Source organism: Rhizobium sp. SRDI969 (assembly GCF_025152725.1).
Taxonomy (GTDB): Bacteria; Pseudomonadota; Alphaproteobacteria; order Rhizobiales; family Rhizobiaceae; genus Rhizobium; species Rhizobium leguminosarum_I.
This window is the reverse complement of the sequence record NZ_CP104035.1, coordinates 2,923,969-3,037,061: the sequence shown is the minus strand read 5'-3', so window position 1 is coordinate 3,037,061 and position 113,093 is coordinate 2,923,969. Positions and strand designations below refer to the sequence as shown.

106 protein-coding genes (1 of these 106 running past the window's edge) are annotated in these 113,093 nt (G+C 61.2%); 50 read left to right on the top strand and 56 right to left on the bottom strand.

The window, feature by feature from the left end; translation table 11 throughout:
• Positions 1-48: 48 nt before the first annotated feature.
• Entirely contained in the window at positions 49-1,059 is a 1,011-nt protein-coding gene (locus N2A41_RS15290) for a glutathione S-transferase family protein (protein WP_026154256.1), read from the bottom strand.
• A 194-nt stretch (positions 1,060-1,253) separates the two neighbouring features.
• On the opposite strand from N2A41_RS15290, the gene N2A41_RS15285 reads away from it, so the two are divergent.
• The gene (locus N2A41_RS15285) at positions 1,254-1,817 is read left to right on the top strand and encodes a GNAT family N-acetyltransferase (RefSeq protein WP_162116502.1); all 564 of its coding nucleotides are present in this window, start codon (positions 1,254-1,256) and stop codon (positions 1,815-1,817) included.
• A 210-nt stretch (positions 1,818-2,027) separates the two neighbouring features.
• On the opposite strand, the gene N2A41_RS15280 is transcribed toward N2A41_RS15285, so the two are convergent.
• From N2A41_RS15280 to N2A41_RS15255, 6 genes are all read right to left on the bottom strand, one after another.
• A protein-coding gene (locus N2A41_RS15280) for an IS630 family transposase (protein ID WP_260109160.1) occupies positions 2,028-2,976 on the bottom strand; the annotation gives its coding sequence in 2 pieces (ribosomal slippage) (positions 2,028-2,639 and positions 2,641-2,976; 948 coding nt in all).
• 90 nt (positions 2,977-3,066) lie between these two features.
• Positions 3,067-3,483 carry a GNAT family N-acetyltransferase gene (locus N2A41_RS15275; RefSeq protein WP_260109159.1) on the bottom strand — a complete coding sequence of 139 codons (417 nt, stop codon included), beginning with the start codon at positions 3,481-3,483 and terminating at the stop codon, positions 3,067-3,069.
• A gap of 4 nt (positions 3,484-3,487) precedes the next feature.
• Positions 3,488-5,557, bottom strand: a complete 2,070-nt coding sequence (locus N2A41_RS15270; protein ID WP_260109158.1) for a hypothetical protein — start codon at positions 5,555-5,557, stop codon at positions 3,488-3,490.
• Between the two features lies 1 nt (position 5,558).
• Positions 5,559-8,372 carry a DUF4159 domain-containing protein gene (locus N2A41_RS15265; RefSeq protein ID WP_260109157.1) on the bottom strand — a complete coding sequence of 938 codons (2,814 nt, stop codon included), beginning with the start codon at positions 8,370-8,372 and terminating at the stop codon, positions 5,559-5,561.
• Positions 8,369-9,289 carry a DUF58 domain-containing protein gene (locus tag N2A41_RS15260; RefSeq protein WP_162116506.1) on the bottom strand — a complete coding sequence of 307 codons (921 nt, stop codon included), beginning with the start codon at positions 9,287-9,289 and terminating at the stop codon, positions 8,369-8,371. The genes N2A41_RS15265 and N2A41_RS15260 overlap by 4 nt, the downstream gene beginning before the upstream one ends.
• 13 nt (positions 9,290-9,302) lie before the next feature.
• Positions 9,303-10,313 carry an AAA family ATPase gene (locus N2A41_RS15255; RefSeq protein WP_017965351.1) on the bottom strand — a complete coding sequence of 337 codons (1,011 nt, stop codon included), beginning with the start codon at positions 10,311-10,313 and terminating at the stop codon, positions 9,303-9,305.
• A gap of 158 nt (positions 10,314-10,471) precedes the next feature.
• Here N2A41_RS15255 and N2A41_RS15250 point away from each other — a divergent pair, with 158 nt between their 5' ends.
• The 3 genes from N2A41_RS15250 to N2A41_RS15240 are packed head-to-tail and all read left to right on the top strand — an operon-like array spanning position 10,472 to position 12,992.
• Positions 10,472-11,095, top strand: a complete 624-nt coding sequence (locus tag N2A41_RS15250) for a DUF1285 domain-containing protein (protein ID WP_222386578.1) — start codon at positions 10,472-10,474, stop codon at positions 11,093-11,095.
• Positions 11,092-11,742, top strand: coding sequence for a CoA pyrophosphatase (locus N2A41_RS15245; RefSeq protein WP_017965349.1), 651 nt, complete (start codon positions 11,092-11,094; stop codon positions 11,740-11,742). The genes N2A41_RS15250 and N2A41_RS15245 overlap by 4 nt, the downstream gene beginning before the upstream one ends.
• Positions 11,739-12,992 carry a CCA tRNA nucleotidyltransferase gene (locus tag N2A41_RS15240; RefSeq protein ID WP_222386577.1) on the top strand — a complete coding sequence of 418 codons (1,254 nt, stop codon included), beginning with the start codon at positions 11,739-11,741 and terminating at the stop codon, positions 12,990-12,992. The genes N2A41_RS15245 and N2A41_RS15240 overlap by 4 nt, the downstream gene beginning before the upstream one ends.
• Here the strand turns inward: N2A41_RS15240 and N2A41_RS15235 are convergent, their stop codons facing one another.
• From N2A41_RS15235 to hemF, 3 genes are all read right to left on the bottom strand, one after another.
• Entirely contained in the window at positions 12,993-13,178 is a 186-nt protein-coding gene (locus N2A41_RS15235) for a DUF1059 domain-containing protein (RefSeq protein WP_260109156.1), read from the bottom strand.
• 110 nt (positions 13,179-13,288) lie between these two features.
• Entirely contained in the window at positions 13,289-13,558 is a 270-nt protein-coding gene (locus N2A41_RS15230; protein WP_017965347.1) for a hypothetical protein, read from the bottom strand.
• A gap of 102 nt (positions 13,559-13,660) precedes the next feature.
• Positions 13,661-14,572, bottom strand: coding sequence for an oxygen-dependent coproporphyrinogen oxidase (hemF, locus tag N2A41_RS15225; RefSeq protein ID WP_260109155.1), 912 nt, complete (start codon positions 14,570-14,572; stop codon positions 13,661-13,663).
• Positions 14,573-14,751: 179 nt separating this feature from the next.
• On the opposite strand from hemF, the gene N2A41_RS15220 reads away from it, so the two are divergent.
• On the top strand, positions 14,752-15,012 hold the full coding sequence (locus N2A41_RS15220; RefSeq protein WP_222386575.1) for a hypothetical protein: 261 nt from the start codon (positions 14,752-14,754) through the stop codon (positions 15,010-15,012).
• A 3-nt stretch (positions 15,013-15,015) separates the two neighbouring features.
• Here N2A41_RS15220 and N2A41_RS15215 read toward each other — a convergent pair whose 3' ends face one another.
• Positions 15,016-16,662, bottom strand: coding sequence for a Na/Pi cotransporter family protein (locus N2A41_RS15215; protein WP_260109154.1), 1,647 nt, complete (start codon positions 16,660-16,662; stop codon positions 15,016-15,018).
• Positions 16,663-16,871: 209 nt separating this feature from the next.
• Complete coding sequence (locus N2A41_RS15210) at positions 16,872-17,333, bottom strand: tRNA (cytidine(34)-2'-O)-methyltransferase (protein WP_260109153.1); 462 nt, start codon at positions 17,331-17,333, stop codon at positions 16,872-16,874.
• A gap of 385 nt (positions 17,334-17,718) precedes the next feature.
• Here N2A41_RS15210 and N2A41_RS15205 point away from each other — a divergent pair, with 385 nt between their 5' ends.
• Complete coding sequence (locus N2A41_RS15205) at positions 17,719-19,575, top strand: ABC transporter ATP-binding protein (RefSeq protein WP_017965342.1); 1,857 nt, start codon at positions 17,719-17,721, stop codon at positions 19,573-19,575.
• Between the two features lie 112 nt (positions 19,576-19,687).
• On the opposite strand, the gene N2A41_RS15200 is transcribed toward N2A41_RS15205, so the two are convergent.
• The gene (locus N2A41_RS15200; RefSeq protein WP_026154255.1) at positions 19,688-19,918 is read right to left on the bottom strand and encodes a ribbon-helix-helix protein, CopG family; all 231 of its coding nucleotides are present in this window, start codon (positions 19,916-19,918) and stop codon (positions 19,688-19,690) included.
• 162 nt (positions 19,919-20,080) lie between these two features.
• Here N2A41_RS15200 and N2A41_RS15195 point away from each other — a divergent pair, with 162 nt between their 5' ends.
• The gene (locus N2A41_RS15195; RefSeq protein ID WP_260109152.1) at positions 20,081-21,994 is read left to right on the top strand and encodes an ABC transporter ATP-binding protein; all 1,914 of its coding nucleotides are present in this window, start codon (positions 20,081-20,083) and stop codon (positions 21,992-21,994) included.
• Here N2A41_RS15195 and N2A41_RS15190 read toward each other — a convergent pair.
• On the bottom strand, positions 21,950-22,882 hold the full coding sequence (locus N2A41_RS15190; protein WP_222386572.1) for an endonuclease/exonuclease/phosphatase family protein: 933 nt from the start codon (positions 22,880-22,882) through the stop codon (positions 21,950-21,952). The two genes, N2A41_RS15195 and N2A41_RS15190, sit on opposite strands and share 45 nt — an antisense overlap.
• 284 nt (positions 22,883-23,166) lie before the next feature.
• On the opposite strand from N2A41_RS15190, the gene petA reads away from it, so the two are divergent.
• The 4 genes from petA to N2A41_RS15170 all read left to right on the top strand — a co-directional run bounded on the left by petA (position 23,167) and on the right by N2A41_RS15170 (position 26,602).
• Entirely contained in the window at positions 23,167-23,745 is a 579-nt protein-coding gene (gene petA, locus N2A41_RS15185; protein WP_026154254.1) for a ubiquinol-cytochrome c reductase iron-sulfur subunit, read from the top strand.
• 14 nt (positions 23,746-23,759) lie between these two features.
• A complete protein-coding gene (locus N2A41_RS15180) occupies positions 23,760-25,040 on the top strand; it encodes a cytochrome b (RefSeq protein ID WP_260109151.1) in 1,281 nt (426 codons plus the stop codon).
• A 20-nt stretch (positions 25,041-25,060) separates the two neighbouring features.
• Positions 25,061-25,945 carry a cytochrome c1 gene (locus N2A41_RS15175; protein WP_017965337.1) on the top strand — a complete coding sequence of 295 codons (885 nt, stop codon included), beginning with the start codon at positions 25,061-25,063 and terminating at the stop codon, positions 25,943-25,945.
• Positions 25,946-26,059: 114 nt separating this feature from the next.
• Complete coding sequence (locus tag N2A41_RS15170; protein ID WP_260109150.1) at positions 26,060-26,602, top strand: adenine phosphoribosyltransferase; 543 nt, start codon at positions 26,060-26,062, stop codon at positions 26,600-26,602.
• 85 nt (positions 26,603-26,687) lie between these two features.
• Here N2A41_RS15170 and N2A41_RS15165 read toward each other — a convergent pair whose 3' ends face one another.
• The gene (locus N2A41_RS15165) at positions 26,688-27,155 is read right to left on the bottom strand and encodes a MaoC family dehydratase (RefSeq protein WP_260109149.1); all 468 of its coding nucleotides are present in this window, start codon (positions 27,153-27,155) and stop codon (positions 26,688-26,690) included.
• Positions 27,152-27,616 (bottom strand): MaoC family dehydratase, encoded by a 465-nt coding sequence (locus tag N2A41_RS15160; protein ID WP_260109148.1) that lies wholly within the window; start codon positions 27,614-27,616, stop codon positions 27,152-27,154. Before N2A41_RS15160 ends, N2A41_RS15165 begins: the two co-directional genes overlap by 4 nt.
• A gap of 81 nt (positions 27,617-27,697) precedes the next feature.
• Between N2A41_RS15160 and N2A41_RS15155 the strand changes: the two genes are divergently transcribed.
• On the top strand, positions 27,698-28,792 hold the full coding sequence (locus N2A41_RS15155) for a hypothetical protein (RefSeq protein WP_260109147.1): 1,095 nt from the start codon (positions 27,698-27,700) through the stop codon (positions 28,790-28,792).
• 72 nt (positions 28,793-28,864) lie between these two features.
• Here N2A41_RS15155 and ychF read toward each other — a convergent pair whose 3' ends face one another.
• A complete protein-coding gene (ychF, locus tag N2A41_RS15150; RefSeq protein WP_170276321.1) occupies positions 28,865-29,968 on the bottom strand; it encodes a redox-regulated ATPase YchF in 1,104 nt (367 codons plus the stop codon).
• 341 nt (positions 29,969-30,309) lie between these two features.
• On the opposite strand from ychF, the gene clpS reads away from it, so the two are divergent.
• Complete coding sequence (gene clpS / locus N2A41_RS15145) at positions 30,310-30,621, top strand: ATP-dependent Clp protease adapter ClpS (RefSeq protein WP_162116518.1); 312 nt, start codon at positions 30,310-30,312, stop codon at positions 30,619-30,621.
• A 31-nt stretch (positions 30,622-30,652) separates the two neighbouring features.
• On the opposite strand, the gene N2A41_RS15140 is transcribed toward clpS, so the two are convergent.
• The 5 genes from N2A41_RS15140 to N2A41_RS15120 all read right to left on the bottom strand — a co-directional run bounded on the left by N2A41_RS15140 (position 30,653) and on the right by N2A41_RS15120 (position 35,883).
• Positions 30,653-31,105, bottom strand: coding sequence for a GNAT family N-acetyltransferase (locus N2A41_RS15140; protein WP_260109146.1), 453 nt, complete (start codon positions 31,103-31,105; stop codon positions 30,653-30,655).
• A gap of 5 nt (positions 31,106-31,110) precedes the next feature.
• Positions 31,111-31,842: an aminoacyl-tRNA hydrolase gene (gene pth, locus N2A41_RS15135; protein WP_222386567.1), complete on the bottom strand. Its 732-nt coding sequence runs from the start codon at positions 31,840-31,842 to the stop codon at positions 31,111-31,113.
• Positions 31,843-31,948: 106 nt separating this feature from the next.
• Entirely contained in the window at positions 31,949-32,662 is a 714-nt protein-coding gene (locus tag N2A41_RS15130; protein WP_026154253.1) for a substrate-binding periplasmic protein, read from the bottom strand.
• A 25-nt stretch (positions 32,663-32,687) separates the two neighbouring features.
• Positions 32,688-35,039, bottom strand: a complete 2,352-nt coding sequence (locus tag N2A41_RS15125) for an EAL domain-containing protein (protein WP_260109145.1) — start codon at positions 35,037-35,039, stop codon at positions 32,688-32,690.
• Positions 35,040-35,274: 235 nt separating this feature from the next.
• Positions 35,275-35,883: a 50S ribosomal protein L25/general stress protein Ctc gene (locus N2A41_RS15120; protein ID WP_017965326.1), complete on the bottom strand. Its 609-nt coding sequence runs from the start codon at positions 35,881-35,883 to the stop codon at positions 35,275-35,277.
• Positions 35,884-36,251: 368 nt separating this feature from the next.
• Here N2A41_RS15120 and N2A41_RS15115 point away from each other — a divergent pair, with 368 nt between their 5' ends.
• Positions 36,252-37,727 carry a hypothetical protein gene (locus tag N2A41_RS15115; RefSeq protein ID WP_260109144.1) on the top strand — a complete coding sequence of 492 codons (1,476 nt, stop codon included), beginning with the start codon at positions 36,252-36,254 and terminating at the stop codon, positions 37,725-37,727.
• A gap of 48 nt (positions 37,728-37,775) precedes the next feature.
• Here the strand turns inward: N2A41_RS15115 and N2A41_RS15110 are convergent, their stop codons facing one another.
• Positions 37,776-38,681 (bottom strand): LysR family transcriptional regulator, encoded by a 906-nt coding sequence (locus N2A41_RS15110; RefSeq protein WP_260109143.1) that lies wholly within the window; start codon positions 38,679-38,681, stop codon positions 37,776-37,778.
• Between the two features lie 117 nt (positions 38,682-38,798).
• Between N2A41_RS15110 and N2A41_RS15105 the strand changes: the two genes are divergently transcribed.
• The 3 genes from N2A41_RS15105 to N2A41_RS15095 all read left to right on the top strand — a co-directional run bounded on the left by N2A41_RS15105 (position 38,799) and on the right by N2A41_RS15095 (position 41,879).
• Positions 38,799-39,827, top strand: a complete 1,029-nt coding sequence (locus N2A41_RS15105; protein ID WP_260109142.1) for an aldo/keto reductase — start codon at positions 38,799-38,801, stop codon at positions 39,825-39,827.
• A 179-nt stretch (positions 39,828-40,006) separates the two neighbouring features.
• Positions 40,007-40,576 carry a PadR family transcriptional regulator gene (locus N2A41_RS15100; protein ID WP_260109141.1) on the top strand — a complete coding sequence of 190 codons (570 nt, stop codon included), beginning with the start codon at positions 40,007-40,009 and terminating at the stop codon, positions 40,574-40,576.
• Positions 40,577-40,580: 4 nt separating this feature from the next.
• Complete coding sequence (locus N2A41_RS15095) at positions 40,581-41,879, top strand: FAD-dependent oxidoreductase (RefSeq protein ID WP_260109140.1); 1,299 nt, start codon at positions 40,581-40,583, stop codon at positions 41,877-41,879.
• A 52-nt stretch (positions 41,880-41,931) separates the two neighbouring features.
• On the opposite strand, the gene N2A41_RS15090 is transcribed toward N2A41_RS15095, so the two are convergent.
• The 6 genes from N2A41_RS15090 to lgt all read right to left on the bottom strand — a co-directional run bounded on the left by N2A41_RS15090 (position 41,932) and on the right by lgt (position 47,914).
• Positions 41,932-42,864 (bottom strand): ribose-phosphate pyrophosphokinase, encoded by a 933-nt coding sequence (locus N2A41_RS15090; RefSeq protein ID WP_017965321.1) that lies wholly within the window; start codon positions 42,862-42,864, stop codon positions 41,932-41,934.
• Positions 42,865-42,969: 105 nt separating this feature from the next.
• On the bottom strand, positions 42,970-43,791 hold the full coding sequence (locus N2A41_RS15085; RefSeq protein ID WP_260109139.1) for a hypothetical protein: 822 nt from the start codon (positions 43,789-43,791) through the stop codon (positions 42,970-42,972).
• Between the two features lie 91 nt (positions 43,792-43,882).
• Positions 43,883-45,034: a M24 family metallopeptidase gene (locus N2A41_RS15080; RefSeq protein WP_017965319.1), complete on the bottom strand. Its 1,152-nt coding sequence runs from the start codon at positions 45,032-45,034 to the stop codon at positions 43,883-43,885.
• 5 nt (positions 45,035-45,039) lie between these two features.
• Positions 45,040-45,834 carry a peptidoglycan editing factor PgeF gene (gene pgeF / locus N2A41_RS15075; RefSeq protein WP_260109138.1) on the bottom strand — a complete coding sequence of 265 codons (795 nt, stop codon included), beginning with the start codon at positions 45,832-45,834 and terminating at the stop codon, positions 45,040-45,042.
• 111 nt (positions 45,835-45,945) lie between these two features.
• The gene (locus tag N2A41_RS15070; protein WP_222246849.1) at positions 45,946-47,046 is read right to left on the bottom strand and encodes a class I SAM-dependent methyltransferase; all 1,101 of its coding nucleotides are present in this window, start codon (positions 47,044-47,046) and stop codon (positions 45,946-45,948) included.
• A gap of 19 nt (positions 47,047-47,065) precedes the next feature.
• Entirely contained in the window at positions 47,066-47,914 is an 849-nt protein-coding gene (gene lgt, locus N2A41_RS15065; protein ID WP_260109137.1) for a prolipoprotein diacylglyceryl transferase, read from the bottom strand.
• A 201-nt stretch (positions 47,915-48,115) separates the two neighbouring features.
• Between lgt and N2A41_RS15060 the strand changes: the two genes are divergently transcribed.
• The 4 genes from N2A41_RS15060 to N2A41_RS15045 all read left to right on the top strand — a co-directional run bounded on the left by N2A41_RS15060 (position 48,116) and on the right by N2A41_RS15045 (position 50,447).
• Positions 48,116-48,376, top strand: a complete 261-nt coding sequence (locus N2A41_RS15060) for an accessory factor UbiK family protein (protein WP_003561307.1) — start codon at positions 48,116-48,118, stop codon at positions 48,374-48,376.
• 389 nt (positions 48,377-48,765) lie between these two features.
• A complete protein-coding gene (locus N2A41_RS15055) occupies positions 48,766-49,266 on the top strand; it encodes a YbjN domain-containing protein (protein ID WP_017965314.1) in 501 nt (166 codons plus the stop codon).
• Position 49,267: 1 nt separating this feature from the next.
• On the top strand, positions 49,268-50,095 hold the full coding sequence (gene proC, locus N2A41_RS15050; protein WP_222279915.1) for a pyrroline-5-carboxylate reductase: 828 nt from the start codon (positions 49,268-49,270) through the stop codon (positions 50,093-50,095).
• Between the two features lie 10 nt (positions 50,096-50,105).
• A complete protein-coding gene (locus tag N2A41_RS15045) occupies positions 50,106-50,447 on the top strand; it encodes a tRNA-binding protein (protein ID WP_260109136.1) in 342 nt (113 codons plus the stop codon).
• Positions 50,448-50,665: 218 nt separating this feature from the next.
• On the opposite strand, the gene N2A41_RS15040 is transcribed toward N2A41_RS15045, so the two are convergent.
• On the bottom strand, positions 50,666-51,361 hold the full coding sequence (locus N2A41_RS15040; protein ID WP_260109135.1) for an MBL fold metallo-hydrolase: 696 nt from the start codon (positions 51,359-51,361) through the stop codon (positions 50,666-50,668).
• 287 nt (positions 51,362-51,648) lie between these two features.
• Between N2A41_RS15040 and N2A41_RS15035 the strand changes: the two genes are divergently transcribed.
• From N2A41_RS15035 to N2A41_RS15020, 4 genes are all read left to right on the top strand, one after another.
• Complete coding sequence (locus N2A41_RS15035) at positions 51,649-52,266, top strand: DUF1236 domain-containing protein (protein ID WP_260056485.1); 618 nt, start codon at positions 51,649-51,651, stop codon at positions 52,264-52,266.
• A gap of 522 nt (positions 52,267-52,788) precedes the next feature.
• Positions 52,789-53,280 (top strand): MarR family winged helix-turn-helix transcriptional regulator, encoded by a 492-nt coding sequence (locus tag N2A41_RS15030; protein ID WP_017965308.1) that lies wholly within the window; start codon positions 52,789-52,791, stop codon positions 53,278-53,280.
• The gene (locus N2A41_RS15025) at positions 53,281-53,982 is read left to right on the top strand and encodes a response regulator (RefSeq protein ID WP_260056483.1); all 702 of its coding nucleotides are present in this window, start codon (positions 53,281-53,283) and stop codon (positions 53,980-53,982) included. It begins immediately after the preceding gene.
• Positions 53,983-54,005: 23 nt separating this feature from the next.
• The gene (locus N2A41_RS15020; RefSeq protein WP_017965306.1) at positions 54,006-55,382 is read left to right on the top strand and encodes an ATP-binding protein; all 1,377 of its coding nucleotides are present in this window, start codon (positions 54,006-54,008) and stop codon (positions 55,380-55,382) included.
• A gap of 47 nt (positions 55,383-55,429) precedes the next feature.
• Here the strand turns inward: N2A41_RS15020 and N2A41_RS15015 are convergent, their stop codons facing one another.
• On the bottom strand, positions 55,430-55,888 hold the full coding sequence (locus N2A41_RS15015; protein WP_260109134.1) for a winged helix-turn-helix transcriptional regulator: 459 nt from the start codon (positions 55,886-55,888) through the stop codon (positions 55,430-55,432).
• Positions 55,889-55,922: 34 nt separating this feature from the next.
• Here N2A41_RS15015 and N2A41_RS15010 point away from each other — a divergent pair, with 34 nt between their 5' ends.
• Complete coding sequence (locus tag N2A41_RS15010) at positions 55,923-56,795, top strand: oxidoreductase (protein ID WP_260109133.1); 873 nt, start codon at positions 55,923-55,925, stop codon at positions 56,793-56,795.
• 61 nt (positions 56,796-56,856) lie between these two features.
• Here the strand turns inward: N2A41_RS15010 and N2A41_RS15005 are convergent, their stop codons facing one another.
• The 3 genes from N2A41_RS15005 to N2A41_RS14995 all read right to left on the bottom strand — a co-directional run bounded on the left by N2A41_RS15005 (position 56,857) and on the right by N2A41_RS14995 (position 59,066).
• Complete coding sequence (locus N2A41_RS15005) at positions 56,857-57,327, bottom strand: BA14K family protein (protein WP_260109132.1); 471 nt, start codon at positions 57,325-57,327, stop codon at positions 56,857-56,859.
• A 147-nt stretch (positions 57,328-57,474) separates the two neighbouring features.
• On the bottom strand, positions 57,475-57,690 hold the full coding sequence (locus N2A41_RS15000; protein ID WP_260109131.1) for a cold-shock protein: 216 nt from the start codon (positions 57,688-57,690) through the stop codon (positions 57,475-57,477).
• 485 nt (positions 57,691-58,175) lie between these two features.
• Entirely contained in the window at positions 58,176-59,066 is an 891-nt protein-coding gene (locus N2A41_RS14995) for a DMT family transporter (RefSeq protein ID WP_260109130.1), read from the bottom strand.
• Between the two features lie 100 nt (positions 59,067-59,166).
• Between N2A41_RS14995 and N2A41_RS14990 the strand changes: the two genes are divergently transcribed.
• Positions 59,167-59,637, top strand: coding sequence for a DUF3052 domain-containing protein (locus N2A41_RS14990; RefSeq protein ID WP_162116540.1), 471 nt, complete (start codon positions 59,167-59,169; stop codon positions 59,635-59,637).
• Positions 59,638-59,641: 4 nt separating this feature from the next.
• Here the strand turns inward: N2A41_RS14990 and N2A41_RS14985 are convergent, their stop codons facing one another.
• The 3 genes from N2A41_RS14985 to N2A41_RS14975 are packed head-to-tail and all read right to left on the bottom strand — an operon-like array spanning position 59,642 to position 63,995.
• Positions 59,642-60,784, bottom strand: a complete 1,143-nt coding sequence (locus tag N2A41_RS14985) for a PQQ-dependent sugar dehydrogenase (protein WP_260109129.1) — start codon at positions 60,782-60,784, stop codon at positions 59,642-59,644.
• A gap of 60 nt (positions 60,785-60,844) precedes the next feature.
• A complete protein-coding gene (locus N2A41_RS14980; RefSeq protein ID WP_260109128.1) occupies positions 60,845-61,621 on the bottom strand; it encodes a class GN sortase in 777 nt (258 codons plus the stop codon).
• On the bottom strand, positions 61,611-63,995 hold the full coding sequence (locus tag N2A41_RS14975) for a marine proteobacterial sortase target protein (RefSeq protein ID WP_260109127.1): 2,385 nt from the start codon (positions 63,993-63,995) through the stop codon (positions 61,611-61,613). Before N2A41_RS14975 ends, N2A41_RS14980 begins: the two co-directional genes overlap by 11 nt.
• Positions 63,996-64,379: 384 nt before the next feature.
• Between N2A41_RS14975 and N2A41_RS14970 the strand changes: the two genes are divergently transcribed.
• The 6 genes from N2A41_RS14970 to N2A41_RS14945 all read left to right on the top strand — a co-directional run bounded on the left by N2A41_RS14970 (position 64,380) and on the right by N2A41_RS14945 (position 69,121).
• Positions 64,380-65,582: a pyridoxal phosphate-dependent aminotransferase gene (locus tag N2A41_RS14970; RefSeq protein WP_003561278.1), complete on the top strand. Its 1,203-nt coding sequence runs from the start codon at positions 64,380-64,382 to the stop codon at positions 65,580-65,582.
• 102 nt (positions 65,583-65,684) lie between these two features.
• Positions 65,685-65,945: a type II toxin-antitoxin system Phd/YefM family antitoxin gene (locus N2A41_RS14965; RefSeq protein WP_011652922.1), complete on the top strand. Its 261-nt coding sequence runs from the start codon at positions 65,685-65,687 to the stop codon at positions 65,943-65,945.
• Positions 65,946-65,947: 2 nt separating this feature from the next.
• On the top strand, positions 65,948-66,334 hold the full coding sequence (locus tag N2A41_RS14960; RefSeq protein WP_260109126.1) for a type II toxin-antitoxin system VapC family toxin: 387 nt from the start codon (positions 65,948-65,950) through the stop codon (positions 66,332-66,334).
• A 198-nt stretch (positions 66,335-66,532) separates the two neighbouring features.
• The gene (locus tag N2A41_RS14955) at positions 66,533-67,423 is read left to right on the top strand and encodes a glycosyltransferase family 8 protein (RefSeq protein WP_260109125.1); all 891 of its coding nucleotides are present in this window, start codon (positions 66,533-66,535) and stop codon (positions 67,421-67,423) included.
• A gap of 43 nt (positions 67,424-67,466) precedes the next feature.
• Positions 67,467-68,336, top strand: coding sequence for a 3-deoxy-manno-octulosonate cytidylyltransferase (locus tag N2A41_RS14950; RefSeq protein WP_260109124.1), 870 nt, complete (start codon positions 67,467-67,469; stop codon positions 68,334-68,336).
• Positions 68,337-68,431: 95 nt separating this feature from the next.
• A complete protein-coding gene (locus N2A41_RS14945; protein WP_260109123.1) occupies positions 68,432-69,121 on the top strand; it encodes a glycosyltransferase in 690 nt (229 codons plus the stop codon).
• Between the two features lie 40 nt (positions 69,122-69,161).
• On the opposite strand, the gene N2A41_RS14940 is transcribed toward N2A41_RS14945, so the two are convergent.
• A complete protein-coding gene (locus N2A41_RS14940) occupies positions 69,162-70,259 on the bottom strand; it encodes a calcium:proton antiporter (RefSeq protein ID WP_260109122.1) in 1,098 nt (365 codons plus the stop codon).
• Positions 70,260-70,490: 231 nt separating this feature from the next.
• Between N2A41_RS14940 and N2A41_RS14935 the strand changes: the two genes are divergently transcribed.
• Entirely contained in the window at positions 70,491-70,772 is a 282-nt protein-coding gene (locus N2A41_RS14935) for a DUF2188 domain-containing protein (RefSeq protein WP_017965291.1), read from the top strand.
• 2 nt (positions 70,773-70,774) lie between these two features.
• Here N2A41_RS14935 and N2A41_RS14930 read toward each other — a convergent pair whose 3' ends face one another.
• Both N2A41_RS14930 and N2A41_RS14925 read right to left on the bottom strand, forming a co-directional pair.
• Complete coding sequence (locus N2A41_RS14930; protein WP_260109121.1) at positions 70,775-71,290, bottom strand: GrpB family protein; 516 nt, start codon at positions 71,288-71,290, stop codon at positions 70,775-70,777.
• 104 nt (positions 71,291-71,394) lie between these two features.
• Positions 71,395-72,294 carry a LysR family transcriptional regulator gene (locus N2A41_RS14925; protein ID WP_260109120.1) on the bottom strand — a complete coding sequence of 300 codons (900 nt, stop codon included), beginning with the start codon at positions 72,292-72,294 and terminating at the stop codon, positions 71,395-71,397.
• A gap of 94 nt (positions 72,295-72,388) precedes the next feature.
• Between N2A41_RS14925 and N2A41_RS14920 the strand changes: the two genes are divergently transcribed.
• On the top strand, positions 72,389-73,411 hold the full coding sequence (locus N2A41_RS14920) for an NAD-dependent epimerase/dehydratase family protein (RefSeq protein WP_260109119.1): 1,023 nt from the start codon (positions 72,389-72,391) through the stop codon (positions 73,409-73,411).
• Here the strand turns inward: N2A41_RS14920 and N2A41_RS14915 are convergent.
• From N2A41_RS14915 to trxB, 6 genes are all read right to left on the bottom strand, one after another.
• Positions 73,408-74,208 (bottom strand): aminoglycoside phosphotransferase family protein, encoded by an 801-nt coding sequence (locus tag N2A41_RS14915; protein ID WP_260109118.1) that lies wholly within the window; start codon positions 74,206-74,208, stop codon positions 73,408-73,410. The genes N2A41_RS14920 and N2A41_RS14915 overlap by 4 nt on opposite strands.
• 75 nt (positions 74,209-74,283) lie before the next feature.
• Positions 74,284-75,408, bottom strand: a complete 1,125-nt coding sequence (locus N2A41_RS14910) for an alkene reductase (RefSeq protein ID WP_260109117.1) — start codon at positions 75,406-75,408, stop codon at positions 74,284-74,286.
• Between the two features lie 25 nt (positions 75,409-75,433).
• A complete protein-coding gene (locus tag N2A41_RS14905) occupies positions 75,434-76,600 on the bottom strand; it encodes an MFS transporter (protein ID WP_260109116.1) in 1,167 nt (388 codons plus the stop codon).
• A 1-nt stretch (position 76,601) separates the two neighbouring features.
• The gene (locus tag N2A41_RS14900) at positions 76,602-76,895 is read right to left on the bottom strand and encodes an ArsR/SmtB family transcription factor (protein WP_011652911.1); all 294 of its coding nucleotides are present in this window, start codon (positions 76,893-76,895) and stop codon (positions 76,602-76,604) included.
• Between the two features lie 554 nt (positions 76,896-77,449).
• The gene (locus N2A41_RS14895) at positions 77,450-78,346 is read right to left on the bottom strand and encodes a LysR family transcriptional regulator VtlR (RefSeq protein ID WP_026154247.1); all 897 of its coding nucleotides are present in this window, start codon (positions 78,344-78,346) and stop codon (positions 77,450-77,452) included.
• Between the two features lie 22 nt (positions 78,347-78,368).
• Positions 78,369-79,343 carry a thioredoxin-disulfide reductase gene (gene trxB, locus N2A41_RS14890; protein ID WP_260109115.1) on the bottom strand — a complete coding sequence of 325 codons (975 nt, stop codon included), beginning with the start codon at positions 79,341-79,343 and terminating at the stop codon, positions 78,369-78,371.
• A gap of 230 nt (positions 79,344-79,573) precedes the next feature.
• On the opposite strand from trxB, the gene N2A41_RS14885 reads away from it, so the two are divergent.
• Positions 79,574-80,041, top strand: a complete 468-nt coding sequence (locus N2A41_RS14885; RefSeq protein WP_260109114.1) for an Lrp/AsnC family transcriptional regulator — start codon at positions 79,574-79,576, stop codon at positions 80,039-80,041.
• Between the two features lie 31 nt (positions 80,042-80,072).
• On the opposite strand, the gene N2A41_RS14880 is transcribed toward N2A41_RS14885, so the two are convergent.
• Both N2A41_RS14880 and N2A41_RS14875 read right to left on the bottom strand, forming a co-directional pair.
• Complete coding sequence (locus tag N2A41_RS14880; RefSeq protein WP_260109113.1) at positions 80,073-81,419, bottom strand: sigma-54-dependent transcriptional regulator; 1,347 nt, start codon at positions 81,417-81,419, stop codon at positions 80,073-80,075.
• Positions 81,420-81,423: 4 nt separating this feature from the next.
• Positions 81,424-83,292: an ATP-binding protein gene (locus N2A41_RS14875; protein ID WP_260109112.1), complete on the bottom strand. Its 1,869-nt coding sequence runs from the start codon at positions 83,290-83,292 to the stop codon at positions 81,424-81,426.
• A gap of 224 nt (positions 83,293-83,516) precedes the next feature.
• On the opposite strand from N2A41_RS14875, the gene N2A41_RS14870 reads away from it, so the two are divergent.
• A complete protein-coding gene (locus tag N2A41_RS14870) occupies positions 83,517-84,851 on the top strand; it encodes a dicarboxylate/amino acid:cation symporter (protein ID WP_170262666.1) in 1,335 nt (444 codons plus the stop codon).
• 72 nt (positions 84,852-84,923) lie between these two features.
• Here N2A41_RS14870 and N2A41_RS14865 read toward each other — a convergent pair whose 3' ends face one another.
• From N2A41_RS14865 to carB, 4 genes are all read right to left on the bottom strand, one after another.
• Positions 84,924-85,982: a glycosyltransferase family 4 protein gene (locus N2A41_RS14865; protein ID WP_260056473.1), complete on the bottom strand. Its 1,059-nt coding sequence runs from the start codon at positions 85,980-85,982 to the stop codon at positions 84,924-84,926.
• 27 nt (positions 85,983-86,009) lie between these two features.
• Positions 86,010-86,486, bottom strand: coding sequence for a transcription elongation factor GreA (greA, locus tag N2A41_RS14860; protein ID WP_017965278.1), 477 nt, complete (start codon positions 86,484-86,486; stop codon positions 86,010-86,012).
• Between the two features lie 185 nt (positions 86,487-86,671).
• The gene (locus tag N2A41_RS14855; protein WP_260109111.1) at positions 86,672-87,937 is read right to left on the bottom strand and encodes a T6SS phospholipase effector Tle1-like catalytic domain-containing protein; all 1,266 of its coding nucleotides are present in this window, start codon (positions 87,935-87,937) and stop codon (positions 86,672-86,674) included.
• Positions 87,938-88,075: 138 nt separating this feature from the next.
• Complete coding sequence (gene carB / locus N2A41_RS14850; protein ID WP_260109110.1) at positions 88,076-91,564, bottom strand: carbamoyl-phosphate synthase large subunit; 3,489 nt, start codon at positions 91,562-91,564, stop codon at positions 88,076-88,078.
• Between the two features lie 679 nt (positions 91,565-92,243).
• Here carB and ypfJ point away from each other — a divergent pair.
• The gene (ypfJ, locus tag N2A41_RS14845) at positions 92,244-93,164 is read left to right on the top strand and encodes a KPN_02809 family neutral zinc metallopeptidase (protein WP_017965273.1); all 921 of its coding nucleotides are present in this window, start codon (positions 92,244-92,246) and stop codon (positions 93,162-93,164) included.
• A gap of 56 nt (positions 93,165-93,220) precedes the next feature.
• Here ypfJ and N2A41_RS14840 read toward each other — a convergent pair whose 3' ends face one another.
• Entirely contained in the window at positions 93,221-94,216 is a 996-nt protein-coding gene (locus N2A41_RS14840; protein WP_260109109.1) for an aldo/keto reductase, read from the bottom strand.
• Positions 94,217-94,613: 397 nt separating this feature from the next.
• Between N2A41_RS14840 and N2A41_RS14835 the strand changes: the two genes are divergently transcribed.
• Positions 94,614-95,858, top strand: a complete 1,245-nt coding sequence (locus N2A41_RS14835; protein WP_260109108.1) for a TCR/Tet family MFS transporter — start codon at positions 94,614-94,616, stop codon at positions 95,856-95,858.
• Positions 95,859-96,000: 142 nt separating this feature from the next.
• Positions 96,001-97,404, top strand: a complete 1,404-nt coding sequence (locus N2A41_RS14830; protein ID WP_017965270.1) for an MATE family efflux transporter — start codon at positions 96,001-96,003, stop codon at positions 97,402-97,404.
• A gap of 17 nt (positions 97,405-97,421) precedes the next feature.
• On the opposite strand, the gene N2A41_RS14825 is transcribed toward N2A41_RS14830, so the two are convergent.
• Together N2A41_RS14825 and carA are read right to left on the bottom strand one after the other, a co-directional pair.
• Positions 97,422-97,742 (bottom strand): antibiotic biosynthesis monooxygenase family protein, encoded by a 321-nt coding sequence (locus N2A41_RS14825; RefSeq protein WP_260109107.1) that lies wholly within the window; start codon positions 97,740-97,742, stop codon positions 97,422-97,424.
• A gap of 223 nt (positions 97,743-97,965) precedes the next feature.
• Complete coding sequence (gene carA / locus N2A41_RS14820) at positions 97,966-99,171, bottom strand: glutamine-hydrolyzing carbamoyl-phosphate synthase small subunit (protein WP_032985309.1); 1,206 nt, start codon at positions 99,169-99,171, stop codon at positions 97,966-97,968.
• A gap of 270 nt (positions 99,172-99,441) precedes the next feature.
• Between carA and N2A41_RS14815 the strand changes: the two genes are divergently transcribed.
• Entirely contained in the window at positions 99,442-99,897 is a 456-nt protein-coding gene (locus tag N2A41_RS14815; protein WP_222386523.1) for a GatB/YqeY domain-containing protein, read from the top strand.
• A 3-nt stretch (positions 99,898-99,900) separates the two neighbouring features.
• On the opposite strand, the gene N2A41_RS14810 is transcribed toward N2A41_RS14815, so the two are convergent.
• Entirely contained in the window at positions 99,901-100,791 is an 891-nt protein-coding gene (locus N2A41_RS14810; protein WP_222386522.1) for a hypothetical protein, read from the bottom strand.
• A gap of 670 nt (positions 100,792-101,461) precedes the next feature.
• Between N2A41_RS14810 and dnaG the strand changes: the two genes are divergently transcribed.
• The 9 genes from dnaG to N2A41_RS14765 form a co-directional block, all read left to right on the top strand.
• The gene (gene dnaG, locus N2A41_RS14805; protein ID WP_260109106.1) at positions 101,462-103,471 is read left to right on the top strand and encodes a DNA primase; all 2,010 of its coding nucleotides are present in this window, start codon (positions 101,462-101,464) and stop codon (positions 103,469-103,471) included.
• On the top strand, positions 103,471-105,339 hold the full coding sequence (gene recQ, locus N2A41_RS14800; protein ID WP_222279928.1) for a DNA helicase RecQ: 1,869 nt from the start codon (positions 103,471-103,473) through the stop codon (positions 105,337-105,339). The genes dnaG and recQ overlap by 1 nt, the downstream gene beginning before the upstream one ends.
• A gap of 69 nt (positions 105,340-105,408) precedes the next feature.
• Complete coding sequence (locus tag N2A41_RS14795) at positions 105,409-106,137, top strand: class I SAM-dependent methyltransferase (protein ID WP_260109105.1); 729 nt, start codon at positions 105,409-105,411, stop codon at positions 106,135-106,137.
• A 65-nt stretch (positions 106,138-106,202) separates the two neighbouring features.
• The gene (locus N2A41_RS14790) at positions 106,203-107,390 is read left to right on the top strand and encodes a glycine C-acetyltransferase (RefSeq protein ID WP_260109104.1); all 1,188 of its coding nucleotides are present in this window, start codon (positions 106,203-106,205) and stop codon (positions 107,388-107,390) included.
• A gap of 215 nt (positions 107,391-107,605) precedes the next feature.
• A complete protein-coding gene (gene tdh / locus N2A41_RS14785) occupies positions 107,606-108,643 on the top strand; it encodes an L-threonine 3-dehydrogenase (protein WP_011652887.1) in 1,038 nt (345 codons plus the stop codon).
• A 467-nt stretch (positions 108,644-109,110) separates the two neighbouring features.
• A complete protein-coding gene (rpoD, locus tag N2A41_RS14780; RefSeq protein WP_017965213.1) occupies positions 109,111-111,168 on the top strand; it encodes an RNA polymerase sigma factor RpoD in 2,058 nt (685 codons plus the stop codon).
• 319 nt (positions 111,169-111,487) lie between these two features.
• Positions 111,488-111,781: a GYD domain-containing protein gene (locus N2A41_RS14775; protein WP_017965212.1), complete on the top strand. Its 294-nt coding sequence runs from the start codon at positions 111,488-111,490 to the stop codon at positions 111,779-111,781.
• Between the two features lie 446 nt (positions 111,782-112,227).
• Positions 112,228-112,965, top strand: a complete 738-nt coding sequence (locus N2A41_RS14770) for a DUF930 domain-containing protein (protein WP_260109103.1) — start codon at positions 112,228-112,230, stop codon at positions 112,963-112,965.
• A 35-nt stretch (positions 112,966-113,000) separates the two neighbouring features.
• On the top strand, positions 113,001-113,093 hold the beginning of the coding sequence (locus N2A41_RS14765; protein WP_260111055.1) for a DUF930 domain-containing protein. 1,002 nt of this gene lie beyond the right edge of the window; the window shows 93 of its 1,095 coding nt (coding positions 1-93); its start codon is at positions 113,001-113,003; its stop codon lies beyond the right edge, outside the window.

Below are 113,093 nucleotides of genomic sequence, written 5' to 3'. Positions count from 1 at the left end.
CTTAAATCGGAATCGATTTAGGGATAAAATTTGCAGCAATTCAAAGTGCTACAGCGTCCTTTGCACGTCTAAAAAGGCGCGCGGCGTTGTAGTGCGGCCGTGCGGACTGTCGAGATCGAGCGCCGGGCCGACGGGAACGATGCCGGTCGGATTGATCGTTTTGTGGCTGCGATAATAGTGCTGCTTGATGTGGTTGAGGTTCACCGTCTCGGCAACGCCTGCGGTTTGATACAGGTCTCGCAGATAGCCCGGCAGGTTGCGGTAGTCGGCGATGCGGCGGATGTTGCACTTGAAATGGCCGACATAGACAGCGTCGAAGCGCACCAACGTGGTGAACAGGCGCCAGTCAGCCTCGGTCTGGCGGTTGCCGAAGAGGTAGCGGCCCTTGCCAAGGCGCTCGTCGAGCATGTCGAGCGTTTCGAACAGCTTGCCGACGTTTTCTTCATAGGCTTGCTGGGTGGTGGCAAAGCCCGCCTTGTAGACGCCGTTGTTGACGGTGTCGTAGACGATAGCGTTCAGCGCATCGATGTCGGAGCGAAGGTCCTCGGGATAAAAATCGGCTGTCGAGCCGGTCAGCCCGTCGAAGGCGCCATTGAACATGCGGATGATCTCGGCGGATTCGTTGTTGACGATCGTGCCGGTCTTCTTGTCCCAGAGCACGGGAACGGTGACGCGGCCGGAATAGCGCGGATCGGCCCTGACATAGATCTGCCAGAGCGTGGTGGCGTCGAAGAGGTGGTCGCCGGTGGCACCGCCGCCGACCTTGAACTCCCAGCCGTTCTCGAGCATCAGCGGATCGACGACGGAGACCGAGATCAGCTCTTCGAGCTTCTTCAGCTTGCGGAAGATCAGCGTGCGGTGCGCCCAGGGGCAGGCGAGCGAGACATAGAGATGGTAACGCCCGGCCTCGGCCTTGAAGCCACCACTGCCCGAAGGGCCGGCCTCACCGTCCGATGTCACCCAGTTGCGGAACTGCGAGGGCTGCCGCTTGAAATGGCCCTTGCTCTCCTTCGTGTCGTACCAGACGTCATGCCAGACGCCATCCACCAGCATTCCCATGGTCTTCATTCCCTTCATTGCGTGTTGGAACGGAAGATATCGCAGATGCCAGGGCTTTACAGGCGACAAAGATTGAACAGTGCGTCACGTCGCGCATTTTGCGTTGGACGGCGGAAATTTTTCCTGCTATCGGCGTTTTCACGATTTTCGGACCCCTGCCTGATGTTCATTTCCAGAAACCCGCGACGACGCTGATGCTCCCGAACGCCCTAGGCGTGTTCGAGACCCATCAATCTGTCCATCCGGTTTCTGTCATCATGTACAAGCACGATCTCGTCTACCTCACTGAAGACGCGTCTCATGACGCCGCCATCGAACACATCAACGAAGAAGCCTTCGGTCCGGGCCGCTTCACGCGCGCTGCCGCGCGCATCCGTGAGCAGGGGCCGCATGATCTGTCGCTCTCCTTCATCTGCACCGATAACGGTGAGACGATCGCCTCCGTGCGTATGACGCCGGTACTGGCCGGCACGGTGAAGGGCCATCTGCTTGGCCCGCTCGCCGTCCGCCCCTCCCACAAGAACAAGGGCATCGGCCGGGAACTGGTGCGGATCGCGGTGGAGGCGGCAAGGCGCAAGGGCTCGGAAGCCGTCATCCTCGTCGGCGACCCGCCCTATTACGGCCCGCTCGGTTTCGAGAAGGTCGCCTACAATGCGCTTTCTTTTCCAGGCCCGGTCGATCCCGGTCGTGTGCTTGTCGTTCCGATTGCCGACGGCGTGCAGGCGCGGCTGAAGGGCACGATCGCTTGGCGTGAATGATTTAGAGCGCTACGCGTCCTTTTCGGACGCACAAAGGACGCTCTAACACTTTGACTCTACGCATCGTGCTTTCCGAAAATCGATTCCGGCTTTCGGGCCGATGCGCCAGAGCAATTCCAGCAAAAGTGCACAGCGTCCAGAATTGCGTGAAAACAAAGAGATAGAGCACTTTCGTGGTTCGACGAAAAACGGAAAGTGCTCTAGAGCGTTTCAGGTTTTGACGGAAGCGTATCCGGCATTGTCGAAGTAGTTGCTGCATTCGCTGGGCTCGATGGTTGTGACGAGGTGTCCGATGTGGCGCCAGGTGTCATCGATGGTTCGCTTCTGAGCCAGGCGCATCCAGTGCTTGATTTTGGCGAAAGCCTGTTCGATCGGATTGAGGTCGGGGGAGTATGGCGGCAAGTACCAGAGCCGAGCACCAGCGTTGCGGATCATCTGACGGATGGCGGCCGACTTGTGGGAGCCGAGATTATCCATCACGACGATGTCGCCGGGTTTGAGCACCGGTACGAGTTGCTGCTCGACATAGGCGCGAAAGCACTCACCGTTGATCGGTCCATCGAAGACACAGGGTGCGGTAAGCCGATCGCAGCGCAACGCGCCGAGGAAAGTCAGGGTGCGCCAATGTCCGTGCGGCGCGAAGCTGCGCAGGCGTTTGCCCTTCGGCCCCCACCCTCGAAGCGGCGCCATGTTGGTCTTGATCCAGGTTTCATCGATGAAGACCAGCCGTCTTGGATCGAGGCCAGCCTGCCAGGATCGCCAGCGCTGTCGCCGTCGCGCGACGTCAGCGCGCGCCTGCTCAAGGGCGAACAGTGTTTTTTTTGAACCGCAATCCCTCACGCCGCAGGAACTGCCATACCGTATCGTGGGATACCTTCACCCCTCGCGCGGCCAGCTCTTCCTTCAACCTGTGCAGTGACACATGCGGCGTCTGGTTGATCCGCTCCACGATAAACGCCCGATGCGGCTCCAGAACCCGCTTGCGGTGGCCGCCCATCTTCCCAGGCGCGACAGATCCGCTCGAACGATAACGCTGCGACCACTTTACCGCTGAAGACACGGCAATACCGAACCGCGCCGCAACCGACCGGCAGCTCTCACCGGCTTCGATTGCAGCAACAACACGCTCACGAAGATCATTGGAAAGAGGTCGCGTCATTCGATGCTGGCCTCCACTCCAGCCAGCATCTTGAATCACAAAACACACAAAAACGGAATCCCTTCCGATTCAACTAAATCCGGATACGCTCTAGAGACTTTTCCGGAGGAAGCTGCGCGTGCGGCCTTCCGGGAAATCCTCAAGCTCCCCGAAGACCTCATAACCCTGGCTGAGGTAGGCGCGCAGAGCCCGCGGGTTGAACGTGTCGATCCAAGCGCCGCGGCACCCCCGGGCTCTCGCCTCTTCTTCCGCCTTTGCGAGGATATTGCCTGATATACCGGTGCCGCGCAGTGTGTCGGGAATGTAGAGCATCTGGGTGAAAAGCCAGCCCCAGGCGGTAAAACCGGAAAGACCGCCCGTCACCTTGCCGTCGGTATCGCGGATGAGGACCGCAAGCGGCCGGCGATCCGAGGGGCCGACATCGCTGTTGTTGAACGCCGAGAGCGCGTCGGTGATTGCCGCGAGCTCTTCTGTCGAGGGCGCGGCGGTGAGCTCGAATTCCGGCATGAGATTACCGCCCTTCGCGCCACCACATGGCGCCGAAGGCGAGCAGCAGGATGCCGACGCCGGCGAAACCGGCAAAGAGCGGCAGCGTGTTGATGCCCTTCAAGACGGTCTCGCTGGTCATGCGGATCATCATGCGATCGTTGTCGGAGACGCGCACCTGGCCGCGCACCGGCAGGATCGGCGGCACCGAGATCGCGCCATTTGCATTGGAGACGCGGGCGACGAGACCCTTGCTTCTGTCGGCGACCGGTTTCAGCAAATCGGTCGTCGAGATCATCGCCTTGAATTCCGGTGCATCGACGGCGCCGATATGGACAAGCGTCGACAGATTGCCGTTGCGAATTTCGAAGAGACCGATTTCGTCCATCCTCTTCTCGGCCTTGTAGAGGCCCGGTTCGGACTGGGTAAGCGGCAGAGTTTCGGTCTTGCCGGAAGGATAACGCACGGTGGCGTTGCCGGGATTGTCGCCGATCGTCTGGCGCGTGATCTCAAGGGTCCGGCCGGAGGCGCGCGCCGTCAGCGCTTCTTCCTCGAGCGCCGGCTCCTTCATCAGCCAATGGGCGATACGGCGATAGAGCGAAACGTTCGGACCGCCGCCTTCGAAGCCGCGCGCCCAGAGCCAGCCCTGATCGGAAAGCAGCATGGCGACGCGGCCCTGACCAGCCCGGTTCAGAACCAGCAGCGGGTGATTGTCGGCGCCGAGCATGATCGTCTCGCCCTGCGGCCGGTCGACATCGACGCTGCGGAACCAGCGGCCCCAATGCGGCGGGTCCTCGCCCGACCCGTCAAGGCCGCGCGTGACGGGATGTTTGCGGCCTTCCTCGGAGAGGCGGGGATAGAAGGCCTTTTCGATCATCTCTCCAGTCGGCGTTGCCGGCAGGACCGAGGAAAGTGGCGTCAGTGCAATGGAATCGGGGCCAGCGTGCTCGGGACCGGCGGCGATCAGCAGCGCGCCGCCGTTGTCGACATATTGCGTGATGTAATCGTAATAGAGCAGCGGCAGCACGCCGCGGTGTTGGTAGCGATCAAAGATGATCAGGTCGAAATCCTTGATCTTGTCGACGAAGAGCTCACGCGTCGGGAAGGCGATCAGCGACAGCTCGTTGATCGGCGTTCCGTCCTGTTTTTCCGGCGGACGCAGGATGGTGAAGTGGACGAGATCGACCGACGCATCGGATTTCAGCAGGTTGCGCCAGGCGCGCTCGCCGGCATGCGGCTCGCCGGAAACGAGCAGGACGCGGAGATTCTGGCGGATGCCGTCGATGACGTGGACGGCACGGTTGTTGGCGGTGGTGACTTCGCCGGGAAGGGCTGCGACCGAGAATTCGAGCACATTGCTGCCGCCACCCGGCACCTTGAAGGAGAAGGGCGTATCCTGCCCGGGTGTCGCCTGCAGGGTGGCGATCTCGTCACCATTCAGCTTCACCGTGACATCGGCCGTGCCGCCGGGGCTCGGACCGTCGTCGAAGACGCGCAAGATTACCTGCTGCTCTTCGTTGACGATGCCGAAGCGCGGCCCCTTGATGACTTCGATGCGGCGATCGAATTCGTTGGCCTTGCCGGTTACGAGACCATGGATCGGCGCGTCGAAACCGAGCGCCTGATTGGCGGCCGGAACATCATGGACTTCACCGTCGGTCAGCATGATGGCGCCGCCGATACGGGCGGGCGGGACATCGGCAATGTTGGCCGACAGCGCGTCGAACAGGCGCGTGGACGGCACGTCGGAATTGACGTCGCCTTCGACATCGACGAAGCGGGGCTCTATCTGGGGGAAGCGGGCGAGCTGTCCTTTGAGGGCAGCAAGCGCATCGTCGGTCATCTTGACGCGATCGGGCGTCTGCTGGCTCTGGCTTCGATCGACAAGAACGGGGACGATCGTCGACAACTGATCCCTGTCTTCCTGCAGGAGCACAGGATTGGCAAGCGCGGTCAACATGGCGAGTGCTGCCAGCGTTCTGATCCAGGCGCCGCGGATGCCGCGCCAGATCGCGAAGACGGCGACGATCGTGCTGACGGCAGCCAATGCGGCCAAAACAGGCCAAGGCAGGAAGGGCGAAAAGTCGAACGTCATCTCATTGTCCTAACCGTTCGAGGAGGTCGGGAACATGGACCTGGTCGGTCTTGTAGTTGCCGGTCAGCATATACATCATGATGTTGACACCGGAACGGTAGGCATATTCGCGCTGCGTTTCATCCGACGGCACGGTTGGCAGCATCGGTACGCCATTGTCGTCGATCGCCCAAGCGCCGGCGAAATCATTGCCGGTGATCAGGATCGGCGAAACGCCGTCGGCTGTCGCCGCCGATTTTTCGCTCGGCCCCTGACCGCCCTGCCGGGACTCGATCCAAAGCGGGCTGCCGGTATAACGACCGGGAAAGCTCGACAGGAGATAGAAGGACTTCGTCAGCACATGGTCTGATGGTACCGGTTCGAGCGCCGGAATATCGAGATTGGCGAGGATTGTCTGCAGCCTCTCTCCGTTGGCGCTGACATTGCCGCCATTGTCCAATGCGCTGATCTGATCGCGCGTATCGAAAAGCACAGTGCCGCCATTGCGCATATAGGCGTCGATACGGCTGATCGCTGCCGTCGACGGCATCGGCGCAGTCGCCGAAACCGGCCAATAGATGATCGGATAGAAGGAGAGCTCGTCTTTGGTGAGGTCGATGCCCACGGGCGGTGCCGGCTCCAGCGTCGTGCGAAAAGTCAGGAACTGGGTCAGTCCCTCGAGACCGCGCTCGGATATATTGTCTACCTCCTGTTCGCCGGTAACGACATAGGCGAGGTGTGTATTATCAAGCCTCTGCAAGATGAGGTCGTCGCCGGGCCGGGAGTCGTCGGCGTGAAGCGTGCCGGGTTGGATGAGAAAGCCGGCGCCGACGGCGACCGCGATCATCGCTGTGGTGCGGACAGCCGGGCGCAATCGCGAGAATGCGCCATTCATGAACAGAACGATCAGGCTATCGGCCAAGAGCAGCAGAAAGGCTGCGAGAAAGAGTGCGGGTTTTGCCGACCAGCTTTCGCCGCCGATCAGGCCTTCGCGCACGGCATTGGTCCCTGTTGTGTCGAGCGGCGTCAGTTCGGCGTTCTCGGGCAGCACGTTCAGGGAGGTGAAACCGTCCTCCGAACCGTAGAGCCCGGGCGGGTTGTCGAAATTCGCCGTCGGTTCGGCTCCGGCTTGCGGGATGAGCGGCCGCGCCGAACCCGTCTCGGAGACGAGCGTGCCCTTGGCCGTCAGCATACGGAATGGCGGCAGGGTTTCGGAGACACGCGCATTGCCGCGCGCTTCCGAAGTCACGCCGCCCGAGCGCGATATCTGCAGGAGGTGACGCAGCATGTCGACGAAAGTGCCTGAGATCGGCAGATTGGACCAGGTTGCTTCCGCGGTGACGTGAAACAGGACGATCTGGCCGGATGCGAGCTGCTTCATCGTCACGAGCGGCGTGCCGTCAGCCAGGTTCGCCCAGGTGCGTTCGGCAAGATCGGGTGTCGGTTCGGCAAGCACCTGCCGCTTGACGACGACATCGGCAGGACGCGCTATTCGGGCGAAAGGTCCGAAACTTGGAAATTCGGCAAGTGACTGCGGCTCGCTCCAGGACAAAGTGCCGCCCAGCGCCCGTTCTCCCTGGCGCAGGATGACGGGGATCAGCGGATCGTCCGCAGGGGCTGCCGCCATGCGCGGGCCGGCAAAACGCAGGAGCATGCCGCCATTCGATATCCAGCGCGTCAGAGGCTCGTAGGTCTCCTCCGGCAGCCGGCCGATATCGGCCATGATGATGATGGAGGGATTGCTGGCGAGAAGTTTTGGTATTGCGACCGAAAGATCGGAATCGGCGGGTTGGATCAGATCCGCGTAGGGCTGCAGCGCTCGCTGGATATAATAGAGCGGCGAGAGCAGCGGCTGGAACTCATCCCCTCCTTCGCCCGACAGCAAGACGACGCGACGGCGCTTGAATGCATCGTCGAGAAGGTGGACGGCGCCTGCGGTGGCACCGTTGTCGACGCTGACGCGTGCGAAATCGTTGCGCATCTCGAAGGGTGCGGTGATCGAACTCGTCGCGACGCTCTGGCCGGGGCGGAAGTCCACCCTACCGTTGGCGATCGAGCGGCCCTGGGTATCGACGGCGTTCAACGCCACGGATGCGGCATGCGAGGTATTGAGCCGAGTGACCTTTACGGTCATGGCGTCTGCCGCATTGTTGGCGGCGGTGATCGCCACTGTCCGCGCGGCATCGCCTTCGATCAGGCGCAGATCGGCGGGCTGGAGTTCGGCGAGCCTGCGCACCGTCGGGTCGTCTGGCTTGGCGGCGGCGCCGTCGGTCAGGAAGGCGAGGGTACCAGGCTTGATGCCATTCATCGCGGCGCGCAGCGCCTGGAAGGCGCGTTCGCGGTCCGGCACAAGCGGTCGTGGCTCGGCGGCGCGCAGCTTGTCGCGGGCGGCAGCGGCGGTGCCGGGCACGGCGTCGTTGGTCGGATCGGCGGTGAAGGCGATCGACACAGGCGTGCCGGCGGATTCGGCATCGTCTATCAATGCGTCGGCGGTCTGGATGCGGCGCTCCCAGTCCGGTGCCGCCGCCCAGCTGTTGTCGACGAAGAGGACGAGCGGGCCACCTGATGCGAGCGAACTGGTGCGCGGATTGAAAACCGGATCGGCGATCGCAAGGATGATGGCGGCGGCGAGCAGCATGCGCAGCAGCGTCAGCCACCACGGGCTTTGCGCCGGCGTCTCCTCGCGCTTCAGCACGGAGGCGAGGATCTTCAGCGGCGGGAAGACTTCGGTCTTCGGACGTGGCGGCGTCAGCCGCAGCAGCCACCAGATGACGGGCAAGGCAAGGAGCGCGCCTAGAATGGCGGGATAGGCGAAAGCGAAGGGAAGGGCGTTCATAGCTGCCCTCCATGCGTAGCCTTGGCCGGCATGCCGGACAGATACACGTGCACCGCGACCAGCGCCTCCGACGCAAGGTGATCGGTGCGGTGGCTCGCGAAGGTCCAGCCGAGATGGCGCAGCGACTGGCCGAGGCTGTCCCTGCGGGCGAGATAGGCGGTGCGATAGGCCTCGCGGATATGTTCGGCGCGGCCGGAGATAAGCTTGGCGCCGCTCTCCGGATCTGTGAATTCGGTGCGGCCGCTATAGGGGAATATCTCTTCGGCGGGATCTGATATCTCGACCACGTGGCCGCGCAGGCCGCGGCGGGCAAGCGGGCCGAGCCGTTCCATGATTGCCGGCGCATCGTCGAGGAAATCGCCGATGAGGACGAGGTCGCTCCAGCCGCGGATCATCGCCGTTTCCGGCAGGCCGCCGGTCAGCGGTGTGTGCATGAGCGCGGCTGCGAGGCGTTCTGCGGCGTTGCGGGCGGAAGCGGGTTCCATGATGCCGGGGCAGCCGATGCGTTCGCCGGAGCGGGCGAGGATTTCGGCAAGCGCCAGCATGATGACCAGCGCACGGCTTTCCTTAGAGACGCTGCCATAGCTCGACTTGTACATCATCGAGGGCGACATGTCGCACCAGAGCCAGATCGTGTGCGCGGCCTCCCACTCGCGCTCGCGCACGTAGGTATGGTCGTCGCGGGCGGAACGGCGCCAGTCGATGCGGGACAGGCTCTCGCCTTCGGCATAAGGGCGAAACTGCCAGAAATTCTCGCCGATGCCGCGCTTGCGGCGACCATGCCAGCCGGCGATCACAGTGTTGGCGATGCGCTTGGCTTCCACCAGGCAGTCCGGCACCAACGCGGCCCGCTGCCTGGCGCGGGAAAGGGCATCGCTGCCGGGTGTCGGATTGACGATCTGTCCGATAGATGCCACGCGTCCGGCTTCCTTATCCCTTTGCCTGCTTGACCAGTCCGGCGATGACATCGCGCACCGACATGCCTTCGGCGCGGGCGGCGAAAGTCAGCGCCATGCGATGCTGGAGAATGGGTTCGGCGAGCGCGAAGATATCGTCCAGAGACGGTGCGAGACGGCCTTCGTAGAGCGCGCGGGCACGCGCGCAAAGCATCATCGCCTGGCCGGCGCGCGGGCCTGGACCCCAGGCGACGTTCTTGTCGGTCGAGGCATTGCCCTGTCCTGGGCGGGCGGAGCGTACCAGTGCCAGGATGGCATCGACAACCGTGCCGCTCACCGGCATCTGCCGCACCAGGGTCTGGATTTCGATCAGCCGCTGCGCATCGATGATGGCTTCCGGCCGGGTTTCGCCCAAGCCCGTCGTCTCGAGCAGGATCTGGCGCTCGGCGGCAAGTTCGGGGTAGTTGACGTCGACTTGCAGCAGGAAGCGGTCGAGCTGGGCTTCGGGCAGAGGATAGGTGCCTTCCTGCTCGAGCGGGTTCTGGGTGGCAAGCACATGGAAGGGCGCCGGGAGGTCATAGCGCTGGCCGGCGATCGTGATGTGATATTCCTGCATGGATTGCAGAAGGGCCGACTGGGTACGCGGTGAGGCGCGGTTGATCTCGTCGGCCATCAGGAGCTGGGCGAAGACCGGACCCTTGACGAAACGGAATGAGCGGCGTCCACTGTCGTCCTGGTCCATCACCTCGGAGCCGAGAATATCCGAGGGCATCAGATCGGGCGTGAACTGGATGCGGTTGGCGGCAAGGCCGAGCACCTCGCCGAGCGTCGTCACCAGTCTGGTCTTGGCAAGGCCGGGAACGCCGACGAGCAGGGCATGACCGCCGGACAGCACGGCGAGAATGGTGTTCTCGACGACGCTTTCCTGACCGAAGATCACCTTCGAGACTTCCCCGCGGATGGCGGCGATATCGGAGAGCGCCTTTTCGGCGGCGGCGACGATCGCCTTTTCATCGAGGCTGGCTTCGGTCTTCATCATACCCACGGGCATCTCCAACGGCTGAAATCATTCGGCAGCGAATCGGCGGACTTATACATGTGCCTCATACCCGATAGAGTTATGGAGATGTGACGGGCTGACAAGTTCGTTACGAATGACTATCTCGTGACTTTACTTCGTTAAGGACAAACCGGGACGGAAGAATGGCAGCCGAAGAAATCAGCGGACAGGCGGATGCGGCGGGACTTGCCGCACTGATTTCGCGCGCCTCTGAGGAAAATGCCGGCAAAAAACGAGGATTACCGCCAGTCGAACGATGGAATCCGCCTTTCTGCGGCGATATCGACATGGAAATCCGGGCGGACGGCACCTGGTTCTACATGGGCACGCCGATCGGCAGACCGGCGCTGGTGCGGCTGTTCTCGACGGTTTTGAGGAAAGACGACGACCAGAAGACCTATCTCGTAACTCCTGTGGAAAAGGTTGGTATAAGGGTCGTCGACGCGCCTTTCATCGCCGTGGAGATGAGCGTGACGGAGGGGCAAGGCCAACAGGTGCTGACTTTTCGTACCAATGTCGGCGATGTCGTGGAGGCGGGAGGAGAGCATCGGCTGCGCTTTGCCATTGCGGGCGAGAATGCCGAATTGAAACCCTATCTGCATGTGCGCGGGCGACTGGAGGCGCTGGTGTCGCGTGCCGTGATGTATGAACTGGTCGCGCTCGGCGAGACTTTCAAGGTGGAGGGGCAGACGATGTTTGCGATACGCTCCGCCGGCGAAGTCTTCCCGATTATGCCGGCCGACGAACTGGATGCGCTTTGCCGATGAATGATGCGATCACCCACCGCTACCCGCTGTTTTCCGCAGCCGAATTCCGCCGCCGCGCGCTCAACCAGAATGGCGGGCCGGTCGACCATGCCTGGCGCGATCACGGGGACCACATCCTCAATCCCGATATCGTGGCCGAGGTCGAGACCTTCAAGCTGCGCGACGCCGCCGTGCTCGTGCCCGTCGTCGATGACGGCGAGGAAGCTTATGTGATCTTCACCAAGCGCACGACGACGCTGCGCAAGCATTCCGGGCAGATCGCCTTTCCCGGCGGCTCGATCGACCCCGCCGATATCTCGCCCGAAATGGCAGCGATCCGTGAGACGGAGGAGGAGATCGGCCTGGCCGGTTCTTTCGTCGAAACCGTCGGACGACTGCCGAATTACCTTGCCTCGACGGGCTTCCGCATCACGCCGGTGCTCGGCGTCGTCACGCCGGGCTTTGCGCTGACGCTGAACCCGACCGAGGTGGACGACGTGTTCGAGGTGCCGCTTTCCTTCCTGATGGATCCTGCCAATCACACCCGCGACAGACGTGTCATCGACGGCATCGACCGGCATTTCTACCGCATGCCTTATGAAACCAGAATGATCTGGGGCATCACCGCCGGCATCGTCCGTACGCTTTACGAAAGGCTTTATGCATGACCGGCCTTGCCGACCAAGCATGGTTCCGCGATCCGGCCCTCGGTCGGATCCTAGTGCTTCTCAACGCCGATGGCGGGGAAGGGCGGGTGGTTGGCGGTGCGGTGCGCAACAGCCTGATGGGCCTGCCGGTCAATGATGTCGACATCGCTACGACACTCAGACCGGAGGCGGTGATGGAGCGGGCGGCGGCGGCTGGCATCAAGGCAGTCCCAACCGGCCTGGAGCACGGCACGGTGACGCTCGTCATCGACGGCAAACCTTTCGAGGTGACGACGCTTCGCACCGATGTCGAGACCGACGGGCGGCATGCCAAGGTTGCCTTCAGCACTGACTGGAAGGCAGATGCCGAACGGCGGGATCTGACGATCAACGCGCTTTATGCCGATGCCGAGGGCGAGGTGGTGGATCTCGTTGGCGGACTTGCCGACATTGAGACGCGAAACATCCGCTTCATCGGCGATCCTGCAAGGCGAATTGCCGAGGACCATCTGCGGATCCTGCGTTTCTTCCGCTTCTTTGCCTATTACGGTTCCGGACGGCCGGATGCCGAAGGGCTGAAGGCATGTTCCCTCGCACGTTCGAAATTGAAGACGCTTTCGGCAGAGCGCGTCTGGTCTGAACTCAGAAAGCTGCTTGGCGCCGGCGATCCCGGCCGGGCGCTGCTTTGGATGCGGCAGGTGGCGGTGCTGACGGAAATCCTGCCGGAGTCGGAACGATGGGGGATCGATGCAATCCCTTCGCTGATTACCACCGAAAAGGCGCTCGGCTGGACGCCCGATCCACTGCTGCGCCTTGCAGCGATCGTGCCGCCGGATGCTGAGCGCATGGAGCTGCTTGCAGCCCGGCTCAAGCTCTCGAATGCGGAGGCGGCCACCCTCAAGGCCTGGGCAACGGCAGCGCCTGTTAACGACGATATGTCGCCGGCCGCCTTCGAACGGCTGCTTTACCGCAACGGCGCCGACGGCATCACGACGCGGCTGAAGCTGGCGCTTGCGGTTGCGCGCGGCAAGGCCGAAGGTGATTTCGACGAGATGGCGCGGTCGGCGCGGCTCATCAAGCTGCTGGACAAGGCAATGCACTGGAAGAAACCGCAGTTTCCGCTGAACGGCGGCGATGTGATTTCGGCGGGAATCGCGTCCGGTCCGCGTGTCGGCGAGCTGCTTGCCGGTCTGGAAAACCAGTGGGTGGAGGAAAATTTCGTTTCCGACCGGGCGGCGCTGCTCGCCCGGCTGCAGGAGCGCGTGCAATAATCAGGCTGCGTTCACCTCGTCGCGGACGCGAGCCTTGATATTATCCACCATGTTTTCGCGGATCGTGGTTTCGCCGTGAGCATTTTTCAGGTGCTCGACGGCACGGCGGACCACCTCGGCGTCGCTATCCGCCCGTGTATGCCAGGCGCAGCCCGGAACGAGAGTGCCGCATTCGAAAAGTCGCATGATCTTCTCCTCTGTTCGAAACACAATGACGGTCGCGTACGCGATTTATGAATGTGCGGGGGGAGGGAAGGTTCCGGCCGGCATCGACATGCCGGCCAGCAAAGGCAAAGTCAGTCGGGCATCGCCCAGGCTTTGTAGGTATCCAAGAGATGGCGGGGCATGTTGCTGTTGGCGGCCGCTGCTTCATTCTGCAGCTGTTCCGGCGACTTTCCGCTGGCCAGTTGCAGCTTGACCTGCTCGACGAAGCAGGACAGCGGCAGATCCGAGCCGCTCTTGGCCCGCAGTTTCTCCGCGATGCGCGTTAAAAACTCAGGCGTGTCGATCGCGCGGGATGTTTCCTGGACATCCGTGGACGCAGGCGAGCCACCTTGTATCGTCATGACAATCCTCCTCGATTGTTACGCACATACACATAAAGTTAGGACGCACTGAGTTTTCGTGAAGGTCTATCAACTCGAATTTATCGACGAGATCTCACAGTTTCATGGCCAGCGGACGACGGGGGGCAACGATGAGAGAATGGATTCAACGTTGCCGCCGGTCTTCAGGCCGAAGATCGTGCCGCGATCATACAGCAGATTGAATTCGACGTAGCGGCCCCGGCGGATCAATTGTTCGTCGCGGTCGGCCTCCGTCCACAATTTATTGAAATTGGAGCGGACGATCTTTGGATAGACCATGGAGAAGGCCCGGCCGACATCGCGCGTGAAGGCGAAATCGGCATCCCAGCCGCCGGCTTCCTCGCTCGAATGCAGCCAGTCGTAGAAGATGCCGCCGATGCCGCGGGCCTCGTTGCGGTGTTTCAGGAAGAAATATTCGTCGCACCAGGCCTTGTAGGCATCGTAATCGGCGACGGCATGATTGCGGCAGGCGATCTCCATGGCCTTGTGGAAAAGCTGGCTATCCTCATCCTCCTGCGTGCGGCGGCGCGACAGCACCGGCGTCAGGTCGGCTCCGCCGCCGAACCAGTGGCTTGATGTGACCACCATGCGGGTGTTCATATGCACCGCCGGAACGTTTGGGTTGACGGGATGAGCGATCAGGGAAATGCCCGAGGCCCAGAAACGCGGATCGTCCTTGGCGCCAGGTATCTGGCCACGGAAATCCGGAGAGAACTCGCCGTGGACTGTGGAGGTGTGGACGCCGACCTTCTCGAAGACGCGGCCTTCCATCATCGACATTCGGCCACCGCCGCCGGCGCCGTTTTCGCGTGACCAGTCCTTGGCGACGAAGCGGCCAGGCTGCTGGTCGGAAAGCGGCCCCTCCAGCTCATCCTCGATGGCCTCGAAGGAGGCGCAGATCGTATCGCGCAATCCCTCGAACCAATTGCGGGCAGCGGCCTTCTTGTCTTCGATGTCGCCGGGCAAGCCGATCGGCAGTTCAGGTCGTTCCATTTGCGCCTCCGGCGATCGACATCTCCTTCGGAGGCGACTCGCTCATTCTTGATTGCACGCCATAATTAGCAGTTGGTGCTGCATCTCGCCAAGCGTGGCCAATCACCGTCCGTGCGCTTCCAAGATTCGACTCGCAAATCAAGAATTTCGATATTACCTTTTCCAAGGAGGTAAGTTTGATGAAAAAAGTTCCAGGGCCTCCGTCCTTCGACGGCCTGAAGCGCAGGATAGCGAGACATCGTGCGGAAAATCCTCCGCGCGAGAAAGACCATTTCGTGCGTGAGACATATTGCCTCGGCCTCATGGACGCACGCGCCAAGGCGCGCGAATGGTTCGACGAATATCCGAAAGCCGCCTATTGGACCGAGGTGGAGAGTTGGCGTCAGCTCGACGGCGACCAGATCGAATTCACCATGCGCCGCCTGCCTTCGGCCGACTGACCGTCACTTTGCGGTCGCCCGCACGCGGCTTTCGATCAGCAGGCCGCTTTCATCCATGATCGGATGCGCCACCGAGACGATGTGGGCGTTGATGCGCTTCAGGTCGCGCAACATGTCGAGATGGAGCGAACTCGTCTGCAGGCTGTCGGTGCGGCCGTCACGCAGACGTTCGAGATGGCGCTCGGCAGACTGCTTTTCCATGCGGCGCACCTCTACTTTTACCTCCATCATCTGACGCGCGAGATTGAAATCGCGGGTGACGAAGATCGTCTGGGCGACCCGCAGATTGTCGATCGTCAGGTCGAACAGCTTGCGCAGTTCCTGATAACCGTCCTCGGAAAATTTCAGGCCAAGGGAGATCTTCTTCGCCACCTGCTCCGCTAGGCCCTTCTCGATGATGTCGCCCATATGTTCGAGGTTGATCGCATAATCGATGACGACGATCGAGCGGCGGGCGTTCTCGTCGCTGAGACCCTCGCGGCCGAGCTTCGAGAGATAGACCTTCACCGCCTGCTGCAGCCGGTCGACGCGCTCTTCGAGGGCGGGAATCTCGGCAAGTTTGGAGGGATCACCGTGTTCGAAGGCTTCGGACACCCGGATCAGCATGCGCTCGATCAGGTCGCCGACGCCGAGCACTTCGCGGGTAGCGCTGGCCAGCGCCACGACCGGCGTCGAAAGCTCCTGGGCATCCAGATATTTCGGAGCGCTGTCGGGCTCGGCTTGATCCGGCACCAGCCGGGCCATCAGGGCAGCGAGCGGCCGGGAGAATGGCCAGGCCAGCGCCGCCAGCAGAAGGTTGAAGGCAAGATGGGCATCGACCGGCAGCTTGGCAGGGCCGAAGGGCAGCATTTGAATGAGTTCCGCGCCATATCCTGCCAGCGGCAGGGCGATAAGGCAGCCGAGCGTGCGGACGGCGAGATTGCCGAGGGTGACGCGCCGCGCCGAAACCGGGCCGGACAATGTCGCGACGACAGGCGGTATTGCGCCGCCGAGATTGGCGCCGAGCACGAGCACGATGACGAGTTCTGCGGAAACCACGCCGGCCGAGGCGAGTGACAGGATGAGCACCACCACCGCAAGGCTCGACGAAGATGCGAAGGCAAGTGCTGCCGAGACGATCATCGCCACGGGCAGGGCGCCGTCCAGCAGGCCGATGAAAGCGGCAAGGGCGGGAGAGGCGCGCATCGGTTCCGTCGCAAGGCCAAGCAGGTGCAGCGACAGCAGCATCAGGCCGATGCCGATCAGCGCTGTGCCACCACCCTGGCTGGCGCTTGAACGGCCGCGGCAAAGCACGATGCCGCCAAGAATCAGGAGAGGAGAGAGCCATTCGATGCCCGTTGCCACGATCCAGGCGGTGATCGCGGTACCGACATTAGCGCCGAGCAGGACGATCTGCGCCATGCGCGGCTTGATCAGGTCACGCTCGACGAAGGAGGCCGTCATCAGTGCCGTTGCCGTCGAGCTCTGCAGCGCGATGGTTGCGACGAGGCCTGACAGGAAAGAACGAAGGCTGCCGCGCGTGCCGGTCGCCAGACCTGTTCTCAGGCGCGCGCCGAAGGCTCTGGATACGCCATCCTTTACCTGCGCGAGGCCGAACAGCAGCAGAGCCACGGCGCCGAACAGGTTGATCATGATAATTGTAGAGTCCATTTTGTTGTTTTATTCTTCTTTCACGTCCTGAGAGCGTGGTTTTTCTAAATAAAACTTTCCAAGCCGTTGGAATCTTAGAGGTCGGGGAGCAGTTTTTATTGTTCGGCTAATAAATATAAACCGGTTTGACGGCTTGGCAATGTCAATTTCCGACAATGCGGAGCTGATTTACGATTGCGCCGGATTATTCTCCGCCAGTCTGATGTGGTTCAAGCCCAGACAGTCTGGCGCATCGCCTCGCCGACGATCATCGCGGCCGAGACTGCGACGTTGATCGAGCGCTGGCCTTCGACCATCGGGATCAGGACGCGCGCATCGGCCCTCTCATGCACCTGATCCGGCACGCCGGCGCTTTCGCGACCGAAAAGCAGGATATCGTCCGTGCGGTAGGCAAGATCGGTATAGCGATCCGCCGCCTTGGTCGAGGCGAGGATCAGGCGGCGGCCGGTGATCAGACGCCACGCCTCGAAGCGGTCCCAGCCGACATGGCGGGTGAGGGCGGCAGCGGCGATATAATCCATGCCGGCCCGTTTCAGGTTGCGGTCGGAAATGTCGAAGCCGGCGGGCTCGATCAGATCGACCGCGAAACCAAGGCAGGCGGCAAGGCGCAGGATCGTGCCGGTATTGCCCGGAATATCCGGCTGATAGAGTGCCAGTCTGAGTGAAGTCATGATGCGCCATCTTTCCGCTTTCACCGCCAAAGGCCTAATGCAACTGTGATTTCGAAGCAACATGACGCGTTTGGGCCCGAAAAGATGATTTCTCTGGCAGAATAGGGCTGGAAAATTCGTCGTTTTCGCGTTATCGGTGCATATCTTCAATCGCCAGCAAGGAGCGCCAGAATGAATATTTTGCTGTATGTGCGCCTCCCGGCCGTGATGCCAAGCGGTGCGATTTTCCGCCGATAGTGCGGCTTGCTTCCCTGAATTTCCTTTCTGATCCATTGTGCGGCTGTCTCAGCCTCGCCCCTTGAACGTTCGGTTCCCATGTGTGCTTGCGTAGCGCTGGGATGGCGCGAAGCCGGGAGCCGGAACGCTGACGTTTCGGAGCAATTTCATGTTTGGCTGGTTCGAACAGCGACTCAATCCCTTTCCAAGCGAGGACCCCGTCGTCCCGCCGAAAGGCCTTTTTGCCTTCTGCTGGCACTACAGCAAGCCGGCCGCGCCCTGGCTCGGCCTGATGGCCGTGCTGACCGCACTGATCGCGATCGGCGAAGTGGCGCTCTTCCAGTTCCTCGGTGACATCGTCGACTGGCTGACCAATGCTGACCGCGCCACCTTCCTGGAGAGAGAAGGTCACAAGCTTTTCTGGATGGCGGCGCTGGTGCTGGTCGGCCTGCCGCTGACTGCCGGGCTCGATTCTCTCATCATGCATCAGATGATGCTCGGCAATTATCCGATGATCGCACGCTGGCAGATGCACCGCTTCCTGCTGCGCCACAGCATGTCGTTCTTTGCCAATGAGTTTGCCGGACGCGTCGCGACCAAGGTGATGCAGACGTCGCTTGCGGTGCGCGAAACGGTGATGAAGATCCTCGACGTCTTCGTCTATGTCGTCACCTACTTCCTGACGATGATCGTCGTCATCGCAGCGGCCGACTGGCGGCTGATGATCCCGATCCTCGTCTGGCTGGCGGTCTATATTAGCATCGTCGCCTATTTCGTGCCGCGGCTTCGCAAGATCGCGGCGGCGCAGGCGGATGCGCGCTCGATGATGACGGGACGCGTGGTCGACAGCTATACCAATATCGCGACCGTCAAGCTGTTTTCGCATGCGGGGCGCGAGGAGGTTTACGCCAAGCAGGGCATGGACGAGTTCCTGCAGACCGTGCACAAGCAGATGCGCAAGGTGACGCTCTTCCATATCAGCGTCTACATGAACAACTGCATCGCGCTCTTCGTCATCTCGGGCCTATCGATCTGGTTCTGGCTGAATGGAGCGATCTCGGTCGGCGCCATCGCCATCGCCATCGGTCTTGCCATGCGTGTCAACGGCATGTCGCAATGGATCATGTGGGAAGTCTCGGCACTGTTTGAGAATATCGGCACGGTCTATGACGGCATGGAGATGATGAGCAAACAGCACGACATCGTCGACAAGCCGGGCGCACCCACCCTGACGGCGAAGAAGGGTGCGATCCACTACGACCGGATCCGCTTTCACTACGGCAAGAGCAAGGGCGTCATCGACAATCTTTCGCTCGACATCAAGGCGGGCGAGAAGGTCGGGCTGGTCGGCCGCTCCGGCGCCGGCAAGACGACACTGATGAACCTGCTGCTGCGCTTCTATGATTTGGAGGCCGGCCGCATCACCATCGACGGGCAGGACATCGCCGGCGTTTCGCAGGAAAGCCTGCGCTCGCTGATCGGCGTGGTGACGCAGGACACCTCGCTGCTGCATCGCTCGATCCGCGACAACATCGCCTACGGTCGCCCCGATGCAACGGACGCCGAGGTGATCGAGGCCGCCAAACGCGCGAATGCCTGGGAGTTCATCGAAGGTCTCGTCGACTTGCAGGGCCGCGAAGGGCTGGACGCGCAGGTCGGCGAACGCGGCGTCAAGCTCTCCGGCGGCCAGCGGCAGCGCATCGCGATCGCCCGCGTCTTCCTCAAGGACGCGCCGATCCTGGTGCTCGACGAGGCGACCTCGGCGCTTGATTCGGAAGTTGAGGCGGCGATCCAGGAAAACCTCTTCGCCCTGATGGAGGGCAAGACGGTGATCGCGATCGCCCACCGGCTTTCGACGCTGACGGAGATGGACCGGCTGATCGTGCTCGACAAGGGCCGGATCATCGAGGCCGGTTCGCACAGCGAACTGATCGCGGGAGGCGGCATCTATGCCGACCTCTGGAACCGCCAGTCCGGCGGCTTCCTCTCCGATCATGCCGAGGAAGCGGAAGTAGCGGCGCAATAAGATGCAATGAGGCCCTCTCCACGGAAGTGGGGAGGGCCTCTTGAATTCTTAGGGTGGCTATGAGCTTGCTGGACGGTTGCTGAAGACCTGACCGCGTTTGCTTCTTAGACGTTCAAAGGCTGTCGGCCCAATCAATCGCGCGGTGATGTTCGATGAGGACGATGTTGTTGGCGGCGGCGATCGTGCGCAACGCTGTGATGCGGCGGCGCTCCTCCTGGTCGATCCAGGCGGTGATGGCCTCGGTGACGATTTCATCGCGCGGCAGCGCCAGGTCGATGGCCAGGGCATCCAGCCTTTCTGCAAGCGGAAGCGGAATATGCGCATCGAGCATTTTCGTTTCCATGGACGTTGTCTCCGGTGAAGCGCGATTGTAACGTCAGATTGTGACCGGTTGAGGGGCAGTCAATGCCGATGCCGCCGATGTTATCGATAATTACCAAAATATAACATTCTGTCCGCTTTTCATTCCCTTTGCCGGGTCGGCTAATCCGCCTATATCGCTTCTATGTTGCTGAAGCCCATCCTCCGCCGGTTCGAAACCTGGATCGACCCGTTCCGCCCACGCGCCAATCTCCAACCGCCGCGCTCGACGCTCGGATTCATCTGGTTCTATATCAGCCAGGCGAGGATGCCGTTTATCGCCATGCTCGTTCTCGGTGGGACATCGGCGGCAATCGAGGCTGCACTATTCTGGTTCGTCGGACGCTTGGTCGATATCCTCGGGAGCATCACGCCGGGTGCCGGCTGGAACGGTCTTCTCGCCGCCCATGGCGGCGAATTGTTCGGCATGCTCGCCCTTATCGGGCTCGTACGCTTCGTCGTCGCCTTCCTGATCGCACTCGTCGACCAGCAGGTAATCACACCGGGCTTCTACAATCTCGCTCGCTGGCAATCCTATCTCTACGTCTCCAGGCAGTCATTGTCGTTCTTCCAGAGCGATTTCTCCGGGCGCATCGTCACCAAGGTCTGGTCGGCGGGGCAAGCGACCGGCGATCTCGTCACCTCGCTGATGGAAAGCGTCTGGTTCGTCGGCATTTATGCCGTAACGACGCTCGTGCTCGTCGCCCGGCTGGACTTTTCCCTTGCCGCCGTCGTGCTGTTCTGGCTTGGCGCCTTCAGCCTGCTTGCGCGCCACTTCGTTCCGCGCATCCGCCATCATTCCCGCGAAACGGCGGAAGCCGGATCGATGCTGAACGGCAGGATGGTCGACTCCTACAGCAACATGCAGACGCTAAAGCTGTTCGCGCGCGATGAGGAGAGCGACCGCTATATGCGGCAGGGCTTCGATATCTTTCAGGATACGGTGCTGCGCTTCACGCGGTTCATCACCGGCGTCAGGGCCTCCATGGCGCTGCTCTCCGGCCTGATGATCGTGACGATGGCCGGGCTGAGCGTCGATCTCTGGCTGCGCGGCCTGGTCAGTTCGGGCGCGGTGGCATTCTCTCTGGCACTGGTGCTGAGGTTGAATTTCCTGCTCGGACGGCTGATGACGCAGTTCAACGGCATCATGCGCAATCTAGGCACCATCCAGAACGCCGCCGAACTGATCTCCCAGCCTCTAGGGCTCGTCGATCGGCTTGATGCGAAAAACCTGGTGGTCCGGCACCCGGGTATCCGCTTCGACAATGTTTCCTTCCGCTACGGCAAGGGTCATCAGCCGGTCGTCGAGAATTTCTCCCTGACCATCCGGCCCGGCGAGAAGGTCGGGATCGTCGGTCGTTCGGGCGCGGGGAAATCAACGCTGATGAACCTGCTGCTGCGCCTCTACGATATTCAGGACGGCCGCATTCTGATCGACGGCCAGGATATTGCAGCCGTGACGCAGGAATCGCTCAGGATGCAGATCGGCGTCGTCAGCCAGGACACCTCGTTGCTGCATCGTTCGGTGCGCGACAATATCCTGTTCGGACGGCCGGATGCCGGCGAGGACGGGCTGGTGGAGGCGGCGAGGCGCGCCGAAGCCATCGACTTCATCGCCCGCCTGCAGGATCAGCAGGGCCATAGAGGTTTCGATGCGCATGTCGGCGAACGCGGCGTCAAACTGTCAGGCGGGCAGCGGCAGCGCATCGCCATTGCCCGCGTCATGCTGAAGGACGCCCCAATCCTCGTTCTCGACGAAGCGACGTCGGCGCTCGATTCGGAAGTGGAGGAAGCGATCCAGTCCAATCTCCATCGGATCATGGAAGGCAAGACGGTGCTTGCGATCGCCCATCGGCTGTCGACGATCGCCGCGCTCGACCGGCTCATCGTCGTCGATCTCGGCCGGATTATCGAGGAAGGCAGTCATGACGAACTGCTTCGCCACGGCGGGCTCTATGCCGAACTTTGGGCGCGCCAGTCCGGCGGCTTCCTCGCTACGGATGAGGACACGGGCTCAAGGATCGATGACAAATTCCGCCATGAGGCCAAAATGATTTGATCCGAAGCCGTTCTCGATGCGGCGCACCGATTTCAGCCGCAGCGGCGCCCGGGTAAAGACGTGATCGATCGGAATACCGAAGGCGCCGGCCCGGATCGGCCATGTCGCGGGCTCCAGCGATACCGTGCCCAAGCTTTGGGTGCGCATGAGATACTGCACGTCTGGCGCCAGAATCGACGTATTGAAATCACCGGAAAGGACGAGCGGTCCCGAAAGGGAAGGGATGATCTCCGCGAGATCCCAGATTTCGAGGCCGTGGAACTCATCGTAATAAGGTTTTGTCAGGTGCGCGGCGAGGAAATTGACCTTCTGGCCGTCGAAATCGATCGTCGAGATCGTCAGCCGATTGCGCCAGAGCAGGCCGAGATTGCGGATGTGGGGTTCGATCAGCGGACGTTTCGACAAGACCAGCGTATCGCATTGCTCCATGCCGACGCCGCATCCGATGTAATAGGGATAGGCCTTCAACAACCGCGGCAGTTCAGACAGCACCGGTTCGGCCTCCAGGATGTTGACGACATCGGCGCCCGAGGCGATGACCATGTCGGCGATGTCAGGGCCGTTTGCGAAATTATCGTTCTCGATATTGAAGGACATCAGCCTGAACAGGGCCGGGCGGCTCTCCTCGACTGATGGTTCGATGAACTCGCGCATCATCACGACGCCGTGGACGGCAAGGACCACCGATACCGCGAAGGTCAGCAGCGCATACCAATGCCGCTTGACGAGAAGGGCTGCGACGGAGGCCACCACACCGGCCACCGCCAGATGGACCTGGAAGCTGTAAAAGAACGACAGCAGATAGAAATCGGCAACGTATCGCAGAGAGACGATGGCGAGAACGAGGGTCGTGAGGACGCTGAATACGCAAAAAATCGTGTCTCTCATCCGCTCCGGTCCGGCTCGCTGGCGTGGCTGCGACTGCGCCTATCACGAGGCCGTTTTTGTTGCAATGCAACATAATGGCAAGCGCGTGTTTGCCTTAAAAAATTCCTCCGAAATTTCCCGCGACATTGTGCCCTCATCCCCTTGCCAAGGCTGGACATAATTTGCGATCAAGCATAGAACGCGCCGGATTGCCGGGGAATCTATGGCCGAATTGTGTCCAGAGAGATTCGCCGGTAGAGGGGGCAGGGCGGAATTCCGCGAAAATTGCGCAGAGGATGTTAGCCGTGAGCGAACACGAAACGACAAGCGAGGGCATGGGCGAACCCACTCGCCGTGATTTCCTTTATCTCACCACTGGTATGGCAGGCGCCGTCGGCGCCGTTGCAGTCGCTTGGCCATTCATCGATCAGATGCGTCCTGACGCTTCGACGCTCGCTCTCGCCTCCATCGAAGTCGACGTTGCCAGCCTTGAGCCTGGCATGTCACTGACGGTCAAATGGCGCGGCAAGCCGATCTTCATCCGCAATCGCACGCCTGAGGAAGTGGAAGCGGCAAACGCCGTCCAGCTTGGCGATCTGAAGGACCCGATCGCGCGCAATGCAAACCTTCCTGTCGACGCTCAGGCAACGGGTGTTGACCGTTCGGGCGGCAAGGGCAAGGAAAACTGGATCGTCATGATCGGCACCTGCACGCATCTCGGCTGCGTGCCGCTCGGCCAGGCCGGTGAATATAATGGTTGGTTCTGTCCCTGCCATGGCTCGGTCTACGACACGGCCGGCCGCATCCGCAAAGGCCCGGCGCCGCAGAACCTGGCGATTCCGACCTTTTCATTTTTGTCCGATACCAAGATCAAGATCGGTTGAGGGGAGACTGATTAATGAGTGGCCATTCCAGCTACGAGCCATCAACCGGCCTCGAGAAATGGGTCGATGCGCGCCTTCCACTGCCGCGCATGGTCTATGACAGCTTCGTCGCCTATCCGGTTCCGCGTAACCTGAATTACGCCTACACCTTCGGCGCCATGCTCGCCATCATGCTGGTGGTGCAGATCCTGACGGGCGTCACGCTCGCCATGCATTACGCTGCCGAATCGTCGGTCGCCTTCAACTCCGTTGAAAAGATCATGCGCGACGTCAACCACGGCTGGCTGCTGCGCTATATGCATGCCAACGGCGCATCCTTCTTCTTCGTCGCGGTGTACCTGCACATTGCCCGCGGCCTCTATTACGGCTCCTACAAGGCGCCGCGCGAAATCCTCTGGATCCTCGGCGTGGTCATCTACCTCTTGATGATGGCGACCGGCTTCATGGGCTACGTTCTGCCCTGGGGCCAGATGTCCTTCTGGGGCGCCACCGTCATCACCGGCTTCTTCTCGGCCTTCCCGCTGATTGGCGAATGGGTGCAGCAGTTCCTGCTCGGCGGTTTCGCGGTCGAAAATCCGACGCTGAACCGCTTCTTCTCGCTGCACTACCTGCTGCCGTTTATGATCGCCGGCGTCGTCATCCTGCACATCTGGGCACTGCACGTCGTCGGCCAGACGAACCCGACGGGCGTCGAGGTCAAGACGAAGACGGACACGGTGCGCTTCACGCCTTATGCGACGATGAAGGATGCTCTCGGCGTCTCAATCTTCCTGTTGGTCTATGCCTATTTCGTCTTCTACCTGCCGAACTTCCTCGGCCACGCCGACAACTACATCCCGGCCGACCCGTTGAAGACGCCGGCCCATATCGTTCCGGAATGGTACTTCCTGCCGTTCTACGCGATGCTGCGTTCGATCACCTTCAACGTCGGTCCGATCGACTCCAAGCTTGGCGGCGTGCTGGTGATGTTCGGCGCGATCATCGTGCTGTTCTTCCTGCCCTGGCTCGATACGTCGAAGGTCCGTTCGGCCGTCTACCGCCCCTGGTACAAGCTGTTCTACTGGCTGTTCGTGATCAATGCGATCATCCTCGGCTGGCTCGGTTCGCAGCCGGCGGAAGGTGGCTATGTCATGATCTCGCAGTTCTGCACACTCCTCTACTTCGCTTTCTTCCTGGTCGCGATGCCAGTTCTCGGCCTGGTGGAAACGCCGCGCCGCATCCCGAACTCGATCACCGAAGCGGTGCTCGAAAAGCGCAACAAAACAGCTGCAGCCAGTGCGGCGGCCAAAGCGTAAGCGAGCGAAGGAATAGGAATATGAAAAAGCTTGTTGCAAGCATTCTGCCGCTCGCTGTCGCTACCGTTCTCAGCAGCGCCGCCTTTGCCCAGGAGGCGACGCCCGCAAACGGCGCGGCTCCCGCCCATCACGAGGAAAGTGCGACGCCGCACTATCCGCTGAAGGAGCCGAAGGAGGAGGAATGGACTTTCGCCGGTCCGTTCGGCCACTACGACAAGGGTCAGCTTCAGCGCGGCCTCAAGGTCTACACCGAAGTCTGTTCCGCCTGTCATTCGATGAACCTCGTGCCCTTCCGCATGCTCGACGAGCTCGGTTATTCCGAGGCGCAGGTGAAGGCTTTCGCAGCGAATTACGAGGTTCAGGACGGCCCGAACGCTGCCGGCGAGATGTTTACCCGCAAAGCGGTCCCCTCCGATCACTTCCCGGCGCCTTTCCCGAACGCGGAGGCCGCTGCTGCTTCCAACAACGGTGCGGCTCCGCCCGACTTTTCGCTGATTGCGAAGGCTCGCGAAGTCGAGCGCGGCTTCCCGCAATTCGTCTTCGACATCTTCACGCAGTATCAGGAAGGTGGTCCGGATTACATCCATTCGCTGCTGACCGGCTATGAAGAGCCGCCGGCCGGTTTCCAGGTGCCGCAGGGCGGACATTATAATCCCTATTTCCATGCCGCGGCTGTCCTTGCCATGCCGAAGCCGCTCTCCGACGGCCAGGTGACCTATGACGATGGCGCGCCGGCGACGGTCGACCAGTATTCGAAGGACGTCTCCGCCTTCCTGATGTGGGCCGCCGAGCCGCATCTTGAGGAGCGCAAGCGTACGGGCTTCATGGTGATGATCTTCCTCTTGATCTTCACGGTGCTGATCTACCTGACGAAGCGCTCGATCTACGCCAACAAGGAACATTGAGCGGTTCCCGATCGACATTCAAAAGGCGGCCTCGGCCGCCTTTTCTGTTGGTTCCGCCCCTGGCAATTGATAGGGTGCGGCCAGTTTCATGCCCTCGCAGAATATGGACTTTCCATGGACAATACGACTTCGGAGCTCGCAGCCAGCATCCGCTCCATTTTGGACTATCCCAAGCCCGGCATCATTTTCCGTGACATCACCACGCTGCTCGGCAATCCACGCACTTTCCGCAGGGCGGTTGACGAACTGGTGCAGCCCTATGCGGGCACGAAAATCGACAAGATCGCCGGCATGGAGGCGCGCGGCTTCATTCTGGGCGGTGCGGTGGCCCACCAGCTTTCCTCGGGCTTCGTGCCGATCCGCAAGAAGGGCAAACTGCCGCACGAGACCGTGCGCATCGCCTACAGCCTGGAATATGGCGTCGACGAGATGGAGATGCATCGCGATGCGGTGCAGCCCGGCGAGAAGGTGATCCTGGTTGACGACCTGATCGCCACCGGCGGCACGGCAGTCGGCGCAACGAAGCTGCTGCGCCAGATGGGCGCGGAAGTGGTCGGGGCCTGCTTCGTCATCGACCTGCCGGATCTCGGCGGCCGCAGGAAGCTGGAAGAACTCGGCGTAATCGTGCACACGCTGGTCGAATTCTCCGGGCATTAGATCAAAGAAATAGAGCATGATGTCGTCCGAAAACCGCTCACACTTTTCGGCACCATGCTCCGAACCACATCCATTGCGGGCGGCGTCAGTCGAATTCGAGGACGCCGCTTTCGAAGCGGATAACGGGATCGCCGTTTTGATTAACGCCTTCGCAGAGGATCGTGTTGACGTGCCGGCCCGGCCGTGAAGCGAGCGCCCGGCTGGAGAGCAAGGCGACGGAATAGGACACGTTATCGTCGACGAACACCGGCCGCAGCCATTGCAGCTTCTGAAAACCCGGTGATGGGCCGAGCTTCGGTGCTGTCAGGCCCTTTTCCGCGAGTGCTGTGCTCTGCCTCTCCCAAAAGCCGATGAAAGTCTGCATCCAGGCGGCCGTCGTGTGCCAGCCGGAGGCGCAGAGGTCGCCGAAGAGGCTTTCCCTTGCCGCCTGCCTGTCGATATGAAAACGCTGTGGATCGAAGCGCTTGGCAAAGCGGATGATGCTTTCCTCGGTGAAGGTATAGCTGCCGATCTCGGCCTTCTCGCCGACGGTATAGAGGTCGGACATTTTCATGCTGATGTCTCCGGGCGCATGCGGAGCATGACCGAATTTTCTGAGACCAGGACGAGTTGGCCTCGTTGGTTTTCCACCTCATGGCGGAACTTGACGATGCCCATGCCGGGCCGCGAGCGCATCGGCCGGGATTCGAGCACAGTCGAATGGCCCGACAGCGTGTCGCCGGCAAGGACAGGCTTGCGCCATTCCATCAAATCGATACCAGGCGCGCCCTCGGCGAGCGCGTTCAGGAGATAGCTGTCGGCCATCATGCGCATGAACATCGAAGAGGTATGCCAGCCAGAGGCGGCAAGCCCGCCGAGAATGCTGGCGCGACCGGCAGCCTCGTCGAGATGCATCGGCTGCGGATCGAATTCCCTTGCAAACTCAACGATTTCTTCGGCGACGACCAGCTTCGGGCCAAGCGCGAAGCGGCGGCCGGGCCGGAAATCCTCGAAGGAAAGTTTTTCTGCCGACATTCGTTCCTCCCGCCATATGCAGCCCACAATGCTTACAATAGCATCCGCGCGGGCTCAATGATTCCGGGGAGATAAACGGGTATGACGGAACTGAGATCGATACTCGACGAAGCTGCACACCAGGGGCTGATTTCGCCGGAGGCAGGCGGGCGGCTTTTGCCGTTTCTGGCCGAGCGCGGCGTCACCGTCATAGAGGCGCGGCCGGTAATCGCAGCGCAGGAAGAGCAGGCTTGGTCGGATACCGAGACACCGCGTTTCGTGCGCGGCTTTCACGATGTGCTGATCACGATCGGTGTCGTCGTGGCGCTCGGCGGCCTCTGGGGGCTTGCCGCACTTTATGCCGTGCTGCCTGCGATCATTGTGCTTTCGGAGATCCTGGTGCGCCGGCAGCGGCTTGCTCTGCCGGCAGTCAGCCTGACGATCGCGCTGTTCTGCTGGACATTCCTGCTGATGTCCTTCTTCTTCAAGCCGATAACACCCGCTTTCAACGGGGCGGAGGCGACGCAGTTCGTTGCCGGCTTCCCTATCATTCTCGGCGCCTATTATGTCCGCTATCGTGTGCCGTTGGCGTTGGCGCTCTGCATCATGTCGGCCCTTGCATTCGTCCTCACCCTGCTTTTGCGGCTCATGCAATGGGCGAGCGGGGATCCGCAATTCTTCGCCAACCATCCCGTCTTGCTCGCGATGGTCTGCCTCGTTTGCGCTCTCGGGCTGTTCGCAACGGCGCTGTATTTCGACCTTGGCGATCGGATGCGCCGGACGACTCGCTCCGATATCGCCTTCTGGCTTCATCTGGGTGCTGCACCGGCGCTGCTCTTCAGCGTCCGCCTGCTGATTTCGTTCGACGGCAATTTGCTGGATGTTGCCCAGACGGTTTCGATCAAGACGCCGATCATCGTTATCAGCGTTGCGGTGCTGATGCTGATCGGCCTTGTCATCGACCGGCGGGCCTTCGTCACGTCTGGACTGCTGTCGCTCGGCTTTGCGATTTACGGCATTTTCCGGCAGGGAAGTGCGACGGTTGATACCTATATCTTCACCACGCTGATCGTCGTCGGGGTGATCGTGCTCGTTATCGGAACGGGCTGGATGCCGCTGCGCCGCATCGTGCTGCGGGCGCTGCCGGCCGCCATTTCGCAAAGACTGCCGCCGGCCGTCTTAGAGGCAACTCCGTAAATCTTACGATTTCGCCCAAACCGCTGAGCGATTTGGGCGAAATGAATCGATCGGGATAGCGGCAGTATCCGTTCAGGTGTTGAAGCGGAAGTGGATGACGTCGCCGTCCTGGACGACATATTCCTTGCCTTCGTCGCGAGCTTTGCCGGCATCCTTGGCGCCGACTTCACCGTTATATTTGATGTAGTCGTCATAGGCGATGGTGTTGGCGCGGATGAAGCCGCGTTCGAAATCCGAATGGATGACGCCGGCGGCCTGCGGCGCCTTGGTGCCGCGCTCGATCGTCCAGGCGCGTGTTTCCTTCGGGCCGACGGTGAAATAGGTGATGAGGTGGAGCAGCTTGTAGCCGGCGCGGATCAGCCGGTCTAGGCCCGCCTCGTCGAGGTCGAGGGCGGAGAGGAATTCCTTGGCCTCCTCCTCGGGAAGCTGGGCGACCTCAGACTCGATCGCCGCCGAGATCGTGACGGTTTCGGCACCCTGCTCCTTTGCCATCACCGCGACGGCCTCGGTGAATTCGTTGCCGGTCGAGGCATCGCCTTCGGCGACGTTGCAGACGTAGAGCACGGGATGCGAAGTCAGAAGATTGAGGCTCTTGAGGATGACGATTTCTTCCGCGTCGAGCGTCGACAGCAGCGTGCGAACCGGCTTGCCTTCGTTGAGCAGCTTCAGCGAGGCTTCCATGATCGGCAGCATCGCCACCGAATCCTTGTCCTTGCCGGTGGCGCGCTTGCGGGTCTGCTCGGTGCGGCGCTCCAGGCTCTCGAGATCGGCAAGCATCAGCTCGGTCTCGATCGTCTCAGCATCGGCGACCGGGTTGATGCGGCCCTCGACATGGGTGATGTCGCTGTCTTCGAAGCAGCGCAGCACATGCACGATAGCATCGACCTCGCGGATATTGGCGAGAAACTGGTTGCCGAGGCCTTCACCCTTCGAGGCGCCGCGCACCAGGCCGGCGATATCGACGAAGGAGATGCGGGTCGGGATCAATTCCTTCGACTTGGCGACGTCGGCAAGCTTGCGCATGCGCGGATCGGGAACGGCGACTTCGCCGGTGTTCGGCTCGATGGTACAGAAGGGATAATTCGCCGCCTGTGCGGCGGCCGTCTTGGTGAGCGCGTTGAAGAGGGTCGATTTGCCGACATTCGGCAGCCCGACGATACCGCATTTGAAGCCCATGGCTGAAACCTGCTGTTCTTGAATTCCTTGCTGGTGCCTATGAGATAAAGGAGCAATGTGGTCAAGTCTTAGAGAGCTTTTAGCGTACCTCACTTGCCGACGGATCGGTGCTGGCCTATTCTTGAATACCGATGGAGATTTCGACGTATTGCTGATTTCATCAGAATGCCGGTCGCTGTTCGTATAGACGCAGTGGCCCCATCGGTGTCGAAGCCGGCGACAAGCTCTTGCCTGTTTGGGGCGGGGAGCCGGCCGGCCGGCTGTCGAAAATTCGTCATCGACAATGATTAGGTGGTTTTGAAGATTCCTGATCCCATGTCATCAACGGGTGGATTTTTCCGATGAGTGACAGTGACATTGCCGTGAAACCGAAGACCAAGGTGAAGCCGAAGCTGGACAAGCCGAAGCTCTACAAGGTCATCCTCGTCAATGATGACTATACCCCGCGCGAGTTCGTCATCATGGTCCTTAAGGCGGTATTCCGCATGAGCGAGGAGACCGGCTACCGGGTGATGATGACGGCGCACAAGCTCGGTTCCTGCGTGGTCGTGGTCTGCGCCAGAGATATCGCCGAGACCAAGGCCAAGGAAGGCATCGACCTTGCCAAGGGCATGGGCTTTCCGCTGATGTTCACCACCGAACCGGAAGAATAGGTGCTGCCTGAGGGCCGCCTCTAAAACGGGGTCAAAGCCGGCGAATCTGATAGCCGGTCTTCTCCTGCACGAAGCAGCAATTCTCATAGAAGCGCAATGTTGCCGGATTTTTGGAGCCGGTGAGCAGCATCACCTTGTAGCAGCCGGCGCTCCAGGCGTCTGCAACCGCATGGGCGATGACGGCGCGGGCATAACCGCGCTTGCGATGATCGGCATGGGTGACGACGTTTTCGACGAGCGCATAGGGGGCGCCGCTCCGCGTCAGGTTCGGCGCGACGACGAGCGTGACGGTGGCGATGACGACGTTACCCGCAACACCGATGAAGACGGTCATGCCGGGCTGGGCGAGGATGGCGGAAATGCGTTCCTCCGCACTGGCCTCGTCAAGAACCGGGTCGGCGGGGTTCAATTGGTGGTAGAGGGCCAGGAGACCGGGAAGATCGCCGCGGACAGCAGGGCGGATGATGACGTCTCCATCCGGCATCAATCTCAATCGCCCTTGTTGCCGAACATCTTTTTCAGCATGTCGGCCATCGGGCCGGTCACCGGCAGCTTCGGCTGATTGTGGCCGCGAGCCTGATGGATATGCGACTGGCCGGCCGGCTTCTTCTCGGCGTCCTTTTTTTCCTGCGCTGGCTTCTCCTCCTCGGCCTTGCCGCCGAGCGCCAGCGCGATCTTGTTCATCAACTGCGAATCCTCGTTTCGCACCAGCATGTCGGCATTGTCGGCGAGCGTGTCCAGAAGCGGCTCCACCCAGGCCTTGTCGGCCTTGGTGAAATCGCCGAGCACGTGGCTCTGAACCATCTCCTTGACGCCGGGATGGCCGATGCCGAGGCGCAGCCGCCGGTACTCCTTGCCGCAATGGGCGTCGAGCGACTTGATGCCGTTGTGGCCGTTGTGGCCACCACCGGTCTTCAGCCGCGCCTTGCCCTGGGGAAGGTCGAGCTCGTCGTAGATCGCCACGAGATCGGCCGGCTGGAGCTTGTAGAAACGCATCGCTTCGCCGACGGACTCGCCGGAAAGATTCATGAAGGTCTGCGGCTTGATCAGCAGCACCTTCTCGCCGCCGAGCTCGCCCTCGGCGATCTCGGCCCTGAACTTCTTCGACCAGGGCGAAAAGCTGTGGCGCCGATGAATGGCGTCGACGGCCATGAAGCCGATATTGTGGCGGTTGCCGGCGTATTTGCCGCCGGGATTGCCGAGACCCGCGATGATCAGCATGGTCTGCTTTTCCTTGCTAGAACTTCCCGCCGTTCACCACCGCGAAATGAAAGCAAAGTCAAGCGGAAAGGGCAGCGGTCTGTCGGCCAAGGTCACTCAGACAGGGTCAGTCCGACAGGTTCATGCCGTATTTCAGGAAGATCTGCTTTTGGTCGCCATCGGCGATCAGCTTGTCGAGGGCAGTCTGCATCCTGGCGAGCAGATCGGCCGGAAAGTTCTTCTCGCAGGCGATGCCCATCGGCTGGGAGGAGAGCACCGTCACCATCTCCACCGGCTGCTCGGCCTGCAGCTTTTCGAAATAGAGTTCGGAGATCGGCATCATGTCGATGCGCCCGCCAAGCAGTTTGCGCAGCGTCGCGTTGAAGTCGCTGGCGACATCGAGCTTGGTAAAGCCCTTCTCCTTCAGGATCGTCTCGGTGTAATCCTCGCGCTGAGTGCCGACCGTGTATTTCTTCGCCTCGTCCAGATTGCTGGCGGTGACATCAGAACCCTTGCGGGTGATCAGGATGTTACGGTCGACGAGCAGCGGCTCGACCCATTTAAACAACGGGTCACGCGCGCCGTTGTGGGCGGTCGCGAAGACACAGGTCATCGGAGCCGTGCGGGCAAGGCTGAAAGCGCGCGCCCAGGGCATGATTTCGATCGTGTAGTCGACGCCGATCGCGGCCATTATCTTTTCGACCTGCTCGACGGTCGCGCCTTTGATCTCCTTGCCTTCGCGGTAGTTGAAGGGGGCATAATCCTCGGTCGCGAAGGTCACCGTTTGAGCATGGGCGGTGCATGGCAGCGCCAGGCATGCGAGAAGCAGGAGCTTTTTCATCGGCATCATCTCCTTCGTTCTTCGTTTACGAGGCGCGTGCGATGGCCGATTGCGAGGCCATCAGTTCCTCGATCAGCGTGGCGGCGTGCTGCGGACGGTGGAAGAGGTAGCCCTGGCCATAGTCAAGCCCCATCTGGTGGAGCGTGCGGCACTCCTCTTCGGTCTCGATGCCTTCGGCAATAACGGTGCAGTCCATCTTGTGGGAGAGCGTGGTGATGCCTTCGATCAGCATGCGGCTCTTCTGGCGCACGTCGTCATCGTCATCGTTGATCGCGCGGGTGAAAGACTGGTCGATCTTGATGATGTCGACAGGGAAGCGGTTCAGGTAGCTCAGCGACGAATAGCCGGTGCCGAAATCGTCAAGCGCGATACGGCAGCCGAAGCGACGAAGCTCGGTGACGATCATGCGGATCTCAGGGTTGTCGTGCATCAGCACAGCCTCGGTGATCTCGACGACGATGCGCTCGGGACGGATGCCGTGGCGACCGACGATGGCGGCAAGACGGGCCGGCAGCGCCGGCTCGAACTGCAGCGGCGAGAAGTTGATGGCGAGATAGGTATCCTGCATACCGGGGATGCGGGAGATCTCCGCGAGGTTGGCGACCGCCTTTTCCATGATGACGTTGCCGACGCGGACAATTTTTGCCGTCTCCTCGGCGACACTGATGATCTCGGCCGGCGGCATCAAGCCCTTCTGTGGATGGTTGAGGCGCATTAGCGCCTCGAAACCTGATATGCCGCGACCGTTCAGGTTGACGATCGGCTGCAGGAAGGCCTCGAACCAGTTGTCGACGAGGCCGGCTTCGATATTGGCTTCGATCTCGGCGCGGCGGCGGGCACGGTCGAGCATGGCATTGTCGAAGAGCTGCGCGCCGTTTTTGCCGTCGCGTTTCTTGGCATACATCGCCATGTCGGATTTCTGCAGCAGTTCGGCCGCGGTTGCGGCATGATGCGGATAGATGGCGATGCCGACGGAAGCGCTCAGATGCATGTCCGGGGCGAATGGCGTTTCGAAGAGCGTGGCAATCTGCTCGCACATTGCCTTGGCGCGTTTTTCGGCGTCCTTTGCCGGCAGCAAGATGGCAAATTCGTCGCCGCCGAGACGGGCTGCCTCGTCGCAGGGGGCAAGATGGGTTTTCAGGCGCTCGACGAGCTCGACCAGCGCCATGTCGCCGGCGGCATGGCCCATATTGTCGTTGATCCACTTGAAGCGGTCGAGATCGACGAAGAGACAGGCGAGCTCCTGGCCGGCGGCGTCGGCGGCGGCGATCTTGTTGTCGAGGGCGGCCTCGAAGCCCTGGCGATTAAGAAGCCCGGTCAGGTGATCGGTGATTGCCTGGCGGTGGTTGCGGTCCTCGGAGGCCTTGAGTTCGGTGACATCGGTCATGACCGATAGCGAGAGGCGGTCGTGAGCGCCGGCTCCCGCCTCTGATTCCATGATCAGGACGTCCATGGTGCGACCGTCCAGGCAGACAAACTTGACGGTGACGGTCATGCCGCTTTCGGCCCGGCGGCGCTTGACGAATTTGTCACGGGTGGCGGAAGTGACGAGATCGGCGAAGTTGCGGCCGATGACGGCGGCGCGGTCATAACCTGTGGCAAGCAGCCAATAATCACTGACGGCGGTGATGCGGTCTTCCTCATCGAGTGAGAAGAGCATAGCGGGCGTCAGATTGTAGATGTCGGTGGCGCGGCGGTGGGCGAGCTTCAGCTCCTTTTCCTCGCTTTCGAGCTTGGTCTGCATCTCGTTAAAGCTATGGGCAAGCCGTCCCATCTCGTCGTTCGACTGCCAGTCGACATGATGGCGGGAGCCCAGCTGGCGGGTGGCCTCGATCGCCGCCGTCAGCCGCATCAGCGGCTGGATGACGAAGAAACGGTTGCCGATCAGCGCCGTGCCGAAAACGGTCAGCACCGCGAAGATGAAGATCGAGATGAAGACGACCTCTTCCTGTTTCAGGCCGGAAAACAGGCCGAGTGCGGGATAATAGACGCTGATGCTGCCGAGGTTCTTCGGACCGTCGACAGTGTTGTAGATGATGGCGCGCGACACCTGCACCAGCTTTCCGTCGAAGGAGCGTGGAATGGTAGACTGGCTGACATCGAGCTGGCCTGACTGGTCACGCACTTCGACCTTGACGATGGCGCCTTGGGAAACGACTGTCGCGCTGATCTGGGTAACGCTCTCCTCATCGAGGTCCCACAGCGGTTTGGCAAGCGCCTGGGCATTCGCGACGAGAAGAACGGAGATGTGATCACGTATTTCCTTGTCGGCCCGTTCTGAGGAAAGAAAAAGGAAGAGAACAAAGAGGGGAGCGACAAAAACAAGCAGCGCTCCGCAAACTATCGCAAAAAATCTGTTCTCAACGGAATTGTTCATGTTTCCGTCTACTCCCCCAGGCCGCCACATTTGCCGTCGCGCATTAAGGCGGGCTTCTTCGCAGCTGACGGAACATGCTTTCACGAATTTGTTAAATGTTGCTGAAACGGGGCCTTACGGGGCAATGAAAAGCCCGCTTTCCCTGTGAATTGGCCTCCGAAAGTTGGACGACAACCTTCGGGGGCCAGTTCACTGGGGAAAGCGGGCCATATGCTTTACAAATTGATCGAAGCGATCAGGCTTCGGCTTCGCCTTCCGCGGCGCTCTCGTCGATGCCGGCAGCCGGAGCGATAATCGTCGCGATCGTGAAGTCGCGGTCGATGACCGGGGTGACGCCCTTCGGCAGAGTGACTTCCGCGATATGGACGCTGTCGCCGATCTTCTTGCCGCTGAGATCAATGTTGAAGAACTCAGGGATCGCATCGGCCGGGCAATGAACTTCGACTTCATGGCGAACGATGTTCAGAACGCCGCCGACCTTGAGGCCCGGGGACTTCTCTTCGTTGATGAAGTGAACCGGGATTTCGACGGTCACCTGGGTGTTGCCGGAGACGCGCAGGAAATCGACATGCATGGTGAAGTCACGGACCGGATCGAGTTGGTAGTCCTTCGGCAGAACCTTGTGTTTCTTGCCGTCGACGTCGATCGTCGCCACGGTGGTCATGAAAGCACCGGCGTGAATTCGCTTCGTCACCTCATTGGTGTTGAGAGCGATGGAAATGGGGGCCTGCTTGTCACCATAGATAACAGCGGGAATCAAACCGTTGCGGCGAAGTTCACGGGCGGACCCCTTACCAACCCGTTCGCGCGCCTCGGCCTTGAGCTCGTAAGTTTCCTGGCTCATGGCTATTCCTTTCGAGGTTATTTGGAGAGTTCGGCGGCGGGCAAAAGCCTTGTTCCGACGAACCGGAGGCGGTATGACCCGACCTCATCCGCGTTGCCTCCAAGGGTGTCTACACGGACCGGTGGCCTATATTATAAGTCGATCGGAAACGCAAGTTGCGGATTTGGCTGTTTTCCACACGCTTCGGCAAACCGATCGTCACGGTGAGCCGAGTGCCGCACACGAGGAGGCGATGTTCTCGCCCGTCCGAAATACGCGGCCGTACGAACGGCAAAATCGCTATTCTCTTCCACAGCTGAGGTTGACATCGGCGCGCTTCGCATCTTTGGATGGCCGCATTCAAAAAGGGGCTGAGGAGAAATCGGACTATGCGTCTCAAACTTGTCACGGCAACGAGCTTGCTGGCACTTTGCCTTGTCACCACGGCCCAGGGCGTCGAGATCAATCAGGATGGCGCCAATGCGGTCAAGGACAATCTGACGAAGCTGCTTCCCGAGGATCTGGCGAAGAGCGGCATGGTCACCGTCAATCCGGCGGGCACACGCTACGAGATCATCTACGATCTGGCGAAGCTGCTTGCCAAGGCCGATCCAGCGACATTTGCGATCAGCGGGCTGACGCCGTTCTCGATGTTCGCTACGCCGCTCGATAGCGGGCTCTGGAACGTTGAGGGTGACAACAACCTCAATGTCTCCGGCCATTTCAAAGGCCCAGACCAGAAGCCGACGGATTTCTCCTACTCCATCGCTTCGCTTGTCTATACCGGCGTCTTCGACCCGGCGATCAGCTACCTGCGCTCCGGCACCTTCACCGCCAAGGACATCAAAGTCGCCAGCAAGTCCGACACCGAGGAAGTCCATGCCAGCTTTGCCGGGATGGACCAAAAGCTGACCTCGACGGACAGCGCAGGCGGCAATGGGCGTATCGATTTTGCGGGCGGCGGCTCCATGTCGACTTTCGTCGAGCAGGTTTCCGGCCTGCAAATGCCGCCTGTTGAAATCCGTGCCGACTCGATCGATTTCGATGCCAAGGTGAACGGTCTGCCGGCCAAGCAAATCCGCGAGATCTTCCTTTTCATTCTCGACCATCTCGAGGAGAAAGAATTAAGCCCGGAAAACAGCGACAAGATAAAGGGAATGCTGAAGCAAGCCTTTCCGATTCTTGCCTCGTTCAGTGAGACGATCGGGGTCAATAATCTGACGGTCAGCAACCAGATGGGCAATGGCGGCGTCAAGGCATTCGGTTACAACCTGGTTATGGATGGGCCGAGCGACGCCATGCGTTTCGGCTTCGGCATCGATGCGAAGGACATCAGCCTCGACAGTCCGGCAATGCCGGCAAGTTATTCGCCCTTCGTGCCGACCAATTTCGATCTGCAGCTCGCCATTCCGAATCTGGATTTCGCCACCTTCGGCGACGCGCTCATGGCGATGGATTTCAATGCCAAGCCGCCAGAGCAAAGCGGCGACGAGATGGCGAAAAAGCTCTTCCGCGATGGCCGGCTCACCATCGAGTTTCCGAAGGTCAGCGCCAAGTCCGATGTCTACGACGTCGACATGACGGGCAAGATCGAGGGACGGGTCGATACCCAGAAGGACTATTCGATGGAGGCGACGATCCTTGCCCGCGATCTCGACAAGACGATTGCCGCGGTTCAGGAGCTTGCCAAGACGGATCCCGACCTCAACCAAGTCTCCTTCGGCATGATGATGGTGAAGGGCTTCGCCAAGACCGATGCAGATGGCCGTTCGCGCTGGGACATCAGCATCGGCCGCGACGGCGCGATCACCGTTAACGGCCAAGTGGTCAAGGAAGCGGACCAGGAAACGGTCCAGCCGCAATAGCGTATCCCAGGGTCTTTCGACCGAAGAGCAGATGCGCCGGCTAGGGTATCACCCTTTGCGGCGCAGCAGCGCCGTTGCCATGTCGAGGAAAGCGCGCAACTTCAGCTGCGTCTGCGAGCGGGCGGGGAAATAGGCAAAGAGACCGGGCGTGGTCGGCAAGAAGGGATCGAGCACGCGTTCGAGCCGCCCTGATGTCACGGCCTCGCCGACGGAAATATCCGGCAAATAGGCAAGACCGAGCCCGGCCTCGGCGAGCTCGAGCAGCAGCAGGAAGTCGTTGACCATCAGGCTGCCCGGCGCATCGACGGAGAAGTCGTGGCCGTCTCGCTCGAATTCCCAGCGATAGATGACGCCCGATGTCGGATAGCGGTAGCGGATCGCCTGATGGCGGGTGAGGTCCTCCGGCGTCACCGGCCGACCATATCGGGCGAAATAGCCGGGCGAGCCGACGACCGTCCAGATGATGTCAGATGTCAGTCGCATGACGATCATGTCCTTTTCGATCGCCTCGCCGATGCGGATGCCGGCGTCGAAACCGCGTTCGGTGATATCGATTGCCGCATCATCGACCGAGATCTCGACGGAGATATCGGGATAGGCGTTGCGAAATTGCGGCAGCAGCGGCGTCACGATCAGCGGCACAGCCATGCGCGGCACGGTGAGGCGCAGGTGCCCGAGCGGGCGGTCGCGGAAGCCACCCAACATGTCGAACGCATCTGATATATCGGCGGCAGCCGGACGGACGCGCTGGAAGAGCGCGGCACCGGCTTCGGTGAGCGCGACGCGCCGCGTGGTGCGGACGAAGAGCGGCACGCCGAGCTTCACCTCGAGCGCGCGGATCGTCTGGCTGACGGCAGTCGGCGTGACGCCGAGCGATGCGGCGGCAGCGGTGAAGCTCCTGGCGTCGGCGACGGCCAGGAATTCCGTCAAACCGTTGAAGGGGTCGGGCGCCATCGGTCTATTATGAAGTTGAACTTCATAAGCCTTATCGATTCGGCGGATTTTTCGCAATAATGTTTTGAGGCATTATCTTTCCATCCGATCACGACAATCCAATGGATGGAGGATGACATGCAATATACGACACTCGGCCGGACCGGCCTTGCCGTTTCCAGGCTTGCCTTCGGCGCGATGACCTTCACATCGGGCGACCGCAGCTTAGGCGCGATCTACAAGACCGATGCCGATGTTGCCGATGTGCTTGTCGGACAGGCACTTGATGCCGGCATCAACTTCTTCGATACGGCAGACGCCTACGCATCCGGCCAGTCGGAAACGATCCTCGGACAGGTGCTGATGGCGCGGCGCAGCGAGGTGGTTATTGCCACCAAGGTCGGCTTCCGCACCGGTACGCCTCTCGGCCAGGCCGGGCTCTCCCGCCGCCACATCCTCTGGTCGGTCGAGGAAAGCCTGAAACGGCTCAGAACGGACTGGATCGACGTCTATATCGTCCACAAGGAGGATCCGTTCACGCCGCTCGAAGAGACGCTCGCGGCGCTCGATGCCGTGGTGCGCTCCGGCAAGGTGCGTTATATCGGCTTTTCCAACTGGTCGGCCTGGAAGGTGGCGGCGGCGCTTGAAATCCAGAAGGCGAAGGGGCTGGCGCCCTTCACGCATGGACAGATGTATTATTCGCTGCTTGGCCGCGACGTCGAGCGCGACATTCTTCCGATGATGCAGCGTTACGGCCTCGGGCTGACCGTCTGGAGCCCGCTCGCCTCCGGCTTTCTTTCCGGCAAGTACACCCGCGAAACGCTCGGCGATCCCGACAACCGCTATTCCGGTTTCGATATCCTGCCCTTTGACAAGGAACGGGGCTTCGCGCTGGTCGAGCGCATGCGGGTGATCGCCGCCGCGAACGGGGCGAGCGTAGCCCAGGTGGCGATCGCCTGGCTGCTTACGAAAAAGAGGGTCTCAAGCGTGTTGCTCGGCGCCTCGAAACCGCATCAACTGGCCGACAATCTCGGTGCGGCAGAACTGGTGCTTGATGAAGGCGACCTTTCAGCGCTCGATGCGGCGACTGAGCCGGCGCCGGTCTATCCGAATTGGTTCATCGACAATCTCGTCGACCAGCCGCAGAAGGCGGCCCTCGGCCGCTGACCGTCGATAGAGGATTTTTGTCGCAAGAGACCCGTCGCCACGCCATTGGGTCGAACTGACGTCAAGCCGGGGCTCCGGCAATCATCATTGCATTGACTAGTCGTAAATTAACTAGTAATATTATGACTATGACGTTAATCAAACGCTCTCCAACCGCGCTCGCTGTTCTTGGAATGCTCATGGAGGAGCCGCTGCACCCTTACCGGATGCAGCGGCTCATCAAGGAGCGCGGCAAGGACGAGGTGATCAATGTCACGCAGAGGGCGAGCCTCTATCAAACGATCCAGCGGCTCGAACGCGAGGGTTTGATCACTCCGCAGAAAACAGTCCGGGATGACAAGCGTCCCGAGCGGACCGTGTACGAGATAACCGAGAAGGGCCGCGACATCGCGCTGGAATGGATGCGCGAGATGTTGTCGACCGTGACACGGGAATATCCGGAATTCCCCGCAGCCATATCATTTCTTCCTCTTCTCATGCCGAGCGATGTGGCGAGCCAGCTTGAGCGCAGAGCAAAAGCCATCGAGTCAGAACTTCGCCGGATCGACGAAGTCCTGCAGGAGGCGCAGGCCGTACCAAGGCTCTTCCTTCTGGAGATGGACTATCTCCGGGCGCTTCACGCAACCGAATTGTCTTGGGTCAACGGCGTTGTCGAGGACCTCAGCGCCGAGCGCATCACCTGGACAGATGAGTGGCTGAGGCAGATCGCCGCGAAGTTCTCGATCGACCTCAACCTTGACCCGGACTAGCACCATGAAAGTTTTGATTATCGGCGCCGGGACCGGCGGTCTGGCACTCGCCCATCTGCTTAAGCAGGCTGGAGTTTGCATAGCGGTGTATGAGCGCGACCTTGCGCCGAACGCCGACACCGGTGGCTATCGCGTCGGCATCAGCCCGGCTGGAAGCCGAGCGCTGAAAGCCTGTATCCCCGGCGAACTATACGACCTCTATGTCGCCACCTGCGCCAGGTCGCCGCGCTATTTCAACATACTCACGGAACAGCTGAGCGAGGTACTGAGCTTCGACGTCGATGCTGCAGACCCGAACGCTCTCGACGGTGAAAAGAACGTGGTTCGAAAGACGCTGAGGCGGGTTCTGCTCAGGGGACTTGAAGACGACGTGTTCTTTGGGAAGGCGCTTCAAGGTTACACAAGCAACGCGGACGGGTCCGTCACCGCGTGCTTTCAGGATGGAAGCCTCGCGACGGGAAATGTCCTGGTGGGTGCTGACGGCACGAGTTCCACCGTATGCAAGCAACGCTTGCCGGATGCGCGCCTGGAAGACACTGGGATCGTGTCGCTCGGGGGCAAAATTCCTATGTCGGCCGAGACGAAAGCTCTGCTGTCGGACAAAATGTTCAAAGGCATGTCGCTGATTATGGCGCCGATGGGTTTCGGCGCAATCATTCACTCGCTCGAGTTCGCCGATAGCCGAAGTGACCCCGGGTTTGCTGCGCGTTGGCCGGATTTCGTCGAAGCACTCGACGAGGACAGCATCGGCTGGGGTATCTGGGGCGCTCGGCAGAATTGCCCGCGGGATCCGTCCGGCCTGAACGGAGAACAATTGAGAGAGCTGGGCTTGGAGCTCGCTCAAGACTGGCATCCGCACTTACGTGCTCTCATCCATATGACGGAGCCCTCGACGATCCACGATGTCAAGGTCAGGACCTCAGTCCCGCTGACGCCTTGGGCGAGTTCGAATGTCACGCTGCTCGGTGACGCCGTCCACACGATGACACCCGGACGAGGCGCGGGCGCCAATACAGCGCTTCGCGATGCCGCTCTGCTTGGACGCATGCTGGTCGAAGCGGACCGGGGACGAAAGCCGCTCGTCGAAGCTATACATGCCTACGAAGTCGAGATGCTTCGCTACAGTACCGAAGCAGTCCAAGAATCGAAAAAGCAGATGAATGCCGGCGATCTGGCCCATCGGCCGATTGTCGGCACAGTTCAGCTCGCTTTCATGCGCAGCACAATGCGCATCGTCAATGCAATACCTGCACTAAAGCGGCGCGCCTTTCGGCAGATGATGCGAGTTCGCGGCGAAAACTAGATAGTCGCTGACAATCAGCAAAATCCGGAAGTTCGTCGGATGCCTGATGTTTTCAGTCAAACAGGCTGGAGACGGACTCTTCCTGGGCCGTTCGGCTGATGGCTTCGCCGATCAGCGGCGCTGTCGTTACGACGCGGATATTGTGTGCCGAAAGCACGGCCGTGGTCGGCTGGATCGAATCCGTGATGACGAGTTCGCGCAGCTTCGAGGAGGTGACGCGAGTGACCGCGCCGCCGGAGAGAACGCCGTGGGTGATATAGGCGGTGACGCTGGACGCGCCCTTGGCCAGCATCGCGTCGGCCGCGTTGCAGAGCGTGCCACCGGAATCGACGATATCGTCGATCAGCAGGCAGTCCTTGCCGGCAATGTCGCCGATGATGTTCATGACTTCGGAGTCACCCGGCCGATCGCGGCGCTTGTCGACGATGGCCAGAAGACAGTCCAGGCGCTTCGCGAGCGCGCGGGCGCGAACCACACCGCCGACGTCGGGCGAGACGACCACGACGTTGCTGAGGTCATAGTGGCTCTTGATGTCGCGGGTCAGCACGGGCATGGCAAAGAGGTTGTCGGTGGGTATATCGAAGAAACCCTGGATCTGCCCGGCATGGAGATCGAGCGTCATGACGCGGTCAGCGCCGGCCTCTGTAATGAGGTTTGCGACCAGCTTGGCGGAGATCGGCGTGCGCCCGGAAGCCCGGCGGTCCTGACGGGCATAGCCGAAATAGGGTAGGACGGCGGTGATGCGGCGGGCTGAAGAACGACGCATGGCGTCGATCATGATCAGCAGTTCCATCAGATGATCGTTGGCGGGAAAGGCGGTCGGTTGCACGAGGAAAACATCCTCACCGCGCACATTTTCCTGGATCTCCACGAAGATTTCCTGATCGGCAAACCTTCGAACACTGGCTTTCCCCAAGGGAACATTGAGATAGTTGCAGATCGCTTCGGCGAGTTGCCGGTTCGAATTGCCTGCGAAAACCTTCATTTTGGTCCGCCTGTTATGCGCTGATAGCCGCGCTTTTTAGTCAGCTTCCCCGTGAATGCAAGGGCAAAGGCGCCACAGGCTTCCATATTTGCAAAAAGTTTGTGACTAACCACCCTGAGTCTGCCGCCAGGAGGAGAATTCCGCGATCGTTTTTGAGCCGATCTGCTGCATCACCGAGGCCGGAACGCCCGCCCAGGGATCGGTCGCAGCCGTCGGCACGCTTTCTTGCCCCTGGATGCGGTGCAGGCGACCCCCGCCGCTGTCGAGAATATCCCAGACATAGACCACGGTGACCTTGCCATCATCGCTGAAGGCGGAGAGATAGCCTTTGAGGATGTAATCGCTGCTCGCGTCGTTGGAACTTTTGATGGAAAGGCCATGCGCGCGCGCATCGGCGCCGAGCTGGCGCGAGAGCGGGGTCACGGCCTGCACCGGCGCGCCGATGATCGGCAGGAAGCGCACGGTTTTGCCCCGGGCGGAGGAGGGGGCGGGGCTGAGGGCGGCGGTCTGTTGCGGCTGTTGCGTCTCCGCCGGTTCAGCCGACTGTGCGGGGAGCCTACCACTGGCCGCCGGCGGTGGCAGCGATTGTCCCTCGATCGGGGTGGAGGCGGCCGGTGAGGAGCCGCTCCTCGATAGGGCGTTTGCCTGCTCCTGCATCGTCGTCGGTGGCGCGCCAGTGCCGGGTCGATAGGCCTGCTGCGACTGATCGTAGGCTGGATGGTAGCCGCCCGGCTGCCGATTTCCCGCGAAAGTCGGCTGGCGGCTACCCGCCAAACGCTCGGCCTCGCTCTGCGTCACCGGACTCGAAGGTGCTGCCCCTGAGAAGTCGCCGATATCGACCTGTGGGGTCAGCGCATCGGTGGTATTGCAGGCGGTCAGCAGAGCCATGACGACTAGGAGCGTGGGCACAATCGCAGCTCGCGTCATCCCTTGATCCGTCCTTCCCACAATCGCAATCAGCCCCACCCGAATTTATGCGGGTGGGGACGGTCGTCTGTCAATTCCGGATTCTCACCGGTCAGAGGCCGATGAAATCGAGCGGATGGCGAGACAGCGCGCGCGGCGCATCCGTTGTCGTCAGATAAGTCTGGCCGAGCGTCATCGCCGTGCCCGTATCGGAATCGGCGATGATCATGTGCACGAAGAGCGACATGTTCGGCTCGATCGGCTGCGGATTGCCGACATGGAACATCTGATGCTCCATCCAGGAGGGCGAGAAGCGGGCGCCGAGCGAATAACCGCAGGCATTCAGCCGGTGGCGGGCCAGACCGCGCTCGTCGATGATCTTGGCATGCATGTCGAAGACATCACCAAAGGTCTGGCCGGGCTTCAGCACGGTCTCGATCGCCTCGATGGTTTCGCGGCAGGCGTTGTAGAGCTCGCGGTGGCGGTGCGTCGGCGCGCCGATGACGATCGTTCGCATCATGGCGGCGTGGTAATGCGCATAGGCGCCGGCCCATTCGAGCGTCAGCTGGTCGCTGGCGTCGAGCTTGCGGCGGCCGGCCTTGTAGCGGCAGAGCAGCGCGTCGGCGCCGGAGCCGATGATGAACTCGTTGGCGGGGTAGTCGCCGCCGCCGGAAAAGACCGCGCCCTGCATGGCAGCAAGGATATCGGCCTCATCGGCGCCGGGTTTCGTCAGCCGGATCGCCGCATCGAGCGCATCGTCGGCGAGAACGGCGGCGCGCTCGACATAGGCGACCTCCGTCGGGCTCTTGATCAGGCGCAGGCGGCTGACGAGATAGGAAGCATCGACGATCTGGCCGAAGATGGTCAATTGCGCGTCGAGCAGACGGGCGACGCGGCCGGTCATGCCGTGCGTATCATATTCGACACCGATGCGGGCGCCAAGCAGATCCATCTCGACCAGCAGGTTCTTCAGGTCGAGCGTCGGATCGGCATTGACCCGGTCGACCCAGATATGGATGTCATCGAGGATCGAGGTATGCCTCGCCTGGCGAAGATCGGCCGAGCGGGTCATCAGCGCCATGGTGCCGTCGCTCTTGACGACCAGCGTCTGGAAGAAGCAGTAGCCGAAGGTGTCGTAGCCGGTCAGCCAGTACATGCTTTCCTGGGCGAAGAGCAGCAAGGCGTCGAGCTTTTCTTCCTTCATCTTCTCGGTGAGGCGCGCAAGCCGGCTTGCGAATTCGGCCTTTTCGAAATGCAGTGCCATTCTGCTCAAGTCTCCCTGATTGATATCGCGGAAATCTGGCGGCCGTAATCCGGCTCCCTGCGATGGGTCGTCCTGCGGTAGGAAAAGAAGCGCTCGCTATCCGGATAGGTGCAGAGGCCGAGGCTTTCGGCACGCACGCCGGCTTTCGTCAGCCGGTCGACGGTCAACGCCGGCAGGTTGAACATGGCATGGCCGGGCGTTGCGGAAGGCACAAAAAAGCTTACGTCCTCCGGGTTTTCGGCGACGAAACGCTCGACGAACTCTGGACCGACCTCATAACTTGCCTGGCTGATCGAGGGGCCGAGGCAGGCGACGATGCGAGCGCGGTCCGCACCGACCGCCTCCATGGCGGCGATGGTATTTTCGATCACGCCCGTCAGCGCGCCCTTCCAGCCGGCATGGGCTGCGCCGATGACGCGGTTATCGGGATCGGCAAAGAGGATCGGCCCGCAATCGGCGGCGAGCACGCCAAGCGCGATTCCCGGGGTGCGCGTTACCATCGCATCGGCGTCAGGGCGGGCGCCGTCATAATCGGCACCGACCATCACGACATCGGGAGAATGGACCTGATGCACGGTTGCCAGCCGCTCGACCGGCAGGCCGAACCAGGCGGCGACGCGACGGCGGTTTTCGAGGACCTTGTCGCGTTCGTCGCTGGAGCCGAGGCCGACATTGAGGCCGCGATACAGCCCTTCGGAAACGCCGCCGGCCCGCGTGAAATAACCGTGCCGTATAGTGCTGCCCGCCGCTTCGTTCAGCAGCGCGCTTTCGATCGGTGCGGGAGAGGCCGCGTCCTGCATCTGTGATTCCGGGGTTTTCGAGGGGTTTGTTATGATCCCAAGCGCATCGCATATGCGGCGCGCTTCAAGTTCTTGTTTCGGGCCGATGTTGAACCAGCCGCGTGCGCCCTGTCAATCCACCGGACGAAAGGGCATGAGATCGATGGCGGGATGGGAGACCGCCATCACCTTGAAGAGTTCGCCCATCCGGCCTTCACCGGCGCCGGCAAGCCTTTCGACTGCCGCCTGGATGACCTGCTGGGTTTGCGGCTCGCGATCCCGACCGAGGGCCGCCGCACGTTCGAGAATGCCGAGGCCACTTAGAAAATCACCTTGATGCAGGGCGCCGTTCAGATGGACGCCGGCCGCAAGCGCCGTTTCGGCGAGCTGCTGGAAATCGACATGACTTGTCAGATCGGCTTCACCGGGATGGGCGAGCGGCGGGTCGAATTCATGCATGCGCACGGCCTGCAGCGTATCGCCGAAGCCGGTGACGAGATGGCCGTAATCGACCGTAAGCGCCGTGCCGCCGAAGACGCGCAGCCGCTCGCAGATTGCGATCATCACCGCCTGGCGGGCCGGCGAGATTTCAAAGAGGGTGCCGACCGGAACGTTCTGCACCGGTTCGGGAAGAAGCGCGGGATCGAGACCGGCGACGCCGGCGGCAAAGGTCAGCTCGCCATCGGCGTCGATGCCGACCATGCGCTCGCGGAAACCCGTCGGCATGCGGACGAACTGGCGGATCGGGATGGCGTCGAAGAGTTCGTTGGCGGCAATCAGCGTGAAGCCGGGCGGCACTTCGTCGAAGCCATTATGCCAGGCGATTTTCTCGCCGTAAGGCTCGAGTGTCTGGCTCTGGACGTCACGCAGGCGCTCGCTGGTTTCGACGAGATGCACGCTCATAGCGTCCAGGAGTGGCGGGGCGATGCGGGAGATGACGCGGAGCATGTCAGCCATCATCGTGCCGCGGCCGGGGCCGATCTCGACGAGGCGCACATCCGTCGGTGCGCCGTGGCGCTGCCAGGCATGGACGATGAAAACGCCGATCATCTCGCCGAAGATCTGGCTGACCTCTGGCGCGGTGACGAAATCGCCGGAACGGCCGAAGGGCTCGCGCGTCCGGTAATAGCCGTGTTCGGGATCGGCGAGGCACAGTGAGAAATAATCGGTGACGCTGATCGGGCCGTTGGCCTGGATGATTGCCTTGATCTTTTTGCCTAGAGCGGTGGTCATGTCGCGCGTCCTGCCGTTTTCAAAGCTGCAGTGCAGCCTGGCGGCGGGCCCGCAGCATCGCCCAGAGGCCGAGCAGGATCATCGGGGAGGAGAGCACCATACCCATGGTCAGCCAGTTCGTGCCCAGGAGGTAGCCGAGTTGGGCGTCGGGCTCGCGGAAGAATTCGACGAAGATGCGTGACAGCGCATAGCCGCAGACGAAGACGCCTGTGATGAAGCCGGGGCTTTTCAGCGCGCGCATACCGTAGAGCAAGGCGGCTAGCACCACGAGCAGAACAATGCCTTCGAGGCCGGCTTCATAAAGCTGGCTTGGGTGGCGGGCGAAGGGACCGCCGGTCGGAAAGACCACGGCCCAGGGCACGTCGGTCAACCGGCCCCACAGCTCGCCATTGATGAAATTGGCGATGCGGCCGAAAAACAGACCGAAGGGAACGACAGTGGCGACGATGTCGAACAGGCTCCAGATCGGTATGGCATTGCGGCGCGCAAAGAGGATCATGGCAATCGTCGTGCCGGTCAGGCCGCCATGGAAGGACATGCCACCATTCCAGATCTCGAGCGCCCGGACCGGACTGCGCAGGACGGCGGGGAGATCATAGAAGAAAATATAGCCGAGACGACCGCCGAGGACGACGCCAAGCGCTGCCCAGACGATGAAATCGTCGAGCTGCGTCTTTGATATCGGCGAGACGTTGCCGGGCCAGAGACTGTCATTGGCGGCGATGCGGCGCGCATAGGCCCAGCCGAGCAGGATGCCGGCGACGTAGGCGAGACCGTACCAGTGAATCGCCAGCGGACCGATCGAAAAGGCGATCGGATCGATATCCGGGAAAGGCATGATGGCAAGGAGATCGGCTGCTATCGGCAAGGTTTTCCACCTGTTGAGTTGCGCGGAACATGCCGCTGCGATCCCGGACGGTCAAGTCCATTGTTCGTGATGGCTCGTTCCTGGCCGGTGCCGGCAAGCTTATCCCGTGCAAAGCGCTTGCATCGTCGGTGGCGAAGCCCTACCTCAATCCTCGAGGCCCTGACGGGCTGAATTCACCTCATGCGAAGGGAGAAAAACGCCATGACGACCGGAACGAACCGCATCATGGACGAATTCGCCAAGCTGATGACCGATGCGGCCGGTGCCGCCCAGGGCGTCCGCAAGGAGATCGAAACCGCCTTCAACGCCCAGGCCGAGCGTTGGCTGAACAGCATGGACATCGTCAAGCGCGAGGAGTTCGAGGCCGTGCGCGAGATGGCGATCAAGGCACGCGACGAGAACGAGGCGCTTGCCGCCCGCATCGCCGTGCTCGAGGCGAAACTTGCCGGCGAGGGCGCTTAAGTCCCGATACGACACAGATGCGGCGTTGCCTTCGTGCCACACGCCGCATCTTCCGTAAAAAAACCAGGTGAGTTTTCCACCTGTGGACACTGCCAAAAAAGCCAATTCGCAGAGTCGCTTATTCTCCCTTCTGAATTGAATTTCGAAGAGCCTTTCCACAGTGGCCGGTCCTATTTTCCGTTCGGGGGGCTGGCAGGGGGCAAGGGGCGCTATACACTGATTTTAAATGATGATTCGAAGCGACTTGGTAAGCTCCGGGCAGGTTATCTGCGTTAAGTCTGGCAGCGGTTCAACGATCATCCGAGTGGTGGGTCCGGTATTTTGCGTGTGTCTTTCTTGTGTTCGTACACGAAGTTAGGTCGCATTCGTTCCGGTCAAGAAGGTGCTGCATGAACCTGATGGAATTGGAAGTCGAGCGTCAGTCGAACCCGGTCGATATGATCGAGTACGTTGCCTCCAACAACGACTGGTCGTTCGAACGGTCGGGCGAGGACGAGATCGCGATGACGGTTGAGGGCCGCTGGACGGACTATCACATCTCCTTCTCCTGGATGGAGGAGTTCGAGGCGCTGCATCTTGGCTGCGCCTTCGATATCAAAGTTCCCGACATCAGGGTCAACGAGGTTGTCAAGCTGCTCTCGGCGATCAACGGGCAGGTGCTGATGGGTCATTTCGACCTCTGGCGTCAGGAAGATGTGGTCATTTTCCGCCAATCGCTGCTGCTTGCCGGCGGTGCCGAGCCTACCAATCGCCAGGTGGAGGTGCTGCTTTCCAGTGCGCTCGACACCTGCGAAGCCTATTTCCAGGCATTCCAGTTCGTCGTATGGTCCGGCATGGAAGCGACGAAGGCGATGGAAGCCGTGCTGTTTGAAACGGTCGGCGAGGCATAAGATGCCAACGACTCCTTTCTCCTCGACACATCCCGTCGTCCTGATCGGCGCCGGAAACATGGGTGGGGCGATGCTGTCCGGCTGGCTGAAAAGCGGCGTTCCGGGCTCGGCCGTCATTGTCGTCGATCCTGGCCCGTCGCCGGCGATGCTGGCGGCGATCAACGAGGCCGGCGCGACCCATCTGACTGCGCTTCCCATGGATTTGAAGGCAAGCGTGCTGTTCCTGGCGGTCAAGCCGCAGGTGATGGAAACTGTGCTACCCGCGGTGAAAAGTGCGGTCGGGTCGGGCACGGTCGTCGTCTCGGTCGCAGCCGGCAAGACGCTCGGTTTCCTCGAGAGACATCTCGGCAAGGCCGCCATGGTGCGCGCCATGCCGAACACGCCGGCCATGGTCGGGCGCGGCATCACCGGCGCCTTTGCCAATTCAGGGGTCAGCGATCAGCAGCGCAAACGCGTCCATTCTCTTCTGCGCGTCTCGGGCCCGGTCGAATGGGTGCCGGCGGAAGCCGATATCGATGCCGTGACGGCGCTTTCGGGCAGCGGTCCGGCCTACGTATTCTATCTCGTCGAATGTATGGCGGAGGCAGGCCGCAAACTCGGTCTGCAGGCGGACCTCGCCATGCGTCTCGCGCGGGAAACAGTCGCGGGGGCTGGTGAACTCATGCACCAGTCCCCCGACGACGCTTCGCGGCTGCGAGAGAACGTGACTTCTCCCGGCGGCACAACGGCGGCGGCGCTCGCCGTGCTGATGGCCGAGAATGGCATGCAGCCTCTGTTCGACGCAGCCCTTGCGGCGGCGCGCAAGCGGGCCGAGGAACTGGCCGGCTGACGGAGACCATATGGCAGAAGAGATCAACTACGCCGATTTCGAGCGGGTCGACATTCGTGTCGGCACGATCATCGAGGCCAGTCCCTTTCCGGAAGCGCGCAAGCCGGCAATCAAGCTGGTGATCGATTTCGGCCCGGAGATCGGCGTTAAAAAATCCTCGGCACAGATCACCGTGCATTATACGCCGGAAAGCCTGCTGGGCCGGCAAGTGCTCGGCGTCGTCAATTTCCCGCCGCGCCAGATCGGGCCGTTCCGCTCGGAAGTGCTGACGCTGGGATTCGAAGACGAGAACGGCGCGATCGTACTTGCTGCGGTCGAACAGCCGGTGCCAAACGGCCGAAAGATAATGTGAGCGCGAGCTCACACTTAAAGCGCTCGCGTCGAATCGGATTCAGGCGATCCGCTTTAAGTCTTTATGCAAGTCGTTATCCCAAAACCGCTGCGCATTTGTCGACATGCATTAGATCAGGGTGATTTTAGGCCTGATCGGCCTAAAATCACCCAGATCTAAATCAAAGAAATAGAGCATGATGTCGTCCGAAAACCGCGCACACTTTTCGGCATCATGCTCTAGTTGTTCGGGGCGTCGCCCGATGCGCCGGCATCGGATCCTCCACGAGATCTGATTTCCTGCAGAAATGGATTGCTTCGCCGCTCGTCGCCGATGCGGCTGCCCGGGCCGTGGCCGCAAATGAATCCGACCTCATCGCCGAGCGGCAATACCTTGTCGCGGATCGAATCGAGAAGCTGCTGATGATCGCCGCCGGGCAGGTCGGTGCGACCGATCGAGCCGTTGAAGAGGACATCGCCGAGATGGGCGAAATTCTGCGCACGGTTGAAATAGATGACGTGGCCGGGGGCATGGCCGGGTGTGTGATAGACCTCGAATTCATGGGCGCCGAAAGAGATCTTGTCGCCATCCTTCAGCCACCGGTCGGGCACGACGTTACGCAATCCTGATATGCCGTATTTCGCGGCCTGGGTCTCGATCCGCTGCAGCAGCGGCAGGTCGTCCTGATGCGGGCCGACCACGTCGATGCCGAGAGCTTCCTTCAGTTCGCGGGCACCGCCGGCATGGTCGAGATGGCCGTGCGTCAGCCAGATTTCCTTGATGGTCAGGCCGTTCTGGGCAATCGCCTGCAGAATGAGCGGCACGTCGCCGCCGGGATCGACGACGACGCCTTCCTTGGTATCGGGATCGAAGAAGATCGTGCAATTCTGCTGGAAGGGTGTCACCGGAATGATGCCGGCCTGGAGCATGCCCATAAGTGCCTCGCTTGGTGTCTCTACTGCGTGGGGTATAGTCCGAAACCGTGGCAAGGGCAGCCGGAATCTTCCGCGATTGCGGTCCGCCTCACGGCAAAACGACGGACTGCAACAAGAATTTACGCCCCTCTCCGCCATTGTAATAGAGCGGAAAAATTGAAGTTTGTTCAATTCTTCGAAGCACTTGGATGAAATCCCCCATAAGCCGCATTTCGCTCGGCGGAGCGCATGGGAACATCGTGGAACCCCACGCGTTGTCAGCCCATCGAAACCAAGGAGACGCTCACATGACCTTGAAGAGAAACATTCTGTTGGCTGGAGCCGTGCTCCTGGCGAGCGGCGGTGTCGCGCAGGCTGAGATTATAGCGACGACGGTCAACGATCTCAACGTCCGCGCCGGTCCGGGTCCGCAATATCCGGCAGTCGGCCTTGCTACCCGCGGCTCGACAGCGGTCCTCGACGGCTGCATCGAAGGCAGCCGCTGGTGCCGTGTCGACGTCAACGGCATGCGCGGTTGGGTCTATGCCGATTATCTGCAGGTCGATCAAGGCGGCAGTCCTGTCATCGTCGAGCAGCACCGTGCCGAGATCGGCGTACCTAGCGTGACTTATGAGTCGACCGCGAGTGTCGTGCCGGCCGAGCCACAGCCGGCACCTGGCGACGAGTTGCTCGGCCCCGTCGGAGCGGTCGAGACCATCACCCCGCCGGAGACGGTCCGCACTTATATCGAAACCAATCCGGGCCAGACGGTGCAGCTCGGCGGCGATGTCGTCGTCGGCGCTGAGGTGCCTGACGATGTCACCTTCCAGACGATCCCGGACTACGAGTATCGATACACCAGGATCAACGACCGGCCCGTGCTGGTGGATCCGGGGACCCGCCGGATCGTCTACGTCTATCAGTGACGCACTCAGCGAAGTGCAAACGGGGCGGCCATCAGGTCGCCTCGCTTTTCGCAGGTTCTCCGCCTACCTTCCCGCCAGTATGGTTGATTTTTATAACCTTTTCCTCCCAAATCTAATGAAATCTGATGCGCAGATCGGCGTAGCTGGGCGATTGGGAGATCGCCGAGTCTTCGGATCGGGACGGCGATATTCGGCGATATAGAGGCGGATCAGTACGTGGATCTTAGCGTCTTTCCCAGGCGACGAACTCGCCGTTGAACTAGATTTCGCCGTCCAGCTGGTCGAAAGGAACTGAAGCCCTCCCTAAACTCCTCCGGTGCTTGAGCGCCATGCCTGTTGATTGTTGTCACCATTACGTTTTATCCACAGACGCAAGGGGAAATCGCCTATTGCGTCGGAGTGCCGGACGGGCCTTGGTTTCCAGGAGAATGCGAGACCGTGCGGCGCTCGCGCAGAGTTCAGGAAAGTTAGCAGCGACGCAAATTTATCTCAGTAAAGATGACAGAGAGAAGGAAGTGCCGAGTGCCACGACAGACCGGCCCGAAAGCAAGCAAGCCAGAGCCGCTGGCCACGCCGATGGAAGATACGGGGATTATCGATTTCGAGATCATCGAGCTGTTCTTCTTCGCCTATCGCGATTTCGTTTCCGATCCTGACGCCATCCTCGAAAAGAGCGGCTTCGGCCGGGCGCACCATCGCGTCGTGCATTTCGTCAACCGCAACCCCGGCATGACGGTTGCCGATCTTCTCGATACCTTAAAGATCACCAAGCAGAGCCTCGCAAGGGTGCTGAAACAGCTGATCGATTCAGGCTATATTCGCCAAGTGGCCGGCCCTGAGGATCGGCGGCAGCGCAAGCTTTATCCGACGAAATCGGGACGAGAGCTGGCGCTTGCCCTTGCTGAGCCGCAATCGCGCCGCATTGAGCGGGCATTCGAAGGGGCTTCTGCGGAGGTGCGGGAGGGCGTAAAAGCTTTCCTCAGCGGAATGCGGGATAGACAAAGGGCGGATTGAATGGCAGTCAAGACAGGTATTTCCGACGATGCGGCGCATTTGCTGGTGGTCGATGACGACTCCCGCATCCGCGCGCTGCTCAATCGTTATCTCGCCGAGAACGGCTTCCGCGTTACTGTCGCCGCCGACGGCGCCGAGGCGCAGCGCAAGCTCACCGGTCTGGATTTCGACCTCATCATCATGGACGTGATGATGCCCGGCGAATCCGGAATCGTTGTCACCCGCGGGCTTCGCGCCATCAAGAACGTCCCGATCATCATGCTGACGGCGCTGGCGGAATCGGGCAACCGCATCGAAGGCCTCGAAGCCGGCGCCGACGACTATCTCTCCAAACCCTTCGATCCGCGCGAGCTGGTGCTGCGCATCAACAATATCCTGCGCCGCAACGCCAACGGCGAGGGGCTGAAGATCGAACAGGTTATGTTTGGGCCTTACACTTTCTCCTTGACCCGCAAGGAGCTGAAGAAAGCCAGCGAGGTGATCCGGCTCACCGACCGCGAGCAGGAGATCATGCTGCTCTTTGCACGGCGTGCCGGCGACACGATCCCCCGCCATGAACTGATCGGCAACGACACCGAAGTCGGCGAACGGACGATCGACGTGCAGATCAACCGGCTGCGGCGTAAGATCGAGGATGATCCCGCCAATCCCGTCTGGCTGCAGACCGTGCGCGGTATCGGATACAGGCTGAGCATCGACTAACTCAAGGTTCGGGACCGGCGCTGATGGTGACGATCGACAGCTTGCGGCGGGAAGACCGCACTTCTGCGCCGGGCTGGCGCTGGGTCGTCCGCTGGCTGCGCCGCCGGCTGCCGACCGGACTTTACGCGCGCTCGTTGCTGATCATCATCATTCCGATGGTGCTCTTGCAATCCGTCGTCGCCGCCGTCTTCATGGAGCGCCATTGGCAAATGGTGACGGAGCGGCTGTCGCTTGCCGTCACCCGTGACATCGCCGCGATCATCGAGATCATCGAGACCTATCCGCAAAATTCGGATTATAGCGAGATCATCCGTATCGCCCGCGACCAGCTCAGCCTGCAGATCTCGATCGAGCCGGACGGCGACCTGCCGCCACCGCGCGTCAAGCCGTTCTTCTCGATCCTCGACGGCATCCTCAGCGACGAGATCACCGACGAGATTCACCGGCCCTTCTGGATCGACACGGTCGGCAACTCGAACCTCGTCGAGATCCGCATCAAACTCGACAACAAGATCCTGCGGGTGCTGACCAAGCGCAGCCAGACCTATGCGTCGAACACCCATATCTTCATCGTCTGGATGGTCGGCACCTCACTGGTGCTGATCGGCATCTCGATCCTCTTCCTGCGCGGGCAGATCCGGCCGATCCTCACCTTGGCGCGAGCGGCTGAAAGTTTCGGCAAGGGGCAGAAGCCTGATGATTTCTATCCGCGCGGCGCCGACGAGGTCAGGCGTGCCGGTCTTGCCTTCATCCTGATGCGCGAGCGAATCGAACGGCAGATCGAGCAGCGCACCGCGATGCTCTCCGGTGTCAGCCATGATCTGCGCACCATCCTCACCCGCTTCAAGCTGCAATTGGCGCTCGCCGGCGACAATCCCGACCTGCATGGTTTGAATGACGACGTCAACGACATGCAGACCATGCTGGAAGCCTATATGGCCTTTGCGCGCGGCGAGGTCGAAGAGGATGTCGGCGAACTCAAACTCAGCGAGATCTTTGCGAAGCTGGAATCCGATTTCGCCCTGCATGGTAAAAAATTCAGCTATTCCATCGAAGGCGATGACGACATATCCGTCCGGCCGAACGCCTTCATGCGTCTCGTCACCAACCTGGCTTCGAACGCGCGTCGCTACGCGGATAGGCTCGACATCGAGGCCAAGCACAATGCCAAATGGCTGACCGTCATCTTCGACGATGACGGGCCGGGCATTCCGGAAAAGAATCGCGAGGACGTGTTCAAGCCATTCTTCCGGCTGGATACGGCGCGCAATCTCGATGCGTCGGGCACCGGCCTCGGCCTTGCGATTGCTCGCGACATCGCCCGCAGCCATGGCGGCAACGTCACGCTCGGCGACAGCCCGCTCGGTGGACTGAGGGCAACGGTCCGCATTCCGGCCTAAACATGTCGCGCAAAACTGTGCAGCGGTTTGAAAGATGGCGACGCGCTTCAGGCACGGGCCGCCGTCAGCTTCACGGCTTTGCGTGCATCGAAATCGTCCAGGTGTTCGACGATCCAGCGCCAGAGCGCGGCGACTTGCATGAGAAGGTCGCGTCCGAGCGGCGTCAACTCATATTCGACGCGCGGCGGCACTTCGGGATAGAGTGTGCGGATGATGAGGCCATCTCTTTCGAGGGTGCGCAGCGTCTGCGTCAGCACTTTCTGGCTGATGCCCTCGACCCTCTCCATGAGGCGCGAGAAGCGCAGGGGTGCGCCGGCATCGGAGAGCACATGCAGGATGCGCAGCGGCCATTTCGCCGCCGCCCGCTCGATCAGTTCGCGGGCCCGAGCATCCTGCTCGTCCGTCATGCTGCTGCAGAAATCGAAGATGTCGCTGCTCACGTCAGTTACCTCAAGGTGTGTATAGATCGTCTGGGTACCTTCTTTCGATCGGATACAGCAGACCATACATCAGCCGGGAACCAAAGAAGGAGGGTTTCCGATGTCCAGAGTCTGGTTGATAACAGGGAGTTCGCGCGGTCTCGGCCGGGCGCTGGCGGAGGCGGTTCTGGCCTCCGGCGACAATCTGGTGGCGACGGCGCGCGATCCCGGCCAGCTTGCCGATCTTTCCGAGCAGTATGGCGATCAGGTGCTGACGCTGGCGCTTGACGTGACCGACGAGGTAGCGGCAGCGGCGGCAATCGAGGCGGGTGTGAAGCGGTTCGGGCGCATCGACATGCTTGTCAACAATGCCGGCTACGGCAATGTGGGCTCGATCGAGGATACCAGCCTTGCCGATTTTCGCGCCCAGATCGAGACCAACCTGTTCGGCACGATCATCATGACCAAGGCAGTCATCGCCCTGATGCGCGGACAGGGAGCGGGGCACATCATCCAGTTCTCATCCGTCGGCGGCCGGATCGGACCTGCCGGGCGCGGCGCCTATTCGGCGGCGAAATTCGGTGTTGAGGGCTTTTCCGAGGTGCTGGCGAAGGAGGTCGCGCCATTCGGGATCAAGGTGACGGTGATCGAGCCCGGCGGCTTCAGGACCGATTTCGCCGGCTCCTCGACGGTGCTTGCCGAAGGGCGGCAGGACTATGCGGAGACGGTCGGTGCTACGGCGCGCTTCCAGCGTGCGTATAACGGCCGCCAACCCGGCGATCCCGCCAAAGCGGCTGCGGTCGTCATCCACATTGCCGGTCTGGACGAGCCGCCGTTCCGGCTGCTGCTCGGCAGCGATGCCGTGCGCAATGTCGAGAAAGCGGATGCGGCGCGTATCGAGGCCGATCGTGAATGGCGCGCCGTCAGCGTCTCGACCGATTTTGAGCCGGATGCCGAGGCAGGACCGATGCCTTGGGAAAAGAAAGCCGGCTGACGAGGCAAAAAACAAAAGCGCCGCTGAGAAGCGGCGCTTTGTAGCAAGGATTGCCGTGCAATCAGCCGGCGGTGCAGAAGTGGCTGCGGCCGTCATCGCCGATATAGGTGCCACTGCGCGGATCAAAGGAGCGGTAGCGGTAAGAGCAGTAGCGCTCCCATTGCGGCGACCAGGGTTCTACCGCCGTGCGAACCGGCGCATAGTATCGCGGCTGCTCGACATATTGCGGTTGCTCGACATAAACACGACGCGGGGCGCGATAGACCGGAGCGGGCTCGTAGTAATCAGGCTCATAGGCCGGATCGATGTAGCGGCGCTCTTCGTAACCCGGACCGTTATTAGCATTGGCGATGGCAGAGCCGACGATCAGGCCGGTGGCCAGCCCAACGGCGCCGCCGACCCACGCATCGTTGTTGCCGTGATGATTATCGTGGCGCCAGTGGCGGTCACCGGCCGACGCTTCACCAATGGCGGAAAGCGTGAGTGCAGCAGCGGTTGCCGTCAGCAGAAGGGTCTTGGCGAGCCTGTTCATAAGTGTAAATCCTAATCCCGGGAACCGAAAGCCGGTCCCTTTCTCGATGGTCACAGTCGTACAGATTCGTAGCTGAACGAAGGCTGAACGACAAAACCCGGCATTGCTGCCGGGCTTCAACTCGAACTCGCCAGCCTTGTTAAGGGTTCAGCTCGCAATCTGCAGATTGACGGCCTTCGGGCCCTTGCCGCGGCGATCCGGCTCCGTGTCGAAGCTTACCTTCTGGTTTTCCGTCAGACCGGCCAGGCCAGAGGCCTGAACGGCAGAAATGTGAACGAAGATATCGGCGCCGCCCCGGTCCGGCTTGATGAAGCCGAAGCCTTTGTCGGTATTGAAGAATTTTACAGTGCCAGTCTCTGCCATGCGTCAGGTCCTTTTCTCTCTGCCCGCCATCCACACGGGCAGCATCATAGCATTGCCCCCTTGCGGGAGGTGTTGGCAGGCAATTCTTGAAATTTGAGAAAAAGGTCCCCTCTACCTCGGCCTGTTCCAGGCAGGAGTTTCTCCCGCCATTTTCGGAACCGGCTGACCGGAATATTAGCGTTCCCGGCGCGCAAATACTTAAGGACTTCCCATGCTCGCAAAATGCCCGAACGCGCTGAGAGTGCTGCGTTTAAAGGATTTTGGCAAGCAAAAGTTTTTTAACGTGTCGTTCCGGGCACACCCCTGTAGATCTCCAATTTGCGCAAAAACGCAAAATTTCCTTCGTCGACAGGGAATGATTAACGTTTTATATCGTCTGCAATATAAGTTCCGAGCAGATTTTCCCAAAAATGCAACGCCAGCGCGTCTCCCGCATCGAATAATTTTTTTTCCGATGGGTGACTCGCCCATATCTGGACGGGTGATCACGCGGCTGGCAGGCGCCGCCGGGTGAACCCGGGCACGAGCTCGACCACAAGCATAGCGATAAACATTAGCGCGCAACCTGCATAACCTGTTGCCGGCATCGTTTCGCCGAGCAGCAGGGCTGCAAGTGAGGCACCGAAGAGCGCTTCGGAAGAAAGAAAGATCGCTGCCTGCGAGGGCGTCGTGTAGCGCTGGCCGATCACCTGCAGCACGAAAGCCACGCCGGAGGAGAAGATACCGACATAAAGGATCTCCGGCGCCGCGGCCTGTATCGCCGAAAGGCTGACCGGTTCGACGGCTGCGGCAACGGCCAGCGCACAGATCGCGGTGACGGCGAATTGCACGGCGGAGAGCGCGAGCGGCCTTCCGGTCTCCGAAACGGTCGTGCCGGCAAGGGTGATCTGGATCGCCCAGAAGACGGCGCAGACGACGGTCAGCAGATCGCCAGGCGCCATCGCCGAGAGATGGCCGCCGGACAGAAGGTAGATGCCGGTGATCGCCATCAGCGCGCCCGGCCAGATGATCCAATGCGGAGCACGGCGCAGGAAGAACACGGCGATCAGCGGCACGAAAACGACGTAGAGGCCGGTGATGAAGCTGGAATTCGTCACCGTCGTCGTCTGCAGTCCGACCTGCTGCGTGGCTGCACCGCCGAAAAGGGCAAGGCCGATCAGGATGTAGAGCTTGGCATGGCGCGCGCTTGTCTTCTCCGTTGCCTTGCGCGCTTCGAAAAGGACAAAAGGCAGCACGGCCAGGGTGGCGACGGCAAAGCGCAGGCCGATGAACCAGAAGGGGCCGATCGCCTTCATCGCCGTCGACTGCGCGACGAAGCCGCCGCCCCAGATGGCGGCTGCAAGCAATAGGAGGAGGTTCGCCTGAACGCGCGTCATGTCGTCCTCAATGGGGAAGGGAGATGTGCCCAAGCGGTTAGCAGTTGCGTTTCCTTTCGGCAAGGGTGAAGACTTCGTGTCGGTTGACGGAGATGAATGCATGCGACACGAGGAACGGAAGCCGGCCGGCGATGCGGCGGCGCCTAGTACGGCAGGTTATTCCGGCACGCCGCTTGTCAGGAAACTCGGCCTTGCACACGGGCAGACCGCCGCTCTTCTCGGCATTCCGGAAACGATCGGTGACATCTATGGCTTCGACGGTTTTGCTTCGGTCGTCCGCGTGCTTCCCGAGACGCCTCAGCGTGCGTTTGACTATGTGCATCTGTTTACGACCGAACGGCCGGCGCTGGAGGCTGTTGCGCCAGCGCTTTTCCGTGTCTTGAGGCGGGACGGCATGGTCTGGATATCCTGGCCGAAGAAGAGTTCACGCGTGCCGACTGACATCACGGAGGACGTAGTGCGGGCGGTTCTGCTCCCAACCGGTCTGGTCGACGTCAAGGTCTGCGCCGTCGACGAGATCTGGTCCGGGCTGAAGTTCGTCATCCGCAAGGAGCTGCGCGGCGCGTTGTGATCGCTCAGCCGTTACGGGCTTGCGCTCTTGAGACCCTGAGCAGCGCGCCGTTATCCTCGTCCGTCACCATCAGCAGCGCACCGTCGGGTGCGATGACAACGTCGCGGATGCGGCCGTATTCGCCCTCGAACAGGCGCTCTTCGGCAACAAAGGCGCCGCTATCGTCACGCTGCATGCGCGAGAGCAGCTGGAACTTCAGCGCCGCGACGAGGAAATTGCCGTCCCATTCCGGGAACATGGCGCCGCGATAGACGGCGAGCGCGCCGGGCGCAATTGAAGGATCCCAATAATGCAGCGGCTGTTCCAGCCCTTCCTTGGCGGTGCCTTCGCCGATTTCGGCGCCCGAATAGTCGCGGCCATAGGTGATGATCGGCCAGCCGTAATTCTTGCCGGCCTCGGGCTGGTTGATCTCGTCGCCGCCGCGCGCGCCGTGCTCTGCGGTATAGAGCTTGCCATCCTTGGCGTCGAAGGTGATGCCCTGCGGGTTGCGGTGGCCTTTCGACCAGATTTCCGGCAGCGCCTTGCCGCCGTCTTTGAACGGATTATCGGCAGGGATGCTACCGTCGGCATTGATGTGGATGATCGAGCCGGCATCGTCTTGCCAGTCTTGCGAGCGGTCGCGGTCGCCACGGTCGCCGACGCTGATGAACAGCGAACCGTCGCGGGCAATCGCGATGCGCGAACCGTACTGGATGTTGCCTGGCGTGAAGCGCCGCATGGTGAAAACAGGCGTCACGGCATGGAGCGTCTTTTCGTCAGTTGAAAGCGTGGCGCTGAAGGCCTCGGTGCCGGAGCCCTGGCTGTTGGCGATGGCGGCGGTGAAATAGAGTTTTCTGGATGTCGCAAAGTCCGGAGCGAGCGCCACGTCCATCAGGCCTCCCTGGCCACGGGCGCTGACCTTGGGCACGCCGCCGATCGGGTCTGAAATCTTGCCGTCGCGGACGATGCGCATGCGGCCAGGCCGCTCGGTCACGAGATAGGCCCCGTCGGGCAAGACCTCGACCGCCCAGGGATGTTCGAGGTCGTCGGCGAGCTTGTCGACCCGCACCACGAGATCCTGAGTCTTGATGGTGTCGGCTGCATCCGCCGATACGGTGCCGAACAGGACCAGTGCTGTGGCGAAATGGAGGGCGGATATTCTCTTCATCTTGCTTCCCTGCGGTCTCTCCAGGCTGAACGTGGAGTGGGCAGGGGAGGGCTTCAACCCTCATTCGACCTGCAGTAACGGCTTTGTGTTTACCGGTTGAACCGATCCCGTCGCCTGGTCATCGACCAATTCTGCCTCAAGGATGTAGCGCAGCGGCCCCTGTTCGGTGGCATTGAAGGGCCAGCAGGTGGTCAGCACCAGGCGGCGGCCATCGGAGGAGGGATCGATGCCGTTGGCATCCCACGGGGCGATGCGGCCCTCGCCGGCCTTGAAGGTCAATAGTTTGCCGTCGCGGCGAGTGACCTCGATCATATCGCCGGGCCTTATATACTGCAGCCAGCGGAAGTGCGTGTCGCGATGGGCGGCGATGACGGAGGTGCCTTCCTCGCCCGGTTGGGGCGTGTTGGCGAGCCAGGCCGGACCGAAGGCGAGAGCCTCGCCGGAGGCGCCGGAGAGCACGATCGCCTCCTTGCCGAGGCGCGGGGCGCGCACCTTGGCCTCGGTGGTAAAATCCGCCCAGGGCCAGGGTTTTGTTTCTTCGCCCCGCAATTCGGCAGCGAAGGCGCGTTTCAGCAGAACCTGGGAAAGCTCTGCCTTCGCCTTCAGCAGGAAGCCGTCGCCGATCAGCGCCAGACCATAGAGGGCAAGGCCGGCGATGGCAAAGGCAATTGCTTTTTCGATCGAGGAAAGGCGCCAGAGGAAGAAACCACCCTTCTTCTGGCGCATTTTCGGCCGATCATAGGCCGTGGCGGCGGCCATGGCGAGTTCCAGATAGGTCGGAAGCGGCTCGAATTCGGCCGCTTCCTCATTCTGGCTTGCGGAGAGCCTAGAGACCATTTCGCTTGACCCCGACCGCAATAATGCCCTTGAGGCGTCGCCGCCACACGGCAAGCCCGCTTGCCGCCGTCAGCGCCACGAGCAGCATGGTCAGACCGCGGATGATCTGCTCGTCGGCGCGCGTCGCCGTCTGCGGCAGGTTCACGGTCGTGCTTTTTTGCGCGATCATGGTGGCCGCCTTGGCGGTCGGGGCTGCGGCCATCATGTTTGCGATCTCAGGCGACGCGGCGAGCTCCCGTGTTTCGGCCGCAGCCTGCACCGATCCGGGGTTTCCTGTCGGCGTAGCCGAGCCATGGCGCTCCGTGCCGCCAAGAGGAGCAGGGGTTTCGCCGAGGACCTTATCAAAGTCCCAACCTTCCGGCAGGTTGAGCGGCAGCTTGGTTGAGCCGAGTGGCTGGTCGACCGGACGAGACGGAGTGACGTCGACGGCAACCAGGCTGGTGACGCGAGAGACGAGATGATGGGTGAGCGCCACGGTCTCGATATCCTTGTCGAGCGCGGCCGGATCCTGACGTTCATAGGCGCGCGCCTCGAAATCGTCGATCTTGCGCCGCGCCCAGAGCTTGGAAATGCCGTTGCCGTTGGCGGCATTGGCGATATCCATTTCGACGCGCCACGGCTGGTCGCCTGTCTTGCCGATGATCTGCAGCTTGCCGGCGGGCTGATCGTGAGGCAGCTGCGCGGTCAGCACGACCGGCTCGCCGCTGTAGAGGTCCGGCATCGGGTTCGGCGTGATATCCTCGGCCTCGATGCCTTCGAAGGTGGCGGTGATATCGGTCATGGTTGGGTTCTGCAGCTTAGCGAAAAGCTCGCCCATGCGGCTTGCCACCTGATCGGTCGAGCCGATCGCCGTGAAGGTGCCGCGGCCGACTTCGGCGGCCTTGGTCATGAAATAGGTGTTCGGTGCCGAGCCGATGCCGACGGTGAAGACGCGGGCATCGGCTCGATTCGCGGTGATTTCCTCAAAAAGCTGCTGTTCGTTGCCGATCGCACCATCCGTCAGGAATATGACCTGGCGCAACGCTCCGCTTGCGACCGGTCCCTGGTTGCGCAGCGCAGCCTGCAAGGCAGGCAGCATTTCCGTGCCGCCGTCAGCGGTCAGGCCTCTGACATAGGCGATCGCCTTTTCGCGATTGTCAGGGGTGGCTGCGACGAGACCCTTGAAATAATCGGTCATCGTATCGTCGAAACGGATGACGTTGAAGCGGTCGTCTGGGTTCAGCTTGGCAATGGCAAGCGCCAGGCTCTGCCTTGCCTGCTCGATCGACGGGCCGGACATCGAGCCGGAATTGTCGATGACGAAGACCACCTCGCGTTTTGCCGGCGGCGCTGCCGTATCCGGGGCCGTGGGTGGGGTGACGAAGGCGAGCAGATAGGTCTTACCATCAATCACTTCGCGGAAGAGACCGGCACTCGGCATCTTGCCGGGAGCGGCCTTCCAGGTGAGCTCAAAATCCTTATCGGCGGGAACGGTGTCCGCCTTCAGGCTGATCGTCCTCGCCTGGTCGCCGTCCTGGCTGATATCGACCGCGTGGAACGAGGATTTGACGTCGCCAAGCGCGAAGCCGGCTTTCAGGTTGACTGTCAGCGCGACTGGATTGATCTTGGCGTTCTCACGCGGATCAAGCACGGAGGCTTCGATCTTGTCCCGGTTTTCCACGGGGTCGCGCGGCGTGGCAAAACCGGCGCCGTTGTTGAACTCGACGGTCTGGACGATCGGTGCCGGATTGTAACGCGGGGCGACGACCATCGGGAAGCGCAGCGAGAACTCGCCGCCCGACTGGTGGATCGTCTGCTGGTATTCGATCTGGACGACGATGGTTTCGCCGGGACCGATATTGGCGACCTGGTTGGTGAAGATGTTCGGCCGCTGCTGTTCGAGCAACGCCGTCTTCTTGCCCTCGGCCTTGGCCTGCTCGTAGATCTCACGGGCTTCCTGGCGCGGCTTGATCTGGCCTTCGATAAAACGTTCGCCGATCTGCATTTTCAGCGCGTCGACGGCGGAATTATCCGGCAACGGGAAAACGTAGGTGCCCTCGACCCAGCCCTGGCTCGGATTTTGAAAGCGCTGCGTCACCTTTACCCTGGCGATCGGGCCGGAGACATCGATGGCGACATCGGTCTTCAGCCGCGGCGCTTCGACATAGAAGCCCGGCTCCTTCGACGGAAAGAGCAGCGAGCCGCTGTTAACGTCGTTCGGCCGGACAAGAGCCGCGAGTTGGCCGGATGCCGGCTGTGCATCGGCGCGAGCGGCGGAGGCAAGCCCCAGCATCGCGGTGATGCAGGCGGCAAAAGCGGTGATGGCAACGAGACATGAAATGGAGATCCGACGCATGCGCATGCGCCTGATGGCAAACTCATCTTCCAGAAACATTGGCATACCCTCAATAACCAATTTCGGATGCCGGATGATGCGGCTTCGATCTCGGCGCGCTCGCGACGGAATTGCGGCGTGGTGCGGCATTTGTTGCGGCTTATTCATGGCAATGGCCGAATTCGACGATGCCACTGATTTCAGGGGATAAATCCGGACGACCTCAGAGATTGATTCAAGATCTCCGCATGGTGTTTCAACCACGTGACATAGGCCTCTCCGAAGGGGGCGGCGTGCTGGACGGGCGGTGCGGCGAACCGATCAATAAGAATCATGCCACCATGACGCCTTTCCGCTTGAAATGCCGTCATACATTGGACATAGAGCTAACCGCAGAACTCCGGTCCCGGCTTTCTGCCCGTTTCAACCATTAGGACCGTTATCATGGCTTTCCTTGCCGATGCTCTTTCCCGTGTGAAGCCTTCAGCCACCATCGCCGTCTCCCAGAAAGCGCGCGAGCTGAAAGCAAAAGGACGTGACGTCATTGGTCTCGGCGCAGGTGAGCCGGATTTCGATACGCCCGATAATATCAAGACGGCCGCCATCGACGCGATCAACCGCGGCGAAACGAAGTACACGCCGGTCTCCGGCATTCCCGAGCTGCGCAAGGCGATCGCCGCCAAGTTCAAGCGCGAGAACGGCCTCGACTATTCCTGGGAGCAGACGATCGTCGGCACCGGCGGCAAGCAGATCCTTTTCAACGCCTTCATGGCAACGCTGAATCCCGGCGACGAAGTCGTCATCCCGGCGCCTTACTGGGTTTCTTATCCTGAGATGGTGGCGCTGTGCGGCGGCACGCCGGTTTTCGTTTCGGCCACCCAGGAGCATAACTTCAAGCTCCAGGCGGCCGATCTCGAAAAGGCGATCACGCCGAAGACCAAGTGGTTCATCTTCAACTCGCCGTCCAACCCGACGGGGGCGGCCTATACGCAGGACGAGCTGAAGGCGCTGACGGATGTGCTGATGAAGCATCCGCAGGTCTGGGTGCTGACCGACGACATGTACGAGCACCTGACCTATGGCGACTTCAAGTTCGTCACGCCTGTGGAAGTCGAGCCGAAGCTTTACGACCGCACGCTGACGATGAACGGCGTCTCCAAGGCCTATGCGATGACCGGCTGGCGCATCGGCTATGCGGCCGGTCCGATCCAGCTCATCAAGGCCATGGACATGATCCAGGGGCAGCAGACCTCGGGTGCGACGTCGATCGCCCAGTGGGCGGCTGTCGAAGCGCTGAACGGCACGCAGGACTTCATCCCTGAAAACAAGAAGATCTTCGAAGGCCGTCGCGATCTCGTCGTTTCGATGCTGAACCAGGCCAAGGGCATTGTCTGCCCGGTGCCGGAAGGCGCCTTCTATGTCTATCCGTCCTGCGCCGGCCTGATCGGCAAGACGGCGCCGTCGGGCAAGGTCATCGAGACGGACGAGGATTTCGTTTCCGAGCTTCTGGAAACGGAAGGTGTTGCCGTCGTTCACGGTTCGGCCTTCGGTCTTGGCCCGAACTTCCGCATCTCCTACGCGACTTCGGAAGAGCTGCTCGAGGAAGCCTGCCGCCGCATCCAGCGCTTCTGCGGCGCTTGCAAGTAAGCGGCTTACTGTAACGCCGATTGAGGGCCTGCCGGTGACGGCCGGCCTTTTTCAATTGCTCTGACATTGACGATGTAGCCGCATGTAGCTACATTTGCCATCATGAAAACCGTCTCGATCCGCGATGCGAAGAACCGCCTGACCGAACTCGCCCGTGAGGTTGAGGAAGGTGAAACCATTGTCGTGACACGCAACGGCCGGCCGGTGTTCGATCTCGTGCCGCATCAAAAACGCGGCGGTTTGAACCTGGAGGCCGGCGAAGCCTATCTTCGTTCCAAGGGTATCACGCGCACGGAGATGTATATCGCCGACGACTTCGACGATCCTTTGCCGGAAGATTTTCTTCTCAAGCCGCTGCCGTGATCATGCGTCTGCTGCTTGACACGCACATGGTGATTGCAGTTGCCCAGAAGAAACTGGCGGAGCGTTTTCCGCGTGCCGAGCAGGTGCTTTCGGACGGTGCCGCCATCGGTTTCGTCAGCGTCGCCAGCCTCTGGGAAATTGCCATCAAGACAAGGCTTGGAAAATTGCAGCCCGGATTGCCGCTCGAGACCATTCCCGTTTATCTCGGGGAGACCGGGCTGACGATCCTGCCCATCGATATCGCGCACGTCATCACCGCCGCCAACCCCGAGCCGGAGACGCGCGATCCCTTCGATCGCTTGCTGCTTGCGCAATGCAAGGTCGAGGGGCTGCAGCTTGCGACAGTGGACCGGCTGCTCGTCGATCATCCATTGGCGCTGCGGCTCTAAGTTCACGTTCCGATTCAATATGCTCCTCATCTGAATCCGCTTTGCCTTGCAAGTCGTTGAAATCCGATTCAAAACGTGACGCAGAGCGACGGTCCGGCGGGTGATCTGCGGTTGCGGGTTGGCATCAAACCAACTAGATATCCGGCATCAAGTTTAAATTGCCGCTTCGGGGGGGCTGGGATTTTGCAGCAGAGTGCCGTGATCGTCTGTTCGGATGTCAACATGCTGCCGGCCGCCTGCTGCACCCTGCTTTCGGTCAAGCGCAATCTCTCAGGTTCCACTGTTGAGTTCCTGCTTCTCGGCATCGACCTCAAGTCGAACGAGATCGCCGAGGTCGGAAATTTCGCGCGGCTGCACGACATGGGGATCAGGGTGCTGCCCTACAATACGCCGGATACGGCGCTGCAAGCGCGGGGTCGCTGGTCGGGGGCGACGCTGGCGCGGCTCTACATGGATCTGTACATTCCCGATCATGTCGAGCGGCTGCTCTATCTCGATGCCGATGTGCTTACGGTTGCGCCGGTCGACGATCTCTTCGCGATGGATCTGCGGGGCAAGGCGCTTGCTGCGGTCGACGACTATGTCATGGCCTTTCCCGAGAAGGCCGGGGCGCGGCAGCGCAAGATCGGCATGGGCCATGGCGGCCGCTACTTCAATGCCGGCGTACTGCTGTTCGACTGGTCCGTCTGCCGGGCGAGGGGGCTTTTCGCCAGGACCCGGGAAATCTTCGAGGAGCGGTCGCATCTGTTCGAGAACAATGACCAGGATGCGTTGAACGTCACGTTCGACCGCGACTGGCTGGTGCTCGATCCGCGCTGGAATACACAGACGGGCCTGCTGCCTTTCGTCGATCGGCCGGCCATCTTTCATTTCACCGGCCGGAAAAAGCCGTGGCAGGCCACCGTGCCCTGGGTGCACCGGCGGATGGCCAATCGTTATGCCGAAGATCTTCGCAACACACCCTGGGCGTCTTTCTGCAGGCAACCGTCGATGACGGACCGAGTGGCGGGCTTCCTCTCGCATGTGGGAAAGCAGATCGGCGGGCTGACGCGGCTTGCCCGGATGCGCGCCTATTTCAGCAACAGCTAGTCGGGCGGACCGCGTCGTCCTTGGAAAGTGCATGTGAGCCGATATGGAAGCAATCCCTAGCGATAACAAGGCTACGACCGCTCCGGACGGAGGCTTCAATTTCTTGACGCCGGAAGCGTGGAAGGCGCTGTTGTCGGGCTATTCCCATGTCGTGCTGGTCGCAAACAGCGAGGCGGTCGATCTCGAACGGCTGCGGGGCGAATTGCCTGAGACGGTGCTCTACGTCTTCTTCAACAAGGTCTATAAGGTGCTCGACGAACCCTTCGTCGGCCATTCCATGCTGGTTGCCCGCAGCGACGTAATGGGCGCCCATATCGTCCATCGGCGCGAAGCGGCGGATGTCTTGCGCTTCTTTGGCGGCGACGATTTCCTCGGCGTCGTCAACATCCGGGTCTCCGTCGAGGAAAATCTCAGCGAAAAGAGCTGCTTCGAAGGCGCTGAGGCCCGTCACCTTGATCTGACACAAATGCTCGCCGATCTCTATCCGATCGGCAAGATCGCGACGAGCGGCTTTGCGGTAGCGCTGTGGCTCGCCGATCTGCAGCTGCCGGGCAATATCCTGCTTGCCGGCTTTTCGGCGAAGCGGAGCGAGAAGTGGAAGGTGTTCGACGTGCACGATTGGACGTTCGAGCAGATCTTCCTGCGTCTCTTTGCGCGCATGGGGTCGATCTCCATGGTGGGCGGCGTCGATGCCAGCCCCTATTCGGCGCTCGCCAAACGGTTTCCTGAGGTGCCGCCGGTCGAGATCGCGATGACTGCGGCCGAGGTCTTGTCGGAGCGGCTCGACAATACGAACAGCCAGATCGACAGGCTGATGTCCGTCACCAAATTCATCCGCGCCGTCGACAATTTCTTTCGGCGGTTCAAACCGAAAACCCGCAAGCAGCGTTTTCTCGATAAGTCGAAGGGATGACTGTCGCAGGCCTTTGCTTACAGGCGTGGGTGGCCAAAAACGCTGTTTCCGATACCAATCAATTCATCTCTCTATACTGGCGATCGAGGTGGACAATGGAACAACAGAACGTCCGAATTTTCGTGGGATTCGATCCCAAGGAAGTGGTTGCCTACCACGTTCTCGTGCAGAGCATCATCGAGAAGTCGTCGATCCCGGTCGAGTTCTCGCCCATTGCGCTCTCCAATCTTGGCGGGATTTTCACCCGCCAGCGCAACGCGCTGCAATCCACGGAGTTCTCCTTCTCGCGTTTCCTGACGCCCTATCTGAGCGGTTACGAGGGCTGGAGCATCTTCATGGATTGCGACATGCTGATGCGTGCCGATATCGCCGAGCTTTGGGCATTGCGCGACGAGCGTTACGCCGTCATGTGCGTCAAACATGATTACCAGCCGAAGATCGACACCAAGTTCCTCGGGCAGGCACAGACCAAGTACGAAAAGAAGAACTGGTCGAGCTTCATCCTCTTCAACAATGACGAATGCCGCGCACTGACGCCCGACTACGTCAATACCGCGACCGGGCTGCAACTGCATCAGTTCAAATGGCTGGAGAATGAAGAGCTCATCGGCGAATTGCCGGTGACGTGGAATTACCTCGTCAATGAATACAACTACCGCGAAGACGCCAAGAACGTCCATTTCACCGATGGCGGGCCGTATTTCGAGGAATACAAGAACGACGATTACGCCGAGGAATGGTTCGCAGCCCGCGAACGCCTGCTCTTTGCCCAACAGCCCGCCTAAACAGCCTGTTCTTGCCCTTCCCCCGCGGGGGCGGGAGCCTTCAGAGCCCCAGCGCCGTCAGCATGACGAAGGTGGCGAAGAGGATGAAATGCGTCATGCCCTCGATAGCGTTGGTCTCGCCGTCGTTGAGGTTGATCGCGGCGGCAATCAGCGTGACCGCCACCATCACCGTCTGCACCGGGGTCATCGCCATGATGAAGGGCTGGCCGGTATAGAGCGCGATCGCTTCCATCACGGGCACGGTCAAGATGACCGTCGACAGCGAGGCGCCCATGGCGATGTTGACCGTCGCCTGCATGCGGTTCCTGAGTGCCGCCCTTAATGCGGTCAGGATCTCGGGTGCGGCCGAAATCGCTGCGACGACCACGGCGGTCACGGCGATCGGCGCGCCGCTATCGCGCAGGCCTTCGGTCATGAAGGCCGCCATGAACTCCGCCAGCAGGCCGATAATGACGACGCCGACGAGAATGGTGGCGATCGAGATCGCGGCCGACTCGTCGGCGCCATGCTCGTCGGGACTTTCCTTCTTTCGTTCGGAGCGCGGGTAACTGTAGCTGAAGAAATAGCTGTGCTGGCCAACCTGCATGCGCAGGAAGAGGCCGTAAAGCGCGATCATCGCGGCGATGGTGAAGGCGGAATAATAGTGCCATTTGTCGCTGGGCACGAATTCCGGCACAATCATCGAGATGCCCATCGCGGTGAGGATCATCACGCCGTAGGTCTTGCCGGAATTGTCGTTATAGGGCTGTTCGCCGTGCTTGAGGCCGCCGAGCAGAGCGGCCAAGCCGAGAATGCCGTTGATATCGAGCATCAGGGCCGAATAGATCGTGTCGCGCACCAGCGTCGGCGAGCTTTCGCCACTCATCATGATGGCGAGGATGATGACTTCGACGGCAACGGCCGAGAGCGTCAGGATCATCGTGCCGTAGGGATCGCCGACCTTGACGGCGAGCAGCTCGGCATGATGGGCAACGCGGATCGAGGCGAGCACGATGGTGCCGACCAGGGCAGCGGCGGCAATCAGCGCGACGCCGCGCCCCATCTCGATCACTGCGTGTTCCAAGAGATAGGCGATCGCTGCAACGACAAGTGCGGCGACCAGAAACTTTTCCTCTTTAAGGCGTGACGCGATCCCCAAGCCTCTGCTCCTGTTCAGATTCATACATTTTATTTAAGTCCCTGATTTCGCCTATCAAGAAAGCCGCGGTCGAGTGCCATTTGCAGTCTTCGGCGTTTAATGGAATACTGAATGTCATCGGGGCCGGAAAGCAGATCGCGGCGTCCTCGAATTCTCGTCAAGCGGCCGCGATGATCCGGATCCTGTCCGGAAGCATGCGAATGCGCAACAAGAAGATGAGGAGACGAATGCATGATCAAGGTGGTCTACGAAGTCGTGCCGCATGACGGCGGCTGGGCCTACAGGCTGGGAGGTGTCTATTCCGAGGCATTCCCGACCCATGCCGAGGCGCTCGAAGCTGCACGCATCGTCGCGGCCGAACAGCAGGTCGGCGGCGATTCCGCCGAGATCAGTTGGCAGGACGAGAACGGCAAATGGCATGAGGAATATGCCGAGGGCGGCGATCGGCCGGAAACCGAGGTGGTGGACGGCTTGTGGAAGGACCGTACAGCCGAAGCCTCGCAAGGCATCTGAAGCTAACCATCGCCCGTCAATGCCCGCGCGACGATCGTATCGACGAATTCGCGCTTATGCGCAGTATAGCGGTCGCCGTCCATCCTGAATTCGACTGCCAGGCTGCGTTTGAGCGCGGCATAATCGGCCGCCGCTTGCGGATGCGCGATGAGATAATCCCGGAAAGCCAGTCTGTTTCGATGCGTGCCGTTGCCGGAAGGGCAAAGGTAGACCCGTTCTGCCGGCACCGAACCTCTCGATAAAAACGCCCAGACATCGTCGTCATAGCGGTTGCCGCGCGGCTCATAGCCTTCGGCCAGAAGCACGCGTGTGGCGTCCTCGATATGCTCGAGGTCGGGAAGAACGATGTCGAGGTCGATAAGCGGCTTGGCCATCATGCCCGGTATGGACGTGCTGCCGATGTGATCGATGGCGAGCGCCTGCGGCAGCAAGGTTAGAAGCTTGCCGCGGATACGCTGAAAGGCTTGCGGCCATCGCGGATCGCAGGGCACGAGTTCAACCGCATGGTGCTTTGTCATTTGCATCCCGCCGGGGTGCGCGTCCGATAAGACGCGTTAAGGAGGTTCTATTGCTTCGAAATTTGCGCATGATTCTTTGCGAAAATCGATTCTGATTTTTGCGATTATGCGCTGGTCGAATATCGGAGATAGTCCTGAAGCCCCTTGACCAATACGTCAAAGGTAGCGCGGCAGCGCGGCGAAGACTTCAGGCTCTCATGCATCGCCACCCACGTGCCGAGCGGTAGGCTGAAGGCATCAGGCAGGATGTGAACCAAGTCGGGATTTTCGCGCGCGAGTCCTGTCTGGCAGATGCCGATGCCAACGCCGGCACGGATCGCCGAAAGCTGGGCGAGGTTGTTGTCGGAGCGGAAGGAGAATTCGATGCCAGGCACCGCATAGCGTTTCATCACCATACGGACATAGGCCGTCTGCCGGTCGAAGCCGATGAGGCGGTGGTTTGCGAGGTCAGCCAAGGTTTGCGGAATGCCGTATCGTTCGAGATAGCGGCGATGGGCGTGAAAGCCGAGCGGGATATCGCCGATGCGGCGCACGACGAGTGCAGTCTGCTGCGGCTCGGCCATGCGCACGGCGATATCGGCCTCGCGGTTCACCAGGTCCTCGATCGTATCGGATGCCGAGAGCTCGATCTGCAATTCGGGATAGGTTTCCTGCAGCGGTCCGAGAATTCCGGGCAGCACTTCGACGGCGATGACCTCACTGGCGCTGATCCTGACCGTTCCAGCCACGCGCTCGCGCTGGCCGGATGCGGTGCGTAAAAGGGCGGCCGTGGTTGCCGCCAGCGTCTCGGCGCAAGGCCTCAGCGCCAGTGCGGCGTCGGTTGGCAGCAGCCCATTCGGCGAGCGGGTGAAGAGTTCGGCGCCGATCGCTAGTTCCAGTGCGTCGACATGGCGGCCTATGGTCGGCTGGGTCAGCCCCAGTTCGCGGGCGGCGGCCGACAACGATCCCTGTTGGAGCACGGTCAGGAAACTGCGGTAGAAATCCCAGCTCGGTTCGGAGTTCATGTATTTTCGTATAGCAGATGCACTTCTTTCGTCAATTTCGTTTATCTCGCTCTGATGGCATGATCCTCTCATCCAATCGAAGGAGATGATTGTCATGAATAGCGAAATGAAAACGACGGCCCTCGTTCTCGGCGCCACCGGCGGTATCGGCGGCGCGGTTGCCCGCAGGCTGCTTGCGCGCGGCTGGCGCATCCGGGCGCTCAATCGTGATGCCGCCAAGGTGTCGAGGAACGAGCCAGCCTTCGACTGGATGCAGGGCGATGCGATGAATGCCGGCGACGTCCTGAAGGCGGCTGAAGGCGTCGGCCTTATCGTCCATGCCGTCAACCCACCCGGCTACCGCGACTGGGAAACGCTGGTGCTGCCGATGCTCGACAATACCATCGCCGCTGCTCGCGCCGTCGGCGCGCGAATCGTGCTGCCGGGCAACATCTATAATTTTGGTCCCGATGCCCTGCCGACGCCGACGGAAGAAAGCCCGCAGCATCCGACGACGAAGAAGGGGGCGATCCGCGTCGAAATGGAGGAGCGGCTGAAGGCGGCCTCGCAGTCCGGCGCCGGCGCCATCATCGTCAGGGCAGGGGATTTCTTCGGTCCAGGCACGACGGCCAACAGCTGGTTTTCGTCCGGTCTCGTGACCCCAGGCAAGCCCGTCGCCACGATCAGGAACCCGGGTCGGCGAGGCATCGGTCATCAATGGGCCTACCTGCCAGACATGGCGGAAACCATCGCCCAGCTCATCGAGCGGGCCGATCGGCTGCCGCCTTTCTCCGTCTATCACATGGAGGGCTTTTGGGATGCGGACGGCATGCAGATGGCCGAAGCAATCAAGCGCGTCGCCGGCGGCAAAGCAAAGATCGGCGGCTTTCCCTGGTGGATCGTGCCGCTGGCGGCGCCCTTCGTTCCGGTGATGCGGGAGATCAAGGAGATGCGTTATCTCTGGAAGCTGCCGGTGCGGATGCGGAACACCAGGCTTGTGGCCGAACTCGGCAAGGAGCCGCAGACGCCGATCGACGAAGCGGTCAGGACTTCGCTCGTGGCACTTGGCTGCCTGCCCGATTCGCACCATCAAGCCGCGGCAGACCTTATCGGGCAGCCGTCGCAGAACGCGGGTTAGCTCTCGAGTTCGGCCAGCGCGATCCGGGCGACCGTCAGGGCGGTTTCTGCCTGCTGAATATTCGGATCACCGAGGAACCAGGCGGCGGAAAGGCCGGAATAGGCGGCGATCCATTGGAGCAGCCGCTTCGGTTCCAGCTTCGCGTCCGTTGAGACGATGTCGAGCTGGCGGCGGAAACGGGCAGGATCGGTGATCGTTGGCAGTTCTTCGTTGGCGAAGATATTGGCGAAATCGAAGCCGCGCTCGCCGTACAGCCGCTTCGGATCGATCGCCAGCCAGCCGCGCGCCTCGAAATCGAGAATGTTGCCGTGATGGATGTCGCCGTGGAGGATGGTGACATCACGCTGATCGGCAAGGAGGACGTTGGCGATCGCCGAGCAATCGGCAAACGTGCCGCCATGCTTGCCCGCTGCCGGTTCCAGATCCCGAAACCAGCGGGTGAGAGGGATGGGATCGGGAGGTGGTTTTTCGCGCGGCGCATGCAGCCGTGCCGCCGTGCCGCAGAGGATGCGGCTTGCCTCATCGTCCTCGCCGTTCATTGCCATGGCAAGCAGCGAGCGTTTTCCCGTCGCCCGTTCCAGCAGCACGGCGTCGCCCTCATGGGCGTAGACATAGGCTGCGCCGTCACCGTCCCACCACTGCATCAGAAGAGCGCCGTATCGTTCGTCGATATCTGCCGCGACTTTCAGCATGGCGGGCTTATCCCGCCAGAGGACCGGGAGCAGGCGGCTTGAATGGGTGATGATGGGCTCGCCGTCTGATATTAGCGACCAGCGGTCAAGATAGGGAGCGAACATGGCGGCACCCTACAAAAACCCGTCGAAAATGGAAATCCCGCCTTTCGGCGGGATTCGCGTTCGCGTGTGAAAGCTTCAAGCGACCTTTTCGAGGATGGGATAGTCGATATAGCCCTTGCCGGTGCCGCCGTAGAAGGTCGACTGGTCGGGCGTGTTGAGCGGCAGATTGTGTTCCAGGCGCTCGACGAGATCGGGATTGGCGATGAAGGGCTTACCGAAGGCGACGAGATCGGCGCGGCCGCTTTCGACGGCGTCGATCGCCAGATCGCGATCGTAGCCATTGTTGACCATCCAGTCGGCCTTGCCGCCGGCCTCTTCATAAGTCTGGCGCAGCGCCTTGTAATCGAAGGAGGGATTGTCGCCCTGCTTGTAGTCGCGGTCGCCGCCGGTCTGACCTTCGATGACATGGATATAAGCGAGATCGTATTTGGCCAGGCCTTCGACGACATGGGTGAAGGTCGCCTGCGGATTGGAATCGTAGCTTTCGCCTGACGGCGTCACCGGCGAGATCCGGATCGCCGTGCGGCCCGCGCCGATTTCCTTCACCACGGCGTCGACGACTTCGAAGGTCAGGCGGGTGCGGTTTTCGATCGAGCCGCCATATGCATCAGTACGGTCATTGATACCGTCGCGGATGAAGTGGTCGAGCAGGTAGCCGTTGGCGCCGTGGATCTCGACACCGTCGAAGCCGGCGTCGATCGCCGCACGGGCAGCCTTGCGGTAATCCTCGATGATGCCGGGGATTTCGGCGGTATCGAGCGCGCGCGGCTCGGAGGTGTCGGCAAAGCTGCCGGTGCCGTCGGCATTGACCAGGTAGGTTTTGGCTTTGGCAATGCGATTGGTCGCGGAAACTGGCTTGCCATCGTTCGGCTGCAGCGTCGTGTGCGAGATGCGGCCGACATGCCACATCTGGACGACGATCTTGCCACCGGCTGCGTGAACGGCGTCGGTGACGCGCTTCCAGCCGTCGAGAGCCTCTTTGCTGTAGAGACCAGGCACGTTGGCATATCCCTGGCCCTGATGGGTGATCGCGGTTGCTTCGGTGATGATCAGGCCTGCTGTGGCGCGCTGGCGGTAGTATTCGACGTTGAGGTCGTTAGGAACTGCGCCCGGCGAGCGGTTGCGGGTGAGCGGCGCCATGACGACGCGGTTCTTGACTGATATGTCGCCGACTTTCGCGGGTTCGAAAAGCTTGGCCATGATGGTCCTTTCTTTTGCGGGAGGATCACTCGGCAGGGGCGAGGGCGGCCCGGCCCCTGGCGGAGAGATAGGTGAGCGCCGTCGCGCCGAGGCCGATCAGGGCCATCAAGGCTGCGGCGAGCGGAACGCGGGTGAGATCGAAGCCGGCGTCGATGACGAGGCCGCCCACCCAGGCGCCGAGCGCATTTCCGGTGTTGAAGGCGCCGATGTTGATCGTGGAGACGAGATTCGGCGCATCCTTGCCGTAGCCGACGACGCCGACCTGAAGCGCCGGCACGGCGGCAAAGCTTGCCATCGCCCAAAGGAAGAGGGTGATTTCGGCCGGGATGAAGAAGCGGCTCGTATAGCTGAAGGCGATCGAAGTGATGGCGATCGCGGCGAAGACGCCGGCAAGCGTTGCGCCGAGCCGCCAATCGGCAAGCTTGCCGCCGACGAGGTTGCCGATGGTCAGCCCAAGGCCGATCAGGAACAGCGTCCAGGTGACGCCTTCCGGCGACACGCCGGTGATGTCGCGTAGCAGCGGCGCGATATAGGTGAAGAGGGCGAACATAGAGGCGGCGAAGAAAACGGTGGTGGAGAGCGCCAGCCACAGGCGGCCATTCCGCAGGGCTGCGATCTCACGCAGAATGCTGCCGTTTTCTTGCTGCCTATCCTTGGGCAGGATGACGATCAGGCCTGATATGGTGACGATGCCGATGACAGTGACGATGACAAAGGTGGCGCGCCAGCCATAGGCTTGGCCGATCGCGGTGCCGAGCGGCACGCCGAGAACATTGGCAAGCGTCAGGCCGGTAAACATCAGCGCGACGGCGCGGGCCTTTCGGTCTTCGGCAACGAGGCCGGCGGCGACCACCGAGCCGATGCCGAAGAAGGCGCCGTGGCAAAGTGCCGTCACGACACGGGCGATCATCAGCACCCAATAGTCGCTCGCCAGTGCGCAAAGCAGGTTGCCGGCGATGAAGAAGGCCATCAGCGCAATCAGGGCGGTGCGGCGCTTCAGCTTCGCGGTCGAAATCGCCATCACAGGTGCCCCGATCGCGACCGCAAGGGCATAACCGGTCACCAGCCATCCGGCCTGCGGGATGCTGACCGAGAGATCGGCGGCAACCTCCGGCAACAGACCCATGATGACGAATTCGGTGGTGCCTATCGCAAACGAGCTCAAGGCAAGAACGAGGAGGGCGAGAGGCATTCTAGAGGTCCTGCGTCAGCTGCTTGAGGAAGGCGGCGATGGTTTCTTCGTTGCGCTTGTAAAAGATCCACTGGCCGACGCGTTTGGTGGTGACGAGGCCGGCGCGATGCAGCGTGCCGAGATGGGCCGAGACCGTCGACTGCGACAGGCCGCAGCGCTCGAACTGGCTGGCGCAGACGCCCATTTCAAAAGGATGCTCCTGCGAGGGGAAATGCTCCTCGGGATTTTTCAGCCAGTTCAGAATGTCCATCCGGGTCGGATGGGCGAGCGCCTTGATAATTTCGTCTTTATCCATCGTGGTTCGCCGAATTATAAATCGTTTCTGACCGATATATCAATCGTCTGACTTCGATATGCAAATCACGGAGGCGTGAGGCGTTGAGTTTTATTGAATGAGCAAATTTTGGGCAAAAAAAGAGGGCCACTGGAAAACCAGGGCCCTTATAATTGTGAAGGTCAAAAAACCTCCAGAGGGGAACAGCTAATGCGGTGGTACTGGGAGAGAAACCACAAGGTGCATCAGCTGAGGTCGATATGGTGCTTCCTTGAGCAGGTTTCAATGCTTTTTTGTGCATGTCTGCTATGCGCCGCACAAATTTTTTGCGGTGCGGCATTTCGTTGAGGAAGAAAGGCAAAAAAAGAGGGCCACTGGAAAACCAGGGCCCTTATAAGTGTGAAGGTCAAAAACCTCCAGAGGGGAACAGCTAATGCGGTGGAACTGGGAGGAAAAGCCACCATGTGCATCAGCTATGTGCGATATGGTGGTTTAATGGGCAAACGGCAACCCTCATTTGTGCATGCCAGTCATGCGTGTTCTGCATAGTCGGCAATTCTTCAATAAAACCAAGCTTAAAAGTTCCAGTTTCTGGCCTTGCTGACGATGAAATCGCGGAAGGCCTTCAGCTTGGCGGCGTTCTTGATCTCGTCGGGATAGCAGAAATACGTGTCGAAGGAAGGGACGTCGGCGTTGATCGCCAGTTGAATCAGGCCTGGGTCGCGGCCGACGATGTAATCCGGCAGGCAGGCGACGCCAATGCCGAGCAGGGCAGCGCGTTTGATCGAGGTCTGGCTGTTGATCTGCAGATGCGGAATACGCTTGTTGTCGGACGAGCGACCGGCGACCTCAAGCCAGTTGACGTCGAGCAGGTAGCTTGGCGCCGGCTCGCCGAAGGTGATGATGCGGTGACTGTCGAGATCCTCGACCTTTTGCGGCTCGCCATGACGATTGATGTAGGACGGGGCCGCATAGACGTGCATGTGCACGGTGAAGAGTTTGCGCTGGATGAGGTCGGATTGCTGCGGCTGGCGCAGGCGGATGGCGCAGTCGGCATGACGCATGTTCACATCCACTTCCTCGTTGTCGAGGATCAGCTGGATCTGCACATCGGGATAAAGCTGCAGGAATTCCTGGATCTTGTCGGTCAGCCAGCCCTGGCCGAGGCCGACCGTCGTCGTGACGCGCAGCTTGCCGGATGGCGTCTCGGTCGTCTCGGTGAGCTGCATCTTCACGGTTTCGAGCTTCAGCAGCACGTCATGGGCGGTGCGGTAAAGCAACTCGCCCTGTTCCGTCAGAATCAAGCCGCGTGCATGGCGGTGAAACAGCTTGGTGCCGACATCCTGCTCCAGGGCGCTGACCTGGCGGCTGATGGCGGATTGGGACAGATGCAGTTTATCCGCCGCATGCGTGAACGAACCCGCCTCGGCAGCTGCGTGAAAAATACGCAGCTTGTCCCAATCCAATGGCATTCCCCCACCCCTCATGCCGATCTTACTCCGCGGCCACGGCGACGGGCATGTTGCCCGTCAAGTATCGCTCGGCTTCAAGTGCAGCCATGCACCCCAAGCCGGCGGCAGTGATCGCCTGGCGGAATGTGTCATCCGTCACGTCGCCTGCTGCATAGACCCCCTCCAGGCTGGTCGCGGTCGAATCCGGCGCAGTCCAGAGATAACCATTGTCCTTCAGCTTCAGCTTGTCTTTGAAGAGCTCGGTTGCCGGCGCATGGCCGATCGCGACGAAGACGCCATCGATCGCCACTTCGGTGATCGTGCCGGTTCTGACATCGCGCAGGCGCGCGCCGGATACGGATTGCGGCATCGGCGGCTTGGCCGGCGTGCCGGTAATCTCGCCCACTTCGGTATTCCACAGCACCTTGACATTGTCCTTGGAGAACAGGCGTTCCTGCAGAATCTTCTCGGCTCGGAAGAAGTCGCGGCGGTGCACTAATGTCACCGACTTGGCGATGTTGGAGAGATAGAGCGCCTCCTCGACGGCGCTGTTGCCGCCGCCAACCACAATCACATCCTTGTTGCGATAGAAGAAACCGTCGCAGGTGGCGCAGGCCGAAACGCCAAAGCCCTGGAAATGCTGCTCGCTCTCGATGCCGAGCCATTTGGCCTTGGCGCCGGTGGCAATGATCAGCGTATCGGCGGTCCAGACCTGGCCGCTGTCGGTGCGGGCGACGAAAGGACGCTGGTTCATGTCGACTTCGGTCACGAGGTCGTTGACGATCTCGGCGCCGACATGTTTTGCCTGCTGCAGCATCTGTTCCATCAACCAGGGACCTTGGATCGGATCAGCAAAGCCCGGATAGTTTTCGACATCAGTGGTGATCATCAGCTGGCCGCCCTGTTCGAGACCGGCGATCAAAACCGGTTTCAGCATGGCGCGCGCGGCATAGACCGCGGCGGTATAGCCTGCGGGTCCGGAACCGATGATGAGCACCTTGGTATGGCGGGCGGGCATGTCATTTCCTTTCGACTGGCAGGAGGGCGGCGGCTAATGAGCGATTGCGGCCGTTTCGCGGTCCTGCGCCATTTATGAACGTCCAATGCTTTTATTCAAGGGCAGCCTTGCGTTACCAACAAGGCAAATCGCCCAGATGTGCAAGAATCCGTCATCGGCGTGAAACTTTCTTGCGTATTCCGCGGCTTTATATAGAAGCTCGCCGCGGAGAATTAAAGAAAGGCAATGATGTGGGTCGTGCGGAACTCGACGTCATCGATATAAAGATACTCCGGGAGCTGCAGGCCGACGGCCGCATGACCAATGTGGAGCTTGCCGATCGCGTCGGCATCTCGGCGCCGCCGTGCCTGCGCCGGGTGCGCAAGCTCGAGGAAGCCGGCATCATCGAGAGCTATCACGCGATGCTGAATAGCCCGAAGCTCGGATTCGACCTCGTCGCTTTTTGCATGGTGGGCCTCAAGCATCAGTCGGAAGGCAATCTCAAGGCGTTTGCCGCCGCCACCGCCGAATGGCCGCTGGTGCGCCAGGCCTGGATGGTCTCCGGCGACAGCGATTTCCTGCTGCATTGCGTGGCGGAGAACCTCACCCGCTTTCAGGATTTTGTCATCGAGGTGCTGACGGCGAACGAACATGTCGATACCGTGCGCACCATGCTGACGATCCGGCAGGTGAAGAAGCTGGGACTGGTGGAAGTCTAACGCCACTCGGCAGATCAAACATCATCGACAACTACTTGCGCGAGATATAGCCGCCCCGGTTGATGCCGTGGCGCTGGAGTTTGTCGTAAAACGTCTTTCTCGGAATGCCGAGCGCCTCGATGGTGCGGCGGACGTCGCCGTCATTGGCCGACAGCGCGTCGCGAATGATCTCCGCCTCGTAGCGCTCCAGCCGTTCGGGAAGCGTCGCATCCGTCGGCTGCGGAGGGACCGCTGCCGTTCCACCGCCTTCCACGCCAAGCACGACGCGTTCGGCATAATGCGAGAGTTCGCGGACATTCCCCGGCCATGTGTGCGAGGCGAGATGCTGCCGCACATCCGGGGAAAGCGGCGGGACATCGCGACGGAAACGCTCCGCGGCGCGAGCGGCGAAGTGGGAAAACAGCAGCGGAATGTCGTCGCGGCGTTCTCTCAGCGGCGGAATGGAGATCGTCACGACGTTCAGCCTGTAATAGAGATCCTCGCGAAAATCGCCGCGCACCGAAGGATCCCCGAGGTCGATCTTGGCGGCCGCGACGACGCGAAGATCGACCGGACGCACCTCATTGGTGCCGAGCGGCGTGATCTCGCGCATCTCCAGCACCCTCAGCATCTTGACCTGGGTGGCGGCCGGCATGCTTTCGATCTCGTCGAGGAACAGCGTGCCGCCGCTCGCATGTTCGATGCGGCCCGTGCGGCGCTTCTGGGCGCCGGTAAAGGCGCCGGCCTCGTGGCCGAACAGTTCGCTTTCGATGACGGTTTCGGGCAGGGCGCCACAATTCAGCGCCACGAAATTGCCCTTCCGGCGGTGGCTCCACTGATGCAGGATCTGGGCTACCACTTCCTTGCCGCTGCCCGTTTCGCCTGCGACAAGCACGTCCACATCGGTATCGGCGATGTGGCGAAGGATGTTTCTAAGATTTTCCATGACAGGCGTCTGGCCGATCAGCGGCAAATTCTCCTGCGCATCTTCGGCTGCTTTCCGCAGCATGCGGTTTTCCAGAACAAGCCGCCGCTTCTCGCTTGCGCGACGCACGCTCTGGACGAGCCGATCGGCTGCGAAGGGCTTGGCGATGAAATCATAGGCGCCGTCCTGGATCGCCTGAACGGCCATGGGAATATCACCGTGGCCGGTCATCAGGATTACCGGCAGGTCGGCATCGACGCTCTGGAGCGTGGCGAAGAGTTGCAGTCCGTCGATCTCCGGCATGCGGATATCGGTGACGACGGGGCCAGCAAAGTCCGCCGACAGATCCGCCAGCGCGGCTTTCGCGCCATCATAGGCGGAAACGGAAAATCCTGCGAGTTCGAGCGTCTGCGCGGTGGCGCGGCGCAGGTCCTCGTCGTCGTCGATCAGCGCAACAGGGGTCGGCGTTTCCATGATCTCAAGCCTTCCTCAGCTGAACGATGAACCGGGTTCCGCTATTGCCGCTTAAAACCTCCATCCGGCCGCCATAGTCGCCGACGATATCCTTGGAGATCACCAGGCCGAGGCCGAGACCGCTTTCCTTCGAGGTATTGAACGGCGTGAACAAGCCCTTCCGAATATCAGGCGGGATGCCGGGACCGTTGTCGTCGACCGTGACCGTTACCATCCCTGCATCGGTGTATGTTCTGACCTCGACGCGACCCTCTCCGGCCTTCGGCGCTACCGCCTCCAGGGCATTCTGAAGCAGATTGATCAGCACCTGCTCGAGACGGATCCGGTTTCCCATCACCTGCAGTTCGGCGGGCGGCAGGTCGATGTCGAGCGTATCCATGCGGCCGGCAAACCGGCTGCGCAACAGCATCACGGCGCCCTCGATGACGTCCTTCAATCCGGTTGGTTCGGCGCTGCCGCGGCCCTTGCGCGCAAAGGTCTTCAATTCATCGGTGATCGAACCTATGCGTTCCGTCAGCGCCGCAATATTTTCGAGATTTTCGCCGGCAGGCGCCGTCTGGCCGCGATCGAGGAAGGTGCGGGCGTTATCGGCATAGGCGCGGATGGTCGCGACCGGCTGGTTGATTTCATGGGCGACGCCGGCGGCCACCTGACCCAGGATGGCCAGCCGGTTGGCCTGCACCAGATCCTGTTGCACTGCCTGCAGCTTCTGTTCCGTGCTCTTGTGGCCGATGATTTCAGCCTGCAGCCGGTCCCGAGCCTGGCTGAGATCCAGCGTCCGCTCGACTACCCGCCGTTCCAGTTCCTCCCGCGCCTGCTGTTCGCTGGAGATCCGCAGGGTGATCATATGGCGGCGGCGCAACAGGAAGGCTGCTCCGGCCAGCAGCGGCAGGAGTATCAGCAATGCCAGCATGCGGGCTTCGCGAATCCCCGCATCGACGGATGACCCCAGCGCCACCAGATGCTGCAAATGCCATCCGGTCGCCGGCACCGACGTTGCGACATCGAGAAACCTGGTTTTCCCTGCATCGCCCGGCATGACGATCTCGACGATATCGAGCCCGTCGCCGAGATTTCGGACCATGTCGAGCGGTAGAGGCTGAAGCGGCGCAGCGCCGAATTGAAGGCTTTCGCGGATCGCCGTCAGCCGGTCTTCGGCGATCCGGCCGATCGTCATGAATCGCCATGACGGGATGCTGGTGATGAGGACAATGCCGCGCTCGTCAACGACGTAGGACGGGGTGCCCGAGGCGTTCCAATCCGCCTCGACGTCGTCGAATTCGACCTTGACCACAACGACGCCCAGCAGGCCATTGCTGCCCGAAATCCGCTGGGAGATATAGAGACCCGGCTTCTTGCTGACCGTGCCGAGCGCGAAGTGCTCGGCCTGTCCTCTTTCGGCCGCCCCCTGAAAATACTCGCGGAAACGATAGTCATTACCGACGAAGCTCGTCGGTTCGCGCCAGTTGCTGGCCGAAACCGCCATGCCGTCCTTGTCGATGACATAGATGACGGCGGCCTTCGTGCCCGCCGTCAGCATTTCCAGCTTCTGACTGAGCCGCTCGAATGTGCCGGCATCGTTTCCCGCTAGAGCCGCGGCGAGAGCCACGTCCTGCGACAGCACGAAGGGAAGCGCTCGGTATTTTTCGAGAACCGTGCGCAGCAAAGCCGCATTCAGCCTCGCATCCATGCGGGCCTGTTCCTCGAGGGCAGCCTCCGCCCGATGGCGGCCGATCTCGCCGCTTACCCACAGGCTGGCCACGACGGCGACAAGGGCGAGCACAGCATAGGCCCACCATGTCCGGCGGATGCGGTGATGCAAGGGTAGAGAAGGCCACAATTTCGGCGACACGGACATGGCAGATTTGTGCATTTTTCTGCACGAAACGCAAACGCATTTGTGCGGATTTCCGCATTTCTTAATTAGTTATCCGTAGTTTGATAAATTTTTTTGTAACGAAATCAATTGTTTGTCTGGTGGCGTAAAACTGGCACGCCGATTGCGAAAGGAATGCCAACAACGGCTGAGCTGTTGGACTTGAAGCGAACGGCTCGGGAGGCCGGAGTTCGTTCCGGACGAGCCATTAGGAGGATATCATGATCGCAGCACCAATCGATGCAGTTGCAGGCAGCAAGGGCAAAAAGCCCTTTTATAGCCATCTTTACGTTCAGGTTCTCGCGGCTATCGCCGCGGGTATCCTGCTCGGCCATTTCTATCCCGAATTCGGTACCCAGTTGAAGCCGCTTGGTGATGCCTTCATCAAGCTCGTCAAGATGATCATCGCCCCGGTCATCTTCCTGACGGTCGCGACCGGCATTGCCGGCATGAGCGACCTGCAGAAGGTCGGCCGCGTCGCAGGCAAGGCGATGCTCTACTTCCTGACCTTCTCGACGGCGGCGCTTATCATCGGCATGATCGTCGCCAATGTCGTCCAGCCCGGGGCCGGCATGAACATCGATCCGGCCTCGCTGGACCCGGCGGCGGTCGCCAGCTACGCCGCAAAGGCGCATGAGCAGAGCGTCGTCGGTTTCCTGACCAACATCATCCCGACGACGATCGTCGGCGCCTTTGCCGATGGCGACATTCTGCAGGTGCTGTTCTTCTCGGTGCTCTTTGGTATCGCGCTCGCGATGGTCGGCGAAAAGAGCGAACCGGTCGTCAACTTCCTCAATGCCCTGACTGCGCCCGTGTTCAAGCTTGTCGCCATCCTGATGAAGGCTGCCCCGATCGGTGCGTTCGGCGCCATGGCATTCACCATCGGCAAGTACGGCGTCGGGTCGATCGCCAACCTCGCCATGCTGATCGGCACCTTCTACCTCACCTCGCTGCTCTTCGTCCTCGTCGTTCTCGGCGCTGTTGCCCGCTACAATGGCTTCTCGATCGTGGCGCTGCTGCGCTACATCAAGGAAGAACTGCTACTGGTCCTCGGCACGTCGTCTTCGGAGGCCGCCCTTCCGGGACTGATGAACAAGATGGAAAAGGCCGGCTGCAAGCGCTCGGTCGTCGGTCTCGTCATCCCGACAGGCTATTCCTTCAATCTTGACGGCACCAACATCTACATGACGCTGGCGGCGCTGTTCATCGCCCAGGCAACCGGCATCCATCTCTCCTGGGGTGACCAGATCCTGCTGCTCTTGGTGGCGATGCTGAGCTCCAAGGGTGCCGCAGGCATCACCGGCGCCGGCTTCATCACGCTTGCCGCGACGCTCTCCGTCGTGCCCTCCGTGCCGGTCGCCGGCATGGCGCTCATCCTCGGCATCGACCGCTTCATGTCGGAATGCCGGGCGCTGACCAACCTCGTCGGCAATGCGGTTGCAACGATCGTCGTGGCGCGTTGGGAAAACGAGCTGGATACGGCGCAGCTTGCTGCGGCGCTGGGTGGCCAGACCGGAGAGGATACTTCGGCTGCCGGGTTGCAGCCGGCCGAATAACCAGCCGGACTGTTCGCAGTCCTAGAATTCTTGCAACGGCCCGTTATCCGACGGGCCGTCCTCTTTTCCGCCTCAGCTGCGATTGTCGCCGAGAAGGCTGTTGTAAACGGCGCCGATCGCGCTCGCTTCCTTCTCCAGCGCGAAATTCGCCCTGACATGCCGCAGCGCATTCTCGCCATGCGCGATCGCCAGAGCGGGTTCTGCGATGTAGGGCGCGATTGCCCGCGTCAGCGCTTCGCCATCGCCGGCGGCGACGACCGAGCCTGTCTCGCCCGTGACGATGAGTTCGGCATAGGCGCCCGCATCCGATGCCACCACCGCGGTGCGCGAAGCCATGGCTTCGAGCGGCGTCAGGCCGAAGCCTTCGTTGCGAGAAGGGGCGACGTAAAGCGTCAGGCGGCGATACCAGACCTTGATGTCAGGCACTTCGCCGAGAAAGAGGATGCGGTCGCTCAGCCCGGCGGCGGCGACATCCGCCTTGAGACTGTCTGCGAATGCCGCGTGCTCCGCGGTCACGCGGCCGGAGACGACGGCCGTCCATTGTGGGTGCTGCGGCAGCAGTTCGATCATCGCCCTGACGAAAAGATCAGTGCCTTTCTGATGGCGCACGCGGCCGAAACAGCCGACCAGATGGCGGCCGGGCAGGCCGGTGGCGGCGATGCCGTCCTCTGCGGTTTCCGGCGGATGGAACAGCGCAAGGTCAACGCCGTGCTGGATGACCGTGTGCGGCACCTCGAGGAACGAGCCGGAACGGTCACTGGTCGCGATGACAGCGTCCATGCGGCGGATCAGCCATTTCGTATAGGCGGTGTGGCGGCGTTGCGCCGCCGAGGTGAAGAGAAGCTTCAGCGGCATGCGCGTGAGATGGCGAAGCAGGATGCCGACGGCCATCTCGTTGTTGCGGCGAGCGTGCCAGATACGCCGGCGCCGGCGCGCAGGCGGGCGCCAGAGGCCGAGGAGCTGCCGCCATTTAAGTTTCGGCAGGTCCTCCGGCAGGCCGGGACCGAGTGTCGCGATCTTGATGCCGAGCCGGATCTGGCACGGGATGAGCTGGACGATGGTCGACGTGACGCCGGAGAGCCGGCGCTTGAAATTAGGCGCGATGATCTCGACGTCACGAATATCCGGCAAGGGAGGGGTCTCGCGGCTGGCGGGCGATCAGCCCCAGGAAACCTGAAGGATCTCGTAGGCCTTGGAGCCACCCGGCGCGTTGACCTCGATGGAATCGCCGACTTCCTTGCCGATCAGCGCTCGGGCGATCGGCGAAGAGATGGAGATGCGGCCAGCCTTGACGTCGGCTTCCTGGTCGCCAACGATCTGGTAGGTCTTTTCTTCCTCGGTGTCCTCGTCGACGAGCTTCACCTTGGCGCCGAACTTGATCTTGTCGCCCGACATCTTGGTGAGGTCGATGACCTCGGCGCGCGCCGTCAGGTCTTCCAGCTCGCTGATGCGGCCTTCATTGTGGCTCTGGGCTTCCTTGGCGGCGTGGTATTCGGCGTTTTCGGAAAGGTCGCCATGGGCACGGGCTTCGGCGATCGCCTCGATGATTCGCGGGCGCTCCTCCTGCTGGCGCCAGCGCAGCTCTTCCTGCAGCTTGACGAAACCGCCCTGTGTCATCGGTACCTTTTCAACCATTTTTCTGTCCTTCAATCCTTGTATCCGCACAATCAGCGGCGAACACAAAAGAAAACAGGTCCCGAAGGGGAGCTTCGGAACCGTGCCACAATCTTAGTCGGACGCTTATAGCAGATCGCCAAGGCCGATTTCCAGAAAATTCGCATGAAAGAAACGCGGCCCGCCCCAACATCAGGTGATGCGCCTCAAAATTGTGCAGGAGGCGGATGGTCCGGCCCATCCTTGGCCGGTGGGCGGTCCGACCATGGCTCTATCGTGAAGCTTCCCTGCCGCGGCAGGTTCGGGGACAGATTTCCGCGATCGATCACCGACTGGTGGATGACCGCACCGTCAGGAATGAAACGGCGATCCTGGAGCGGCAGGTAGATCCCTTCCCTGTTGCCGCGCTTGCGCCAGGAGGTTTCGGGCACGCGGCGGGGAATATATTCGAGAAGCCGCCATCCGGCGGTCATCGAATGGTGCGGATTGGCTTGCGCGTTCGGGGCCACGTAGTTCTGGATCGGCCTGCTGTTGTTCCCGAGCACGACTGCCTTGACCGTCTGGTCGATATAGTCGAGGCCGGTCTGCTTGGTTTCACTGATCATCCATTCGAGCGGGATCTTGATGATGCCGCTTTCCTTTTCCGGGTAGCCGCCGCCGACGTCGCCGTGGACGCCGGCAAACCAGACTTCCTTGACGTTCTGCGGCACCGGCTCCTTCGGCCGGAATGGCCCGCCCCAATATTCCTGCCCCGGCGTCCAGGGGATCAGGTTGAACATCGTCCGCCGCTCGTCGATCGCCATGGCATGGCGCACCCATTCGACGCTCGGATTCTTCCTGGTGAAGGGCAGGGTCCTTAGCTGCGGCAGCCATTTGCCCATCTCGATCACCGAGGCTACGGTATCGAAAAGCCCGAGCAGCTTGATCTTCGGCCGGTAGGTCTTCAGCGTCCTTTCATAGAGCCGCATGCTGGAAAAGGCCGATGGAGCATCATCGTCGGTCGCGCCGGCGAAGCCGCCGGCCTTCGCTTCGTTGTCGGAGATGCCCTTGTAGGTCCTGTAGGCATAATCGATGAGATTGACATGGTGCCGGCTGACGATGCCCAGCGCATGAATGAAGCCGGCGAGAACCCGGGCGCCATAGGCGCCGCGGCTGAAGCCGAAGATATGGATGCGGTCGCTATCCTCACCGCTGCCGCGTGGCGCGTGCTCATAATTGTCGACGATGAAGCGGTAGGCTTCCTTGACGTTCTGGTCGAGACCCCACCCGGTCGCCAGGCCCCAGACTTCGATGCTCTTGCGATAGGCCCTGGACCAGGCATTGGCCGCGCCAAATGTGCCGACACCGGGATCGTAGTAGACGATTTGCGTCGACGAACGTTTCAGAACGCCGAAAAGCCTGAGGATATTGGTGCGGTCCGCCGCAATCTCATTCGACGTGCCATCGAAGAGGATGACGATATTCTTGCTCATGCTCGCCCCCTGTTTGCGGGAATGCTAACATGATCGCGAAAGATGTACATCGGACGAAGCGCGAAGGCCGCGCCTTGTTTCTCATTCGAATTCGGGACAGGAGCAGGCGCGCGCGCTGCGCCCGCCTGTGGACCGATCTCAGGCGAAGTAGCTTTGCAGCGGCCGCACTTCCAGATTGCCGGCCTTCAGCGCCTTGATCGCTTGGGCGGCGGCCTCGGCGCCTGCCATCGTCGTGTAATAAGGCACCTTCTGCATCAGCGTCGCACGGCGCAACGACTTGGAGTCCGAGATCGCCTTGTTGCCATCGGTCGTGTTGATGACGAGCTGGACCTGGCGGTTGCGGATCGCGTCCTCGATGTGCGGACGGCCTTCCAGCACCTTGTTGATCTTGGTGGCGGTGATGCCGTTTTCGGCGAGGAAGCGGGCGGTGCCGCCGGTCGCCAGCACCTTGAATCCCTGTTCGACGAGGATGCGAATCGCCGGGAGAACGCGCGGCTTGTCGGCGTCGCGCACGGAGACGAAGACCGTGCCGTCACGCGGGAGCTCGACGCCGGCGCCAAGCTGCGACTTGGCGAAGGCCAGCGCAAAATCGGTATCGAGGCCGATGACTTCGCCGGTCGAGCGCATTTCCGGGCCGAGCAGCGTGTCGACGCCGGGGAAGCGGGCGAAGGGGAAGACGGCTTCCTTGACGGCAATGTGCTTCAGCTTGCGCGGATCGGGCTTTTCACCATAGGCGGCGAAGGTGGCGTCGAGTTTCTCGCCGGCCATGACGCGGGCGGCGATCTTGGCGATCGGCGCGCCGATGGTCTTGGCGACGAAGGGCACGGTGCGCGAGGCGCGCGGATTGACTTCGAGAACGTAGACGGTGCCGTCCTTGATGGCGAACTGGACGTTCATCAGGCCGCCGACATTGAGCGCCTTGGCCATAGCCTTGGCTTGGCGTTCGAGTTCGTCGAGCAGTTCGACCGACAGCGAGCGCGGCGGCAGCGAGCAGGCGCTGTCGCCGGAATGGATGCCGGCTTCCTCGATGTGCTCCATGATGCCGGCGACATAGACGTCGGTGCCGTCTGAGAGGCAGTCGACATCGACTTCGATGGCGTTGCTGAGATAGCTGTCGAAGAGCAGCGGGTTCTTGCCGAGCAGGGTGTTGATCTGGCCGGTCTTGTCGTTGGGATAGCGCTGCTTGATATCCTCAGGTACCAGTTCAGGCACGGTATCGAGCAGGTAGCTCTGCAGCTGGCCTTCCGAATGCAGGATCTGCATGGCGCGGCCGCCGAGCACGTAAGAGGGACGCACGACCAGCGGGAAGCCGATTTCGGTGGCGACCATGCGGGCCTGCTCGACCGAATAGGCGATGCCGTTGTTCGGCTGGTTGAGGTCGAGCTTCATCAGCAGCTTCTGGAAGCGGTCGCGGTCCTCGGCAAGGTCGATCATGTCGGGCGCGGTACCGAGGATCGGGATGCCGTTCTTTTCCAGCGCCTCGGCAAGCTTCAGCGGCGTCTGGCCGCCGAACTGGACGATGACGCCGACGACCTCACCCTTTTCCTGTTCTGCCCGCAGGATCTCGATCACGTCTTCGGCCGTTAGCGGCTCGAAATAGAGGCGGTCCGACGTGTCGTAGTCGGTCGAGACGGTTTCCGGGTTGCAGTTGATCATGATCGCTTCATAACCCGCATCCTTCAACGCGAAGGCGGCATGGCAGCAGCAATAATCGAACTCGATGCCCTGACCGATGCGGTTCGGGCCGCCGCCGAGGATGACGACTTTCTTGCGGTCGGAAATCTCGGCCTCCGAGCGGGCGGCGCCGACGAAGGGCGTCTCGTAGGTCGAATACATGTAGGCCGTCGGCGAGGCGAATTCGGCCGCACAGGTGTCGATGCGCTTGAAGACGGGGCGGACGTTCAGGCTGTTGCGGAATTCGGCGACTTCCTTCGGGCGCTTGCCGGTCAGCGTCGCCAGGCGCGCGTCGGAAAAGCCCATGGCCTTCAGCATGCGCAGGTTGGCGGCATCCTGCGGCAGGCCCTGCTCGCGAATACGGGCCTCCATCTCGACGATCGCCTTCAGCTCGGCGATGAACCAGGGGTCGATCTTGCAGCCTTCGTGGACTTCGGCTTCGCTCATGCCCTGGCGCAGCGCCTGGGCGACCATGCGGAGCCGATCGGGCGTCGGTGTGCCGATTGCAGCGCGGATGGCGTTCTGGCTGGATTCGCCCTCTTCATAGCCGGGGATCTCGATTTCGTCGAGGCCGGTCAGGCCGGTTTCCAAGCCACGCAGCGCCTTCTGCAGCGATTCGGCGAAGGTGCGGCCGATTGCCATGACTTCGCCGACCGACTTCATCGCGGTCGTCAGCACCGGCGAGGCGCCGGGGAATTTCTCGAAGGCGAAACGTGGGATCTTGGTGACGACGTAGTCGATCGACGGTTCGAAGGAGGCAGGCGTTGCGCCACCGGTGATGTCGTTTTCCAGTTCGTCGAGCGTATAGCCGATCGCGAGCTTGGCGGCGATCTTGGCGATCGGGAAGCCTGTGGCCTTGGAGGCGAGCGCCGACGAGCGCGAGACGCGCGGGTTCATTTCGATGACGACGAGGCGGCCGTCCTTCGGATTGACGGCGAACTGGACGTTCGAGCCGCCGGTCTCGACCCCGATCTCGCGCAGCACCGCGATCGAGGCGTTGCGCATGATCTGGTATTCCTTGTCGGTCAGCGTCAGCGCCGGGGCGACGGTGATCGAATCGCCGGTGTGGACGCCCATCGGGTCGATGTTTTCGATCGAGCAGATGATGATGCAGTTGTCCGCCTTGTCGCGGACGACCTCCATTTCATATTCCTTCCAGCCGAGCACCGATTCCTCGACCAGCACTTCGGTGGTCGGCGAGGCATCGAGACCACCGCCGACAATCTCGAAGAATTCCGAGCGATTGTAGGCGATGCCGCCGCCGGTGCCGCCGAGCGTGAAGGAGGGGCGGATGATGGCGGGCAGGCCGACATGGTCGATCGCCTGGGCAGCAATCGCCATGGCATGGCTCATGTAACGCTGTTTGCGGTCGCTTTCGCCGAGGTTCCACTGGTTTTCCAGCTCGTCCAGCGCCGTGTCGAGGGCGGGGCCGGAAAGGCTTTCACGCAGCTTGACGCGTTCGGCCTCGTGCGTCTTGCGGTCGAGGTCCTTGATGTCGGTGGCGTTCGCCAGCATGGAGCGCGGGGTTTCCAGCCCGATACGGGCCATCGCCTCGCGGAACAGCGCGCGGTCCTCGGCCATGTCGATGGCGGCGGGCTTGGCGCCGATCATCTCGACATTGTAGCGGTCGAGCACGCCCATGCGCTTCAGCGAAAGCGCGGTGTTCAGCGCCGTCTGGCCGCCCATGGTCGGCAGCAGCGCATCCGGGCGCTCCTTGGCGATGATCTTGGCGACGACTTCGGGGGTGATCGGCTCGACATAGGTGGCGTCGGCAAGACCCGGATCGGTCATGATCGTCGCCGGGTTGGAGTTGACGAGGATGACGCGGTAGCCTTCCTCCTTCAGCGCCTTGCAGGCCTGGGTGCCGGAATAGTCGAACTCGCAAGCCTGGCCGATGACGATCGGTCCCGCGCCGATGATGAGGATCGATTTGATATCTTGGCGCTTCGGCATGAGTGCTTCCGTTTTCTGGCTGCGCAGAAAGCCGGCCAGGGTGGGAGATCACCGGGTCGGGTCGCGCATGCTGGGTCTTTTCAGGCTAGAAGCGGCTTATAGGCAAATGTATTTGCAAACGGAACCCCATAAATCGCGGAATCGACACGAATCCAACACGGCGCGAAGGGCTACTTCTCGTCAGACACGACCAGCACCTGGATTTCGCCGTCACCCGCCGGATTGGTGAGGGCGTCGGGCGCTTCCTCAAGTCCGATCCGTCTGGATTCGGCGGCTCAACCATGATCCTGTCACAGGAAGAGATCCAGTGGTGCGTCCGTGGGTGAAATGTTCAATCATGCGGGTCTGCCCGCTGATTTACGGGAACAATATCATGCCCGTAAAAGTTCGCGGCTGAGAAAAAACTGGAGACTGTGATGGTAGATCCTAAAGACAAAGAACCGGCAGAAGGCTCGCGGGAGACAGTGGATAAGGAGTTGGCGCGCCAAGAGGAGGGAAAGTGGCCAGGCATCGCCCACAAAGGCGCCGGACAGAAAGGACCACCGCAACCACGCTCAACGAACAAGTGAGGCCGCCGAGACGTTTGTTTTCGGTGCGAATGAAGTCGCTGGAATTCCGGCCGCCGACGGATATATAGATTGCTTGAGTGCAAGCAGGGGCATTGCCGGGGAGAGCGAAGATGGAATGGAGAGGCCGGCGTCAGTCCGACAATATCGAGGATCGCCGCGGCGATCCGACCGGCGGCGGTTTCGGCCGCGGCGGCGGCTTTAATTTCCCCTCCGGCGGTGGCGTTCGCCGGGCCGGCGGTGGCCTCAGCATCGGCACGATCATCTTCCTCGTCGTCATCTATTTTATCTTCAAGGCGATGGGTATCGACCTGATGCAGGTGCTCGATACCGGCGGCACGACGAGCGGTCCCGGCTACGAGCAGAGCCAGTCCGGCGGCACGCGCACGCCTGCCAATGACGAGATGACCGCCTTCATGCGCACCGTTCTTGCCGAGACCGAAGATACCTGGCAGGGCATTTTCCAGGCGCAGGGCCAGAATTACGAGGAGCCACGCCTCGTGCTGTTCTCGGGCTCGACGGCTTCGGCCTGCGGCTCGGCATCGGCGGCAACAGGTCCGTTCTACTGCCCGAGCGACCACAAGGTCTATCTCGACACCGAGTTCTTCCGGGAGCTTTCCGACCGGTTCGGCGCGTCGGGCGATTTTGCCGAGGCCTATGTCGTTGCCCACGAGGTCGGCCATCACGTGCAGAACTTGCTCGGCATCCTGCCGAAGTTCAACCAGGCCCGCCAGCGCATGAGCGAGGCCGAGGCCAACAAGATGTCCGTGCGCGTCGAGCTGCAGGCCGACTGCTTCGCCGGCATCTGGGGCAAATATACCCAGCAGAAGGGCCTGCTGGAGTCCGGCGACTTGGAGGAGGCGCTGAACGCCGCCCAGCAGATCGGCGACGATACGCTGCAGAAGCGGTCACAGGGTTACGTCGTCCCGGAAAGCTTCAACCACGGCACCTCGGAGCAGCGCGTCAGATGGTTCAAGCGTGGCTTCGACAGCGGCCAGTTGTCGGCCTGCGATACGTTCTCCGGGCCGATTTAGGAGTGGAGAGGAAGGGCGCATGGCACAACACTCATCGCGGCCCTCCCGATCCGTCCTTATTTCTCGCTGTCCATATGCTGCAGCATGTGTTCGGGATAACGCCCACCCGCGGCCGCATCTTTCGGCACGGCGCGTTCGATGATGGCGAAATCTTGCGGTGAAAGATCGACGGCGCGTGAGCCGAGCGCCTCCGTCAATCGATCGCGGCGGCGAGCGCCGATGATCGGGACGATATCCTTGCCCTTGGCGGCAACCCAGGCGATGGCGATCTGGGCGACAGACACGCTCTTTGCCTCGGCAATCTCACGCAGCTTCTCCACCAGAGCGAGGTTCTGCTCGATATTGCCTTCCTGGAAGCGCGGGCTGTAGGCGCGGAAATCGCCGGCCGTCCCACCGTGGCCCTTTTGCCAGTGGCCGCTGATCAGGCCGCGCGAGAGCACGCCGTAAGCGGTGATCGAGATGCCGAGTTCGCGTGTCGTCGGCAGGATCTTCTCCTCAATGCCGCGCGAGATCAGCGAATATTCGATCTGCAGGTCGACGATCGGGGCGACAGCGGCGGCGCGACGGATGGTATCGGCGCCGACTTCCGACAAGCCGATATGCCTGACATAACCCGCCTTGACCATGTCGGCGATGGCACCGACCGTGTCTTCGATCGGCACGTTCGGATCGAGGCGGGCAGGACGATAGATGTCGATATAGTCGACGCCGAGGCGCTGCAGCGTATAGCTGAGGAAGTTCTTCACCGCGACCGGGCGGGCGTCAATGCCGTTCCAGCAGCCGACGGGATCGCGCAAGCCGCCGAACTTGACGCTGATGACGGCGTTTTCGCGCCTGCGGCCCTTCAATGCCTCGCCGATTAGCATTTCGTTATGGCCCATGCCGTAGAAATCGCCGGTGTCGAGCAGGTTGATGCCGGCATCGAGGGCGGCATGGATCGTCGCGATGCTTTCTGCGCGATCGGACGGGCCGTACATGCCCGACATACCCATGCAGCCGAGGCTGATGGCCGAGACATCGGGTCCGGTCTTTCCCAAACGATAGGTCTGCATTGTCTTCTCCATCTTCTGCGCCGCGGCGCGATCGCATATCCGCGCCGGGCGTCGTCATCGATGCTGCCGTTCTACCGCTTTCGCATTCGGGCGATAATCGGAGAGTATCAAACAGGCTGTGCGGGGGAATGCACAATGACCGGTCTCTCTTGTGATCTGGATGCCGTCGCGGCGATTGCAAGAGAACGCGTTGCCCGACGATCCGCTGGGCGGCTCTCGATTTTCTGAAGCTGGAACGGCAGCGCGCGCCCTCCGGTTGAGATCTCTCATAAATTCCCGTACAGCATTATCAAAAGCTTTGAAATGTTCACGGATTGTTTCGGTTTCTTTTCTGAGCTATGTCACTTTCTCGGCGACGAGATCGTCTTTTCAGGACCAACCGCTGTAGAGATGCCTCATGCTTGACCCGAAATTTGTTCGCCGCGGCCTTTTCCTGGTCTTCATCATCCTTTTCCTCGACATTATCGGCATCGCCATCATCATGCCGGTGCTGCCCGCCTATCTGGAGCAACTGACCGGCGGCAGCGTCAGCGATGCGGCGATCGACGGCGGGTGGCTGATGCTCGTCTATGCCGGCATGCAATTCCTGTTCGCGCCGCTGCTCGGAAACCTGTCCGACCGTTTCGGCCGCCGGCCGATCCTTTTGCTTTCGGTGCTGACCTTCGCGATCGACAATTTCATCTGCGGCATCGCCACCAGCTTCTGGATGCTGTTCGTCGGCCGCGTGCTTGCCGGCATCAGCGGCGGCAGCTTCGCCACCTGCTCGGCCTATATCGCCGACATCAGCACGGAGGAGAACCGGGCGAAGAATTTCGGGCTGATCGGCATCGCCTTCGGCGTCGGCTTCACCATCGGCCCCGTCGTTGGCGGTGTCCTCGGCGAATTCGGCCCCCGTGTGCCATTCCTCGGCGCGGCTGCGCTGTCGCTTGTCAATTTCATCGCCGCCTGCTTCCTTTTGCCCGAAACGCTGGAGGCGAAGAACCGCCGCCGGTTCGAATGGAAACGCGCCAATCCGCTCGGCGCGTTGCGCCAGATGCGCCATTATCCCGGCATCGGCTGGGTCAGCCTCGTCATGTTCCTATTCTTCCTGGCGCATGCCGTCTATCCCTCGGTCTGGTCGTTCGTCTCAACCTATCGCTACGGTTGGAGCGAGGGACAGATCGGCCTGTCGCTCGGCATTTACGGCATCGGCGCCGCGACCGTCATGGGGCTGGTTCTGCCGCGGATCGTGCCGGTGCTCGGCGAGTGGAAGACCGCTCTTCTCGGCATCTGCTTTTCAGCTGCAGGATTGACCGGCTATGCCTTCGCCTGGGAGGGCTGGGTGGTTTACGTTGTCATCGTCGCGACCGTCATCGAAAACGTCGCCGACCCGCCGCTGCGCAGCATCGCCGCCGGCATGGTGCCGCCGTCGGCGCAGGGCGAGCTGCAGGGCGCGCTGACCAGTCTCAGCAGCATCACCACCATTGTCGGGCCACTGATCTTCACGCAGATGTTTTCCTACTTCACGCGGCCCGAGGCGCCTGTCACTTTTGCCGGCGCGCCGTATCTCACGGCCGCCGTGCTCATCCTTCTGGCCGCCGGGGTATTCCTCACAAGGGTTCGGGTGAGGGAGCCGGCCGAGGCGCTGGAAGCCACGGGCTGACCGATCAGAAATGGTGATGCGATGATGAATTTTTCATCATCTGCCTCATTTGGGGTAGTTCTTTGCAGGGCTTTGATCTAAGCCCGGATGGTATTTCGCCGCAAGTTGCGGCGACGCATATTTCAATCACAGGACTGGTGTCATGGACACGCCGATCGACGCGCGCAGGCTTGCGCCGACAACCGATAATCGTTGGGGCGCACATTTCCGCGCCACGCTGGCGCTCGGCGTTCCGCTGATCGGCGCGCAGCTTGCCCAGCTCGGCATCAACACCACCGACGTGATGATCGTCGGCCGCCTCGGCGCCGAGCATCTGGCGGCAATGGTGCTTGCGGCGCAGTTCCTGTTCACGATCCTGATCTTCGGCTCGGGCTTTGCCATCGCCGTCATTCCAATGGTGGCACAGGCCTATGGCCGCGGCGACCTCGTCTCGGTGCGCCGGTCGCTGCGCATGGGTCTGTGGGTGGTGATCGCATACTGGGTGATCATGCAGCCGGCCTTCTTCAATTCGGAGCAGATCCTCCTTTTCGCACAGCAGAAGCCCGAGGTGGCCAAGCTCGCTCACGGCTACATCATGATCGGCCAGTTCGGCGTGCTGCCGGCACTGCTTTTCAATGTCATGCGCGCGCTGGTCAGCGCCATCGGCAAGGCGGGCATCATCCTCAACGTCACCATCGCCACGCTGGTGATGAATGCGATTTTCGCCTATATGCTCGTGCTCGGCCATTTCGGCTTTCCGGCGATGGGGCTCGAAGGTGCGGCGATCGTTTCGGTCGCCGTGCAGACAGCCGGCTTCCTGTTCATCCTGGCTTTCGTGCAGCGGCGGGAAGAGACGCGCCGCTACGAGATCTTCGTGCGGTTCTGGAAGCCCGACTGGCATGCGCTGCTGGAGGTCATCCGGCTCGGTTTCCCGATCAGCGTCACCATCCTCGCCGAAGTCAGCCTGTTCACGGTGGCTTCGCTCTTGATGGGCTATATCGGCACCATCGAGCTCGCCGCCCACGGCATTGCCCTGCAATGGGCCTCGATCGCCTTCATGATCCCGCTCGGCCTCAGCCAAGCGGCGACGGTGCGCGTCGGCGTCGCGCATGGGCAGGGCGATTATCAAGGGCTGGTGCGCGGTTCGATCACGGTGCTCATCCTCGCCTGCGCCATTTCGGCGGTCGGCAGCGTGCTCTTTGCCACCATGCCACAATTCCTCGGCAGCTGGTTCCTCGACGTCAACTCGCCCGAAGCGCCTAGGGTGCTTGCCTATGCCGGGCCGCTGATCGTCGTTGCCGGACTTTTCCAGCTCGTCGACGGGCTGCAGGTGATTGCCAATGGATTGCTGCGCGGCCTCAAGGACGCACGCGTGCCGATGGTCATGGCGTTGATCGCCTACTGGCCGATCGGCTTCTTCCTCGCCTGGGCCTTTGCCTTCCCGCTGGGTTTCGGTGGCATCGGCATCTGGTTCGGCTTCCTCGTCGGACTGGCGGCCGCCGCCGTCATGCTCTGCGCGCGCTTCTACCTTCTTCTTCGCCGGGAGGCGGAACTGGCCCACGCCTGAGCCGGCCGCCTCTGCGGTCAGGCCGCGACAGGCTTGTAGCCTGCGATATCTGCACGAATGCCGAGACACGCAAACATTTCCTGCGGATCGAAATTGGCGGCCTTGTGAGCCGCAGCGACGGCGGCCCGCGCGCGTTCGACGACCTCTGTATTTTCCCATTCGGCAATCGTGACGAAATTGAATTCGCCCGGACCGGCGACCTGCTCCAGCACCCTGTGATCGATGAAACCGTCCTGCGCTTCCAGCAGCTTGTGGGTCATCATCACTCTGACGAGAAATTCTTCTCGCGCCGCCGCCGGCACGATGAACTTGTCTACTCGAAAGAAAGCTCCGTTCATCCAGTTTTCTCCTGCATCAGATGTCTGCAGGCAGATCTGTAATTCCTCAAGTTAAGCTGATGTCAAGAGGCGGATAAAGAAAAAGGCCCGGCCGCTGCATAATTCCTCAAATCGGAATCGATTTAAGGAATTATGTAGCAATTCAAAGTGTTACAGCGTCCTTTGCGCTGAAAAGACGCGCGGCGCTGTAAGCGGGCCCATCGGAAATCGGTGTTGCTTGAAATCAGCGTTCGGCGAGCGCCGGTTCGCCCTTCTTCTCGCGCACCATGTTGATGAAGCGGCGGAAGAGATAGTGGCTGTCCTGCGGGCCGGGAGAGGCTTCCGGGTGGTGCTGGACCGAGAAGACCTGCTTGCCGAGGACGCGCAGGCCGCAATTGGTGCCGTCGAAAAGTGAAATATGAGTCTCTTCAACGCCATCGGGCAGCGACTTCGAGTCTACCGCGAAGCCGTGGTTCATCGAGACGATCTCGACCTTTCCTGTGGTATGGTCCTTGACGGGATGGTTGGCGCCATGATGGCCCTGATGCATTTTCTCGGTCTTCGCGCCGAGTGCGAGCCCCAGCATCTGGTGGCCGAGGCAGATGCCGAAGACCGGGATATCGGTCTTAACAAGCGTCTTGATCACGGGCACGGCATATTCGCCGGTTGCCGCCGGATCGCCCGGGCCGTTCGACAGGAAGATGCCGTCCGGCTGCATGGCGAGCACATCTTCGGCGCTCGTTGCGGCCGGCACGACCGTCACTTTGCAGCCGAGGCCGGCAAACAGGCGTAGGATGTTGCGCTTGACGCCGTAATCCAGGCAGACGACGTGGTATTTCGCGTCCGTCGCCTTGAGTTCACCGTAACCTTCATTCCACACCCACGGCGTTTCGACCCATTGCGAGGACTGGCCGGACGAGGCGATCTTGGCAAGGTCGAGACCTTCGAGGCCGCTCCAGGCTTTGGCTTCGGCCTTCAGCGTCTCGATGTCGAAGACGCCGTTCGGGTCGTGGGCGATCACCGCGTTCGGAGCGCCGTTCTCGCGGATCCAAGCGGTCAGCGCGCGCGTGTCGATGCCGCAGAGACCGATGACGCCGCGGGCCTTCAGCCATTGGTCGAGGTGCTTGGCGGCGCGGTAGTTCGAGGGGTCCGTGATGTCGGCCTTGAAGATGACGCCGACGGCGCCATGGCGGGCGGCAGGAGTCAGATCCTCGATGTCTTCATCATTGGTGCCGATATTGCCGATATGCGGGAAGGTGAAGGTGACGATCTGGCCGAGATAGGAAGGGTCCGTCAGGATCTCCTCGTAGCCTGTCAGCGCGGTGTTGAAAACCACTTCGGCCGGCACCTTGCCGGTGGCGCCGATGCCCTTGCCTTCGATGACCGTGCCGTCGGCAAGAACGAGCAGGGCGGTCGGCTTTTCGATTGTCCAGGGTGCTGTCGCGGTCATCTTCATCCCATTTCCGGCAGGCGGGCGCGTTGCCGCGGCTCGCCGCCTTTTGATCTCGCAGGCGTGTGGACGCGGCAATGCCGCGCGCTTCAGGCCTGATCACGAATTTTGGTGCAGGTGGCGGTAAATAGCCACGCAATCGCTTAGCGTCAATCTTTGTAGCCGAGATTGCCGCCGTTTTCCTGCGCTTTATCGCGCCGACCGCGCAATTTATTTGATCCCCCGCATCAGCCTGGTTTATGAAGCGGCATCAAAACAGGAGTGAAGACCATGCTGCGCGATCAACTCGCCACCCAGCTGAAAGAGGCGATGAAGGCCAAGAATGCGGAGCGGCTTTCCACCGTCCGGCTGATTCAGGCCGCGGTCAAGGACCGGGATATCGCCAATCGCGGCATCGGCAAGGAGCAGGCGAGCGACGACGAGATCCTGCAGATTCTCGCCAAGATGGTGAAGCAGCGCGACGAATCGGCCAAGATCTACGAGGAGAATTCCCGGCCGGAGCTTGCCGCCAAGGAGCGCGCGGAAATCACCGTCATCCAGGATTTCATGCCGAAGCAACTTTCGGACAGTGAAGTGCGCGCCAACGTGTCGGCGATCATCGCCGAGACGGGTGCCGCGGGCGCCAAGGACATGGGCAAGGTGATGGCGGCGCTGAAGGAGCGTTATGCCGGCCAGATGGATTTCGCCAAGGCGTCGGCGACGGTCAAGGAACTGTTGAACGGATAAGCCTCAGATGGCGCGTCTTGCCTGCGGTTCGTCACGGACCGCAGGCCCGAGCACCGCTTCGGCGGCGGCATCGATGATGGCGAATTTCGCTGCCTGATAATTCCAATATTCGCGGATGAAGTGGGCCGACAGCCAGAAGTCGCCCTTGCGGGAGGGTTCGGTCCAGCCAATGCTCTCCATGGTCGCCGCCTGCATCAGAAGGCGCTTCAGGTGGGTGTTGGAGATCATGAACTGTTCGCGGATTTCCCTGAGCGACAGAGGGCCGAGTACGACGCGGTCGGCCGTCCTTGGAAATTCGGGAAGGCGCGAGATCAGGTAGTCCATCACCAGCCCGCCGGAATTCGCCCAGTTGAAGAGGTTGAAGGTGGCGCCCGGATTGCGGACCGCCTCACTCCCGATGATCGCCCTTGCGATCAGCGGCTGGATCGCTGCCATCATCGCCGAGGGCTCGGCGGCGATCTTATTGGCGCGCTCACCACCGTCGAGACCGTCGAGGATCATCATATGGGCGACGAGCCATCGGGCGAAATGCTGCTCGGCGATTTCGGTGGGCTCGAGGTAGCGTGTGCGCTTATCGGGACCGGGAACCGGTCGCAGGAAGCGATAGGCCAGCATTTCCTGCATGAAGGCCGCGGCCGTGTTGCGGCTGGCAATATCGTTCCTGACTGCAAAATCGATGAAGCGGCCGGAATAGAGGCCGCCGCTCTTCCCGTCGTCGGAATAACCGTAATGAAGCGCGAAGCCGGCATGGGCCATCAGCCAGCGCTGCTGCGCGGCGAAGATCGAGGCGATGCGCGGGCTCTCGCGATAGATGGCGAGCATCTGATCGGCGCAATGAAGGATGGCCGCGAGAAAGCGGTCGTCTGCTGCAAGATTGTCCGCGGTAAAAGCCATTTGGAGAGGTCCAGGGAGTTCGGCGCATCCATCTTTCATGCGAGCGCCGCCTGTCAACGGTTTTGTCAATAAGCGGTTAATTTCAAAAGGAGAGTCGTCGCAAGAGAGCACAAAATTTAAGAAGGCAGGAGCTGGGGGCGCTCCTGCCTTCTTGCTCTTTGCGTCCGCCGGCACGCAGGGCCGAAGCCCAAGCCGGAGGGTATTTGCAAAGGCACCCTTGCGAAGCGGCGCCGGGGGTAGGGATGGTGCTTCGCTCGGGGATCGCTTTGTTGAGATCGAACCTATTGCGGTGCAGCGGCATATTCAAATTACAAAAAAATAATAATTGCCGGAAACGGTGGTTTAAGAGGCGTCGAGGCGGACTGTCGGGAAGTGGCGAGCAGAATGATGAGGCGCAATCATCTGAAGGGGTAATCCATTGTTTCAAAAATATTTTTTCTCACCTCTGTTGGATGCCGCCGCTCTTGCCGAAGCTTTTCTGACGACGGAATTCTGGCTCTGAAGGGACAATAATGTCGCACCCTGTCGCAGGGGGCGATAACGTGTTGTTGATTGGATAATCGGAACCGACGATGACCGCCACATAGCCTGTGAATAGCGGGTTTTCATGACAAGTTTCGTGGCATGGAGCGGAAAAGCAGCTTATATGGAGGTTGGCCAAGAGGTATAAATGCGCTTTTCCAACACCTTTCTCGATGATATCCGCGATCGCGTTCCGATTTCGAACGTGATTTCGCGCCGCGTCAGCTGGGACAAGCGCAAGACCAACGTGTCGCGCGGCGATTACTGGGCCTGCTGCCCGTTCCATGGCGAGAAATCGCCGAGCTTCCATTGCGAGGACCGAAAGGGCCGCTACCACTGCTTCGGCTGCGGCGTCACCGGAGACCATTTCCGCTTCCTGACCGAGCTGGAGGGCCTGAGCTTTCCCGAGGCGGTGCAGCAGATCGCCGATATGGCCGGCGTGCCGATGCCGCTTGCCGACCCTGTGATGGAGAAGCGCGAGAAGGAGCGCGGCTCGCTGATCGACGTCATGGAAATGGCGACACAATTTTTCCAGGATCAGCTGCAGACGGCGAACGGGGCGAGGGCGCGCGCCTATCTGCGCGACCGCGGATTGACGGGGCGCACCATCGAGACCTTCCGTCTCGGCTTTGCGCCTGACAGTCGCAATGCGCTCAAGGAATTCCTCGCCGGCAAGGGTGTCTCCAAGGAGCAGATCGAGGCCTGCGGCCTGGTCGTCCATGAAAACGTGCCGGTTTCCTACGATCGTTTCCGCGACCGCATCATGTTCCCGATCCTTTCGTCGCGGGAAAAGGTGATCGCTTTCGGCGGCCGCGCCATGTCGGCCGATGCGCCGGCGAAATATCTGAACTCCAACGAGACGGAGCTCTTCCACAAGGGCAATGTCCTTTACAATTTCGCCCGCGCGCGGCGCGCGATCCAGGGACCGGGCCGCAGCGACGGTCAGGACGACGATGCGACCGGCACAATCATCGCCGTCGAAGGCTATATGGATGTAATCGCGCTCTATCAGGCGGGCATAGAGAATGCTGTCGCGCCGCTCGGCACGGCGCTCACCGAAAACCAGCTCGAGCTGCTCTGGAAGATGGTGCCGCAGCCGGTGCTCTGCTTCGACGGCGACGGCGCCGGCATCCGCGCTGCCAACCGCGCCGCCGAACTGGCATTGCCGCATCTGAAGCCCGGCCGTTCCGTTCGCTTTGCGCTTCTGCCCGACGGCAAGGATCCCGACGATCTGGTGCGCGATGATGGGCGTGCGCCTTTCGACAAGGTGATGAGCCAGGCAAAGCCGCTCTCCGAGATGCTTTGGAGCCGGGAGATCAATACCGGCAAGTTCGACACGCCCGAGGCGCGCGCCGAGCTCGAGGCGCGGCTGAAGCAATTGGTCGCTGTCATCGCCGACGAGAACGTCCGCCGTCACTACCAGCAGGATATTCGCGATCGGCTGAACGTCTTCTTCCAGCCGCAGTTCCAGAACCGCAATAATGGCGATCGCCGCGGCGGCTTCAACGGCAATGGCAATTACCGGACGGGCCGCGACAATGCGGGCAAGGCCGGGCCAAAAAGCCCGAGCGTCATTTCCGAAAGGCTCGCCCGTTCAGGCCCGGTGCGTGGCCACCAGAACAATACGGCACTGCGGGAAAGCGTGCTGGCGCTGACCGTCGTCAATCACCCCTCGCTGATGATCGACGATTATGACGAGATCGCCGCGATCGAATATGACAGCCGCGAGCTGCAGCGGCTCTGGTCGGCGATGCTGGGGGCGGCCGCGGCTGTCGCCGGCCCGCATCTGACACGCGAATATCTGACCGAAAGGCTGGAATTCGAAGGCTTCGGCCCGCTCATCAAGAGCCTCGACCAGCAGGTGCGCAATGCCCGGCTGTGGATCGCGACCGAGGAGGCGGCGATGGAGGATGCGCGTGAGGGATACCGCCAGGCGCTGGCCTCCCACAAGCGGGCGAAGGCGTTGCGCCGGCAGAAGATCGAGCTCGAGCGCGAAATCGCGCTGGCGACCGAAGCCGGCGACGGCGAGGCGATCGTTCAGCTGATGCGCGCGCAGCAGGAAGTGCATTTCGAAGGGGTGCGCCTAGAGAACCAGGAGGCCATCATCGATGGCTTCGGCGTGCTTTCCGGCCGCGTCAAAGGGGCGGCGAACCACTGATGTCGCTGACCGAACGAAACGAACCGGACTTTTCCGCTTCCGGCGCGCTGTTTTCTTCCGGCCGCTCGCCGCTCGATATCCTCAAGCAGGTCTACGGCTATTCCTCCTTCCGCGGCAAGCAGCAGCAAGTCGTCGAGCATGTGGTTTCCGGCGGCGATGCGGTCGTGCTCTTTCCCACGGGTGCCGGCAAATCGCTGTGCTTCCAGATCCCGGCGCTCTGCCGCGACGGCGTCGGTATCGTCGTTTCGCCGCTAATTGCGCTGATGCGCGATCAGGTGGAGGCGATGAAGCAGCTCGGCATCCGGGCGGCCGCGCTCAATTCGTCGCTGTCGCGCGAGGAGTTCGTCGAGGTTCGCCGCGCGCTTTCGGCAGGCCAGCTCGACCTTCTCTATGTGACGCCCGAGCGCATTCTGACCGATGGTTTCCGCGAGCTGATCGCCAACGAGAAGATCGCGCTGTTTGCCATCGACGAGGCCCATTGCGTCTCGCAATGGGGTCATGATTTCCGGCCGGAATATCGCGCTCTCGGCCGGCTTGGCGAGCAATATCCCGGTGTTCCCAGAGTGGCGCTGACGGCGACGGCCGATCCGCATACGCGCGACGACATCATCGAGCGGCTGGGGCTCGATGCTGCCGAAATCTTCACCACCAGCTTCGACCGACCGAACATTGCCTACGAGATCGTCGAGCGCGACCAGCCGCGCCAGCAACTGCTGAGGTTCCTGTCCGGCCACAAGGGCGACAGCGGCATCGTCTATTGCTTGTCGCGCGCCAAGGTCGAGGATACGGCGGAATGGCTGAACGGCCAGGGCATTCGCGCCCGTGCCTATCATGCCGGCATGGACAGGGCGGTTCGTGACGCCAATCAGGATGCCTTCTTGAAGGAAGAGAATCTTTGCCTGGTCGCCACCGTCGCCTTCGGCATGGGCATCGACAAACCGAACGTGCGTTATGTCGCCCATCTCGACCTGCCGGGCTCGGTCGAAGCCTATTATCAGGAGACAGGCCGCGCCGGCCGCGACGGCCTGCCGTCCGAAGTCTGGATGGCCTATGGCATGGCCGACGTCATCCAGCGCGGCCGGATGATCGACGAGGGCAGCGCCGCCGCGGAGATCAAGCGGGTCGAACGCGCCAAGCTCAACGCATTGCTGGCGATCTGCGAGACCGCCTCCTGCCGCCGTCAGGCAATTCTTGCCCATTTCGGCGAAGCGCATGCCGGACAATGCGGCAATTGCGACACCTGCCTGAAGCCGGTCGAGACCTGGGAGGGCACGGAGGCGGCGATCAAGGCGCTGGCGGCCGTCTACCGCACCGGCGAGCGTTTCGGCGCTGGCCATGTCGTCGATGTCCTGCTCGGCAACGTCAACGAAAAGACCGAACGTTTCGGCCATGCCGAGATGCCGGTCTTCGGCGCCGGCAAGGATATTCCGGCGCGCGCCTGGCAGTCGGTCTTCCGCCAGTTGCTCGCCATGGGGCTGATCCGCGTCGACCACGAGGCTTTCGGGGCGCTGAAGCTGGAGCCGGAGGCGCGCGCCGTCTTCAAGCACGAGCGGCAGGTGTTCTTCCGCAAGGACCGCCCGGCCTCGGAACGGCGCACGAAGAAGGCAGAGCGCAGCGAACGCAAATCGGGACTGTCAGGCGCAGACGGCGGTCTTTTCGAGGCGCTCAGGGCCGAGCGCATGGCGATCGCCAAATCGCTCGGCGTGCCGCCCTATGTCGTCTTCCCCGATACGACGCTGATCGCCTTCGCCACGGAGCGACCTCGCAGCCGCAAGGAGTTGCTCGCCATATCAGGCGTCGGGCAGGCGAAGCTCGAACGTTACGGCGATGCCTTCCTCGAGATCATCCTGGCGCAGGACAACGGCTGAGCGGACCCGTCTGATCCTTGAGATCGGACGAGGGGGCATGGTATTCCTGCTCTTAAGGGAGGAGTGCCGATGGCCCAGAATATCTACGACCGACCGGAATTCTTCGCCGGATACAGCGGCATGAGACGATCCTTGCACGGGCTCGACGGAGCATCGGAGTGGCCGGCGGTGCGCGCGTTGATGCCCGATCTTTCCGGCAAGCGTGTTGTCGATCTCGGCTGCGGCTTCGGCTGGTTTTCGCGTTTTGCCGTGAGCCAGGGTGCTGCAAGCGTGCTTGCGCTCGACATCTCGGAAAAGATGATCGCCAGAGCGAGGGCCGATACGGCTGACGCAGCGATCACCTACGAGATCGCCGATCTCGAGCGTCTCAGACTTGCTCAAGCCTCCTTCGATTTCGCCTATAGCTCGCTGGCGCTGCATTATATCGAGGATTTCGCCGGTCTCGCCGCGACGGTCTATCGCGCGCTTTTGCCGGGATCGCAATTCGTCTTCACCATCGAGCATCCGATCTTCATGGCGCCGACCAATCCCGCCTGGGCAACCGATGCCGAAGGGCGGCGCATCTGGCCGCTCGACCGCTATTCCGTCGAAGGTCCGCGCACCACCGACTGGCTCGCCAAGGGTGTCGTCAAGCAGCATCGCAAGCTCGGCACCACGCTCAACACCTTGATCGCGGCCGGTTTTGCCATTCGCCATGTCGAGGAGTGGAGCCCGAGCGAAGATGAGCTCCAAGACAATCCAGACTGGGCCGAGGAGCTGGACCGGCCGATGTTCCTGCTGATTGCGGTTCAGCGCTGAGAAGACAAACGGGCGGCAATATGCTAACCCGGCGGGCAAACGGAAATCTCCGGGAAAGGCCGTCCATGACCTCGCAATTTCTCTCCCATCTCAGCAACGAGATCTCGGCGCTGAAGGATGCCGGCCTCTACAAATCCGAGCGCGTCATCAGCTCCAAGCAGGCGGGCGAGATCGCGATTTCCACCGGCGAGCGGGTGCTGAATTTCTGCGCCAACAACTATCTCGGCCTTGCCGACAACGAGGAACTGGCCGAGGCCGGCAAGCAAGCGCTCGACCGATACGGCTACGGCATGGCCTCGGTGCGTTTCATCTGCGGTACGCAGGAAGAGCATAAGCAGCTCGAGGCGCGCATCTCCTCCTTCCTCGGCATGGAAGACACGATCCTCTATTCCTCCTGTTTCGACGCCAATGGCGGTCTCTTCGAAACGCTGCTGTCGGAAGAGGACGCAATCATCTCGGACGCGCTGAACCACGCCTCGATCATCGACGGCGTCAGGCTTTCGAAGGCCAAGCGCTTCCGCTACGCCAACAACGACGTGGCGGCACTCGAAGAGGAACTGAAAAAGGCCGAAGGCAGCCGCTTCAAGCTGGTTGCCACCGACGGCGTCTTCTCGATGGACGGAATCATCGCCAATTTGGGCGGTGTCTGCGATCTCGCCGAGAAATACGGTGCGATGGTCATGGTCGATGACAGCCATGCCGTCGGTTTCGTCGGCAAGAACGGTCGCGGCTCTGCCGAACATTGCGGCGTCGAAGGCCGGATCGACATTATCACCGGCACGCTGGGCAAGGCGCTCGGCGGCGCCTCGGGCGGCTATACCTCTGCCAAGGCCGAAGTTGTGGAGTGGCTGCGGCAGCGCTCGCGGCCCTATCTGTTCTCTAACACGCTGGCGCCCGTCATCGCCGCCGCCTCGCTCAAGGTTTTCGACCTTATCGAAAATGGCGATGCCTTGCGCAAGCGCCTTTCCGACAATGCCGATCTGTTCCGCACCGAAATGACCAAGCTCGGCTTCACGCTTGCCGGCGAAGGCCATCCGATTATCCCCGTCATGCTGGGTGATGCCAAGCTCGCCCAGGATATGGCAAGCCTGATGCTGAAGAAGGGGATCTATGTGATCGGCTTCTCCTTCCCCGTCGTGCCGAAAGGCCACGCCCGCATCCGCACGCAAATGTCGGCGGCGCATTCGCGGGCGGATGTGGAGCGGGCAATCGCGGCCTTTGCCGAGGCAGGGCGGGAACTGGGTGTGATTTGAGAAAGGCTTTCCCCTTCTCCCCAGCGGGGAGAAGATGTCCGTCAGGACAGATGAGGGGGCGGAGCGAAGCGACGTTTCGAGCGGCAAGCGAGGAACAACGTAAGGTTTATATGGCGTGCCGTGCCGCCCCCTCATCCGCCCTACGGCACCTTCTCCCCGACGGGGAGAAGAGGGAGTAGCGAAGTCGAGCACCAGAACAAGGGCGGATATTGTCGATGTCGAACATGATGAAGGCGCTGGTCAAAGCGAAACCGGAGGTCGGGCTTTGGATGGAGAATGTGCCTGTGCCTGAGGTCGGGCCGAACGATGTGCTGATCCGGGTGAAGAAATCGGCGATCTGCGGCACCGACGTCCATATCTGGAACTGGGACCAGTGGGCGCAGAAGACCATTCCCGTGCCGATGGTGGTCGGCCATGAATTCTCCGGCGAGATCGCCGAGATCGGCTCGGCGGTCACCCGCTATCATGTCGGCGAGCGGGTCTCCGGCGAGGGGCATATCGTCTGCGGCAAGTGCCGCAACTGCCGGGCGGGCAGGGGGCATCTCTGCCGCAACACGCTCGGCGTCGGCGTCAACCGCCCGGGCTCCTTCGGCGAATTCGTCTGCATTCCCGAAAGCAATGTCGTGCCGATCCCGGATGATATTTCCGACGAGATCGCCGCGATCTTCGATCCGTTCGGCAATGCCGTGCACACCGCGCTTTCCTTCGATCTCGTCGGCGAGGACGTGCTCGTCACCGGCGCCGGGCCGATCGGCATCATGGGCGCGCTCGTCGCCAAGCGATCCGGCGCCCGCAAGGTCGTCATCACCGATATCAATCCCCACCGGCTGGAGTTGGCGCGCAAGCTCGGCATCGACCATGTCGTCGACGCATCGAAGGAAAACCTCGCCGACGTGATGAAGGCGATCGGCATGACGGAGGGATTCGACGTCGGGCTCGAAATGTCGGGGGCCGCACCTGCCTTCCGCGACATGATCGACAAGATGAACAATGGCGGCAAGATCGCCATTCTCGGCATCGCGCCGGCGGGCTTCGAGATCGACTGGAACAAGGTGATCTTCAAGATGCTCAATCTCAAGGGCATCTACGGTCGTGAGATGTTCGAGACCTGGTACAAGATGATCGCCTTCGTCCAGGGCGGCCTCGACCTTGCGCCCATCATCACCCACCGGATCGGCATCGACGATTTTCGCGACGGCTTCGAGGCGATGCGGTCGGGCAACTCCGGCAAGGTTGTCATGGACTGGATGTGAGGGGTCGAACGGTTTTTGCCGCCGGCACAACAGCAAAACCGGCAGAAAATCCTGCGTATAAGACCGCGCGGCGGGCAAAATTCTTGCTGCCCTTGTCTTTTGTTCGCAGCATCTTAAATAAGGGTTCGCAATCGCTGCCGCGGTTCAAAGCCTGTGGATAAGGCTTTTTCCGTATTTTTGTGGGCTTTTTTTCTGGAAAAGCTTGACGAGAACAAAAAATGTGGGAATCACCGTTCGACTTGTTGAATGGTGAACTGGGTCAAGGCGGATCGCGCAACCATGGCCGGAAATCCAAAAGCAAGAAAGCTTTGCTGTCCGGTGCCGGTAATCGTGGTTAATCAGGCTTTAAATGTCATCCCGTTAGGTGGGCAAAGGTGATTCGAGGGCGGCGCGTGCGGCGCGTCAGGCCCTGAGACAGCCCGTTCACCGTAGCGAGATTGGATAGCGTCAGGAAGGCGACGATATAAATGGCAACCAAGGTCAAAGAGAACGAAGACGCGGAAGTCGAACGCGACGGCGCAAGCGACGGCCCTCTTCTCGATCTTTCCGACGACGCGGTCAAGAAGATGATCAAAGCCGCCAAGAAGCGCGGCTATGTGACCATGGACGAGCTCAACGCGGTCCTGCCGTCCGAAGAAGTGACGTCCGAGCAGATCGAAGATACGATGTCGATGCTGTCCGACATGGGCATCAACGTCATCGAAGACGAGGAAGCCGAGGAAGCCGGTGCTTCCGGCGGCAGCGATGACGACGACGCCGGCGGCGAGGAGGAGAGCGAAGGCGGCGAACTCGCGCCTTCGAGCGGCACGGCGCTGGCGACCGCCAAGAAGAAAGAACCGACCGATCGTACCGACGATCCGGTTCGCATGTACCTGCGCGAGATGGGCTCGGTGGAGCTTCTGTCCCGCGAGGGCGAAATCGCGATCGCCAAGCGTATCGAGGCCGGCCGCGAAACGATGATCGCGGGCCTCTGTGAGAGCCCGCTGACCTTCCAGGCACTGATCATCTGGCGCGACGAGCTCAACGAAGGCACGACGTTGCTGCGCGAGATCATCGATCTCGAAACGACCTATTCCGGCCCTGAAGCCAAGGCTGCGCCGCAGTTCCAGAGCCCGGAGAAGATCGAGGCCGATCGCAAGCTCGCAGAAGAGAAGGAAAAGACCCGTCGCGCCCGCTCCGGTGACGACGACATCACCGATGTCGGCGGCGAAGGCCTGCCTCCCGAAGAGGAGGAAGAGGACGAGGACGAATCCAACCTTTCGCTGGCGGCGATGGAGGCCGAGCTTCGCCCGCAGGTGATGGAGACGCTCGATACGATCGCCGAGACTTACAAGAAGCTGCGCAAGCTGCAGGACCAGCAGGTCGAGCAGCGGCTGTCGGCTTCCGGCACGCTGTCCACTGCCCAGGAGCGCCGTTACAAGGAGCTCAAGGATGAGCTCATCAAGGCCGTCAAGTCTCTGTCCTTGAACCAGAACCGCATCGACGCCCTGGTCGAGCAGCTCTACGACATCAACAAGCGCCTCGTTTCCAACGAGGGCCGCCTGCTGCGTCTGGCCGAATCCTATGGCGTCAAGCGTGACTCCTTCCTGGAACAGTACCAGGGCGCCGAGCTCGATCCGAATTGGATGAAGTCGATCGGCAATCTGGCCGCCCGCGGCTGGAAGGAATTCGCCAGGGGCGAAAACACGACGATCCGCGACATTCGCCAGGAAATCCAGAATCTGGCGACCGAGACCGGTATCTCGATCTCGGAATTCCGCCGGATCGTCCATATGGTGCAGAAGGGCGAGCGCGAAGCGCGTATCGCCAAGAAGGAAATGGTCGAAGCGAACCTTCGCCTGGTCATCTCCATCGCCAAGAAATACACGAACCGCGGCCTGCAGTTCCTCGACCTCATTCAGGAAGGCAATATCGGCCTGATGAAAGCGGTCGACAAGTTCGAATACCGCCGCGGTTACAAGTTCTCGACCTATGCGACATGGTGGATCCGTCAGGCGATCACCCGTTCGATCGCCGACCAGGCCCGCACGATCCGCATTCCGGTGCACATGATCGAGACGATCAACAAGATCGTCCGCACGTCGCGCCAGATGCTGCACGAAATCGGCCGCGAGCCGACGCCGGAAGAGCTGGCCGAAAAGCTGGCCATGCCGCTCGAAAAGGTCCGCAAGGTCCTGAAGATCGCCAAGGAGCCGATCTCGCTCGAAACCCCTGTCGGTGACGAAGAGGATTCGCATCTCGGCGATTTCATCGAGGACAAGAACGCGCTGCTGCCGATCGACGCCGCCATCCAGGCGAACCTGCGCGAGACGACCACCCGCGTTCTGGCCTCGCTGACGCCGCGCGAAGAACGTGTTCTGCGCATGCGCTTCGGCATCGGCATGAACACCGACCATACGCTCGAAGAAGTCGGTCAGCAGTTCTCGGTCACTCGCGAACGTATCCGACAGATCGAGGCGAAGGCGCTGCGCAAGCTGAAGCACCCGAGCCGCTCCAGAAAGCTGAGAAGTTTCCTCGACAGCTAAGGCTTCGGCCACGTCGTTCTGATTGGAAAAGCCGGGCTTCGCGCCCGGCTTTTCCTTTTGTGATTAATACCAATGATCCCGGCATCTTTCTTGTCCCTCCAGGCTGACAAGCCTATAATCCGGCCACGGGGGAAGGCATCGATCGCAACCCGCGAGCGAGGGCTGACGTGTGCCTGTGTGAACGAATCCTCCGCTAGATCCGGATAGTTTCAGCCCCGACAGGCCTGAAATCTGAATTCGGATCCACATCAAAGAAATAGAGCATGACGTCGTCCGAAAACGGCTGACACTTTTCGGCGCATGCTCTGGGAGGTGCGACATGACCACTTACATTCTTTTGATCAATTGGACGGATCAGGGCATCCGCAATGTCCGCGACTCGGCAAAACGGCTCGATGCGGCGAAGAAGTTGCTCGCCGGCGTCGGCGGCTCCTTCAACCAGTTCTTTCTGACGATGGGCGGGCACGACATGGTCGCCGTCTGCGAGGCGCCCGATGACGCAGTCATGGCGCATTTTACCCTCTCGCTGGCGATGGGCGGCAATGTCCGCACGGAGACGCTGAAGGCGTTCCCGGAGGCCGCCTACCGGGATCTCATCGGCTCGCTCGGGTAGCTAGAGCCTTTCCGGGTTAGATTGCAGCATTCTGTTGGCTCAAACGGAGTCGGATGATCGACCGGCCGGCGCGCGTCGTAGCCAAGCTCTACGGCCAAGCCGGCCGGTCGATCAGCCGGCCCGTTTCAGCCAACCCGAAGGGCCGGGCATCTTTCCGCCAGGATCAGAGGCGATCGGCTCGGACGTACCTTGGGGTATGCTCGTCGCCAATCGCCTCTGCCCTGACGAAAACCTGCTCCGGCAGAATGCTTCAATCTAACCCGGAAAGGCTCTAGGGCCGGCGATCGTCGATCTTAGATGTTGCGGAGCACTCGCTGCGCTGGCAGTGTTGCGGCGTGCTTCAATTTCCGCGGCAGGCTCCGGCCCGACTTTTCGGCAAGCTCATGATGAAAGCGCTCCTCAGTTTCATGATCGTCATCGATCGTCCGACAGCCGCTTCCTGACCGATGGAACTGGCGGCGGGCAAATGGGATGACGGGATCCAGCGGGGCGCTGCGGCGTCGTTCGCGCTGCATGCCATCGCGATCCTGCTCCTGCTGCTGCTGTTGCCGAAGGCCGAGCCGCCGCTGCCATCGCCGGATGACGGCCTCTCAGTGGAGATCGTCCCGCAGGCTATGGAATCGCTGAACATGCCCGAGCCAACCAAGGCGCCTTCGCCGGAACAGGCCAAGCCTGAGGCCGCAGAGCCTGAAGCCGAGGCGGCTGCGCCCATTTCGAATAATCCGCCTGCTGCGGCAATGCCTACTGTGGCACCGATTACTCCGCCGACGCCAAAGCCGGCGGAATTCGTCGAGGCAAGGCAGCTGTTTTCCGACAAGGTCCTTGCCGATCCGCGCAGTCGCCGCGCCCGCGAGGCACTGCGTGGCCTTGCCGGCGGCGAGCGCAATCTGCAGCTCTGTGATCTCGAGGCGCTGGAGCAGGTGCGCCGGGCGCAGCCGGCCATGGCGCCGGATGCGCTTGCGCCCTATGCGATGGCGGCGGAGCAGGTCAGCGGCAACAATGTCGAGGTGAATGGCGGCGCCTTCCGTAGCAAACGGAAGTGGTACAACATCAAATTCAAATGTGAGCTTGATACCGTCTCCGGCAAGGTCGTGTCCTTCGCCTTCCTCGTCGGCGATGCCATTCCGCAAGATGAATGGCAGGAGCACAATCTGGTGGCCGACGATGGAGCGGCCGACCAATAGCCCTCATCGCTGCTCGATCACGCGGTTTTTTTCTTTTGTGGCTTGATGCTGCCGGCTTTAGAGGCCACATCGCTGCTGTGACAGAAGAAGACGTAGAACCGGCGGAAACGCAGCACGAAACGGGAAAG

Excerpts from the sequence above, each read along its gene's own strand:
- N2A41_RS15290 (WP_026154256.1), bottom strand. The coding sequence starts at position 1,059 with ATGGGAATGCTGGTGGATGGCGTCTGGCATGACGTCTGGTACGACACG.
- N2A41_RS15285 (WP_162116502.1), top strand. The coding sequence starts at position 1,254 with ATGCTCCCGAACGCCCTAGGCGTGTTCGAGACCCATCAATCTGTCCAT.
- N2A41_RS15275 (WP_260109159.1), bottom strand. The coding sequence starts at position 3,483 with ATGCCGGAATTCGAGCTCACCGCCGCGCCCTCGACAGAAGAGCTCGCG.
- N2A41_RS15270 (WP_260109158.1), bottom strand. The coding sequence starts at position 5,557 with ATGACGTTCGACTTTTCGCCCTTCCTGCCTTGGCCTGTTTTGGCCGCA.
- N2A41_RS15265 (WP_260109157.1), bottom strand. The coding sequence starts at position 8,372 with ATGAACGCCCTTCCCTTCGCTTTCGCCTATCCCGCCATTCTAGGCGCG.
- N2A41_RS15250 (WP_222386578.1), top strand. The coding sequence starts at position 10,472 with ATGGCAGCCGAAGAAATCAGCGGACAGGCGGATGCGGCGGGACTTGCC.
- N2A41_RS15245 (WP_017965349.1), top strand. The coding sequence starts at position 11,092 with ATGAATGATGCGATCACCCACCGCTACCCGCTGTTTTCCGCAGCCGAA.
- N2A41_RS15240 (WP_222386577.1), top strand. The coding sequence starts at position 11,739 with ATGACCGGCCTTGCCGACCAAGCATGGTTCCGCGATCCGGCCCTCGGT.
- N2A41_RS15235 (WP_260109156.1), bottom strand. The coding sequence starts at position 13,178 with ATGCGACTTTTCGAATGCGGCACTCTCGTTCCGGGCTGCGCCTGGCAT.
- N2A41_RS15230 (WP_017965347.1), bottom strand. The coding sequence starts at position 13,558 with ATGACGATACAAGGTGGCTCGCCTGCGTCCACGGATGTCCAGGAAACA.
- hemF (WP_260109155.1), bottom strand. The coding sequence starts at position 14,572 with ATGGAACGACCTGAACTGCCGATCGGCTTGCCCGGCGACATCGAAGAC.
- N2A41_RS15220 (WP_222386575.1), top strand. The coding sequence starts at position 14,752 with ATGAAAAAAGTTCCAGGGCCTCCGTCCTTCGACGGCCTGAAGCGCAGG.
- N2A41_RS15215 (WP_260109154.1), bottom strand. The coding sequence starts at position 16,662 with ATGGACTCTACAATTATCATGATCAACCTGTTCGGCGCCGTGGCTCTG.
- N2A41_RS15210 (WP_260109153.1), bottom strand. The coding sequence starts at position 17,333 with ATGACTTCACTCAGACTGGCACTCTATCAGCCGGATATTCCGGGCAAT.
- N2A41_RS15205 (WP_017965342.1), top strand. The coding sequence starts at position 17,719 with ATGTTTGGCTGGTTCGAACAGCGACTCAATCCCTTTCCAAGCGAGGAC.
- N2A41_RS15200 (WP_026154255.1), bottom strand. The coding sequence starts at position 19,918 with ATGGAAACGAAAATGCTCGATGCGCATATTCCGCTTCCGCTTGCAGAA.
- N2A41_RS15195 (WP_260109152.1), top strand. The coding sequence starts at position 20,081 with ATGTTGCTGAAGCCCATCCTCCGCCGGTTCGAAACCTGGATCGACCCG.
- N2A41_RS15190 (WP_222386572.1), bottom strand. The coding sequence starts at position 22,882 with ATGAGAGACACGATTTTTTGCGTATTCAGCGTCCTCACGACCCTCGTT.
- N2A41_RS15180 (WP_260109151.1), top strand. The coding sequence starts at position 23,760 with ATGAGTGGCCATTCCAGCTACGAGCCATCAACCGGCCTCGAGAAATGG.
- N2A41_RS15175 (WP_017965337.1), top strand. The coding sequence starts at position 25,061 with ATGAAAAAGCTTGTTGCAAGCATTCTGCCGCTCGCTGTCGCTACCGTT.
- N2A41_RS15170 (WP_260109150.1), top strand. The coding sequence starts at position 26,060 with ATGGACAATACGACTTCGGAGCTCGCAGCCAGCATCCGCTCCATTTTG.
- N2A41_RS15165 (WP_260109149.1), bottom strand. The coding sequence starts at position 27,155 with ATGAAAATGTCCGACCTCTATACCGTCGGCGAGAAGGCCGAGATCGGC.
- N2A41_RS15160 (WP_260109148.1), bottom strand. The coding sequence starts at position 27,616 with ATGTCGGCAGAAAAACTTTCCTTCGAGGATTTCCGGCCCGGCCGCCGC.
- N2A41_RS15155 (WP_260109147.1), top strand. The coding sequence starts at position 27,698 with ATGACGGAACTGAGATCGATACTCGACGAAGCTGCACACCAGGGGCTG.
- ychF (WP_170276321.1), bottom strand. The coding sequence starts at position 29,968 with ATGGGCTTCAAATGCGGTATCGTCGGGCTGCCGAATGTCGGCAAATCG.
- clpS (WP_162116518.1), top strand. The coding sequence starts at position 30,310 with ATGAGTGACAGTGACATTGCCGTGAAACCGAAGACCAAGGTGAAGCCG.
- N2A41_RS15140 (WP_260109146.1), bottom strand. The coding sequence starts at position 31,105 with ATGCCGGATGGAGACGTCATCATCCGCCCTGCTGTCCGCGGCGATCTT.
- pth (WP_222386567.1), bottom strand. The coding sequence starts at position 31,842 with ATGCTGATCATCGCGGGTCTCGGCAATCCCGGCGGCAAATACGCCGGC.
- N2A41_RS15130 (WP_026154253.1), bottom strand. The coding sequence starts at position 32,662 with ATGAAAAAGCTCCTGCTTCTCGCATGCCTGGCGCTGCCATGCACCGCC.
- N2A41_RS15125 (WP_260109145.1), bottom strand. The coding sequence starts at position 35,039 with ATGAACAATTCCGTTGAGAACAGATTTTTTGCGATAGTTTGCGGAGCG.
- N2A41_RS15120 (WP_017965326.1), bottom strand. The coding sequence starts at position 35,883 with ATGAGCCAGGAAACTTACGAGCTCAAGGCCGAGGCGCGCGAACGGGTT.
- N2A41_RS15115 (WP_260109144.1), top strand. The coding sequence starts at position 36,252 with ATGCGTCTCAAACTTGTCACGGCAACGAGCTTGCTGGCACTTTGCCTT.
- N2A41_RS15110 (WP_260109143.1), bottom strand. The coding sequence starts at position 38,681 with ATGGCGCCCGACCCCTTCAACGGTTTGACGGAATTCCTGGCCGTCGCC.
- N2A41_RS15105 (WP_260109142.1), top strand. The coding sequence starts at position 38,799 with ATGCAATATACGACACTCGGCCGGACCGGCCTTGCCGTTTCCAGGCTT.
- N2A41_RS15100 (WP_260109141.1), top strand. The coding sequence starts at position 40,007 with ATGGAGGAGCCGCTGCACCCTTACCGGATGCAGCGGCTCATCAAGGAG.
- N2A41_RS15095 (WP_260109140.1), top strand. The coding sequence starts at position 40,581 with ATGAAAGTTTTGATTATCGGCGCCGGGACCGGCGGTCTGGCACTCGCC.
- N2A41_RS15090 (WP_017965321.1), bottom strand. The coding sequence starts at position 42,864 with ATGAAGGTTTTCGCAGGCAATTCGAACCGGCAACTCGCCGAAGCGATC.
- N2A41_RS15085 (WP_260109139.1), bottom strand. The coding sequence starts at position 43,791 with ATGACGCGAGCTGCGATTGTGCCCACGCTCCTAGTCGTCATGGCTCTG.
- N2A41_RS15080 (WP_017965319.1), bottom strand. The coding sequence starts at position 45,034 with ATGGCACTGCATTTCGAAAAGGCCGAATTCGCAAGCCGGCTTGCGCGC.
- pgeF (WP_260109138.1), bottom strand. The coding sequence starts at position 45,834 with ATGCAGGACGCGGCCTCTCCCGCACCGATCGAAAGCGCGCTGCTGAAC.
- N2A41_RS15070 (WP_222246849.1), bottom strand. The coding sequence starts at position 47,046 with ATGACCACCGCTCTAGGCAAAAAGATCAAGGCAATCATCCAGGCCAAC.
- N2A41_RS15060 (WP_003561307.1), top strand. The coding sequence starts at position 48,116 with ATGACGACCGGAACGAACCGCATCATGGACGAATTCGCCAAGCTGATG.
- N2A41_RS15055 (WP_017965314.1), top strand. The coding sequence starts at position 48,766 with ATGAACCTGATGGAATTGGAAGTCGAGCGTCAGTCGAACCCGGTCGAT.
- proC (WP_222279915.1), top strand. The coding sequence starts at position 49,268 with ATGCCAACGACTCCTTTCTCCTCGACACATCCCGTCGTCCTGATCGGC.
- N2A41_RS15045 (WP_260109136.1), top strand. The coding sequence starts at position 50,106 with ATGGCAGAAGAGATCAACTACGCCGATTTCGAGCGGGTCGACATTCGT.
- N2A41_RS15040 (WP_260109135.1), bottom strand. The coding sequence starts at position 51,361 with ATGGGCATGCTCCAGGCCGGCATCATTCCGGTGACACCCTTCCAGCAG.
- N2A41_RS15035 (WP_260056485.1), top strand. The coding sequence starts at position 51,649 with ATGACCTTGAAGAGAAACATTCTGTTGGCTGGAGCCGTGCTCCTGGCG.
- N2A41_RS15025 (WP_260056483.1), top strand. The coding sequence starts at position 53,281 with ATGGCAGTCAAGACAGGTATTTCCGACGATGCGGCGCATTTGCTGGTG.
- N2A41_RS15020 (WP_017965306.1), top strand. The coding sequence starts at position 54,006 with ATGGTGACGATCGACAGCTTGCGGCGGGAAGACCGCACTTCTGCGCCG.
- N2A41_RS15015 (WP_260109134.1), bottom strand. The coding sequence starts at position 55,888 with ATGGTCTGCTGTATCCGATCGAAAGAAGGTACCCAGACGATCTATACA.
- N2A41_RS15010 (WP_260109133.1), top strand. The coding sequence starts at position 55,923 with ATGTCCAGAGTCTGGTTGATAACAGGGAGTTCGCGCGGTCTCGGCCGG.
- N2A41_RS15005 (WP_260109132.1), bottom strand. The coding sequence starts at position 57,327 with ATGAACAGGCTCGCCAAGACCCTTCTGCTGACGGCAACCGCTGCTGCA.
- N2A41_RS15000 (WP_260109131.1), bottom strand. The coding sequence starts at position 57,690 with ATGGCAGAGACTGGCACTGTAAAATTCTTCAATACCGACAAAGGCTTC.
- N2A41_RS14995 (WP_260109130.1), bottom strand. The coding sequence starts at position 59,066 with ATGACGCGCGTTCAGGCGAACCTCCTCCTATTGCTTGCAGCCGCCATC.
- N2A41_RS14990 (WP_162116540.1), top strand. The coding sequence starts at position 59,167 with ATGCGACACGAGGAACGGAAGCCGGCCGGCGATGCGGCGGCGCCTAGT.
- N2A41_RS14985 (WP_260109129.1), bottom strand. The coding sequence starts at position 60,784 with ATGAAGAGAATATCCGCCCTCCATTTCGCCACAGCACTGGTCCTGTTC.
- N2A41_RS14980 (WP_260109128.1), bottom strand. The coding sequence starts at position 61,621 with ATGGTCTCTAGGCTCTCCGCAAGCCAGAATGAGGAAGCGGCCGAATTC.
- N2A41_RS14975 (WP_260109127.1), bottom strand. The coding sequence starts at position 63,995 with ATGTTTCTGGAAGATGAGTTTGCCATCAGGCGCATGCGCATGCGTCGG.
- N2A41_RS14970 (WP_003561278.1), top strand. The coding sequence starts at position 64,380 with ATGGCTTTCCTTGCCGATGCTCTTTCCCGTGTGAAGCCTTCAGCCACC.
- N2A41_RS14965 (WP_011652922.1), top strand. The coding sequence starts at position 65,685 with ATGAAAACCGTCTCGATCCGCGATGCGAAGAACCGCCTGACCGAACTC.
- N2A41_RS14960 (WP_260109126.1), top strand. The coding sequence starts at position 65,948 with ATGCGTCTGCTGCTTGACACGCACATGGTGATTGCAGTTGCCCAGAAG.
- N2A41_RS14950 (WP_260109124.1), top strand. The coding sequence starts at position 67,467 with ATGGAAGCAATCCCTAGCGATAACAAGGCTACGACCGCTCCGGACGGA.
- N2A41_RS14945 (WP_260109123.1), top strand. The coding sequence starts at position 68,432 with ATGGAACAACAGAACGTCCGAATTTTCGTGGGATTCGATCCCAAGGAA.
- N2A41_RS14935 (WP_017965291.1), top strand. The coding sequence starts at position 70,491 with ATGATCAAGGTGGTCTACGAAGTCGTGCCGCATGACGGCGGCTGGGCC.
- N2A41_RS14930 (WP_260109121.1), bottom strand. The coding sequence starts at position 71,290 with ATGACAAAGCACCATGCGGTTGAACTCGTGCCCTGCGATCCGCGATGG.
- N2A41_RS14925 (WP_260109120.1), bottom strand. The coding sequence starts at position 72,294 with ATGAACTCCGAACCGAGCTGGGATTTCTACCGCAGTTTCCTGACCGTG.
- N2A41_RS14920 (WP_260109119.1), top strand. The coding sequence starts at position 72,389 with ATGAATAGCGAAATGAAAACGACGGCCCTCGTTCTCGGCGCCACCGGC.
- N2A41_RS14915 (WP_260109118.1), bottom strand. The coding sequence starts at position 74,208 with ATGTTCGCTCCCTATCTTGACCGCTGGTCGCTAATATCAGACGGCGAG.
- N2A41_RS14910 (WP_260109117.1), bottom strand. The coding sequence starts at position 75,408 with ATGGCCAAGCTTTTCGAACCCGCGAAAGTCGGCGACATATCAGTCAAG.
- N2A41_RS14905 (WP_260109116.1), bottom strand. The coding sequence starts at position 76,600 with ATGCCTCTCGCCCTCCTCGTTCTTGCCTTGAGCTCGTTTGCGATAGGC.
- N2A41_RS14900 (WP_011652911.1), bottom strand. The coding sequence starts at position 76,895 with ATGGATAAAGACGAAATTATCAAGGCGCTCGCCCATCCGACCCGGATG.
- N2A41_RS14895 (WP_026154247.1), bottom strand. The coding sequence starts at position 78,346 with ATGCCATTGGATTGGGACAAGCTGCGTATTTTTCACGCAGCTGCCGAG.
- trxB (WP_260109115.1), bottom strand. The coding sequence starts at position 79,343 with ATGCCCGCCCGCCATACCAAGGTGCTCATCATCGGTTCCGGACCCGCA.
- N2A41_RS14880 (WP_260109113.1), bottom strand. The coding sequence starts at position 81,419 with ATGGAAACGCCGACCCCTGTTGCGCTGATCGACGACGACGAGGACCTG.
- N2A41_RS14875 (WP_260109112.1), bottom strand. The coding sequence starts at position 83,292 with ATGCACAAATCTGCCATGTCCGTGTCGCCGAAATTGTGGCCTTCTCTA.
- N2A41_RS14870 (WP_170262666.1), top strand. The coding sequence starts at position 83,517 with ATGATCGCAGCACCAATCGATGCAGTTGCAGGCAGCAAGGGCAAAAAG.
- greA (WP_017965278.1), bottom strand. The coding sequence starts at position 86,486 with ATGGTTGAAAAGGTACCGATGACACAGGGCGGTTTCGTCAAGCTGCAG.
- N2A41_RS14855 (WP_260109111.1), bottom strand. The coding sequence starts at position 87,937 with ATGAGCAAGAATATCGTCATCCTCTTCGATGGCACGTCGAATGAGATT.
- carB (WP_260109110.1), bottom strand. The coding sequence starts at position 91,564 with ATGCCGAAGCGCCAAGATATCAAATCGATCCTCATCATCGGCGCGGGA.
- ypfJ (WP_017965273.1), top strand. The coding sequence starts at position 92,244 with ATGGAATGGAGAGGCCGGCGTCAGTCCGACAATATCGAGGATCGCCGC.
- N2A41_RS14840 (WP_260109109.1), bottom strand. The coding sequence starts at position 94,216 with ATGCAGACCTATCGTTTGGGAAAGACCGGACCCGATGTCTCGGCCATC.
- N2A41_RS14835 (WP_260109108.1), top strand. The coding sequence starts at position 94,614 with ATGCTTGACCCGAAATTTGTTCGCCGCGGCCTTTTCCTGGTCTTCATC.
- N2A41_RS14830 (WP_017965270.1), top strand. The coding sequence starts at position 96,001 with ATGGACACGCCGATCGACGCGCGCAGGCTTGCGCCGACAACCGATAAT.
- N2A41_RS14825 (WP_260109107.1), bottom strand. The coding sequence starts at position 97,742 with ATGAACGGAGCTTTCTTTCGAGTAGACAAGTTCATCGTGCCGGCGGCG.
- carA (WP_032985309.1), bottom strand. The coding sequence starts at position 99,171 with ATGACCGCGACAGCACCCTGGACAATCGAAAAGCCGACCGCCCTGCTC.
- N2A41_RS14815 (WP_222386523.1), top strand. The coding sequence starts at position 99,442 with ATGCTGCGCGATCAACTCGCCACCCAGCTGAAAGAGGCGATGAAGGCC.
- N2A41_RS14810 (WP_222386522.1), bottom strand. The coding sequence starts at position 100,791 with ATGGCTTTTACCGCGGACAATCTTGCAGCAGACGACCGCTTTCTCGCG.
- dnaG (WP_260109106.1), top strand. The coding sequence starts at position 101,462 with ATGCGCTTTTCCAACACCTTTCTCGATGATATCCGCGATCGCGTTCCG.
- recQ (WP_222279928.1), top strand. The coding sequence starts at position 103,471 with ATGTCGCTGACCGAACGAAACGAACCGGACTTTTCCGCTTCCGGCGCG.
- N2A41_RS14795 (WP_260109105.1), top strand. The coding sequence starts at position 105,409 with ATGGCCCAGAATATCTACGACCGACCGGAATTCTTCGCCGGATACAGC.
- N2A41_RS14790 (WP_260109104.1), top strand. The coding sequence starts at position 106,203 with ATGACCTCGCAATTTCTCTCCCATCTCAGCAACGAGATCTCGGCGCTG.
- tdh (WP_011652887.1), top strand. The coding sequence starts at position 107,606 with ATGTCGAACATGATGAAGGCGCTGGTCAAAGCGAAACCGGAGGTCGGG.
- rpoD (WP_017965213.1), top strand. The coding sequence starts at position 109,111 with ATGGCAACCAAGGTCAAAGAGAACGAAGACGCGGAAGTCGAACGCGAC.
- N2A41_RS14775 (WP_017965212.1), top strand. The coding sequence starts at position 111,488 with ATGACCACTTACATTCTTTTGATCAATTGGACGGATCAGGGCATCCGC.
- N2A41_RS14770 (WP_260109103.1), top strand. The coding sequence starts at position 112,228 with ATGGAACTGGCGGCGGGCAAATGGGATGACGGGATCCAGCGGGGCGCT.